At 36.8% G+C, this 115,343-nt stretch carries 94 protein-coding genes, 4 tRNA genes, 1 pseudogene and 2 riboswitches (1 of these 101 only partly in view); of the genes and pseudogenes, 76 read left to right on the top strand and 23 right to left on the bottom strand.

The window, feature by feature from the left end; all coding sequences use genetic code 11:
* The 3 genes from thrS (L323_RS37465) to L323_RS37455 all read left to right on the top strand — a co-directional run.
* On the top strand, positions 1 to 617 hold the end of the coding sequence (gene thrS / locus L323_RS37465; RefSeq protein ID WP_020816815.1) for a threonine--tRNA ligase. The gene continues 1,291 nt to the left of window position 1, outside the view; only the last 617 of its 1,908 coding nucleotides appear in the window; its start codon lies beyond the left edge, outside the window; the stop codon is at positions 615 to 617.
* 27 nt (positions 618 to 644) lie between these two features.
* Positions 645 to 2,582 carry a threonine--tRNA ligase gene (gene thrS, locus L323_RS37460; protein ID WP_020816814.1) on the top strand — a complete coding sequence of 646 codons (1,938 nt, stop codon included), beginning with the start codon at positions 645 to 647 and terminating at the stop codon, positions 2,580 to 2,582.
* Positions 2,583 to 2,646: 64 nt separating this feature from the next.
* On the top strand, positions 2,647 to 3,078 hold the full coding sequence (locus tag L323_RS37455; RefSeq protein ID WP_020816813.1) for a hypothetical protein: 432 nt from the start codon (positions 2,647 to 2,649) through the stop codon (positions 3,076 to 3,078).
* 81 nt (positions 3,079 to 3,159) lie between these two features.
* Here the strand turns inward: L323_RS37455 and L323_RS37450 are convergent, their stop codons facing one another.
* Complete coding sequence (locus L323_RS37450; protein WP_020816812.1) at positions 3,160 to 3,753, bottom strand: hypothetical protein; 594 nt, start codon at positions 3,751 to 3,753, stop codon at positions 3,160 to 3,162.
* 240 nt (positions 3,754 to 3,993) lie between these two features.
* Here L323_RS37450 and L323_RS37445 point away from each other — a divergent pair, with 240 nt between their 5' ends.
* From L323_RS37445 to L323_RS37400, 10 genes are all read left to right on the top strand, one after another.
* Entirely contained in the window at positions 3,994 to 5,787 is a 1,794-nt protein-coding gene (locus tag L323_RS37445) for an S-layer homology domain-containing protein (RefSeq protein WP_020816811.1), read from the top strand.
* A gap of 141 nt (positions 5,788 to 5,928) precedes the next feature.
* Positions 5,929 to 6,600, top strand: coding sequence for an S-layer homology domain-containing protein (locus L323_RS37440; protein WP_020816810.1), 672 nt, complete (start codon positions 5,929 to 5,931; stop codon positions 6,598 to 6,600).
* A gap of 124 nt (positions 6,601 to 6,724) precedes the next feature.
* Positions 6,725 to 7,282, top strand: coding sequence for a PadR family transcriptional regulator (locus L323_RS37435; protein WP_020816809.1), 558 nt, complete (start codon positions 6,725 to 6,727; stop codon positions 7,280 to 7,282).
* A 1-nt stretch (position 7,283) separates the two neighbouring features.
* A complete protein-coding gene (locus L323_RS37430; RefSeq protein WP_020816808.1) occupies positions 7,284 to 8,051 on the top strand; it encodes an MBL fold metallo-hydrolase in 768 nt (255 codons plus the stop codon).
* 27 nt (positions 8,052 to 8,078) lie between these two features.
* Positions 8,079 to 8,582 carry a GAF domain-containing protein gene (locus L323_RS37425; RefSeq protein WP_020816807.1) on the top strand — a complete coding sequence of 168 codons (504 nt, stop codon included), beginning with the start codon at positions 8,079 to 8,081 and terminating at the stop codon, positions 8,580 to 8,582.
* Between the two features lie 500 nt (positions 8,583 to 9,082).
* The gene (locus L323_RS37420; RefSeq protein WP_020816806.1) at positions 9,083 to 9,334 is read left to right on the top strand and encodes a hypothetical protein; all 252 of its coding nucleotides are present in this window, start codon (positions 9,083 to 9,085) and stop codon (positions 9,332 to 9,334) included.
* Positions 9,335 to 9,550: 216 nt separating this feature from the next.
* Positions 9,551 to 10,222: an NfeD family protein gene (locus tag L323_RS37415; protein WP_020816805.1), complete on the top strand. Its 672-nt coding sequence runs from the start codon at positions 9,551 to 9,553 to the stop codon at positions 10,220 to 10,222.
* An 85-nt stretch (positions 10,223 to 10,307) separates the two neighbouring features.
* Complete coding sequence (locus tag L323_RS37410) at positions 10,308 to 11,735, top strand: flotillin family protein (RefSeq protein ID WP_020816804.1); 1,428 nt, start codon at positions 10,308 to 10,310, stop codon at positions 11,733 to 11,735.
* 239 nt (positions 11,736 to 11,974) lie between these two features.
* On the top strand, positions 11,975 to 13,690 hold the full coding sequence (locus L323_RS37405) for a methyl-accepting chemotaxis protein (RefSeq protein ID WP_020816803.1): 1,716 nt from the start codon (positions 11,975 to 11,977) through the stop codon (positions 13,688 to 13,690).
* A 75-nt stretch (positions 13,691 to 13,765) separates the two neighbouring features.
* Positions 13,766 to 15,322 (top strand): ABC-F family ATP-binding cassette domain-containing protein, encoded by a 1,557-nt coding sequence (locus tag L323_RS37400; RefSeq protein WP_020816802.1) that lies wholly within the window; start codon positions 13,766 to 13,768, stop codon positions 15,320 to 15,322.
* 46 nt (positions 15,323 to 15,368) lie between these two features.
* Here L323_RS37400 and L323_RS41150 read toward each other — a convergent pair whose 3' ends face one another.
* Positions 15,369 to 15,470, bottom strand: coding sequence for an AraC family transcriptional regulator (locus tag L323_RS41150; RefSeq protein WP_278245001.1), 102 nt, complete (start codon positions 15,468 to 15,470; stop codon positions 15,369 to 15,371).
* Between the two features lie 525 nt (positions 15,471 to 15,995).
* Between L323_RS41150 and L323_RS37395 the strand changes: the two genes are divergently transcribed.
* From L323_RS37395 to L323_RS37300, 21 genes are all read left to right on the top strand, one after another.
* On the top strand, positions 15,996 to 16,991 hold the full coding sequence (locus L323_RS37395) for a LacI family DNA-binding transcriptional regulator (protein WP_020816800.1): 996 nt from the start codon (positions 15,996 to 15,998) through the stop codon (positions 16,989 to 16,991).
* A gap of 128 nt (positions 16,992 to 17,119) precedes the next feature.
* Positions 17,120 to 18,631, top strand: a complete 1,512-nt coding sequence (locus L323_RS37390; protein ID WP_020816799.1) for a xylulokinase — start codon at positions 17,120 to 17,122, stop codon at positions 18,629 to 18,631.
* Between the two features lie 99 nt (positions 18,632 to 18,730).
* The gene (locus L323_RS37385) at positions 18,731 to 19,777 is read left to right on the top strand and encodes a galactitol-1-phosphate 5-dehydrogenase (protein ID WP_020816798.1); all 1,047 of its coding nucleotides are present in this window, start codon (positions 18,731 to 18,733) and stop codon (positions 19,775 to 19,777) included.
* A gap of 212 nt (positions 19,778 to 19,989) precedes the next feature.
* A complete protein-coding gene (locus L323_RS37380; RefSeq protein ID WP_020816797.1) occupies positions 19,990 to 21,315 on the top strand; it encodes a class II D-tagatose-bisphosphate aldolase, non-catalytic subunit in 1,326 nt (441 codons plus the stop codon).
* Between the two features lie 81 nt (positions 21,316 to 21,396).
* Positions 21,397 to 22,410 (top strand): aldo/keto reductase, encoded by a 1,014-nt coding sequence (locus L323_RS37375; RefSeq protein ID WP_020816796.1) that lies wholly within the window; start codon positions 21,397 to 21,399, stop codon positions 22,408 to 22,410.
* A gap of 31 nt (positions 22,411 to 22,441) precedes the next feature.
* Positions 22,442 to 22,876, top strand: a complete 435-nt coding sequence (locus L323_RS37370) for an RbsD/FucU family protein (protein ID WP_020816795.1) — start codon at positions 22,442 to 22,444, stop codon at positions 22,874 to 22,876.
* A gap of 259 nt (positions 22,877 to 23,135) precedes the next feature.
* A complete protein-coding gene (locus tag L323_RS37365) occupies positions 23,136 to 24,461 on the top strand; it encodes an MFS transporter (protein ID WP_020816794.1) in 1,326 nt (441 codons plus the stop codon).
* A gap of 118 nt (positions 24,462 to 24,579) precedes the next feature.
* The gene (locus tag L323_RS37360; protein WP_020816793.1) at positions 24,580 to 26,382 is read left to right on the top strand and encodes a sensor histidine kinase; all 1,803 of its coding nucleotides are present in this window, start codon (positions 24,580 to 24,582) and stop codon (positions 26,380 to 26,382) included.
* A gap of 14 nt (positions 26,383 to 26,396) precedes the next feature.
* Positions 26,397 to 28,025, top strand: coding sequence for a response regulator (locus tag L323_RS37355; RefSeq protein ID WP_020816792.1), 1,629 nt, complete (start codon positions 26,397 to 26,399; stop codon positions 28,023 to 28,025).
* A 240-nt stretch (positions 28,026 to 28,265) separates the two neighbouring features.
* On the top strand, positions 28,266 to 29,615 hold the full coding sequence (locus L323_RS37350) for an ABC transporter substrate-binding protein (protein WP_020816791.1): 1,350 nt from the start codon (positions 28,266 to 28,268) through the stop codon (positions 29,613 to 29,615).
* Between the two features lie 89 nt (positions 29,616 to 29,704).
* Positions 29,705 to 30,589, top strand: a complete 885-nt coding sequence (locus L323_RS37345; RefSeq protein ID WP_020816790.1) for a carbohydrate ABC transporter permease — start codon at positions 29,705 to 29,707, stop codon at positions 30,587 to 30,589.
* A gap of 17 nt (positions 30,590 to 30,606) precedes the next feature.
* Positions 30,607 to 31,434 (top strand): carbohydrate ABC transporter permease, encoded by an 828-nt coding sequence (locus tag L323_RS37340; protein ID WP_020816789.1) that lies wholly within the window; start codon positions 30,607 to 30,609, stop codon positions 31,432 to 31,434.
* A gap of 135 nt (positions 31,435 to 31,569) precedes the next feature.
* Positions 31,570 to 33,666: a glycoside hydrolase family 36 protein gene (locus tag L323_RS37335; protein ID WP_020816788.1), complete on the top strand. Its 2,097-nt coding sequence runs from the start codon at positions 31,570 to 31,572 to the stop codon at positions 33,664 to 33,666.
* Positions 33,667 to 33,726: 60 nt separating this feature from the next.
* Complete coding sequence (locus L323_RS37330; protein ID WP_020816787.1) at positions 33,727 to 36,090, top strand: TIM-barrel domain-containing protein; 2,364 nt, start codon at positions 33,727 to 33,729, stop codon at positions 36,088 to 36,090.
* Between the two features lie 293 nt (positions 36,091 to 36,383).
* Positions 36,384 to 37,937: a UDP-glucose--hexose-1-phosphate uridylyltransferase gene (locus L323_RS37325; protein ID WP_020816786.1), complete on the top strand. Its 1,554-nt coding sequence runs from the start codon at positions 36,384 to 36,386 to the stop codon at positions 37,935 to 37,937.
* 14 nt (positions 37,938 to 37,951) lie between these two features.
* Entirely contained in the window at positions 37,952 to 39,145 is a 1,194-nt protein-coding gene (locus L323_RS37320; protein WP_020816785.1) for a galactokinase, read from the top strand.
* Between the two features lie 44 nt (positions 39,146 to 39,189).
* Positions 39,190 to 40,176 (top strand): UDP-glucose 4-epimerase GalE, encoded by a 987-nt coding sequence (gene galE / locus L323_RS37315; protein WP_020816784.1) that lies wholly within the window; start codon positions 39,190 to 39,192, stop codon positions 40,174 to 40,176.
* A gap of 183 nt (positions 40,177 to 40,359) precedes the next feature.
* A complete protein-coding gene (locus L323_RS37310; protein ID WP_020816783.1) occupies positions 40,360 to 42,075 on the top strand; it encodes a methyl-accepting chemotaxis protein in 1,716 nt (571 codons plus the stop codon).
* 195 nt (positions 42,076 to 42,270) lie between these two features.
* Positions 42,271 to 42,702, top strand: a complete 432-nt coding sequence (locus L323_RS37305) for a MarR family winged helix-turn-helix transcriptional regulator (protein ID WP_020816782.1) — start codon at positions 42,271 to 42,273, stop codon at positions 42,700 to 42,702.
* A gap of 28 nt (positions 42,703 to 42,730) precedes the next feature.
* Complete coding sequence (locus tag L323_RS0121135; RefSeq protein WP_031342446.1) at positions 42,731 to 44,470, top strand: ABC transporter ATP-binding protein; 1,740 nt, start codon at positions 42,731 to 42,733, stop codon at positions 44,468 to 44,470.
* A complete protein-coding gene (locus tag L323_RS37300) occupies positions 44,457 to 46,346 on the top strand; it encodes an ABC transporter ATP-binding protein (RefSeq protein WP_020816781.1) in 1,890 nt (629 codons plus the stop codon). The genes L323_RS0121135 and L323_RS37300 overlap by 14 nt, the downstream gene beginning before the upstream one ends.
* Before the next feature lie 77 nt (positions 46,347 to 46,423).
* On the opposite strand, the gene L323_RS37295 is transcribed toward L323_RS37300, so the two are convergent.
* Together L323_RS37295 and L323_RS37290 are read right to left on the bottom strand one after the other, a co-directional pair.
* Positions 46,424 to 46,639 (bottom strand): DUF1653 domain-containing protein, encoded by a 216-nt coding sequence (locus L323_RS37295; RefSeq protein WP_020816780.1) that lies wholly within the window; start codon positions 46,637 to 46,639, stop codon positions 46,424 to 46,426.
* Between the two features lie 211 nt (positions 46,640 to 46,850).
* Positions 46,851 to 47,192 carry a P-II family nitrogen regulator gene (locus L323_RS37290; RefSeq protein WP_020816779.1) on the bottom strand — a complete coding sequence of 114 codons (342 nt, stop codon included), beginning with the start codon at positions 47,190 to 47,192 and terminating at the stop codon, positions 46,851 to 46,853.
* 221 nt (positions 47,193 to 47,413) lie between these two features.
* Here L323_RS37290 and iorA point away from each other — a divergent pair, with 221 nt between their 5' ends.
* The 12 genes from iorA to L323_RS37230 all read left to right on the top strand — a co-directional run bounded on the left by iorA (position 47,414) and on the right by L323_RS37230 (position 60,508).
* Complete coding sequence (iorA, locus tag L323_RS37285) at positions 47,414 to 49,207, top strand: indolepyruvate ferredoxin oxidoreductase subunit alpha (protein ID WP_020816778.1); 1,794 nt, start codon at positions 47,414 to 47,416, stop codon at positions 49,205 to 49,207.
* Positions 49,200 to 49,805 carry an indolepyruvate oxidoreductase subunit beta gene (locus tag L323_RS37280; RefSeq protein ID WP_020816777.1) on the top strand — a complete coding sequence of 202 codons (606 nt, stop codon included), beginning with the start codon at positions 49,200 to 49,202 and terminating at the stop codon, positions 49,803 to 49,805. The genes iorA and L323_RS37280 overlap by 8 nt, the downstream gene beginning before the upstream one ends.
* Before the next feature lie 54 nt (positions 49,806 to 49,859).
* Positions 49,860 to 50,321, top strand: coding sequence for a methylglyoxal synthase (locus tag L323_RS37275; protein ID WP_020816776.1), 462 nt, complete (start codon positions 49,860 to 49,862; stop codon positions 50,319 to 50,321).
* Between the two features lie 76 nt (positions 50,322 to 50,397).
* Positions 50,398 to 51,639 carry a phenylacetate--CoA ligase family protein gene (locus tag L323_RS37270; protein WP_020816775.1) on the top strand — a complete coding sequence of 414 codons (1,242 nt, stop codon included), beginning with the start codon at positions 50,398 to 50,400 and terminating at the stop codon, positions 51,637 to 51,639.
* A 178-nt stretch (positions 51,640 to 51,817) separates the two neighbouring features.
* Positions 51,818 to 53,755, top strand: a complete 1,938-nt coding sequence (locus tag L323_RS37265; protein WP_020816774.1) for an efflux RND transporter periplasmic adaptor subunit — start codon at positions 51,818 to 51,820, stop codon at positions 53,753 to 53,755.
* A gap of 45 nt (positions 53,756 to 53,800) precedes the next feature.
* Positions 53,801 to 54,478: an ABC transporter ATP-binding protein gene (locus L323_RS37260; protein ID WP_020816773.1), complete on the top strand. Its 678-nt coding sequence runs from the start codon at positions 53,801 to 53,803 to the stop codon at positions 54,476 to 54,478.
* Positions 54,479 to 55,657: an ABC transporter permease gene (locus L323_RS37255; RefSeq protein WP_020816772.1), complete on the top strand. Its 1,179-nt coding sequence runs from the start codon at positions 54,479 to 54,481 to the stop codon at positions 55,655 to 55,657.
* A 26-nt stretch (positions 55,658 to 55,683) separates the two neighbouring features.
* Positions 55,684 to 57,636 carry an S-layer homology domain-containing protein gene (locus L323_RS37250; protein ID WP_020816771.1) on the top strand — a complete coding sequence of 651 codons (1,953 nt, stop codon included), beginning with the start codon at positions 55,684 to 55,686 and terminating at the stop codon, positions 57,634 to 57,636.
* A 175-nt stretch (positions 57,637 to 57,811) separates the two neighbouring features.
* On the top strand, positions 57,812 to 58,069 hold the full coding sequence (locus tag L323_RS37245) for a DUF3243 domain-containing protein (RefSeq protein ID WP_020816770.1): 258 nt from the start codon (positions 57,812 to 57,814) through the stop codon (positions 58,067 to 58,069).
* Positions 58,070 to 58,152: 83 nt separating this feature from the next.
* Positions 58,153 to 58,719 (top strand): FMN-binding protein, encoded by a 567-nt coding sequence (locus L323_RS37240; protein WP_020816769.1) that lies wholly within the window; start codon positions 58,153 to 58,155, stop codon positions 58,717 to 58,719.
* A 121-nt stretch (positions 58,720 to 58,840) separates the two neighbouring features.
* Positions 58,841 to 58,948: riboswitch (THF riboswitch) on the top strand.
* Positions 58,949 to 59,037: 89 nt separating this feature from the next.
* Positions 59,038 to 59,562: a folate family ECF transporter S component gene (locus L323_RS37235; protein WP_020816768.1), complete on the top strand. Its 525-nt coding sequence runs from the start codon at positions 59,038 to 59,040 to the stop codon at positions 59,560 to 59,562.
* A 49-nt stretch (positions 59,563 to 59,611) separates the two neighbouring features.
* On the top strand, positions 59,612 to 60,508 hold the full coding sequence (locus L323_RS37230) for a DUF4097 family beta strand repeat-containing protein (RefSeq protein WP_020816767.1): 897 nt from the start codon (positions 59,612 to 59,614) through the stop codon (positions 60,506 to 60,508).
* A gap of 59 nt (positions 60,509 to 60,567) precedes the next feature.
* Here L323_RS37230 and L323_RS37225 read toward each other — a convergent pair whose 3' ends face one another.
* Positions 60,568 to 61,158 carry a hypothetical protein gene (locus L323_RS37225; protein WP_020816766.1) on the bottom strand — a complete coding sequence of 197 codons (591 nt, stop codon included), beginning with the start codon at positions 61,156 to 61,158 and terminating at the stop codon, positions 60,568 to 60,570.
* 233 nt (positions 61,159 to 61,391) lie between these two features.
* On the opposite strand from L323_RS37225, the gene L323_RS37220 reads away from it, so the two are divergent.
* The 4 genes from L323_RS37220 to L323_RS37205 all read left to right on the top strand — a co-directional run bounded on the left by L323_RS37220 (position 61,392) and on the right by L323_RS37205 (position 67,828).
* A complete protein-coding gene (locus L323_RS37220; RefSeq protein WP_020816765.1) occupies positions 61,392 to 63,374 on the top strand; it encodes a DNA gyrase/topoisomerase IV subunit B in 1,983 nt (660 codons plus the stop codon).
* Between the two features lie 54 nt (positions 63,375 to 63,428).
* On the top strand, positions 63,429 to 65,615 hold the full coding sequence (locus L323_RS37215) for a DNA gyrase/topoisomerase IV subunit A (RefSeq protein ID WP_020816764.1): 2,187 nt from the start codon (positions 63,429 to 63,431) through the stop codon (positions 65,613 to 65,615).
* A gap of 317 nt (positions 65,616 to 65,932) precedes the next feature.
* A complete protein-coding gene (locus tag L323_RS37210; RefSeq protein WP_242835325.1) occupies positions 65,933 to 67,267 on the top strand; it encodes a hypothetical protein in 1,335 nt (444 codons plus the stop codon).
* 39 nt (positions 67,268 to 67,306) lie between these two features.
* Entirely contained in the window at positions 67,307 to 67,828 is a 522-nt protein-coding gene (locus tag L323_RS37205; RefSeq protein WP_020816762.1) for a peptidylprolyl isomerase, read from the top strand.
* Between the two features lie 68 nt (positions 67,829 to 67,896).
* Here L323_RS37205 and L323_RS37200 read toward each other — a convergent pair whose 3' ends face one another.
* Positions 67,897 to 69,297: an NAD(P)/FAD-dependent oxidoreductase gene (locus L323_RS37200; protein ID WP_020816761.1), complete on the bottom strand. Its 1,401-nt coding sequence runs from the start codon at positions 69,295 to 69,297 to the stop codon at positions 67,897 to 67,899.
* Positions 69,298 to 69,616: 319 nt separating this feature from the next.
* On the opposite strand from L323_RS37200, the gene L323_RS37195 reads away from it, so the two are divergent.
* The 14 genes and pseudogenes from L323_RS37195 (at position 69,617) to L323_RS37135 (ending at position 83,884) form a co-directional block, all read left to right on the top strand.
* A complete protein-coding gene (locus L323_RS37195; RefSeq protein ID WP_020816760.1) occupies positions 69,617 to 70,114 on the top strand; it encodes a QueT transporter family protein in 498 nt (165 codons plus the stop codon).
* Positions 70,115 to 70,254: 140 nt separating this feature from the next.
* A riboswitch (purine riboswitch) is annotated at positions 70,255 to 70,356 on the top strand.
* Between the two features lie 183 nt (positions 70,357 to 70,539).
* On the top strand, positions 70,540 to 71,112 hold the full coding sequence (locus L323_RS37190; protein WP_014312743.1) for a xanthine phosphoribosyltransferase: 573 nt from the start codon (positions 70,540 to 70,542) through the stop codon (positions 71,110 to 71,112).
* A gap of 73 nt (positions 71,113 to 71,185) precedes the next feature.
* The gene (locus L323_RS37185; protein ID WP_020816759.1) at positions 71,186 to 72,349 is read left to right on the top strand and encodes a BMP family ABC transporter substrate-binding protein; all 1,164 of its coding nucleotides are present in this window, start codon (positions 71,186 to 71,188) and stop codon (positions 72,347 to 72,349) included.
* A 123-nt stretch (positions 72,350 to 72,472) separates the two neighbouring features.
* Entirely contained in the window at positions 72,473 to 74,002 is a 1,530-nt protein-coding gene (locus L323_RS37180; protein ID WP_020816758.1) for an ABC transporter ATP-binding protein, read from the top strand.
* A complete protein-coding gene (locus L323_RS37175) occupies positions 74,002 to 75,081 on the top strand; it encodes an ABC transporter permease (protein ID WP_020816757.1) in 1,080 nt (359 codons plus the stop codon). Before L323_RS37180 ends, L323_RS37175 begins: the two co-directional genes overlap by 1 nt.
* Positions 75,082 to 76,023 (top strand): ABC transporter permease, encoded by a 942-nt coding sequence (locus tag L323_RS37170; RefSeq protein WP_020816756.1) that lies wholly within the window; start codon positions 75,082 to 75,084, stop codon positions 76,021 to 76,023.
* A 147-nt stretch (positions 76,024 to 76,170) separates the two neighbouring features.
* Positions 76,171 to 76,341: a hypothetical protein gene (locus tag L323_RS41450; RefSeq protein ID WP_020816755.1), complete on the top strand. Its 171-nt coding sequence runs from the start codon at positions 76,171 to 76,173 to the stop codon at positions 76,339 to 76,341.
* A 111-nt stretch (positions 76,342 to 76,452) separates the two neighbouring features.
* A pseudogene (gene trpS, locus L323_RS37165) lies at positions 76,453 to 77,464 on the top strand (tryptophan--tRNA ligase).
* A gap of 97 nt (positions 77,465 to 77,561) precedes the next feature.
* Complete coding sequence (locus L323_RS37160) at positions 77,562 to 78,131, top strand: manganese efflux pump MntP (RefSeq protein ID WP_020816754.1); 570 nt, start codon at positions 77,562 to 77,564, stop codon at positions 78,129 to 78,131.
* A 145-nt stretch (positions 78,132 to 78,276) separates the two neighbouring features.
* Positions 78,277 to 80,250 carry an excinuclease ABC subunit UvrB gene (gene uvrB, locus L323_RS37155; protein WP_020816753.1) on the top strand — a complete coding sequence of 658 codons (1,974 nt, stop codon included), beginning with the start codon at positions 78,277 to 78,279 and terminating at the stop codon, positions 80,248 to 80,250.
* A complete protein-coding gene (locus tag L323_RS37150; protein WP_020816752.1) occupies positions 80,250 to 80,600 on the top strand; it encodes a CidA/LrgA family protein in 351 nt (116 codons plus the stop codon). The genes uvrB and L323_RS37150 overlap by 1 nt, the downstream gene beginning before the upstream one ends.
* Positions 80,597 to 81,292 carry an LrgB family protein gene (locus tag L323_RS37145; RefSeq protein ID WP_020816751.1) on the top strand — a complete coding sequence of 232 codons (696 nt, stop codon included), beginning with the start codon at positions 80,597 to 80,599 and terminating at the stop codon, positions 81,290 to 81,292. Before L323_RS37150 ends, L323_RS37145 begins: the two co-directional genes overlap by 4 nt.
* 76 nt (positions 81,293 to 81,368) lie before the next feature.
* A complete protein-coding gene (locus L323_RS37140) occupies positions 81,369 to 81,932 on the top strand; it encodes a hypothetical protein (RefSeq protein ID WP_242835324.1) in 564 nt (187 codons plus the stop codon).
* 221 nt (positions 81,933 to 82,153) lie between these two features.
* Positions 82,154 to 83,884, top strand: a complete 1,731-nt coding sequence (locus tag L323_RS37135; protein ID WP_020816750.1) for a phospho-sugar mutase — start codon at positions 82,154 to 82,156, stop codon at positions 83,882 to 83,884.
* 58 nt (positions 83,885 to 83,942) lie between these two features.
* On the opposite strand, the gene L323_RS37130 is transcribed toward L323_RS37135, so the two are convergent.
* Entirely contained in the window at positions 83,943 to 84,752 is an 810-nt protein-coding gene (locus tag L323_RS37130) for a metallophosphoesterase (RefSeq protein ID WP_020816749.1), read from the bottom strand.
* A gap of 372 nt (positions 84,753 to 85,124) precedes the next feature.
* Between L323_RS37130 and L323_RS37125 the strand changes: the two genes are divergently transcribed.
* A complete protein-coding gene (locus L323_RS37125; protein ID WP_031342433.1) occupies positions 85,125 to 86,177 on the top strand; it encodes an HD-GYP domain-containing protein in 1,053 nt (350 codons plus the stop codon).
* A gap of 55 nt (positions 86,178 to 86,232) precedes the next feature.
* Here L323_RS37125 and L323_RS37120 read toward each other — a convergent pair whose 3' ends face one another.
* Both L323_RS37120 and L323_RS37115 read right to left on the bottom strand, forming a co-directional pair.
* The gene (locus tag L323_RS37120; RefSeq protein WP_020816747.1) at positions 86,233 to 87,462 is read right to left on the bottom strand and encodes a hypothetical protein; all 1,230 of its coding nucleotides are present in this window, start codon (positions 87,460 to 87,462) and stop codon (positions 86,233 to 86,235) included.
* A gap of 137 nt (positions 87,463 to 87,599) precedes the next feature.
* A tRNA-Leu gene (locus L323_RS37115) sits at positions 87,600 to 87,682 on the bottom strand.
* A 196-nt stretch (positions 87,683 to 87,878) separates the two neighbouring features.
* Between L323_RS37115 and L323_RS37110 the strand changes: the two genes are divergently transcribed.
* The 4 genes from L323_RS37110 to L323_RS37095 are packed head-to-tail and all read left to right on the top strand — an operon-like array spanning position 87,879 to position 93,141.
* Positions 87,879 to 88,262 (top strand): hypothetical protein, encoded by a 384-nt coding sequence (locus L323_RS37110; RefSeq protein WP_020816746.1) that lies wholly within the window; start codon positions 87,879 to 87,881, stop codon positions 88,260 to 88,262.
* Between the two features lie 44 nt (positions 88,263 to 88,306).
* Positions 88,307 to 89,707, top strand: a complete 1,401-nt coding sequence (locus tag L323_RS37105) for a hypothetical protein (RefSeq protein ID WP_020816745.1) — start codon at positions 88,307 to 88,309, stop codon at positions 89,705 to 89,707.
* A 40-nt stretch (positions 89,708 to 89,747) separates the two neighbouring features.
* Positions 89,748 to 92,366, top strand: a complete 2,619-nt coding sequence (locus L323_RS37100; protein WP_020816744.1) for a dynamin family protein — start codon at positions 89,748 to 89,750, stop codon at positions 92,364 to 92,366.
* Position 92,367: 1 nt separating this feature from the next.
* Positions 92,368 to 93,141 carry a hypothetical protein gene (locus L323_RS37095; RefSeq protein ID WP_020816743.1) on the top strand — a complete coding sequence of 258 codons (774 nt, stop codon included), beginning with the start codon at positions 92,368 to 92,370 and terminating at the stop codon, positions 93,139 to 93,141.
* A gap of 34 nt (positions 93,142 to 93,175) precedes the next feature.
* On the opposite strand, the gene L323_RS37090 is transcribed toward L323_RS37095, so the two are convergent.
* The 6 genes from L323_RS37090 to L323_RS37065 all read right to left on the bottom strand — a co-directional run bounded on the left by L323_RS37090 (position 93,176) and on the right by L323_RS37065 (position 99,153).
* Complete coding sequence (locus L323_RS37090; RefSeq protein ID WP_020816742.1) at positions 93,176 to 94,348, bottom strand: MFS transporter; 1,173 nt, start codon at positions 94,346 to 94,348, stop codon at positions 93,176 to 93,178.
* A gap of 139 nt (positions 94,349 to 94,487) precedes the next feature.
* The gene (locus tag L323_RS37085) at positions 94,488 to 95,519 is read right to left on the bottom strand and encodes a bifunctional glycosyltransferase family 2/GtrA family protein (protein WP_020816741.1); all 1,032 of its coding nucleotides are present in this window, start codon (positions 95,517 to 95,519) and stop codon (positions 94,488 to 94,490) included.
* A gap of 18 nt (positions 95,520 to 95,537) precedes the next feature.
* Positions 95,538 to 96,467 (bottom strand): phosphodiester glycosidase family protein, encoded by a 930-nt coding sequence (locus tag L323_RS37080; RefSeq protein WP_020816740.1) that lies wholly within the window; start codon positions 96,465 to 96,467, stop codon positions 95,538 to 95,540.
* A gap of 278 nt (positions 96,468 to 96,745) precedes the next feature.
* Positions 96,746 to 97,201 (bottom strand): NINE protein, encoded by a 456-nt coding sequence (locus L323_RS37075; RefSeq protein WP_020816739.1) that lies wholly within the window; start codon positions 97,199 to 97,201, stop codon positions 96,746 to 96,748.
* Between the two features lie 79 nt (positions 97,202 to 97,280).
* Complete coding sequence (locus tag L323_RS37070) at positions 97,281 to 98,411, bottom strand: SPFH domain-containing protein (RefSeq protein WP_020816738.1); 1,131 nt, start codon at positions 98,409 to 98,411, stop codon at positions 97,281 to 97,283.
* Between the two features lie 73 nt (positions 98,412 to 98,484).
* Complete coding sequence (locus tag L323_RS37065) at positions 98,485 to 99,153, bottom strand: Crp/Fnr family transcriptional regulator (protein ID WP_020816737.1); 669 nt, start codon at positions 99,151 to 99,153, stop codon at positions 98,485 to 98,487.
* A 131-nt stretch (positions 99,154 to 99,284) separates the two neighbouring features.
* Between L323_RS37065 and hcp the strand changes: the two genes are divergently transcribed.
* Together hcp and mscL are read left to right on the top strand one after the other, a co-directional pair.
* On the top strand, positions 99,285 to 100,853 hold the full coding sequence (hcp, locus tag L323_RS37060) for a hydroxylamine reductase (RefSeq protein ID WP_020816736.1): 1,569 nt from the start codon (positions 99,285 to 99,287) through the stop codon (positions 100,851 to 100,853).
* 245 nt (positions 100,854 to 101,098) lie between these two features.
* On the top strand, positions 101,099 to 101,518 hold the full coding sequence (gene mscL / locus L323_RS37055; protein ID WP_020816735.1) for a large-conductance mechanosensitive channel protein MscL: 420 nt from the start codon (positions 101,099 to 101,101) through the stop codon (positions 101,516 to 101,518).
* 99 nt (positions 101,519 to 101,617) lie between these two features.
* On the opposite strand, the gene L323_RS37050 is transcribed toward mscL, so the two are convergent.
* The gene (locus L323_RS37050; protein ID WP_020816734.1) at positions 101,618 to 102,586 is read right to left on the bottom strand and encodes a CAP domain-containing protein; all 969 of its coding nucleotides are present in this window, start codon (positions 102,584 to 102,586) and stop codon (positions 101,618 to 101,620) included.
* A gap of 391 nt (positions 102,587 to 102,977) precedes the next feature.
* On the opposite strand from L323_RS37050, the gene L323_RS37045 reads away from it, so the two are divergent.
* A complete protein-coding gene (locus L323_RS37045; RefSeq protein ID WP_020816733.1) occupies positions 102,978 to 103,796 on the top strand; it encodes a ZIP family metal transporter in 819 nt (272 codons plus the stop codon).
* Between the two features lie 7 nt (positions 103,797 to 103,803).
* Here the strand turns inward: L323_RS37045 and L323_RS37040 are convergent, their stop codons facing one another.
* Entirely contained in the window at positions 103,804 to 104,661 is an 858-nt protein-coding gene (locus tag L323_RS37040) for an AraC family transcriptional regulator (protein WP_242835323.1), read from the bottom strand.
* Between the two features lie 201 nt (positions 104,662 to 104,862).
* Here L323_RS37040 and L323_RS37035 point away from each other — a divergent pair, with 201 nt between their 5' ends.
* From L323_RS37035 to L323_RS37025, 3 genes are all read left to right on the top strand, one after another.
* The gene (locus tag L323_RS37035; protein ID WP_020816731.1) at positions 104,863 to 106,608 is read left to right on the top strand and encodes an ABC transporter ATP-binding protein; all 1,746 of its coding nucleotides are present in this window, start codon (positions 104,863 to 104,865) and stop codon (positions 106,606 to 106,608) included.
* Positions 106,609 to 108,387, top strand: coding sequence for an ABC transporter ATP-binding protein (locus L323_RS37030; protein ID WP_020816730.1), 1,779 nt, complete (start codon positions 106,609 to 106,611; stop codon positions 108,385 to 108,387).
* Positions 108,388 to 108,471: 84 nt separating this feature from the next.
* Positions 108,472 to 109,536 carry an aldose epimerase family protein gene (locus L323_RS37025; RefSeq protein WP_020816729.1) on the top strand — a complete coding sequence of 355 codons (1,065 nt, stop codon included), beginning with the start codon at positions 108,472 to 108,474 and terminating at the stop codon, positions 109,534 to 109,536.
* Positions 109,537 to 109,591: 55 nt separating this feature from the next.
* Here L323_RS37025 and L323_RS37020 read toward each other — a convergent pair whose 3' ends face one another.
* Positions 109,592 to 109,768 carry a zinc-ribbon domain-containing protein gene (locus L323_RS37020; RefSeq protein WP_004617411.1) on the bottom strand — a complete coding sequence of 59 codons (177 nt, stop codon included), beginning with the start codon at positions 109,766 to 109,768 and terminating at the stop codon, positions 109,592 to 109,594.
* Positions 109,769 to 110,110: 342 nt separating this feature from the next.
* Between L323_RS37020 and L323_RS37015 the strand changes: the two genes are divergently transcribed.
* Positions 110,111 to 110,187 (top strand) — tRNA-His (locus L323_RS37015).
* 52 nt (positions 110,188 to 110,239) lie between these two features.
* Here the strand turns inward: L323_RS37015 and L323_RS37010 are convergent.
* From L323_RS37010 to L323_RS36990, 5 genes are all read right to left on the bottom strand, one after another.
* Positions 110,240 to 112,207: an endonuclease MutS2 gene (locus L323_RS37010; protein ID WP_020816728.1), complete on the bottom strand. Its 1,968-nt coding sequence runs from the start codon at positions 112,205 to 112,207 to the stop codon at positions 110,240 to 110,242.
* 510 nt (positions 112,208 to 112,717) lie between these two features.
* Positions 112,718 to 113,173, bottom strand: a complete 456-nt coding sequence (locus L323_RS37005; protein ID WP_020816727.1) for a nucleoside deaminase — start codon at positions 113,171 to 113,173, stop codon at positions 112,718 to 112,720.
* Positions 113,174 to 113,345: 172 nt separating this feature from the next.
* Positions 113,346 to 113,421, bottom strand: a tRNA-Lys gene (locus L323_RS37000).
* A 3-nt stretch (positions 113,422 to 113,424) separates the two neighbouring features.
* Positions 113,425 to 113,501: transfer RNA gene (locus tag L323_RS36995), tRNA-Gln, on the bottom strand.
* 70 nt (positions 113,502 to 113,571) lie between these two features.
* Positions 113,572 to 115,191, bottom strand: a complete 1,620-nt coding sequence (locus tag L323_RS36990) for a peptide chain release factor 3 (RefSeq protein ID WP_020816726.1) — start codon at positions 115,189 to 115,191, stop codon at positions 113,572 to 113,574.
* Between the last annotated feature and the right edge of the window lie 152 nt (positions 115,192 to 115,343).

Here is a 115,343-nt window from a genome sequence, read left to right as displayed (position 1 = left end):
TGTGGGAATTATCTACACAGGGACTTAAAAAAGCATTGGATTTAAAAGGCATTAAGTACACTGTAAATGAGGGAGAAGGTGCATTTTACGGGCCTAAGATAGATTTCCATCTGGAGGATTCAATTGGTCGTACGTGGCAATGCGGAACCATTCAGTTGGATATGAACCTTCCGGAAAGATTTGACCTCAGTTATATTGGTCCGGACGGCGAAAAGCACAGGCCTGTAATGATTCACAGGGTTGTTTTTGGAAGCATTGAGAGATTTATAGCAATATTAACAGAGCATTTTGCAGGAGCATTTCCAACATGGCTGAGTCCTGTTCAGGTTAAAATCCTACCACTGGTTGACAAGCATAACGACTATGCATATGAAGTTAAAAAGCTTCTGGAAGCTGAAAATGTCAGGGTAGAGGTAGATATCAGAAATGAGAAGATAGGTTATAAGATTCGTGAGGCCCAGATAGAAAAGACTCCTTATATGCTTGTAATAGGTGACAAGGAACTGGAGGGCAGGCTGGTGTCTGTCAGATCAAGAAAAGACGGCGATGTAGGAACTATTTCACCTGAACAGTTTGCAGAGAAAATATCTGATGAAATAAAAAATAAGCTGAAATAAACAGTTATTAATAAACGGAGGTAAAAAATGATTAAGATTACGTTAAAGGACGGAAGTAATAAGGAATACCAGAATGGTATTACAATCAAGGAAGTTGCTGAGAGCATCAGTGCGGGACTTGCAAGGGCGGCTCTTGCAGGAGAGGTTGACGGAAGGGTGAAGGAACTTGATTTCAAGTTGGAAAATGACTGTTCACTTAGCCTTTTAACTTTTTCAGACGAAGGCGGAAGACTTGCCTACAGACACACTGCATCACATGTTCTTGCACAAGCTGTTAAAAGGCTGTTCCCAAATGTTAAGCTTGCAATAGGCCCGGCTATAGAAAACGGCTTCTATTATGACTTTGATACTGAAAAGAACTTTGCACCAGAAGATTTGGCAAAGCTCGAGAAGGAAATGGAAAAAATAATAAAGGAAGATATTGCCCTGGAAAGATTTTCATTGCCAAGGGAAGAAGCAATTAAATTCATGGAAGACAAGGGTGAACCCTACAAGGTTGAACTTATAAAGGATTTACCCGAAGGCGAAGAAATATCCTTCTATAAACAGGGGGACTTTGTTGACCTTTGTGCGGGGCCTCATCTTCTGTCAACAGGAAAGCTCAAGGCTGTAAAACTTATGAGTGCTGCAGGTGCGTACTGGAGGGGCAATGAAAAAAACAAGATGCTCCAGAGAATTTATGGTACAGCCTTCCCTAAAAAGAGTGAATTAGAAGAATATGTAACTAAACTTGAAGAGGCAAAGAAAAGAGATCATAACAAACTGGGCAGAGAACTTGAACTGTTCACAACTGTTGAAGAAGTAGGACAGGGCCTTCCTTTGCTTATGCCAAAAGGAGCTAGAATTATTCAGACCTTGCAAAGATTTGTAGAGGATGAAGAAGAGAGAAGAGGCTACGTGCTGACAAAGACTCCATTTATGGCAAAGAGTGACTTATATAAGCTATCAGGACACTGGCAGCACTATAAGGACGGAATGTTCTTATTGGGAGATGAGGATAAGGATGAGGAAGTTATGGCATTAAGGCCTATGACCTGTCCGTTCCAGTTTATGATATACAACACAAAGCTTCATAGCTACCGTGATTTGCCTATAAGATACGGTGAAACTTCTACTTTGTTCAGAAACGAGGCATCCGGGGAAATGCATGGTCTTATACGCGTCCGTCAGTTTACTATTTCAGAGGGACATTTGGTTTGTACTCCTGAGCAGCTGGAAGACGAATTCAAGGGAGTTGTTGACCTGATTAAATTTATGATGGAAACTCTGGGAATACAGGAGGACGTAACCTACAGATTTTCAAAATGGGATCCTAAGAACAAGGAAAAATATATCGGAAACGAAGAAGACTGGGAAAATGTTCAGGGACAGATGAGAACTATTTTGGACCACTTGAGGATAGATTATAAGGAAGCAGAAGGTGAAGCAGCCTTCTACGGACCAAAGCTTGATATTCAGTGCAAGAATGTTCACGGAAAGGAAGACACCATTATTACAGTACAGGTTGACTTTGCCCTTGCTGAAAGACTTAGCATGGTTTATGTTGATAAAAACAACGAAAAGAAGCATCCATATATAATCCACAGAACGTCAATAGGTTGTTATGAAAGAACACTTGCAATGCTTATTGAAAAATACGCAGGAGCATTCCCAACCTGGTTATGTCCTGTTCAGGCAAAAATTCTTCCTTTGGTTGACAAGCATCATGATTTTGCACAGAAGGTTGCGCAAATGCTCAGAGACAAGGGAGTAAAGGTTGAAGTTGATACAAGAAATGAGAAGATTGGCTATAAGATTAGAGAAGCCCAGATGGAAAAAATACCGTACATGCTTGTAATAGGAGACAAGGAAATGGAAAACAATGCTGTTTCGGTACGTTCCAGAAAAGATGGCGATCTCGGAGCTATGTCTGCAGAACAGTTTGTTGACAAGATAGTTGAAGAAATCAGAACCCGAGCAAAATAACATTTACTTTTATGTATATTTATGGTAGCCTTTTGAATAAGAAAGATGTATTCAAGGGGTATACATGAACGATACAAATTACCATAATGTTATAAGAGAAATGATAAAGGAGGAGACATCCATTGTAAACAACAGGATGAACTGGCTGATACTTCTGGAAGGCCTTTTATTTGCAGGCTATTCAAGCTTATCAACCAGAGGCTTTTCGTTATATATTATTGGAATACTTGGGTTTGTGGTATCCTTATGCATGAGGTATTCGATTTTGTCCAGTGAAAAAGCCATAGCGTTCATAATGGATAACTGGAACAGGTATTTAAAGAAAAACAATATGAAATATATGGATTTCCCGCCGGTCTGGGCTGGAGCCAATCTACAGACAAACCGTTTACAGGCAATTATGACCGCACACAGATTTATACCTTTTGTGTTTATGATTGCATGGGTTTGTTTGATTATAAATACTTTGCTGCTGCATTTAGGCATACTTAAATAGCATGTCCATAAGATATTGAAAAACAAGGTGTGAGTACAATTACAGGTGTTCATACCTTGTTTTTTAAAATTATTTATAACATTACCTTGGGTTAAGCCTGAGTTCCATCCAGTCAAATGCTATCCAATCACTTGGACCGGCAGTTGACGTATTTACTATGGTAACTCTGTTGTTTCTTCTGAAATTAGGTACATTAAAGGTTAAGTCTCTCCAGTTGTCAAACATTCCTCCGGCAGGTACACCATGCTGCAAAGGCACAGGGCCGTTATGGACAACAGAACCGTTTATTGTAATTCTGGCAGAGTAACGGTTTACAGGTACACTTGAATGGTCATCAAGAACCGACCTTATAACAATTTGTGCTCTTTGGTTTCCCGGTACAATTAAAAAAGCTGGAGAATCAAAAGTCCATGTTCCCTGATTACCCGTATAAAGTATATCTGCATTTCTGCTTGGATTTCCATAGTTTGGGTAACCTGTCAGCTGTTTAAATAGAACTATGCTGACAGTTGCAGGGTTATTGCTTAAAACTGGTGGTGGGTCGCCGGGTCGCCCGACGTCAGTGTAATCATCGGTATACTGGTAAGCATCATATTGAGATGGTACAGTGTAATACGGTTGTTCCTGCATAACCGTTGGCTGCTGGCTTACGAAAGGATATCTGATATAAAACATAAATCATCCTCCTATAACATTATATTTACATAATATTCAAAAGATTAGCTTTATGTTACCTGTTCCATAATTTGTATAATTTTAAAGTTATTTAAAATGATAGTCTCATAAAATTGAATTTATAAAGCATATAAGTTAAAATAATCTTAAAGTATTTCTGTGGAACTAATTTCACTGGTCAAGTAGACATAAAATTGTTATTATTAATTTTGAAGGCCAATTTATATTAAGAGGTGACATATGCAAAAAAGAATAACAGGTAATTTACTTAAAACAGTAACTGCGGTTTTGATTGCGGGGAACATGGTTATGGGCTCAGCTACTGTTCAGGCGGCTGGTGTAAGTGATTTGAACAAAAGTTCAACGTATGCCCGAGAAGCTATACAATGGATGGCAAACAATAATATCATTAGCGGGGATAAGCAAGGAAACTTTAATCCACGTCAAAGCATAACAAGAGCTGAACTTATAACGCTACTGGTAAAGGCACTGGACATTGATACTTCAAACCTCCCGGCAACAGCTACTTTTTCGGATGTACCTGCAAGCCATTGGGCTTTCAAATATGTTGAAGCTGCCAACAGGGCGGGCATAACCAGTGGTACCGGAAGCGGTAAGTTCGGCATTAGCAGTCTGACTACACGAGAACAGGTTACAACAATGCTTTTAAACTATCTTTCAGTATCAAAGGAGGCTATTGTTGCAGAGCAGGGTTTGGATGACCTTTTAAAATTTAAAGATGAAGGAAAAATGTCTGATTGGGCAAAGGCATCAATCAAGTTTGCTGTCTCAAATAATATAATGAGCGGAGTAAGTGCTGATTCATTTTCTCCGTCAGGAAAAGCGACAAAGGAACAGATTGCTGTTATATTATACAAGTTTTTAAATTCCAAGGATAGTATTGAGCAAAATGCAGCTGCACTAAAAAAAGTGGTTGTTACTTACAATGATGACTTAATTAAACTTCAAACACCTTCTAAGGTTATTGAAAATGACATAATGATTCCGGCTGAGGTTTTTTCAAAAACAGGGGTAAAGGTTGATTTTGATAGCCAGGTAGGCATAATAGCCATTAAAAGCTTGACAGCTCAGGATAAAAATATCTATATGAATATAGATAACAAATCAGCTTATGTAAACTACGCGGGTAGCGGCAACCCAATTTCGGATCCAGCTGCTCAGGATAAACTGGTTACCCTAAATAATGCACCTGAACAAATAAGTGGGGTAGTTCTTGTTCCTGCAAAGGCAGTTGTCGATGCTCTTGGTTTTACAATGGAATGGAACGCTAAACTCAACCTGTTGAAAATTAAGGATAGTACTATTCCTAAGAATCCACAGCTGTACAATGCAATGAAGAGTATGCTGGATTATAAGGGTGAATATAGTTCAGAATTAATAATAAACATGAAAGAAAATAGCTCGAATATGAATATCGGTATGAATATGTCAATAAGTGGAGCTATAAACGGGAATAATTCAACATCAAACTCCAAATTTACTATGTCATTTGACGGGGAACAGGAAGATTTAATGGATTATCAAACTATAAATATCGGAGACAAGATATATGTAAAAAATCCAGAGACAGATTCCTGGAACACATACACCAGAAGTCAGGCAGAGGAAGAGGGTATCCTGTATACTGATTTGGAGGCTGATAGAAATGAAATGCTGAGATTATTGGATGTTTATGGAAAAATGAACATATCTAATGAGGGAAAAACAATACTCAATGGAGAGGAAGTTTCAAAGTATCAGGTGAGGCTGAATATGGAATTACTGCAGGGGTTGTTATCAGCAGATATGCTAGAATATGGCTTAGGACTTGAAGATATATACAATAATGGCCTTGACACAAGAATGTTTATATATGTTAATTCTCTAGGGCAACTGGTAAAGCAGTCAATTGTTATTTATGGTTCTATTGATATGGATGAAATGGAAGGGTCATCAGCGGAAATTAATATGACAGTCAATAACATGTATACCAATATCGGAAAAGAAATAGAGATTGTAAGTCCCATAAAATAATCTAGTCATAGTTAAGGAGCAGCAGTCTGAGCTAAAGCAGACTCTGCTTTTTTTGTTAAAAATAATATGGAACCTTTTTCATCCTAAAGTGTCAAATAAATTAAAGTAGTACAAATTTACAAAAAATCTGAGGTGGAAAATATGGGGATTAAATCAAAATTAATTTGTATATCAGTAACTGGTGCACTGCTTCTGTCAATGACAGTTTCAAGCTTTGCTGCTGTAAGCGGGTTTAATGATCTAAAGGATGTAGGGGCAAAGGATAAGATACTTACTTTGAAGGATAAAGGCGTTGTACATGGTACGGGCAGAGGCAATTTTTCACCTAAGGAACCGGTTACTGCGGTTCAAGGAGTACAACTAATAGTAAATGCTTTTAACCTGAATCTGGATTTTGTTAAATTTGCCAGGGAGCCAAAGGCCACTGATTATTTTGTGAAGGCGGACAATAATGCATGGTATGCTCGAGGATTGATTATTGCGGCAGTAAATAGTATGCAGCTGCCCGGTGATCTTGATCCTGCACAAAAATGGACAAGGGAAGAGTTTACTCATTGGTTGATACAAACCATGGAAAGCCACTATTATCTGCCTACTGTGAAAATCGCATACCGGGAGATTGCAGATCAAAAAGACATTACACCTGAATATGAGGGTCAAATACAAAGAGCAATTCTCTACAAAGTTGTTAGTTTGGACAGTAACGGACAATTCAATCCAAAGGCGGAAATAACACGGGCAGAGGCGGCAGAAGAAATTTATAATGCTCTGAAATATATTGAAGCACGCGCAGTTGAACAGACACAGGAATAAACACAAGAATATATTAAATGCAGAGGGCTTTTTGAAATATCAAAGGCCCTCTTTTTTATTGACATTATATATCAGAGTGATACAATATGACTATATCACTCTGATATATAATGGAGGTGTGGAAATGAAAAACAGCAAGACAAAATATGCAGTGTTAGGAGTAATAAGCCTATTAGGTCCTATGTCAGGCTACGATATAAAGAAATTTTGCGATAAGTCTATTTCGTTTTTTTGGAACGAGAATTTCGGCCATTTATATCCTGTACTGGCACAGTTGGAGTCTGATGGACTGATATTGAGAAGCCATTCAGAAGAAGATACGAGAAAAAAGTTATACATTATTACGGATGAGGGCCGTAAAGAACTGAAATCCTGGCTTGTTGAGCCGGTTGAATATCAGCCTAAAAGATCGGAGCTTTTATTGAAGTTGTCCTTTGGAAATCAGATGCAGCAAAAAGATACTATTTGCATGCTGGTAGCCGCCAAAGCAAGAAATCAGTTAAAGTATGACCAGCTAAACAGCATATACGAATATTATCTGAATAATGATGATGCAAAGAAAAAGCCCCAGTATCCATACTGGCTTGTTACCCTTCAATACGGTATTACATCTCTGGAGGCATCATTGAAATGGTGTGATGACACAATTGAGTTTTTAAACAAATATGAAGGGGGAAAATAGGATGAAAATATCAGAAGGATTGGCGATGTTGGAACTGAAGTCAAATGTACAAAATGTAGAAGGAATAATGTATCCCGTAATCGTATGGGATGAAAATGATTTAGTATTAATAGATACTGGTTTGCCCGGACAGGGAAGCAGCATTTTAGATCTGATAGAAAAGGAAGGAGTGTCACCTGAAAAACTGACAAAAGTCATAATCACCCACCATGACATGGACCACATTGGGGGTCTTACAGAAATAGTTAAAAAAGTTGAGGCCAGCAGCGGTAAAAGGGTAGAAGTTTTGTCCCATGAAATTGAAAAGCCTTATATTCAGGGAGACTTGATGCCCTTGAAGTTTACAAGGGATAAGATGGAAGCACTAAAGAAACAGATGGAAGGGCTGTCTCCTGAAAAACGCGAGCAGTATCAAAGCCTGTTTTCTTCCAATAAACCCGTGGTGACTGAAACACTGGTGGATAATCAGGAGCTTTCTTACTGTGGAGGCATCACAATAATACATACTCCCGGACACACAAAAGGACACATCTGTGTTTACCTGAACAGGTACAAAACTCTTTTAGCAGGAGATGGTTTGAATTTTCAAAAACTTTCGGACGGCGAACTGAAGCTTATAGGGCCTGACCCACAATTTACGCATAATATGTATGAAGCCGTAAAATCGCTGAAAAAAATAATGGATTACGACATACAGAAAATAGTTTGTTACCACTGCGGTTTGATTGAAAATAATTTAAGTGAACAAATAAAACAAATTTTGGATTAAATCAGGGTTATTATAAAAGGAGACTTTATGTACAACAATATTAACAATATTTATCCCTCTGATAAGAAAGAAATGTATAAGCTATTAGCGTCACAAATGAAAGCACTTCTTGAAGGAGAAACAAACACAATAGCAAACTTGGCCAATGCTTCAGCTTTATTGAATGATGCGCTTATTGGAATTAACTGGGTAGGTTTTTATATCATGAATAATGGGGAGCTTGTACTGGGTCCGTTTCAGGGAAAGGTGGCCTGTGTTCGTATCGCCGTAGGAAAAGGTGTTTGCGGAGCAGCAGTGGAGGAAAACGCAACTCAATTGGTTATGGATGTTCACAATTTTCCGGGACATATTGCTTGTGATAGTGCGTCCAATTCCGAGCTTGTAGTGCCCCTTCGCCATGAAGGAGCAGTAGTAGGAGTACTGGATATCGATAGCCCGCAAATAGGCCGGTTTGACATGACAGATGCTGACGAACTTGAAAAAATAGCACGTATTATTGAAGTATCTTGCCAATGGAACTGCAATAAATAAAGTGTGAAAAGCATAAACTTGTATCAATAGTAACCCAAAAGAAAGCCTTTGATACAAGTTCATGCTTTACACATGCTATTATTTACTTGTTTTCCAGGAGCCTTCTTCCGTACAAACTGACTGCATACCGTTCTCAGTTGTAATTTTTGATCCTACTGCGTGTCTCTTGTGGTCGTATACACAGAATGGGTCTTTTCCTGCATTTCCCGCACCATTTATTTTTTACTTTTCTTATTTCATTTTCCTGACTTATATTATCAACGGAGATACTGTCTTGTTGTTTTCTATTCTGCATAAGTATCAAATCCTTTCGTTTTGTTAGCTGATAAAACCTTCTATATAAATATGTGTAAAAGCAATCAGAAAGATTCCATGAAAAATCAGGCAAGTAAATTGTTAAAAATATTTAACATTACGACCATACTTTTTTAATAAATTTTGAGTACAATGTTTATGCAGGGAAAATTGGGGTATATATACCATGAAAGGAGTGTGTAGCTTTGTTGGATTCCAGAAAATGTTTGGAGATTTATGAATTTTGTCAGAGTCAGTATAAAAAACTTGAGAAAAAGACGGGATATTATAGTCCTAAGCATGATAAGGTTGTCATGGAACTTGCGTCAAAAGAGTTTCAGATGAGTGAGGCTACCATTAATAATGCCTTTGATTTAGCTGCACAAACATTAAGTAAAAACAATAAAAGTAAGTCTGAAAGAATAATCAGAAACAAGCTTATTCATGGAACCTTCTAATCAATATATAAAATATATAAAAAATTTAGGCATAGGCATTAAAAGTCTGTGCTTTTTTTATATATTAAAAAAACAGATGTGGAGTAAAATTGTATCAATTACAAAATAATTACATTATTACAATATTATCGTCGATTGTTGAGAATAATTGGCTTGTAGGATATAATTTAACTAAGATTATGCTTAATTAGTACAATCTATATTTGGGGGTGTATTATGTATCACTTTTATACAACAGTTTTTCTGGTAGGAGTTTTTTACACCATTATTTCTTTAATTATAAGTGGTATATCAGGAGCTTTTCATTCAAACGGGGACTTTGGCGGCTCTCATATGCACGGACATGGAGGAGACAGCGGGCATATGCCGGGACATGTTCATGCCGATGGGGGAGGTGTTGATGGAAATCACTCGCTTCACGGGTCTCATAGTGGTGATGGGACTGATATGTCAAACAGCATCCTTACGTGGGTGGGATTATTATTCAATCCATTGGTAGCAGTTTCCTTCCTGACAGTGTTTGGAGGGATAGGAATTACCAGTACTAAATTTTTAAGTTGGAATTGGGTTGTGGTTTTAATAATGGCATTGGGTTCCGGAATAATCATTTCAACAATTTTATATAATTTAGTTGCAAAGCCCCTTTACAGGAGTGAAAATTCTTCTGACGTATCCAGAGAAAAACTTTTGGGAGTTCAGGCAGAAGTGACAACCGATATTATGGAAAATGGTTTTGGTACTATCAAGTACACTATTAATTCAATAAAATACACCGCACCTGCAAGACATGTTGAAAATAAACCCGTAAAACAAGGTGAAAAGGTATTTATATGTAAAATAGAGAATAATACTTTCTATATAAGCGAGTTGTCAAAAGTATTAATTTAGAAAACAACTTTTATTTTCCAAATATATTAAATCTTTATATGGAGAATTTAAGGTTGAAATATAAAAATCACAAAGGAGTGTTAAAATGTTAGATTCAGTTTATTTTGTGCCGGGAGTAATTATAGTTGTACTATTTATATTGATTCTCACCTTTGTTTCAATGTACAAAAAGGTACCTCAGGACAAAGCATTGGTAGTAACAGGATTCAGAGGCAGAAGAGTTATAACAGGTGGCGGCGGTATTGTTGTGCCGATGCTTGAAAGAACAGACATTATTTCACTGGAAAACATGCAGATAGATATAAGAATTGACGGTGCCTTGACTTCTCAGGGAGTTGGAATAGTAGCTGATGGAGTTGCAGTAGTAAAGGTTAAATCCGATAGAGAGTCCATCCTGTCAGCTGCTGAGCAGTTTAATACTTCAAAGGGACTTGACTATATGCTGGGGATAATAGCAAAAACTACTCAGCAGGTTCTGGAAGGTAAGCTCCGTGAAATAGTTTCAAAAATGACTGTAGAAGAAATCTATAAAGACAGAGAAACATTTGCATCACATGTTCAGGGTGTTGCAGCAACAGAGCTTCAAAACATGGGTCTTGAATTAAAGGTTCTTACAATCAAAGATATAGCTGATAAAAATGGCTATCTGGAAGCTCTTGGAAAACCTAGAATCGCTGAAGTAAAGAGAGATGCTCAGATAGCAGAAGCAAATGCCACCAAGGAAACCAAGGTTAAAACCGCGGAGGCTAACAGACAGGGTGAAGAGGCAAGAATCCAAGCGGAAACACAGATAGCTGAGGCAAACAAGGACAAGGAACTAAAGGTTCAGTCCTATAACAAGGATCAGCAGACTGCTAAGGCTGAAGCTGACCTGGCATACGATATTAAAGCCAATATCGTTAAGAAGGAAGTTGCCGAAACTGCGATGCAGGTAGAAATAATTAAGAAACAGAAGGAAATTGAACTTGCAGAACAGGAAGCTATGAGAAGAGAAAAAGAACTTGAAGCTACTGTAAAGAAACAGGCAGATGCCGAAAATTATCAGGCAACAAAGGTAGCTGATGCCAACAAGTACAGAGAGGTTGCAGCAGCGGAAGCAAGATCACGTGCCATTGAGATGGAAGGTGAAGCTAAAGCTAAAGCTAAGAGAGCCGAAGGTATGGCAGAAGTTGAAATCATCAAGGCAAAAGGTGAAGCGGAAGCTCTTGCAATGGCAAAGAAGGCTGAAGCCTTCAAAATGTACAATGATGCAGCCGTTACACAGATGATTATAGAAAAACTTCCCGAAATAGCAAATGCTGTAGCAAGCCCGCTTTCAAAGACAGAGAAAATAGTTATAGTAGACAATGGCGGACAAGGAAAAGGAGCAGCCAAGGTAACAGGATATGTAACAGATATAATATCTCAGCTGCCTGAAACCGTAGAAGCACTTACCGGTATGAACGTACTGGATTTCCTTAAAAAGAATACAGTTCAGACCCAGAATGAAAATCAAGCGGAAGACGCAGAATAGAATCAGATAAAAACAGCCCTGCAAAAGTTTTGCAGGGCTGTTTTTATGCGTAAATACAACATTAAACAAATTTTACATATTTCATATTGTAAAAATTCACATAAATCTTTCATAAAATATTCAAATATTGGGCAATTAAATGAAAATATTATATTTTCATGGTTAAAATTGACATGTATGTTATTACAGGTTTACAATTTATATGTTTTCATAAAATATAAATTGTTGAGGTGAAATATATGTTAAAAAACTTAAAGATAGCACATAAAATAATTTTTCTATCCGCTGTTTTACTTTTGTTCATAGGTATTATAGGTTTTACAGGTTACTATTTTATAAGCAGCTCACATATAGAAGTGAGCAGTATGTACCAGGACAGGCTGTTGCCCATAGAATGGCTGAACGATAGCATAAGTAAAACAAATGAAAATGAAAATTATATACTTTATTTAGTATTTTATAGCAATGATAAACAATCGCAAACTAAGTTTATAAACAATATTGAAAGCAATTCAAAAGCAATAGACGAAAATTGGGAAAAGTATAAAAAAACAAAACTGGATAAATTTGAATCAGACAATATTGTGTTATTTGAAAAAGCCAGAAAAGAATTCAGAGACGTAAGGGATAAAATAATAGAGTCTGCATGTGCCGGAAATAAGAAGGAAGCCCTTAATTTGCTCAATAACAATATTAGTTATTTAAGGGGTGAGCAAAAGACACTCGAGGATTTAGCTGAATACTGTAGAAATGTGGCAAATGACATTAATTCGCAGAATAATAAGAACTTTATTTTTGCAATGGAAATTATGATTGCAATAATTGTTTTTGCTCTGGTAGTTGGTTTGTTACTTAGCTTCCTGATTGCAAATGGGATAATTAGACCTATAGAAATGCTTAAAAAAGAACTCAACTTATTAGTTGAAACAGGCGGTGACCTTACCCAGCAAATAGATATCAAACGTAAGGATGAAGTGGGGCAGCTTGCAGATTCAGTCAATAAATTTTTGGAAAATCTGAGAAATATCGTAAGTGGAATAATTAAAGAATCAACAGTTGTTGAAAACTCAATAGCATTAGTAGAACAGAAAATGGAGGATTTAAATACATTTGTTGAAAATGTGTCTTCTACTACCGAAGAGATTTCTGCAGGCATGGAGGAGACAGCTGCTGCAACAGAACAAGTAAATGCGTCATCACAGGAAATTGAATCCGCAATAGAAGCAATGAATGAAAAGGCTCAAAATGGTTCATTGGAGGCAGAAGAAATAGGTAATCGGGCGGTTACATTAAGAGACAGCTCAATATTATCTGAGAAAACAGCAAATGACATTTATGAAGAAACAACACATAAATTAAAAACTGCATTGGAAAATTCAAAAGCAGTAGAACATATTAATGTTCTAACCGGAACAATATTACAAATATCCGACCAGACTAATCTTCTTGCACTGAATGCAGCAATAGAAGCAGCAAGAGCCGGAGAAGCCGGAAAGGGATTTGCTGTTGTTGCCGATGAGATCAGAAAGCTGGCTGAGGAATCCAAGACAGCAGTAAATGAGATACAGAGGGTTACAAATGAAGTTATTTCTGCAGTTACAGACCTTTCTGAAGGCTCCAGAACAGTTTTGAATTTTCTGGAGACTACTGTTAGACCTGATTATTCAAGCATGGTGAAAACAGGTGAATCCTACAATAACGATGCAGCATTTGTTTTTGAACTTATTTCTGATTTTAGTGCAACATCACAAGAACTTACAGCTTCAGTAGAAGGAATAATCCGCGCTATTAATGATGTAACCAAAACAGTAAATGAGGGTGCAGCGGGAACACAAAGTATAGCGGAGCAGAATATTGAGATAGTTGAAATGGTAAGTAAGGTTAAGAATGAAATGGAAATCAGCAGCAGGAGCACTCAGAAACTTAAGGAAATTGTTGGGAAATTTACAGTATAGATTTCTATGGACTAAAGCCATTAATATAAGTTATACTAGTTCTGCGCATAATATATTTTTTATCAGGGGTACAAAATGAGTATATTAAATGTAGAGAATGTAAGTCACGGCTTTGGTGCCAGAAAAATATTGGAGGATGCCTCTTTCAGACTTTTAAAGGGAGAGCATGTAGGGCTTGTCGGTGCCAATGGAGAAGGAAAATCCACCTTTTTAAATATTATAACCGGTAAGCTAATGCCTGATGAGGGTAAGGTGGAATGGTGCAACAGAATAACAACGGGATATCTTGACCAACATACGGTTCTTACTCCGGGAAAGACTATCAGAGAAGCACTTCGAGAAGCTTTTCAGTATATGTTCGATTTGGAAAAGGAAATGCTGGAGATATATGAAAAAATGGGCGATGCTTCAGAGAGTGAAATTAACTCAATGATGGAAGACGTAGGGGATATACAGAACGTATTGGAGCACAATGGTTTTTATATTTTGGATTCAAAGATAGAAGAAGTAGCAAACGGTCTGGGACTTGGGGATATAGGTCTTGAAACAGACGTAGCAAACCTGAGCGGAGGACAAAGGGCAAAGGTACTTCTTACAAAACTACTTTTGCAGAGTCCTATGATATTAATACTGGACGAGCCTACCAACTTTTTAGATGAGAATCATATTAACTGGCTAAAAAATTATTTGAAAAATTACGAAAACGCATTCATTCTTGTTTCACATGACATACCATTTTTAAATGACGTTGTAAATGTAATTTACCATGTTGAGAATGCTGTGCTCACAAGGTATGCAGGTAATTATGATGAGTTCCAGAGAATGTATCAGCTGGCAAAACAGCAGACCCAGCAGGCATATGAGAAGCAGCAGAAGGAAATTGAGAAGCTTGAGGATTTCATAGCCAGAAATAAGGCTCGCGTGGCAACAACAAACATGGCAAAGAGCAGACAAAAAAAGCTGGACAAGATGGAGATTATCGAGAAGGTTAAGGAAAAGGCTAAACCCATTTTCAAATTCAGAGAGGCAAGGGCTCCCGGAAGGTATATTTTCCAGACGGAAAATCTTGTAATCGGCTATGAATCGGCTTTGTCAAGTCCTTTGAATATCTCCTTGGAGAGAGGGCAAAAAGTAGCTGTAAAGGGAGTGAACGGGTTAGGAAAATCAACCTTAATGAAAACCCTTTTAGCTGTACAAAAGCCATTTTCAGGAAGTGTAAAGCTTGATGATTACCTGTACCCGGGCTACTTTGAACAGGAATCTGAACGTTATAACACAAATACTGCATTAGAAGAGGTGTGGAACGATTATCCCGGTATGAGCAATGCTGAGGTGAGAGGAGCTTTGGCTAAATGCGGTTTGACTACAGAGCATATAACAAGCCAGATGATGGTGCTAAGCGGCGGCGAAAACGCAAAGGTCAGATTGTGTAAGCTCATGTTGAAGGATGTTAACTGGCTTATACTGGATGAGCCTACAAACCATCTGGATGTTGATGCAAAAGATGAGTTAAAAAGGGCATTGAGAGAGTTTAAGGGTACAGTACTACTGGTATGCCACGAACCTGAATTCTATGAGGATTGGGTTACCGATGTGTGGAATGTGGAGGACTGGACAACAAAAATAGTTTAATAACGGTAATATATATTAAGCACTCATCTTATATAGATTAGTGCTTCTATTTTTGTTTTAGTTTGTACTCCTTAGAGCTCATTCCCGTATATTTCGTAAAAACATGAGTAAAGTAGGCCGGATCTTCAATACCCACAGCATAAGCCACCTCTATACTTGAGCACGATGACAACTGAATTGAACGTACAAATGTATTTTACTGTAATCCAATGTTTTCTTATCAGAAACCACACATTGAAAGGAATCATGAGTACTACTACCCAAGTTAAATCAATTAATAATCTTACTCAACCTTTACTCAGTAACAGGTAACATTAGCTATAAATCACATTAACAGCGTAGCAAGAGCCAGAGTAAACGGACGCAATCCATTTACATGGCTCAAATTCTAATGGATGCTGTTCTGTTGGGAAAGCTTTCGGTTAAACCTATTCTGGCAGATGAAATGCACCTGAAACCTGATTCATAGTGTTTCCATTTGAATAAATTTAATTTCACATAACATTAACTGCATACCGATAATTGGATATAATTTTAACAGATGTATTGGAGAAGAGTCAAAAGTTTTGCAACAGAGCCCAAATCAAAATGACTATTGACTTTTAAATATTGATTTGATACTATAAATACAGTTAAACGTTTCGCGAATGAAGGTGATCATATCTCTGCTACAATGAAGGATGTTGCCAGGAAATCCGGGCTATCAATAGCGACAATTTCAAAATATATTAATGGCGGTAATGTCCTGGAGGAAAATCGTGTTGTTATTGACAAGGCAATAAAAGAGTTGGGTTTTGAAGTTAACGAGATTGCGAGAGGGTTAAAAACTAATAGAACAATGACAATTGGACTATTAATTCCAAGCCTTGAGAATATATTTTTCACAAGTATAGTTTCAAATATAGAAAGTATTTTAATTAAGAATGGTTATAGTACGATAATTTGTGACTATAAGGAAGATAAAAACCTTGAGAAACAAAAGCTTGATTTTTTAGTAAAAAAAATGGTTGATGGGATTATTACTATGCCGATGGGATCTGATTTAGAGGTTATTAATTCGGTTATTAACAGAAATATTCCAGTTGTACTTATTGACAGAGCTCTCAAGGGGGTAGAGTGTGATACAGTATTGGTAGATAATCTGAATGCTTCTTATAATGCAGTAGAACAATTGATAATACTGGGGCATAAAAGAATTGGGATTATCTGTGGACCTGGGGATATATACACTGCTCAGGAACGTTTGAAGGGTTATGAAAGAGTACATGAAGATTATGATATTACTATAGATAGCGAACTTATAAAAAAAGGCGATTATCAGGTAGAAAGCGGATATAGGCTTCTGTTGGAATTAATAAAAATGGAGGAACCTCCAACTGCTGTTCTGGTTACAAACTATGAAATGACTCTCGGTGCCGTAATGGCTATAAATGAAAGTGATATAAAAGTACCTGATGATATATCCTTTATAGGTTTTGATAACTTACAGCTGGCAAAAGTAGTAAAGCCTCCATTATCCATAGTAATTCAGCCTGTTAAACAAATTGGTGAAGTAGCGGCAAATATGATATTAAGACGGCTAAAAGGTGACAATTCAAATTTTCCATCCATGATTAGGCTTAAAACAGAGTTGATGTTAAAGGATTCAATTAAGAAGGTAGAAAATTAATTAAATAAAATGTGTTTTTAAAAGTATACGAGAAGTGAATGTATTTTGCTTCTCAAATATTTTCAAGTAAAGCGAAACGTTTAGCCGTATAATTTTAAAAATGCAAATAACGTAACGAGGTAAACAATATGGAAAAACTATTACTAGGAATTGATATAGGAACATCTGCCTGTAAAGTAGCAGTATTTAACCTTCAAGGTAAAGTATTATCACAATCTACAAAGGAGTATAGGGTATACTTTCCTCATTCAGGCTTTGTAGAGCAAAACCCGAATGAATGGTGGGAAAGTGTCTGTACCGCAATCAAAGAGACAATTGTTTCTTCCAAAATAAACGCAAGTCAAATAGCAGGAATAGGTATTGACGGACAGAGCTGGTCTGCTATACCCATTGACAAGAAGGGTGATGTTCTCAGCAATACACCAATATGGATGGATACAAGAGCAGATGATATATGTAGAGAAACTATAAATAGAGTTGGATTTAACAGAATTTTCAAATTAAGTGGTAATTCATTTGAACCTACATATTCAACACCTAAAATACTGTGGTTTAAGAAAAACATGCCAGATGTTTACAACTCAACATATAAGTTTTTGCAAAGTAACAGTTTTATAGCTTTTAAACTGACAGGTCAAATATCTCAGGATTTATCACAGGGTTATGGTATACATTCTTTTAATATGAAAGAGGGCAAATGGGATGATAGCTTTTGTGACGAGCTAGGATTTGATAGAGATAAGCTTCCAGAGATTTATCAATGTCATGATGTAATTGGTGAAGTAACGGGTGTGGCTGCTGCGCAAACAGGATTAGTTAAGGGTACTCCTGTCGTTGCCGGTGGATTGGATGCATCTTGTGGAACACTTGGTGCGGGAGTTATAAAAGTGGGTCAAACTCAGGAACAAGGAGGGCAAGCTGGCGGAATGAGTATATGTCTGGATTCAGCAATTGCACATCAGAAGCTTATTTTAAGCTTCCACGTTGTACCCGGACTTTGGCTTTTACAGGGAGGAACAGTTGGCGGAGGCGGAACGATAAAGTGGTTTAAACAGGAACTTGGAGCATTTGAGGAAATAGAAGCCAAGGCAAAGGGGTTAAACCCCTTTAAAGTTATGGATGAAGAAGCTGAAAAAATACCTGTGGGATCAGAAGGGTTGATATTTTTACCGTACATGGCTGGAGAAAGGTCTCCGTTGTGGGACAAGAATGCAAAGGGAGTATTTTTCGGACTGGGTTATAACAAAACCAGAGCTCATATTATTAGAGCTATTATGGAAGGCTGTACATTTGCATTACAGCACAATTTGAAAACTGCAGAGGAAATTGGTGTTGGCATAGATAAGCTGGTTGCAATGGGGGGAGCTGCCAACAGCAGACTTTGGACACAAATGAAGGCTGATATAACAGGTAAAACCATCAATGTTCCAACTTCAGATACAGCTACAACACTGGGAGCTGCAATTCTGGCAGGTGTCGGAACAGGATTATATAAGAGCTTTGATCAGGCGGTAGAGGATACTATTGTAATTACACGCACACATGAACCTGATTTGCAGGCTCATGCCAGGTATAAAAATAATTACGAGATTTACCTTGAACTATATGAAAAACTGAAGGACACAATGCAGAAAGTTTAAGGTACGGAGTTAGAAATTCTGAAATAAGCTTTAAATACTTTAAAACAAGTGCCTTTATAAAATAAATGATAGAGTGAGAACGCGTTAAGGGAGGTAACAATGAAAGCAGGAGTATTACATGCAAAAGATGATATTCGTTATGAGGAGATAGCTACACCTGTGGCTTTAAAGGGAGAAGTTCTGGTAAAGGTGATGGCTACCGGTATATGCGGATCAGATATTCCCAGGGTTCTTGGTGATGGAGCACATTTTTTCCCAATAGTGCTAGGTCATGAGTTTTCAGGAGAAATAGCAGAAATAGGCGAAGGGGTAACTTCAGTCAAGGTCGGTGACAGAGTTGCTGGTGTACCATTAGTTCCATGTCTGAAATGTGATGACTGTCAGAAAGGTGATTATTCACAATGTAAGCACTATAGCTTTATTGGCTCAAGAGAGCAGGGAAGCTTTTCTGAATATGTAAAAATGCCTGAAAAAAATGTTGTCAAGTTTGATGATAGTGTACCTTTTGAGCAGGGAGCATTTTTCGAGCCGGCTACAGTAGCGCTTCACGGTTTACTTTGTGCCAATTATCGGGCAGGAGAAGATGTTGCGATCCTTGGTGGTGGAACGGTAGGAATGTTTACAGCACAGTGGGCAAAAATATTTGGTGCAAAAAGAGTATTTGTGTTTGATATTGATAATGACAGATTAGCACTTGCAAAAAAATTGGGCGCTGATGAGACTATTAATACTCTTGATAAGAATTTTAGACAGCAGATAGATGGGCTTACTAATAAAAAGGGGTTCGGCTTTGTCTATGAAACTGCAGGTGTTGACGTAACAATGAAGCTGGCTTTTGAAATAGCAGGAAATAAGGCTTCGGTATGTTTTATTGGCACACCGACAAAGGATTTGGTATTTACTCCAAAACTATTTGAAAATATGAATAGAAAAGAATTTAAGCTTACCGGCTCATGGATGTCATACAGTGCACCATTCCCGGGGAAAGAGTGGGCTCTTACCGCACATTACTTTTCAACCGGAGAACTGCAGTTTGATACTAGCTTTATATTCAAAAAAGTTCCCCTTAGCAATATTAAGGATGCTTTTGATATGTTCAAGGTTCCCGGAACTGTTAAGGGAAAAGTGCTGATAGTTAATGACTAAGTAAAATAAACAGAGATCTGGATTTAGGGGCAAATTTACTTACTATGAATCTTAGAAACTGTTGTACAGGGTCGTAACGCCTATCCTCGCTTTCAGAAAAGGAGATCAGCGACGCAGATATCGGATGGATTATTCGATTAGGACAAATAACAGATAATTAGCCATATTCAGTAATTTAGAGGTTCACATTATTTAAAGAGGGGGTCGTAACAATGGCAGATTTGCATCCATTAAAGCAATTAGTTGCAACGCAGAAACAGGGAGTACCTGTCGGAATATATTCTGCCTGCAGCGCAAATGAGTACGTTATTGAGGCAGCTATGGAGAGAGCTTTAAAATCAGACAGCTATGTATTAATCGAAGCAACCGCAAATCAGGTTAATCAGTTTGGGGGCTACACCGGTATGAAACCGGTAGATTTCAAAGCATTTGTATATGATATCGCCAGGAAAGTTCAATTGCCTGTAGAAAAAATAATACTTGGCGGGGATCATCTGGGACCACTTACATGGAAAAATGAAAAATCTGATACAGCAATGGAAAAATCCTGTGAATTATTAAAGCAGTATGTCTCGGCAGGCTTTACAAAAATACATATTGATACAAGTATGCATCTGGCAGATGATAATATCAACGAAAAGCTGGATACAGGTGTTATTGCTGAAAGAGGAGCTATACTGTGCAAAGTTGCCGAGGAGGCATATGCAGAACTTGTTGAAAGTGATAAAAATACATTGCAGCCTGTATATGTTGTGGGCAGTGAAGTACCTATTCCCGGAGGAAGTCAGGAAGAGGACGAGGGCATCCATGTTACAGAGGTAAGCGATTTTGAAACAACCGTAGAAACCTTTAAACAGGCATTTTATAAGCTGGGGCTTCAGAAGGCCTGGGATAATGTTATTGCTGTTGTAGTTCAGCCGGGTGTTGAATTTGGTGATGAGACTATTCATGAATATAACCGTGAAGCAGCTAAAGAATTATGCCAGGCACTCAAAAAATATCCTAACCTTGTTTTCGAGGGCCATTCCACCGATTATCAGACGCCAACAGGACTCAGAGAAATGGTTGAGGATGGAATAGCTATTTTAAAGGTAGGACCAGCATTAACTTTTGCACTGAGAGAGGGACTGTTTGCTCTTAGTTTAATCGAAGAAGAAATGTTCAGATATAATCCTGATATTCATCTTTCAAACCTTATAAACGTATTTGAAGAGGCCATGCTTCAAAATACCGATAATTGGAAAAAACATTACCATGGCAATGGAGAGAAGCTCAGGTTTGCCAGAAAATACAGTTTCTCTGACAGATGCAGATACTATCTGCCGGACCCTAATGTACAGAAATCAATTGAGAGGATGTTGCAAAACCTTAATATGGTAACGATACCACTATCCTTATTAAGTGAATACATGCCTATTCAATATAGTAAAGTTAGAAATGGCAAATTATCTAACAATCCTATAAGTCTTTTAAAAGACAGAGTTGTAAACTGTATTGATGACTATTTATATGCTACAGAAGCAAAATGTTTTATTTAAAAACGGTTTTTATACCCGGTATAATATGAGATTTATCGAGTGATTAAGATAAATAATATAAAATAAAAAGGAGATGTATTTATGAGTAATGATATTATAAATCCAAGCTTAGTGCCTCAGAGAATATTACGTGGGGGAGACAAGATGCCTGGTATTGGAATGGGCACTTTTGGTTCAGACAGATTTTCTGCTGAAGATATCGCTGCTGCCGTAAAAGGTGCGGCTGAGGTGGGTTTCAGATTGTTTGACTGTGCATCTGTTTATGGAAATGAACATTTAATCGGAGATGTTTTTGAAGATATTATGAAGTCCGGTATAAACAGAGAAGAACTTTTTATTACTTCTAAGGTTTGGAATGATATGCATGGGAAAGGGGATGTATTACTATCCTGTGCAAAAACCTTAAAGGATTTAAAACTTGACTATCTAGACTTATATTTTGTACACTGGCCTTTTAGAAACTTCCATCCAAAGGGAGCTGCCCCTGATTACCATAATAAGGATGCTAGACCATTCTCAATTGAACAGTATATGGAAACGTGGTACCAGATGGAAAGAGTACAGAAAGCTGGTTATGTTAAACACATAGGAGCATCAAATATGACTATACCTAAATTAAAGGAATTGATGAAGTACTGCACAATCATGCCTTCAGCAATTGAAATGGAGCTTCATCCATGCTTCCAACAGTCTGAGCTATTCAAATTTGTTCTTGATCATGGCATACAGCCAATTGGATTTTGCCCGATAGGTTCCCCAACCAGACCAGATCGTGATAAGACTTCTGATGATTTTGTTGATATTCAGGAACCTGTAATTGTTGAGATAGCTAAAGCACACAATGTTCATCCTGCTGTTATTTGTATCAAATGGGCTGTACAAAGAGGCCAGACTCCAATCCCATTCTCAATTTTTAGAAAGGAGTATTCAAGTAATATTCGTTGTGCAGTTGAAGATCCATTAACTGAAGAGGAAATGAAAAAAATTGAAAGTGTTGATAGAAACTGTAGATTAATTAAAGGACAAGTATTCCTGTGGGATGGAGCAAAGGATTGGAAGGATTTGTGGGATTTGAACGGAGAAATAACAAAATAATTATAACGCTAAATGCGGATTTGGAGGTTTTATGTTAAAAGGAATTCCTTCTATTTTAACCCCTGAACTACTAAAGACACTTATGGAGATGGGGCATAGTGATGAAATAGTGATAGCAGATGGGAATTTCCCGTCAGGTACCTTTGGAAAAAAGGTGATTAGACTGGATGGACATGGAGTACCCGAGGTGTTGGATGCATTACTGAAGTTCTTTCCACTTGATCCTTACGTTGAAAAACCTGTAGCATTAATGGAAGTAGTACCCGGAGATGCTGTAGAAACACCAATATGGGAAGTTTATAAGGGAATAATTAACAAACATGAACCGATAAACAACAAAATAGGTAATATAGAAAGATTTGCTTTCTATGAAAGGGCAAAAAGTGCGTATGCAGTAATTGCAACAAGTGAAGCAGCACTTTATGCAAATATTATTTTAAAAAAAGGTGTAGTAATAGAGGAGTAATTATACAATAATAACTATCTACAAATACATAAAGAAATGGCAAGAATTTTTTGTTTTGAATTAATACAACGTTTACCGTTATTAGTACCACAATATGCAAATATAAGGATAATGTGGTACTAATAACAATAACGCTTATAAGATTCAGAGGCAGTAAAAACTTCCATATAAATCTTAATAAATCTTAGAAATTTGCTTATGTTACAGAATTGATTAATGAATGGTAGTTGAACCTAATGGATGGAAACTGGAGGTTAATGTGGAGTTATTAGCGCACGTTAAAAAAATTTATTTTAATAAAGATAACCTTAGTGATGCCGATATGCAAATATCCAGAAAAATGTCTGTTTTTGAAGGGTGTACTGCCAGAAGCATACTTACTTTGACAAGCGGTGCGTTTCTAGTAGGTTTTGCAAAATTTCTTGGTGCAAGTAATCAGATATCAGGAATTATTTCTGCAATACCAGTATTAGCAGGAATAATAATGGCATTCTCACCTATAGTATTTGAAAAAATGGAAAACAGAAAGTTTATTACATGTTTGTTTTGCTTTATCGGCAGGCTTTTACTGGGCATGATGATCATTATACCGTTTATAAAATCATCGCAAGTATTTCAGCTCTCTTTATTAATTGCAGTATTTTTTATTGCTAATTTACTCATAGCTTTTACTTTACCGGCATCGCAAACCTGGATTCTGGATATAACCCCGGAGAAAATAAGAGGAGTCTATTTTGGACGAAGGGAATCAATTGTATTGGGTGCAGTTACAATTATTACTCTTGTAATGGGACAAGTACTTGATAGGTATGAAAAACATGGAGAAATGTTAACCGGATTTATTATACTTTACATATTTGTAATCTGCGCTGCAATAGCTAATTTCATTTTGTTTACAAATATTAAAGAACCTTATAATAAGTTAGCAAAAAATAGAGTATCATTTAAATATATATTTACAATACCTTTAAAAAATAATGTATATATGATAGTCGTTTTACTGATGGCATTATGGAATATAGGTTTTCAGCTTGCAGCTCGATTTACGTCTGTTTATATGGTTTCACATTTGAAACTGGGGTATAGCTTGATAACAATAATGACTGTGCTTGCTTCAATTACAAGTGTACTCTCGGTAAGATGGTGGGGAAGACTGGCAGATAAAAAATCTTGGTTATATTTAATAAAATTAATGGTTGTTATTCAAATTATATGCTTTTTTATATGGTTTTTTATAAATAGAAATACACTGTTTTTATTACCTATAGCTCATATATTAAGCGGGGCAGCGATATCTGGAATAAATATTTCAATAAACAATATTCAATATACTTTTTCTCCTAAAGAAAATAAGACTATATACATGGGCTTTTCTTCTGCAGTTAACGGAATATTTGGGTTTTGCGGCACTTTGGCAGGAGCATATTTTATTAAGAATACAGATACTTTAGGTTATAATGCTGCAGGTTTTACAATAGAAAATATGCAAATGATTTTTCTCACAGCCGGAGTATTACTTATGGGTTGTTTAATTGTAATTCGAATGCTAAAGAAGTTTGAAGAGTATGCAACTGTCCAAACATAAGTTTAAGTTTACGGTGTATAATAAAAATATTACATAAATAAAATTATGTTACCTTTTTATGTTGCCGATGATATACTTATCTAATAATATCAAAATTAAATTACAGGATTTGAAAAAAATGAAAAAAAAGTACTTTAATCATTTAACTAAATTGCTCAAGGACGTTTCAATTAAAAATAAGATTTTTATTTTTTATATAATAATATTAGGAATTTCGCTAAGCATTTTTACTTTTCTTACTATCAGTATATCCAATAAGGCAATAACCGAAAAAGCCAAGAAAAATGCTGAACGTGAGCTGACACTTATTGATAAGAATCTCATGAACCTGACCAGAAATTTCGAGGACTATGTAAGAATACTATCTACAGAGAACAGATTGCAAAATCAACTTGAATTGGTAAGAAATAATGATTTGAACTCAATTGAAAATATGAATGTTGAAAAAACATTAAAAGAAGTAATTAGCAATATTGTACAACCTAATACTAAGATGTTGGCTGCAAGTATTATGTCTTCAAAAAACATACTTTTTGACATAGGATATGCAGATAATTCAAGCGTATATTCCCAATTTGATAGAACTATGATAAACAAGGTGATCGAAACAAAAAGCCCTGTTTGGACAAATCTGTTTAAATTAAAATATCGTTATGGATCTGATGAAAATGTTTTTGCAATTGCAAAATCTATTATCGGAAGAAATACAGGAAGCCGGTTGGGAATAGCAATACTTTATATTAAGGAAACTGATATAGCTTCAATATATTTAGATAACATAATAAATGAAAATGATAAGTTTTTTATACTGGATAGTAAAAATAATATTATATCTACTCAGGATAAACGTGATTTATATCAAAAATTTGAAGAAGATAAATATTTGGGTAAATATAAACTGAGTCAAATACCGAATAATGGTAGTCTCACAACAAATATAGATGGTAGACAAATACTGGTGACTTTACATAAATTTGATAAGCTTGATTGGAAGATTATCAGTACTACTCCTATGGATGAAATAACCAGCGAGAATAAAGGAATAACCAGACTAATTATTATTATAGGAGTTGCCTGCCTGGGGTTTGCTTTTGTAGCATCATATCTGTTGTCTTACACAATATCCAAGCCTATTTTAAAGTTGGTTAAAATTATGAAGGAAATAAAACAGGGAAATTTAGGATTGAGAGCTGATTTTAACGCTAATGACGAGATTGGAATGCTGGGAGACGGTTTTAATAGTCTAATGGATAGGATTAATAAACTATTGGAGCAAATTTATATTGAACAAAGGTTAAAGCGTGAAAGTGAATTCAGGCTTCTGCAATCACAGATTAAGCCACATTTCCTTTATAATACTATTGAAACTATTATTTCATTTATAAAACTCAATTTAAAGGAAAATGCCATAATGTCAGCAAAATATCTTGCCGGATTTTATAGAATTTCACTAAGTAAAGGCAATGACATTATAACAATAAATGATGAAATGCTTCTTATAAATAACTATTTATCTATACAAAAGTTAAGGTATGTCGAATATATGGATTATCAACTGCAATTTGATGAGGAAATATTAAAATATCAAATACCGAAGTTAACTTTACAACCCCTTGTAGAGAATTCCATTTACCATGGTTTGAAGCAGAAAGAGGACAAAGGCACGCTGATAATTAAAGGTTATAAGTATAAGGATTGTATTAATATTGATGTTTTTGATGATGGAATAGGAATGACTCAGGATAAAATTGAGAGTATACTTCGTGGTTCAGCAGAGCATAATAAGTCACCTGATTTTGGAGTTAGTAGCGTGGATACAAGATTAAAGTTATTGTACGGTAAGGAATATGGATTAAAGATAGAAAGTTTAGTTGGACAATATACTAAAGTCACTGTCAGACTGCCGGCTACAGAATTGTAAAGGAGTTAATGAACATGCTCAAGGTTATGATTGTAGATGATGAGTTTTATTTTAGAGAGGCATTAAAAATATCACTATTATGGGAAGAGTTGGGATTAGAAATATGCGGTGAGGCTAAAAACGGAAAAGAAGCCTTGCAGAAAATCCAGGATTTAAATCCTGATATAACTATTGTAGACATAAATATGCCAATAATGGATGGCTTGGAGTTTGCTAAAAAAGTAAAGGAAAAAAAGATTAATACTAAAATTCTAATTTTAACTGGACATAGCGAATTTGGTTATGCAAAACAAGCAGTTTCATTAGGAGTATGCAACTATTTACTGAAACCGGTAAATGAAGATGAACTGACTAATTGTTTATGTGAAATGAAAGCAGATATAGAAAAGGAAGTTAATATCAAAGTTGAGGTAGAAAAGTTAAAAGAACAGGTTAAAGAAAACATTCCATTACTGAAGGAAAAGTTTTTAAATGACTTAGTACAAGGAAACTCAGTAATAAAGTCAGAGGAAGTATTCAACAAGATAAAATATCTCAAAATGAATATGCTTTCCGAATATTATCGAGTAGCAGTAATTGAAGTTGACTATGATGAAAACCGAGAATGGACTGATGAAGATAAGCAGCTGTGGATATTTGCCGTAAAAAATATTACAGAAGAAATACTACAGGAACATTTTGAATTTGAAATGTGTTACGATAGTGATGACCGACTATGCATTATATTATGTTTGAACGGAGATGAAGAGGACTCTTTAATAGAAGATAAATTTGAGAAAGTCAGAGTATTAGTTGACAAATATTTTAGTTTCTCCATTTCAATAGGCATCGGTAATAGGAAACGTGATATATTTGATGTTACCAGTTCATATAAAGAATCTATTATAGCATTAAAGAATAAGCTTACCGTTGGCAGCAATAAAGTAATATTATATAGTTCAGTCGATGATTTGGAGCTAAAGCTCAATTTATTTACTGCTGAACACAGAAGCCAGCTGTTATTAAGTATGCGGACAGGAAATAGTGAAGAAATAAAAATGATTCTGACGAACATATTCAAAGATGTTCGGGGCAAAAACATTCACTATGAAATACTGCTTGTAGTTTGTGTGGAAATTATGTCGGTATGCATGGAAATAATTGCTGAAATGGGCATTAGTTTTAAGGATATTTTTCCAAAAGACGAATTAAATGTACTTGAAGAAATTCAGTTAAAACAATCTATAGATGAAATGGAAAGTTGGGTAAATAGGAAATTCACAGATGCTGTTGAATATATCAAAAAGAACAAGAATACCAAAGCATCACAGCTGATTGAAAAGGTTAAAAAATATATATTGGATAACTATCAGGATGACGAACTTGATATTAATAAAATGGCAAAAAATCTTTTCGTAAATTACGGGCATCTTTGTTTTATATTCAAAAGAGAAACAGGTATTACAATAAATGAGTATCTTACCAAATTCAGAATTAAGAAAGCTAAAGAACTCTTTGACAGCGGAAATCAACTGGTTGTAAGTGTGGCAAAAAAAGTTGGTTATGCTGATGCTAACTACTTTGGAAAGTGTTTTAAGAAATATTACGGGCTTGCTCCCAGTAAATACATAGAAAATGTGAGCCAAAAGAAATATCAAAAATAATAGTCAATTGGTGCGATGATGTTGCATCGTCTTTAGAACTTGTGGGTATGAAAATGCAAGGTGCATTAGAGATATTTACAGTAATTTTATCCGGTGATTGGTAAATTAACAGTCAAATTTCCTTATTGCCATAAAATTTTCTCTTCAATGGAGGGAAGAAAATATATATCATATAAACATAATACAGAATCTTTCGAAAGAGATATGTGAATTTTTTATAATGTTATAGGAGGCAATAATATGATTAAATTGAAAAAAGTTGCGTCACTTCTTCTCTCAGCAGCAGTGGTTGCTTCACTGGCAGCTTGCGGAGGAGGCAATACAGCATCAGACAGTTCAGTATCATCTTCAACAACGTCAACTTCACAAGCATCTGCCAAATCAAGTGAAAAGGTTAATCTGAAATTCCTCTCTTTAAGTGCAGATGACAATAGAAACAAAATCAGAGAAAACTATATTAAAAAAAATATTGAAAAAGATATGCCAAATGTAGTGGTTGAATATGATTTAGGCGGTGGCGGAGATGATTATGCCAATAAGTTAAAAACTTATAACGCTTCAGGAGATATGCCAGATGTATGGTTTTCAGAGCAGAATCTTTCGTCTGTAGTTATCTCAGCAGGAAATGCATTAGATTTAGCTCCGTATGTTACAAAAACAGGCTTTGATAAGAAATTTACTATGAAAGAAGTAATTGCACCGGATGCAGACGGCAAAATATACTGTGTACAGCCTGGCGCAGACCAATACTTTACTCCAAGATTGTGGTATCACAAGGATATCTTTACAAAGAATAACATACAGGTACCAAAGACTTTTGATGAGCTAGTAAAGGTTTGTGAAACTTTGAAGGCAAAAGGAATTACACCGATTTCTATAGTTGGTAAGGGTGGATGGAGTCCTAATCTTCACATGCTTCAGACTATGATAATGGCAGAAGATCCACAGGTTGCAGTTGATCTTACTAACAATAAAACCGATTTCAGCAACCCTGTTGTTAAAAATGCATTGGGAAGAATTCAGAAACTTGTAAAAGTTGGTGCATTTGCACCGGGCATTACAAATATAGATTATGGTCCAGCTGTTGAAATGTATACTTCAAACAAAGCGGCTATGCTTGCAATGTTTACATGGGAACTTCCAAATCTTGAAAAAGCTAGTCCTGATACTGACTTTATAGTTTGGCCATCAGCAAAAGAAGGTGTTGATGCAAATGCAGCAATTCAGTACTGGGGTGCTCCATTAAGCGGATATTTAGTATCCACCAAGACTGAGAACCCTGAAGTAGCTGCTCAGTTTGCAATGTTCTGTGCAACTCAAGACGCTTTGTTCTACAACACTGAAAACAAGTCTATGACAGCTCTTGATACAGGTGTTAAAATTGAAGGCATGTCTGAGTTGGCAAAGAAGAACTTAGATCAGTTCAATGCTGCTACATTAAAAATTCCTTCTTTATGGTCTGCCATATACAATACAAGGATGTCAGCAGAAATAACTACTCTTGACAGTAATCTTCTTACCGGAGATTATTCACCGGATGAATTTATTAAGGCCATAAATCCTATATGGGCTAAAAACTTTGATAAATAACACTTGAACTAAAAATGAAGGCAAGACAATACATATCCCTATATGGAAACTCAATTTCATATAGGGATTTTATTAAATAAGGTGATAATATGAATAAAAACTATAATAGTAAACTTGCAATTTTTATATTTGCTTTTCCAACATTGATTCTATTTACAGCTTTTGTTGTGTATCCAATTATTCCGGAACTAATTATTAGTTTTCAAAATAATGATGGTTTCAAAAATATGGGATATATAGGACTTGACAATTATCGAAGTATTCTTATGTCAGCGACCTTCTGGAAATCAAATGCTAATACAATATTAATAGTAGCAATCTCAACATGTGTAGGCCTTCCTATTTCATTACTCCTTGCTTTATTAATGGATAGGCAGACTGAAGGCGTAAGAAGGTTTTTTAAACTAAGCAGTGTATTCCCCGCAGTACTTTCAGTTACTGTAATAGGTCAGATGTGGATAGCTATTTATGAACCACAATGGGGAGTAATTAATAGTGTATTAAGGTCAATAGGATTAAACAATCTTGCATTAGAATGGCTATCCGATAAAAGGACAGTTGTAATTGCAATTGCTGTAGCCTTCCTGTGGCAGTATATAGGTTTAAATGCATTACTTTTCTATACAGGTATTAAATCAATACCGAAAACTTATTATGAAGCAGCTACAATAGACGGAGCATCCTTCCTGAAAACTAGTATAAAAATAACAATACCGCTTTTACAGGATGTTACTAAATACTTATTGGTATTGTCCGTACTTGGATGTATGTCCCAGTTTGCACATGTCAGAATAATGACAGCAGGAGGACCTGGTGATGCTTCAAGGACAGTTATTTACGAACTGTATTATAGAGCATTTTCAGCATCCGATTACGGGCAGGGATGTGCAATTGCTATTATATTTATAATTGAATGTCTTTTATTTACATTAATAATTAACAAATTTGTTGCAAGAGAAAAAGTAGAATTTTAATGGGGTGATGATTAAAAATGAAACAAAAAGTTATTAACAGGATAATCAAGATAACACTAATTATTATAGGACTAACATTCCTTTTTCCATTATATTGGATGGTGAATCTATCCTTCAAATCAAAAAGCGAGGTATACGACAATCCGTTCGGTCTTCCGAAGGAATGGGTTTTTAACAACTATGGCGATGCATTGGAAAAGTTTAACTTCCTCAGATACTTATCAAACAGTGTGATATATTCTATTGGTACAATTATTATTACAATCCTTTTGGGCAGTATGTTTGCATACTGTGTAAGCAGAATGAACTGGAGATTTAAAAATACTGCTTTAACATATGTTTCACTAGGCCTGATTATACCGGTTCAGGTTGTAATTATACCCCTCCTTATAATGGTTAAAAATATTGGACTTAAGGATACTCATTTGGGATTAATACTACCGTATTCAGCTTTTGCGTTATCCTCATGTATTTTAATGCTTTATGCATTTTTCAGAACGTTACCCAGGGAGCTTGAAGAAGCAGCGTGCATTGATGGATGCAATATCTACCAAACATTTTTTAAGGTAATACTTCCAACAATTAAGCCTGCACTTGCTACACAGTTTGCGCTTATATTTATGAACACGTATAATGAGTTCTTTTTAGCATTTATTTTAGCTGCTGATGATAGCATAAGGCCATTACCAGTAGGCTTACTTAATTTCTTTGTAAGTATAGGTGTATCCCATTGGGGGCAGATTGGTGCCGCTATGGTTATAACAAGTATTCCTACAGTTTTGGTATATTTGGTTGGAAATGAGCAAATAGAGAATGCTCTTACAGCAGGAGCAATTTTGAAATAGTTGAAGTAAGTAGGCTTTTAAAATCAAACAATTACATTAATACATCAGCATGGACACCAAGTGAAAACGCTATAGGGTTTAAGGGCTTTTATAGTAGTAAAAGTGTATTTATAACGCTAAAAAAAGGAGAAAATAATGCATAAAGTTTTATCAGAATACCTTTTTTCAGATATGATAATAAGATACTTAGCAAATGAGGAAGGAAATATAGGATTTGAGATTTTGCCTGCCTGCCTGAAAGAAAAAGTAGCTATCTCTAAAAAGTATAATATTGATCCACTTGTCCAGGTTTTTATAAGAGGTGATGATTTTTCAGGGGGGTTTGCAAACGGTCACACAATGAGAAATGGACAACAAACCTTTCTGCTTCAATATGAATCCCAGAAAGTTGAAAAAATAGAAAACACTCAGGTCATTACCACTATACTGAAAAGTAAACAAGGCTATATTGCGAGGCATGTACTTACTTATCACAATGGGTTGAAAGCCTTTGAAGCGAAGACGGTATTTGCTAATAAATCTGATAAAGCTATTTGCTTAGAAATGATATCCAGTTTTTCAGTTGGTGGACTGACTCCTTTTATAGAAGGTGAAGCACCTGAAAGTATGAATATTCACAGGATACGAAGTTGCTGGAGTAATGAAGGAAGGCTTATAACAGAGGCAGTCGAGGACCTGCAGCTTGAACCATCCTGGTCAGGCCATGGTGTAAGAACAGAAAAATTTGGTCAGACCGGGTCTATGCCCGTCAGAAAATTTTTCCCATTCCTGGCGGTGGAAGATACAGTTACACGTGTGGTTTGGGCTGCGCAGCTGGCCTGTGCCTCATCATGGCAGATGGAACTGTATAGAAGGGATGATGCATTGTGTATATCCGGTGGACTTGCAGACTATGATTTTGGACACTGGATGAAGGTACTGGAACCAGAAACTGAATTTGAGACACCTTCAGCATTTATAACAGTCGGTATTGGAAATGTGGACGAAGTATCACAAAGGCTACTTACAATACACAAGTACAACTTTAACAAGATAAGCAAGTTTGACAGGCTGCCGGTTCTATTCAATGAATTCTGTACTACTTGGGGAAATCCTTCACATGATAATATCCAAAAAATTGTGGATATTATCAAAGAAAAAGGAATTGATTATTTTGTTATAGACTCAGGTTGGTTTGCAGATAAAGAAAATGGCTGGGATGGTACACACGGGGACTGGATAGTAAGTCCGGAAGTATTTCCATATGGTCTTGAGGAGACTGTAAGGATAATCCGGGAGGCGGGAATGATTCCTGGAATCTGGTTTGAGTTTGAAAACTGTGGAGTTCTGTCAAAAGCATATAAAGACGATAAACACCTTCTAACGAGAGATGGAAATATAATAACTTCAGGACTCAGGAGATTTTGGGATATGACCGATCCATGGGTTATTGATTACCTGAGTGAAAAAGTCATATCAATGCTTAAACAATATGGTTTCAAATATTTAAAGGTTGACTATAATGAAACAATTGGCATAGGTTGTGATGGGTATGAATCCCTTGGAGAGGGACTAAGACAAAGGATTCTTGCTTCACAGGAATTCTTCAGGAGAATAAGGGAGGAAATCCCTGACATTATTATAGAAAACTGCTCTTCGGGAGGGCATAGACTTGAACCATCAATGATGTCATTATGCGAAATGGCATCATTTTCAGATGCACACGAGTGTGATGAAATACCAGTTGTGGCAGCTAATCTTCATAGAGTAATAAATCCATGCCAATCACAGATATGGGCGGTGCTACGGAAGAAAGACAGTAAAAAGAGAGTTGTATATTCTATTACTAATACTTTCCTGGGAGTCATGTGCTTATCTGGTGATGTATATGATTTGGATAAAGAGCAATGGAATATAATTGAAGAGGGAATCAGTTTCTATCGATCCATTTCAGATATTGTATTAAATGGCACAACTTACTTTTTCGGTTCAAAACTTAAAAGCTACAGAAATCCTAAAGGGTGGATGGGTATTCTAAGAAAGTCTGAGGATGAAAAGGAAGTACTTGCTTTGATTTATACGTTCCACGGAGATTTCCCTAATACGGTGGAAATTCCTGTAGGTGATAATTATGAAATTTGCAATACTTACTGTGCTTTCGAAAATAATGTTTTACTCATAAATGGAATTCTTTGTATCAACATGAAGGAAGAATTCGAAGCAGTAGCTGTTCATTTAAAATTGTCCAAGTGATAATAATAAATATAGTAAATAAATCAACAATACAACAGCCCATTTACAGGAGTGATAAAAATGGATACTAAAAACAAATGTTCTCCCTCGTTTGTTCATATTATGCCAATGACTGAAAATATCATAAGAGTTGTATATACCAAAAGTGAAGAAAAACCTGATAACAGTATTCTTATTGCGGAAGATTTCAAACCTATGGGTAATTTGGCAACAGATAACTACTTATGTGTGGATGATTCCATTTTGTTTAAAAACAAACAAGGCGAGGTTATTTTAAAGGAAATAGGACACAGCTTAACTGAAAAAGAAGTTCTTACATATTATGTAGATGGCGAGCCTGTCATCAAGTACAAGCAGACAGCAAATGGTGATGTAGCTTATATCGAAAATGCCAGACACAAGTCTGCAGGTAAATCATATGAGGGGAAGCTTGTTTTTTCCATAACGGAAAAAGAGGGTATCTATGGTTTGGGTCAGCATGAAAATGGGATTTACAACTATAATGGCAACAAGGAATACCTGTTTCAAGCAAATATGAAAATATCTATTCCCTTTATACTATCATCCCGAAATTATGGAATACTGATTGATACGGAAAGTGCTGTAATTTTTGACAGCAAACAAGGAGAAGTAACATTCTCAATTGATACAACCACGGAGCTTTCTTACTATGTTATTATAGGAAAAAATTTCGAAGAAATCATTAAAGAGTTAAGAAACCTGACAGGAAGAGCACCGATGCTTCCAAGATGGGCTTATGGATATGTTCAATCCAAGGAACGGTATTCTTCTTCTGAAGATCTTTTAAATACAGTATTGAGGTTTAGAAATTCAGGTATCCCTATAGATTGCATTGTACAGGATTGGTTTACCTGGGAAGAAGGTTTATGGGGAGAGAAGAGTGTAGATAAAAAGAGATATCCGGATATTAAAAGACTAGTCGACAGACTTCATAAAGAACACGTAAAACTTATGGTTTCTATTTGGCCCAATATGGCGGAAGGTGGGACCAACATCCGTGAGTTTAAGGAAAAAGGACTTTTATTGCCAAATACAACTACCTATGATGCCTCTAGCGAAGAAGCAAGAGCTATTTACTGGAAGCAATGTGAAGAAGAATGGTTTTCGGCAGGAGTGGATGCATGGTGGTGCGATAATGCTGAACCTTTTTCCGATGCGGACTGGAATGGAGAGGAAAAAAGACCGGAAGAACTGCGTTATCAATTGATTGTAGACGAATCCAAAAAGTTCATGGATTGGACGCGTCTTAATTCTTATGGCCTTTTACATTCAAAAGGTATTTATGAAAACTGGCGGAAAACTAAAAATGGAAAACGTGTTATAAATCTTACGCGTTCATCCTATATATCAGGTCAAAGATATGGAACGGTTTCATGGTCTGGAGATATCAGTGCAAAATGGTCTGTTTTAAGAAAGCAGATTACTGAAGGTATTAAATTTTCAATGAGCGGCATGCCCTATTGGACATTGGATATCGGTGCATTTTTTACAGTAAAGGACAAATGGGAAAACAGGGGATGCAATTGCTGTGACAATACCAATAAGCTATGGTTCTGGGACGGGGATTATAATGACGGTGTAGATGATTTGGGATATAAGGAACTCTATGTAAGATGGTTTCAATATGGTGCTTTTTTACCTATGTTCCGCTCACATGGCACTGATACACCGAGGGAACCATGGAATTTCGGCAAACCGGGAGATATTTTTTATGAAACATTACTTAAGTTTATAAAACTACGCTACCAGTTGCTTCCTTATATATATTCAATGGCAGCAGCAATTAATCAAAATCATTCAACAATCCTTCGCAGCTTAATGTTTGATTTTGCAGAAGACGAAAATGTGAAAGAGCTCAGCGACAGCTTTATGTTCGGTAAGGCATTCCTTGTTTGTCCGGTTACAGAGCCCATGTACTATGAAGTAAATAGTGTGCCTCTGTCAAATGCTGAAAAAACAAAAAAAGTATATTTACCTAAAGGTGCTTGGTGGTATGATTTCTGGACGAATACTTTGTATGAAGGAGGACAGACCCTAACGTACAGAGCGACGCTGGATATGATTCCGTTGTTTGTTAAGGCAGGTTCCATTGTACCGACATCTGAACCGCTTATGTATGCAGACGAGAAAAAGGGGGAGATATCCGAAATCATTATTTACAGCGGAGAGGATGGAGAGTTTACCTTGTATAATGATGATGGAGACAATTACTCCTATGAAAAAGGGAACTATTCATCTATTAATCTGGTGTACAAGGATAATAAAAAAACATTGACGTTTGGAATGGCTTGCGGTGAATTTAAATACCAGGAAAACTTCAAAATTAAATTGATTAAAAGCGGAGAAAATACTAAAACAATTGAGTTTATATACAGAGGAAAAGAAGAAACGATTAATCTTTAATATCTATAAAAACGCCGGGTACCGGCGTTTTTAATTTACAATACTCTCATTTTTTCATTTTTTATCATGTGATATTAGGTGTTTTGGTTTCGAAAGGCCTCAAACGGTTTTCTGCCCAAAGAACTACAAATCCAGTTAGCGTAATGCGTTAGGATAAGAAAAGCCCGAACAAAAATATGTATTTATGCTTCGGCTGAATTTTACCTACCTATTAAAATCAGTGAGTCCCTTGCTTTTGATTAGTTGGAATTATTCTCATTTAGATATTAATAATTTATGAAGGGTGGAATACAATGATTAATCCTGCATATGAGATTGAAAGATTACTCCTATTTGGGAAAAAGCACGGTATGATAGATAAACTTGATACCATAATTGCACGAAACCAGCTTTTGAATTTGCTGAAAATAGAAGAGCCGTACAGTGGTAATGTAGTTGAGGAGGATTTAGAGTATCCGACTGAGATATTGAGTTCACTTATAGAATATGCAGGGGATAAAGGCTTAATTAATAAGGAAATATATGCTTATTCTGAACTGTTTGATACTAAAATAATGGGTCTGATAATGCCAAGACAGGCTGAGATTATTAATAAATTTTATGGACTGGTTCAAACACAATCCATAAAGGCTGCAACAGATTACTTCTATGAACTTTGTTTAGCGTCAAATTATATAAGGACTGCTCAAATAGCCCAAAATATAAAATGGACAACCGACACGAAATACGGAAGCATTGAAATAACAATAAATCTGACTAAACCGGAAAAAGATTCAAAAACAATAGCAATGGAGAAACTACAACCTCAGAGCAATTACCCCAAATGTATGCTTTGTATTGACAATATAGGATATCCCGGCAGAATTAATTTTCCGGCAAGACAGACACACAGAATAATTCCTGTAACATTATGCGGAGAACAATGGTATTTTCAGTATTCGCCATATGTCTATTATAATGAGCATTGCATTATATTAAGTGAAAACCATGTGCCAATGGTTATTTCCAAAAAGACATTTAGCTGGCTTTTGGATTTTGTAAGGCAATTTCCTCATTACATATGCGGGTCAAATGCGGATTTGCCAATAGTAGGAGGCTCAATACTCAGCCACAATCACTTTCAGGGCGGAAACTATATATTTCCAATGCAGAAAGCGTCTGTTATAAAAAATTACAAATGTAATGAATACGATAAAATTAATATAGCTTTAGTCAAGTGGCCTCTGTCAGTTATCCGCGCCACCGGTGAGGATATTTCCCGGTTAACTGAATTCTGCGAATATGTTTTAAACATGTGGAGGGAGTATAGCGATGAAAGTGTTGAAATTCTTGCGTATTCATATTCTGAGAATGAAAAAATCACTCACAATACCATAACTCCTATATGTAGAATAAATGAAGACGGGAAATACGAGATGGATTTAGTGCTCAGAAATAACAGGACAACTGCGGAATATCCTGATGGAATATTTCATCCTCATAAAGAAATTCATCACATAAAGAAAGAGAACATTGGCTTGATTGAGGTTATGGGGTTGGCTATATTGCCTGGGAGGCTTAAATCAGAGATTGAACATATAAAACAAATACTTTGTGGCAAATCATATAATGTAGATATTTTTGAAAAGGAGCAGGAACTGTATAAGCATAAGGCCTGGATAGAAGAACTTCTTTCAAAATACGGAAATACATTAACCGAAGAATGTGCCGACGAACACATCAGATTGGAAATTGGAAGGAAGTTTGAAACTTGTCTGGAGCACACAGGGGTGTTTAAGCAAACAGACGAAGGGTTAAAGGCATTTGATAAATTCATGAAATCAATTGGCTGTACAAATATAAATTGAAGGAGCTTTGATTAATGCATAAAAATTATGACGATCTAAAGAAAAAGTTTTGTCAGATATACGGGGGGATTGAGGAGGATTTAAGGATATTTTCAGGGCACGGAAGAGTAAATCTCATCGGAGAACACATTGACTATTGCGGCGGATTTGTTTTCCCGGCAGCTTTGAACCTTGATTCTACCGTAGTTGCAAGAGTAAATAATGATAATACGCTTAGACTTGCAGCAACAGACCTACCGGACAGGGTAGAGGTGAAAATGGTTGAGTTGGAGAGTGCAAAAAATCTCAAATGGGGAAATTATCAGGCGGGAGTAGCTTATATACTCCAAAATGCAGGCTACAAGCTGGTTGGGGTAGATATGCTTTTTCATGACACTGTTCCGCTTGGTTCAGGACTTTCATCTTCCGCTGCAATAGAGTTGGCTACGGCTGTTACGTTAGTTACACTGGGCAATGAAGCATATGGAATAACAAAACCAATAGATATGGTAGAAATGGCTGTACTGGGACAAAAAGTTGAAAATGAATTTTGTGGGGTAAGCTGTGGAATAATGGATCAGTTTGCATCTGCAATGGGGAAAAAAGATCATGCTATTTTACTGGATTGCGGAACATTGAAATATCAATATTTACCGTTAAAGCTTGATGGTTACAAAATAGTTCTTGGAAATACAAAGAAAAAACGAGCACTTGGTGAATCAAAATACAATGAGAGAGTCAGAGAATGTGCAGAAGGCTTAAAAATATTACAACAGTATTTGCCAAACAAAAAGAATTTATGTGACATTACTATTTCTGAATTTGAGCAATATAAGTCAACGATTGAGAATGAGGTAATCAGAAAAAGAGTTACTCATGTTATCTGCGAAAATGACAGAGTTCTCAGGGCTGCAGAGGCGCTAAAGAAAAATGACTTGACAGAGTTGGGTGGACTTTTGGTAGAGGCAAATGCTTCAATCAGGGATTTGTATGAAGTCACAGGAAAGGAACTTGACACAATGACTGCCGAAGCTATGAAGGTTGAAGGAGTTATAGGTGCAAGAATGACAGGTGCCGGCTTTGGTGGATGTACGGTAAACATAGTTCCGGAGGATAAGGTTGATTTGTTTATTCAGCAAGTGGGCCATAATTACAAAGAGAAAACCGGTATAACTCCAGAGTTTTATGTCAGTGAAATAAGCGACGGTGCCAGAGAAATCAAGATTTAAAATAAAATTTTATCATTACAAAATAGAGACTTGGAGGGACAAGGATGGCAGTTTTAGTTACAGGTGGAGCAGGTTATATAGGAAGTCATACGGTTGCAGAGCTTCTGGATGCAAAAGAGGAGGTAATTGTTCTTGACAATTTAGAAAAAGGGCATAGGGAGGCCGTATTAGGCGGTAAATTTATTCAGGCTGACTTAAGAAATATTGATGAGATAAGAAAAGTATTAAAAGAAAATGACATTGAAGCTGTAATACACTTTGCGGCATATATTGAGGTAGGAGAAAGTGTTATAAATCCGCTAAAGTATTATAATAACAATGTTATTGCCTCATTGAATCTTTTAACCGCAATGCAGGAAGCCGGAGTAAACAAGATAGTATTTTCATCAACAGCAGCTACTTATGGCCTACCGGAGGGAATTCCCATAAAAGAGAGCGACAAGACAGCTCCAATCAATCCATATGGAGAAACAAAGTTAACTGTTGAAAAAATATTAAAATGGGCAGACAATGCTTACGGAATAAAGTATGCAGTACTCAGATATTTTAATGCCTGCGGTGCACATGTCAGTGGAAAAATCGGAGAGGCTCATTCTCCTGAATCACACCTGATACCAATAATATTGCAGGTTGCACAGGGCAAGAGAGATGAAATAAAGATATTCGGAAATGACTACAACACAAAGGACGGAACTTGTGTAAGAGACTATATTCATGTTTCAGACCTTTCACAAGCACATGTGCTTGCACTTGAAAATCTGAGAAATGGTGCAGAAAGTAACACCTTCAATCTTGGAAACGGAACTGGTTTCTCAAACAGAGAGGTAGTAGAGGTAGCCAGAGCAGTAACAGGAAAGACCATAAAAGCTGCCGATGCACCAAGAAGACCCGGAGACCCTGACATACTGGTTGCTTCAGCAGAAAAAGCAATAAATATTCTAGGTTGGAAACCCAAGTATAATGATTTGAATAAAATCGTTGAAACAGCATGGAATTGGCATTCTACACATCCAAATGGGTACAACGGATAACAATTATATGGAGAGAAAGGGGGGAATGAATTTTAATATGCTTCCTTTTAGGTAGACAAGTGAAATAATGTAGTTTTTAACTATTCTATTTTTCAACAACATTTGACAATTTAGACAACTAATATTAGAATTAGATGATTAATTAAAAGCTTTTATTAATTCACAAATGGGGGAATAATATTTATGCTCAAAAATGTAAAAATTACTTACAAAATTCTAATTCTATCTGTTGTTTTAATTGCATTTATACTTTTGATTGGTACAGTAGGATATTATTATGTTAATAATATACATGACACTATGATGAACATGTACCAAGAGGACTTTTTGCCATCAAATTGGCTATCTGAGGCAATCATCCAGACTAATGAAAATGAAACCTCATTATTATATGCAATCTTATATCGGGATATTGAAGCTGATTCGAACAAGTATATACAGGATATAGAAAATGGCTCAAAAGAAGTGGATTCGAATCTGGAAAAATATAAAAATACCAAACTGGATAAGTTCCAGAAGGATATCCTTGTTGAAGTTGAAAGCAATAAGAGTGCTTACAGGGAAGCAAGGAATAAAGTTATTGAGTCATTTAGAATGGGTAACCAGAAAGAAGCTTTAAAGCTTCTAAATGATAATATTAAGTTTTTACGAAATGAGCAAAAGGCCCTTAATAGCTTATCTGAATACAATTCCACACAAGCTGTGCAAAAGAACAAACAAAATGACACAGATTTTAATTCATCAATTCGTTCGCTGATAATGTTTGAATTACTGTCTCTATTATTTGGAATAGTTCTCTCCATTGTAATAGGAAGAGGAATAATTCGTCCAATTATCAAACTAAAGAAAGAACTCAAATTACTAGCTCAAGCAGGTGGAGACCTTACTAAGGAAATAGATATTAAGGGTAAGGATGAAGTGGGACAGCTTGCAGATTCAGTTAATGAATTTCTTGCTAATCTGAGAAATATTGTAAGTGGCATAATTAAAGAATCAACAGTTGTTGAAAACTCCATAGCCCTAGTAGGACAGAAAATGGAGGATTTAAATGCGTTTGTTGAAAATGTTTCATCTACTACCGAAGAGATTTCAGCCGGTATGGAGGAGACAGCTGCGGCAACGGAACAGGTAAATGCATCGTCACAGGAAATTGAATCCGCAATCGAGGCTATGAATGAAAAGGCTGAAAAGGGTTCATTGGAGGCAGAAGAGATTGGCAAACGTGCGATTACATTAAGAGACAGTTCAATATTATCTGAGAAAACATCAAATGACATTTATGAAGAAACAACAAAAAAATTAAAAACTGCATTAGTAAATTCAAAAGCAGTTCAGCAAATTACTGTCCTTTCTGGAACAATATTACAGATATCCGACCAGACCAATCTTCTTGCACTTAATGCGGCAATAGAAGCAGCAAGAGCCGGAGAAGCCGGAAAGGGATTTGCTGTTGTTGCAGACGAAATCAGAAAACTGGCTGAGGAATCAAAAACAGCAGTTAACGAAATAAAGAGGGTTACAAACGAAGTTGTTTCTGCAGTTGCAGACCTTGCCGATGGCTCCAGAACAGTTTTAGGTTTTCTGGATACAACAGTTAAGCCTGATTATTCGAATATGGTGAAAACAGGCGAATCCTATAATAACGATGCAGCGTTTGTTTATGAACTTGTTTCTGATTTTAGCGTAACATCACAAACGCTAACTGCTTCAGTAGAAGGAATAATCCGTGCTATTAATGATGTAACAAAAACCGTAAATGAGGGAGCAGCTGGAACACAAAGCATAGCGGAGCAGAATATAGAGATAGTTGAAATGGTAAGTAAGGTTAAGAATGAAATGGAAACCAGCAGTAGAAGTACTCAAAAGCTAAAAGAAATTGTTGGAAAGTTTACTGTATAGATTTTATGGATAGCAGATAAAACTTAATGAATAAATAGTAAATGATAAGAATTAAAGAAGGAGTATCGCTAGCTACTTTAACAGTAGTTTTGCGACACTCCTTTTGCCATTTTACCTCACAATATTGACAAACATAATAACGTAATTTACAATTAGTTAGAAACCTAACAATTATATATTAGAGGGAGGATTGATATGAACAATGATGTCCATATCGGTAAATTAGTCAGTATTTTTTATAAAAGAATTCATAGGAGAATAGGACGGGAAGTCAGACAGTATGGATTAACAAGTATTCAAAGTAGAATTCTTGGTTTTGTTTATAATGAGTCTGCTATAAGGGATATATTTCAAAAGGATATAGAAGAGGAGTTCGATATAAGACGTTCCTCTGTAACCAGTGTGCTTCAATTAATGGAGAAAAAAGGATACATTAAGAGAATAAGTGTTTCTGAGGATGCAAGGCTTAAAAAGATAATACTTACTCAGAATGGAATAGAAATTCAAAGTAAAATATATGACTCCATACTCAAATTTGAAAAGTCATTAGAAGTAGAATTGAATAGTGAGGAAAAGGAAATATTGGTCAGTTTAATCAATAGATTATCTGATAAAATAGCGGATTAATGCCAGTTAATAAAAAGGGATGAGAAACATGATTAAAAAACTATTAAGTTATGTAAAGGAATTTAAAAGAGATTCTATCGTCACACCGGTATATATAGCATTGGAAGTGGCCATGGAAATAGCTATTCCATTATTGATGGGATGGATTATTGATAATGGGGTAGAAAAAGGAAATATGAACTATGTACTTACTATCGGAGCAGTAATGGTAATAGTATCTATATTTTCTTTAACCTTTGGTGTTTTAGCAGGTAAATATGCTGCAAGGGCATCCTCAGGTTTTGCAAGAAACCTGAGAAAGGGAATGTATGATAAAATACAAAGCTATTCTTTTTCAAGTATAGATAAATTTTCAACAGCCGGGTTGGTAACCAGATTGACTACAGATGTTACAAATGTACAAAATGCTTATCAAATGGCGTTAAGAATGTTTGCAAGGCCTCCGCTAATGCTGATTTCAGCTCTGGTAATGAGCTTTTATCTTAATGCAAGGCTTGCTTTAATATTTGTTGGAGCAATAATTTTTCTCGGATTGGCATTATATTTTGTTATGACAAGTGCACATCCTCATTTTAAAAATGTGTTTAAAAAGTATGATGATTTAAATGCCAGCGTACAGGAAAACCTGACTGGAATTCGTGCTGTAAAGGCGTACGTAAGAGAAGGGTATGAAACAAATAAATTTTATAAAGCCTCTAAAAGCATATATGATAACTTTATAAAAGCTGAGAAGATTATTATATTTAACTCTCCTATAATGCAGTTTACAATGAACGCAAGCATATTACTTTTGTCTTGGCTTGGAGCAAAGCTGATTGTGGCGGGTTCTATGTCTACGGGAGAGCTTATGAGCTTCTTCACATATACAACAAACATTTTGATGAGTCTTATGATGTTATCTATGGTGCTTCTAATGACAATTATAGCAAAGTCTTCTGCGGATAGAATTGTAGAGGTACTTGATGAAAAGAGTGATTTATCCAACTGCGATAAACCAATCTATGAAGTAAGGGACGGTTCTATAAGTTTTAGTGATGTTGACTTCAGTTATAGTAAGAAGATGGACAACCTAATACTTGAAAACATCAATATAGAAATAAAGACAGGAGAGACTGTAGGAATTATAGGAGGAACAGGAAGCGGTAAATCAACTCTTGTTCAGCTTATTCCAAGATTATATGACGTAACACAAGGCTCAATAAAAGTCGGTGGTATTGATGTAAGAGATTATGATATAGAAACTCTTAGGAATGAAGTCTCTATGGTGTTGCAGAAAAACGTGTTGTTTTCCGGGACAATAAAAGAAAATTTAAGATGGGGAAATAAACAAGCAACTGATGAAGAATTAATTGCAGCCTGCAAGCAGGCTCATGCTGATGAATTTATACAAAACTTCCCTGAAAAATATGATACATATATTGAACAGGGCGGAACAAATGTATCCGGGGGACAAAAGCAAAGACTTTGTATTGCAAGAGCTTTGCTGAAAAAGCCTAAAATCTTGATTTTAGATGATTCCACAAGTGCTGTGGACACTAAAACCGATGCTCTTATAAGAAAAGCATTCAAAGAAAGTATTCCTGATACGACTAAACTCATAATTGCACAGCGTATATCTTCAGTTCAGGAGGCAGATAAAATCATTGTACTCAATGACGGTAAGATAGATGGAATTGGAACACATGAGGAACTTTTAAATTCAAATGATATATATACTGAAGTTTACGAATCTCAAGTGAAGGGGGCTGATAGTGATGGGGAAAGGTAATCCAAAAGGAAGGGGCATTGAGAATCCGATAAAAGTTTTAAAAAGATTACTATCTTATGTATTAAAGGAATATAAGTTTTTATTTGTCATTGTTGTAATATGTATATTTATCAGCTCACTTTCTAATGTTGCAGGTACATTATTTTTGAGAAATCTTATTGATGATTATATAACCCCACTGTTAAATAAAACCGGGGCTGATTTCGGGCCGCTGTTAAAAGCTATATTAACCATCGCCTCAATTTATCTTGTAGGAGTTTTGACTAATTACGTATTTAATCGAATTATGATTGTAATATCTCAAGGCTCTTTAAAAAAGATAAGAGATGATATGTTTGCCCATATGGAAACCCTGCCTATAAGTCACTTTGATACTCATTCTCATGGGGAGCTTATGAGTTTATATACAAACGATACTGATTCATTAAGGCAGATGATAAGCCAAAGTATACCACAGCTGTTGGCTTCAGTTATCACGATTGTAAGTGTATTCTTTTCAATGATTTTTTTAAGTATACCACTGACGATTGTACAAATGATAGCCATAAGTGTTATGTTTTACGTAATCAAGGTAATCGGCGGAAAGAGCGGTATGTTTTTCGGACTTCAACAAAGGGACATAGGTAAACTTAATGGCTATGTTGAAGAAATGATGGAAGGTCAAAAGGTTGTAAAGGTATTTTGTCATGAGGAAGAAGCAAAACTTAATTTTGATAAATTGAATGAAAGACTTTGTGATAGTGCAAATAATGCTAATAAATTTGCAAATATTTTAATGCCTATACTTGGAAATATCGGAAACATAACTTACGTACTGATTTCCATTGTTGGTGCAATATTGGTAATTTCGGGCTTCGGTGGTTTTACCGTGGGAGCGCTGGCATCCTTTCTTCAATTAACCAGAAGCTTTAGTCAGACTACAGGCCAGGCTTCTCAGCAGTTTAATTTTATTGTAATGGCGTTAGCCGGGGCTGACCGTATCTTTAAGCTTCTTGATGAAAAACCGGAGGTAGATCAGGGGTATGTGTCTTTGGTTAATGTAAATGAAAATGAACACGGAGAACTGTCAGAATCAGTAGAACGTACCGGGATATGGGCTTGGAGACATCCTCATAGTGATGGTACTGTTACCTATACAAAGCTTTTGGGTGAAGTAGTCTTTGATGACGTGGATTTTGGTTATAGAGAAGATAAAATTATACTGCACAACATAAGTCTTTATGCAAAGCCGGGACAAAAGGTAGCTTTTGTAGGTGCTACCGGAGCGGGAAAAACAACTATTACAAATTTGATTAACAGATTCTACGACATTCAAGACGGTAAAATACGATATGACGGTATTAATATTAACAAAATCAAAAAGAACGATTTAAGAAGTTCGTTAGGAATAGTTCTTCAGGATGCTCACCTTTTTACGGGAACAGTTGCAGACAACATAAGATATGGAAAATTAAATGCAACGGACGAAGAGGTTATTGCGGCAGCAAAGCTTGCAAATGCTCATCAGTTTATAAAGCATTTACCTAATGGATATGGAACAATCATTACCGGAGACGGAGGTAACCTGTCTCAAGGCCAAAGGCAGCTGCTGACGATTGCAAGAGCTGCTATTGCGGACCCGCCGGTTTTGATTCTTGATGAAGCAACTTCCAGTATTGATACAAGGACGGAGGCTATTGTTCAAGAGGGAATGGACAGGCTTATGAGAGGAAGAACAGTATTTGTAATTGCACATAGACTTTCTACTGTTAAAAATTCTGATGTGATTATGGTATTAGAACAAGGTCAGATTATTGAAAGGGGAAGTCATAACGATTTGATTGAGCAAAAGGGAAAATATTACCAATTATACACAGGGGCCTTTGAACTGTCATAATTAATGATGAAATAAAAAACACAAATTTGTCAAGGTCGGATTTTTTTCGTTATATATAACCTTGATGGATTTGTGTTTTATTCTCCAATATACTCAAACCTTCTGAAAGTGAAACCATCCCTTTCAATTATTTCGTTCCACATTGCAGCAGGTCTGACCCATATTCCTAAATCCCCGTAAAGAGCCTGGTAAACAACCATTTCCTCCAACGTTTCACTATGCCTGGCTGTATAAAGCACTCTGTATTCATTCCCTTTGAAGTGTCTGTATCTTCCAATCTTTATTCTATTCATGAATGTCCTCCAGTAACTTAATAAAAGGTTTTTCAAAACACCATCGTAGCTACCTCGTAATCTTTCGTAACTAACTTTTTAAAATTTCCTCATGGTTTTCATCAAAGAATGTAAGGTTATTCTCCAATAAAAATAAAATACGACTTATGGGACAGATGCTTAAACAGGCACCTGTCCCATAAATTAAATATGATACTTTCGCGGTACTATCCTATCCGATAGCATCGGAGCCTTCTTCTCCTGTCCTGATACGATAACATTCTTCGATGGGAAGTACAAAAATTTTACCGTCCCCGATGTTTCCGCTTCTAGCAGTTTCCATTATGGCATCTACGGTAGGTTTAACATAGTCGTCATTTACGCAGATTTCAAATCTGATTTTGTTCAAAAGATTTACTTCCGTAACTGTTCCGCGGTAGCTTTCGGTGTATCCCATCTGTTGCCCGCAGCCTTTTACATGGCTTACTGTCATTTTTGCTACCTTTGCATTAAACAGTGCCTGCTTTACATCTTCAAAGGCCTCCGGCCTTACAATTGCAACTATCATCTTCATAAGAATACCCTCCCTTTATGTATTATCGGTATAAATGAATACTAATATTACTGTATGTACCCATTATATAAAAATATTAACTTTTAAAGGAAATTTTAAATTAATTAGGAATATTTGATTTTAAGCGGATATTTGACGAAATTTTGCGAATTCCGCAGGATATATGATATAATTTTTCTAACAAATTAGTTTTTGAGCCGTTTTGGCTCAGGGGAGGTAAAATGTCTAAGAAACTACTTATGGGTAACGAGGCCATAGCCCTTGGTGCTATAAGAGCAGGGGTAAATATTGTAACAGGGTACCCCGGAACCCCTTCTACAGAGGTACTTGAAACAGTAGCCCGTAATAATCCCGGTGATATATATGTTGAATGGTCTGTAAATGAAAAATCTGCCATGGAAGTGGCTGCAGGAGCGGCATATTCCGGTGCCAGAACCATGGTAACCATGAAGCAGGTGGGATTGAATGTTGCATCTGACCCGCTTATGAGTCTGGCATATATTGGAGTAAAGGGCGGTATGGTAGTACTGGTTGCTGATGACCCGGGGCCTTTTTCATCCCAGACTGAGCAGGATACAAGGCATTTTGCAAGATATTCAAATCTTCCTGTACTTGACCCATCATCGCCTGAAGAAGCATATGAAATGATACAATATGCTTTTGAATTGTCAGAAATGGTGGAGCTTCCTGTATTTTTGAGACCTACTACAAGGGTATGTCATTCCTGTGCAACTATAGATATAGATGAAAAAAGACTTTACCACAAGGTTGAAGGGTTCGTGAAAGACCCGAGGTGGGTTATATTTCCAAGCCTTGCTTACAAGAAGCATATTCATATCGAATTACTTCAACATAAGCTCAGTGACATTTTTTCAGGCATAAGTTTTAACAAGGTCGAAGGAAAAGATGTAAAACTTGGTGTTGCTGCGTCGGGAGTTGCATATTCATATGTGGTCGAGGCCCTGGAAAAATTAAATGCCAATGTAAAGCTGTTTAAAGTGGGAACTCCTTACCCCTTGCCAAAAGAAATGGCAGAAGTTTTCCTTAATGGTCTTGATGAAGTTCTTGTGTTCGAAGAGCTTGACCCAGTTGTTGAAGAGGAAATAACCATGCTTTGTGCATCAAAACAGCTGGATACAAGGATACTTGGTAAAAAGACCGGGCATCTGCCGTTTGCAGGAGAGTATACCTTTGAATTGGTCTGCGAGGCACTTGCAAAATATCTCAATATTGAAACAGAAAAAATTGAAAATACGACAACTCCTGAACTTCCTGTACGGCAGCCAGTACTTTGTGCAGGATGTCCCCACAGAGCTTCCTTCTATGCTGTCAAAATGGCGATGAAAGGCCAAAAGGCAGTATTTACAGGTGATATAGGTTGTTATACTCTTGGAAATGCAAAGCCGTTGGATATGGTAGATACCTGCCTTTGCATGGGTGCTGGAATTACTGTGGCACAAGGAATTAAAAGAGCTCAGCCGGAAGCAAAGCACATAGCATTTATTGGTGATTCCACATTTTTCCACACAGGAATACCGGGCATTATAAATGCAGTTTATAATAATACCGATATTACAGTGGTCATATTGGATAACAGTACTACCGCTATGACAGGCCATCAGCCGCACCCCGGAACAGGAAAAACAATGATGAACAACATATCTGAAAAAATAGATATCTACGGAATGGTGAAGGCCTGCGGTGTCGGACACATTGTTAAGGGAGATCCACTTGATTTTAGCAGTGCTGTAGAAATAATCAAAAAAGCGGCAGAATACAAAGGCCCTTCAGTAGTAATCTTTGAAGCTCCTTGTATTGCTCTTTTCAAGCCGCCTGTAAAATACACCGTTAAAAAGAACTGTAAAAATTGCAAAAAATGTATTACTGACATTGGCTGTCCTGCCATATCGTTTATTGACGGCAAAGTCAGTATAGAACCGTCCCTTTGCTACGGCTGCGGGCTATGTACAAATGTATGTCCGTTTAATGCCATAGGAGGTGAAGAAAATGAGTAAATTTGATATATTGATATCCGGTGTCGGAGGACAGGGAACAGTGCTTGCTTCAAGGCTTATAGCCGCGGCAGCTATAAATCAGGGCTGTTTTGCAAGAACTGCTGAAACTATAGGAATGTCTCAAAGAGGCGGATGTGTTGTCAGTCATGTACGTATAGACAGCGAAAAATCCGGCTCTGTAATCCCATTGGGGGGAGCCGATATGATTATAGCATTCGAGCTTGCAGAAGCCGCACGAAGTATTCCGAGACTTTCAAAAAAAGGATGTTGTATAGTAAATACACAGGTAATAAAGCCTGTGTCGGCGTCTCTTGGAAACTCTCACTATGATAATGAAGAAATAATCAAATATATAAAAGACAATTCACATGATGTCTATTTTGTAGACGGGTATTCTTTGGCGGAAAAGGCAGGTAATGTAAAAGCTGTAAATGTAGTTTTGCTGGGAGCTGCCACAGCTGTAGGTAAAATGCCCTTTACAAGAGAAATAATCCTTGATGCCATTATTGAGAATGTTCCCCGAAAATTCAGAGAGCTGAACCAGAAGGCCTTTGAAATGGGATATGCAGCAACTGTTGAGTTAATACAAAAAGCCTGAAAACCACATAACATAAATCACACAATTAAACGTACAATTACAGGGGGAAAAACCATGAGCACAAATAAACTTGGCAAGCAGAAACACATAGCGTTAATAGCACATGATAACAGAAAAGAAGACTTGATTAGCTGGGCAAAAATCAAGTCAGACATACTTTGCAGGCATTTTTTATGCGGAACGGGAACAACAGCAAAAATGATTACCGAAAACACAGGATTGCCGGTTAAGAAGTTTAAAAGCGGGCCTCTTGGAGGCGACCAGCAGATAGGCGCATGCATTGCCAATGGTGAAGTGGACTTTATGATATTCTTCTGGGATCCACTTACTTCACAGCCACATGATCCTGATGTAAAGGCACTGCTCAGAATAGCCGTTTTGTATGATATTCCGGTTGCTATGAATCAGTCAACTGCTGATTTTCTCCTGACTTCAAACCTGATGGAAGACGACTATGAAAGGAATGTGGTGGATTACTACAGCCGCTTAAGGAAGGAGCATTTCGGAGGTCTCTGATTTTATCAAAATCCATAGACAATAAATGCAAAAATCTGTATAATAAAGAAAAAATAAAGAGAAGAGATGAGTTAAGATGAGAATAGACCAGTTTGAACTTTTGAAAAAAATACTGGTAAACATAAGCCAAAACAGTCCCTTTTACAAGGATAAATTTCAAAAAAACGGTGTAAACATTGATGATATAAAGTCCCTTGAACAAATAAAAAATCTTCCTTTTACTGTAAAGGAAGAACTTAGAGATGCCTATCCCCTTGGATTACAGTCGGTACCCGATGAACAGATTATCAGAATACATTCGTCATCCGGAACCACAGGTAAGCCGATAATCATACCTTACACTGCGCAGGATGTCTCAGATTGGGCAGAAATGATGTCAAGAAGCTTTAGTATAGCAGGAGTTACACCCGTTGACAGGGTTCAGATTACACCGGGCTATGGACTGTGGACAGCGGGTATAGGTTTTCAGGCAGGCGTTGAAAGACTTGGCGCAATGGCTGTTCCCATGGGCCCAGGCAATACTGACAAACAGCTCCAGATGATGGTGGATTTAAAATCTACAGTTATTATAGGAACATCATCGTATGCACTTGTACTGGCGGAAGAGGTTGAAAAAAGAGAAATAGGCTCTGATATTCATTTAAGGAAAGGTATTATTGGTTCAGAACGCTGGGGAGAAAAAATGAGACAGCGTATAAAAAATGAGCTTAACATTGATATATATGATATTTACGGCCTTACAGAGATTTATGGTCCGGGTATAGCTATTGACTGTCCTTGCCACGACGGGATGCATTATTACGATGATTACCTTTACTTTGAAATAATTGACCCTGTAACTGAGGAGGTTCTCCCGGTGGGAGAGGTTGGTGAGCTGGTAATAACCACTCTTCGAAAAGAGGGAGCACCGCTGTTGAGATACAGAACAAGAGACTTGACCAGAATTATTCCGGGTAAATGTGAGTGCGGTCTGGAATATCCACGTATTGACAGGATTATCGGTCGTACTGATGATATGGTTAAGGTAAAAGGAGTAAACATCTATCCCGGCCAGATTGATGAGATACTAAAGGATGTTGACGGAGCAAGCAGTGAGTACCAGATTATTATTGACCATTTGAACGGAAAGGATGTTATGACTCTAAAGGTTGAATATAATTCCGATGGTGATACCGAACGTGAGGAAATTGAATCCAACATCGTTGACTTATTCAAAAAAAGAATCGGAATACATATTATAGCCGAGGCCAGTCGCATTGGCAGCCTTCCCAGAAGCGAAAAAAAGAGTAAGAGAATTATTGACTACAGACATAGTTAAATAAATTATAGAAAACAGGCAGTTTGCTTTAATAAGCAGACTGTCTTTTTTTATATATTTCTAGCAATTTGAACCATTTACAGTTTGTTCACAATTCAAACACAGGGAAAACATAAAAATTTAATAGTATTTTAATAAAAGAGTTATGTATTTTACTTATTTTGAAGAGGTGGATTTAATGGGGAAAGGTACTAAAAAGTGGAGTCGTAAGAAAATTATAACACTTGTGATATCACTGGTGGTTGTTTTGGCTGTAGCAGTGGGTATATTCCTTGTAGTAAGACAAAGAGAATCAAAGAGTACAACAGCATCGGCAAAAAGGACTACACAAGTAACCAGAGGTAATATCGAGGTAAGTCTTTCAGGGTCAGGAACAATTGAGTCTGCCAGTACATCAGATGTTATGTCAAATGTTCAGGGCAAAATAATCAAGTCATATAAAAAAGTAGGGGATACCGTAAAAAAAGGTGATCTGCTTTATGAAATGGATGATACGGACGCAAAGCTTCAGATTCAGAAAATCCAGAATTCTATTGAACAGCAACAGTTGAGCGAAAGCAATACATCAAAAAACTATTCAAATATGGCGGTTACTGCACCATTTAGCGGTAAGGTAACCGGAGTTTCAGCAGTAAAGGGAGACAATGTAAATAATGGAATGAGTCTTTTTACAATCACAGATACTTCAAAGCTTAAATTATCCGTTCCCTTAAGTACAGCAAACATTCCATATGTAAAAATAGGACAGTCGGTCAAGGTTAATCTGCAGCAATTCACAGATACCATAAGCGGTGTAATTACTGAAATCGGTGACAACACTCATACAGCATCCACAGGGGGAATGGTAAGAGATGTGATAGTTACAGTAAATAATCCGGGAACTTTAACAGATGAATCAATGGCCAGCAGTGTTGATTTCAAGCTCACTAACGGTACAGAGGTAAGCTCAAAAGAAGAAAGCAGATTTTCCTACGCAAGCAGGGAAACGGTGAAAGCACAGGCACAAGGAACTTTGGCGGCAGTAAATGTTAAGGAAAACCAGTTTGTAAAAAAAGGTGACTTACTGGTGAGAATTGAAAATGACCAATTGCAATTGACTTCCAAAACTGACAGTCTCAAGTTGCAGGATCTCCAAAATCAGCTGGATGCCGCACAAAAGCAGCTGGAGGACTATAAAATCATCTCGTCAATAGACGGTACCGTTACGGTTCTGGCATATAAAACGGGAGACAGTGTAAAATCAGGCGATACCCTAATTAGTATACGTGACTTTAATCAAATGCAGTTCGTTATTTCAATAGACGAACTTGATATATCGAAAATAAAAGTTGGCCAGAAGGCAACTGTCACAGTAGACGCGCTGCCGGAAACATCAGAACAACCTCTTAGCGGGGAAGTCATAGGCAGGGCAATGGAAGGCACTTCATCAAATGGAGTAGCTACCTACGATGTTACTATAAAAGTAAATGAAACCAAGAATCTTCTTGCCGGAATGAATGCTAATGCAAGTATTATATTGAATAAGTCGGAAAATGCACTTAGGATTCCCCTTGAAGCGGTAACTAAAATGGGAGACAGGTCCTTTGTGAGAGTAATGTCAGACGGTGAAGAAGGGCAGTCCGATTCGGAAAGCAGGGGCACGGAGGGTAATCGGAGCGGTACAGGAGAATTTGACCGTAGCAGTAATAAAAATGGTGCGGGCGGCACGGGAAGAACCAGAATGTCTGCAGGATTTATGCAGAATCAGGAGTATTACAAGGATACTGTCATGAAGCAAATAGAAGTGGGATTGAATAATGATGAATTTGTTGAAATAAAAAGCGGACTTGAAGAAGGAGAAATAGTTGTGCTTCCTCCGTTAGTTACAAACACTGTAACCGGAAATACCAGTACTCAGGGAGGTTTTGGTTTTGGAGGTTTCGGAGGTATGGGCGGAATGAACCGACCTATGGGAGGAAGCTCCGGAGGTGGAAGTAGTAACAGAAGTACAAACAAAACTTCAGGCAGCGGTAGCTCAGGAACAAATAATTCCGGCGGCAATGCACCAGGTAATAATCCCGGAGTAAATAATTCGGGAGGTAATTCCGGCAGTAGACAACCGATAGGAGGAAACTAGACAAAAACCGGCCTGCTGCTGCAGGCATTGGAGGGCTAAAAAGTAATGATACAAATATCCAATATGTGTAAAATATATGAGATGGGAGAAAATTCCATATATGCACTCAACAATGTTTCACTGCACATTTTTAAACACGAATTTGTTGCAATTGTAGGCCCGTCCGGGTCAGGCAAGTCTACATTGATGAATATGCTGGGCTGTCTGGATGTGCCTACAACTGGAAATTATGTTTTAGACGGGCATGAGGTCAGCAAGCTGAACGACAGTCAGCTTGCTGAAATAAGGAACAAGAAAATAGGCTTTATTTTTCAGGGCTTCAACCTTCTAAAAAAACTTACGGCGATTGAAAATGTGGAACTTCCATTAATCTATCAGGGTATAGGTCACAAGGAAAGACATAGAAGAAGCGTAGAGGCATTAGAGATGGTGGGATTGGGAGATAGAATTTACCACACACCAAATGAATTGTCAGGAGGTCAGCAGCAAAGGGTTGCAATAGCACGTGCACTTGTCAGCGATCCACCCCTGATTCTGGCGGACGAACCTACCGGAAACCTTGATACCAAATCAGGTACGGAAATTATGAAAACCTTACATGAACTTCACAAAAAGGGAAATACAATTGTGCTGATAACCCACGATAATAATATAGCTGCTCAGGCTCAAAGAATTATAAAAATTCAGGATGGCATGATTACCGAGGATAAGGAGGCGGTGTAGATGGGCTTCTTTCAAGCCTATAAAATGGCCTTGAAAAGTATATCCGGCAATAAGGTCAGATCATTTCTTACAATGCTGGGAGTAATAATAGGTGTCGGCTCCGTTATAACCGCTGTAGCATTTGCCCAGGGAAGTACAAAAAGCATAACGGATTCAATTGAGGGACTGGGCAGCAACCTAATATCAATAAATATTACCGGAAGAAACAGCAACAGAAATATAACCTATGACGAGCTTAAAACTTTTGCAGATGGAAATTCCAATGATATCAGTATGATAGCTCCGGTTGTAAACGGCAGTATGACCCTGAAGGCAGGGACAAAAAGCAGAAATTCAACGGTGATTGGAACCAGTGAAGAGTATGAATATATAAGGAGCAGACACGTACAGTCGGGACGTTTTATTTTATCTTTTGACAATGATTATAAGCTGAAAACGGCAGTAATAGGAACGGCTGTTGCCAATGACCTGTTTGAGGGACAGAATCCTGTAGGTCAGACACTGAAAATAAACGGTCAGGTGTTCAAAGTAGTAGGTATACTTCAGCAGATTGACGGGGGACAGGATTCTTCAAGTGACGATCAGGTAATCATTCCGGTTACAGTTGCACAAAGATTAAGCAAAAACAGCAGAATATCAAACTTTACGGTACAGGCTGCCGATGCTGACACTGTGGATACCGCCATGGCGAAGCTTAATGTATACCTGACAGGAATTTACGGCAGTACAGATGCATTTACAGTAACCAATCAGGCACAGATGCTGTCCACTCTGAATTCAATTACAGATACACTTATGGTCGTACTTGGAGGTATAGCAGCTATTTCTCTTATAGTTGGTGGAATCGGAATCATGAACATAATGTTGGTTTCGGTTACAGAAAGAACCAGAGAGATAGGTATTAGAAAAGCAATAGGGGCCAAACGTAAAAATATCATGATACAGTTTTTGATAGAGGCAGTTATGATAACAGGTATTGGCGGAGCCTTGGGGATTTTAATCGGGTTATTCTGTATACGGTTTATAATCGGAGGGTTCAATATAACCACCCCGGTATATTCACCCTTCTGGATGATGCTTTCTTTTGGTATATCACTGGGAGTCGGTGTTATATTCGGAATGTTTCCCGCGTACAAAGCTGCCAGACTTAACCCCATAGAAGCCCTTAGATTTGAATAGGAAAAAACTTAACAGGAGGTTAAAAAATGTTCAAAAAGATACTAGCATTAACACTGGCTTTTATTATAACTTTATCAACAATTGCATTTGCAGCAAACACACCTTCCCAGACTGTCTGGAAGGATTCTTTCAATGAACTTAAATCATTGGGAGTGGTCACTGATTCGGATTTCAAGACAACGGGGAATATATCAAGAGCAATATTCTCAAAAATAATTGTAAATGCCACAGGCAACAATGATATGGCTAAATCATTGGCCGGCTCATCAACATTTGCCGATGTATCAACTAAATCGGCTTACTGCGGATATATAAATGCATCAATTAAAAAGGGCTATATGTCTGCATTGGCTGATGGAAGCTTCAGACCCAATAATGCACTGACATTGGCCCAATTATGTACTGCGGTTATCAGGGCTTTGGGATACACGGACAGCGACATTGTAGGAGGGTGGCCCGGGGGATATATAGAGAAAGCAGAAAACCTTGGTATTACCAAAGGATTTACTCTGAAAAGCGGGGATTCAGTTCCGGTAACTACCGCAATAGTAGTTATTGACAGAATGATGAATACTTACATAAAGAAAGTAAACCCCGGAGACAGCGATAAAACCCTTAAAGACACCGTAGGACTTGCTGATGATCAGAGTAACCTTACATATGGAAAACCGGAGGTTGCATTTAATTTTAAGCCAAGCTCAAAGAAACTGGGAAGTATAACTTTTAATACAAGTTTACCTGTATTACGAAATACTGTAAACAATTCAGTTACTCCTGCAACAAGTACTATCGGAGAATCCATAACTTTAAACGATATAAAGGACAAGGATGTTGTCTATCCCGTATATAACAAGCTAAATGTACTTATTTATTACCTTGTTTTAGATAACAAAGTTGACGGACAGATTACAAGCATACTGCCAAGCAAATATGCACCCAAATCCATAAAAATAAATAATATAGAATATCAGCTTGGAGATTATGCAAACCTAAGCAGTTTCAATTCTTCAAAAGGGGCCTTTAAGGTAGGCGATACTATATCCGCAGTACTGGGATATGACGGTAAAGTAGTTGAAGCATATTATACCGACAATTCAGATAATAAGGATTACGCATTTGTTGAAAACACCTCAACAGTGGTATCAAAAGATGCGGCGGACTACGGAAAGATTTATTATACTGTGGATTTAATGCTAGTAGACGGAACAACAAAGACTTACAAGGTAAAAGAGGACCCCGGACAATACAAATGGAAGTTGATAAAATATTCGGCTGTTACGGAAGATACCATAACCCTGATGAACCTTACTTATATGACTCCAACCGATGTTACGATAGATAAATACGAAAAGAAGATTAATCAGGGCTATGCTGCAGATAACATAAAAATATTTAATTACACTGATTCTACAGTGAGACTGGTAAATTTAAATGATATTCCAAACGGTATACTCAGAGCCGGAAAGGTACAGTATATAGGAACTACAGGTGATTTTTCGGATGTAAATATAATGCTTATAAACGATGTCTTTGATGAACAGTATAAAAACTGTGTAGTTCAGAAAATACAGGTTCCTGACGGAAGGGTAAATTCATACACCTACACTTTATTATCAGGTTCAAATAAGTACACATATACAACTCAGGCTGAAATACCGGGAGCAACTGTTGGAGCAGTTTTTAAAATGAAAATGTATAATACCAGTATAAATTCATTTGCACAAATTAAAGACCCTGATGCTCTGGGCTGGTTCGTTCAGGCTGTGGACAGCAAGCGTATTATGATTAATAACTGGGTTTATATGTTCAGTCCCGAAATGACAGTTTATTTAGTAGATTATGCCGGCAATATTTCTGTAAAAAAAGTAGCTGACGTTGTCACTGGGACAAATGCATCCTATACGTCTGTGAAGCTTTACTGTGACAGGCCTCTCAACAATGGGGGAAGGGTTCAGACAATGGTTATAAGCATGAAATAGATTAATAAAAAACTCAATAATTATATTTAAATCTGAAGATGTAACCCTGAGCAATTATGGCTAAGGGTTACATCTTTTTTATGGAGAAAATAAGAAAAAAATTTTCCATGGAAAAATTGTATATATTTGTTGATTTGACTAATAATAATATCAACAATATCTTGGAGGTGAAAGAATGCATTCTGATTCAGATACTTCTGAATGGGAGAAATGGAAATCCAGCCTGGGAAAGGTAGTGAATACAGCAGAGGCAGCAGGCATGTCGGAACGGGCAGTTGACAGTATTGCATATAGGGTCGGGAACGTACTTAATGCAGTTGTTGACCCGGACAATGTTCATCAACGGGTTTTGAAAGAACTGTGGAAAGTAGGAGATGATGAAGAAAAAAAGACACTTGCCAATATGATTGTAAAATTGGTAAAAAGCGATTAGTAAGATTATTTTGAATAAAGCCTTATGATCCTTTACAAAAGGATTATATATAAATTAAAACAATATATAGGAGGAAACTTTTTATGAAAAAGATTTTTGCATTAGTTATAACATTAGGTTTAGTTTTAAGTATGGCAGCATGTAATAAGGCCACTACACCGGGACCTTCAACAACTTCACCGTCACCGACTTTAAAGACGCCGACCACAACATCACCTACTATGACTGCGCCGACATCACCTGCAAAAACATCTCCATCACCTTCTAAAACATCTCCATCAGCGTCAACAGCTACTCCCTCAAAGTCAGCTCAGGCAGGAAGCTATAAAGATGGAACCTATTCTGCAAAAGGTGATGCATGGGAAAATGGACAGGAAGAAGCTATGGTTACGGTTAAGAACGGAAAGATTTCTGATGTATCACTGAAAAGATTGACCAAGGATGGTAAGGCAGAAGTTGATTACGCCTTGTTTGACGGTAAAGTTCATAATGGAAAACAGTATCCTAATCTTAAAGAGTTTAAAGAGACAATGGCAAAAAATATGGTTCAAAAACAAAGTGCACAGGTTGATACCATTGCAAGTGCGACAACAACAACAAAGAATTGGACAATAGCAGCACAAAGAGCACTTGATAAAGCAAAGAAATAAAACAAAAAAATCCGGGCATATAAACATGTATATATTCCCGGATTTTTTTTATGGTATTATTGTATAATTATGCATATTGCATTTTTATATTAAAAGGAGTTAAAATAAGACCATAAAAACTGGCAGAGTAGATTTTTGTGCGTCAAGTGCCGGAAGGACGGGAAGTTGCCTTTCGGACGAAAAACAATAGGTTTTATTGTTTGCGGTACAAATTTCGCATTCCGCTGCCACCAAAAAGGGAATACCTCTTTTGTGTGGCTTCTACTATTTTTAAGGGGCTTTTTATTTTGTCCCTCACATTAAAAGGAGGTATACATAGTGTACGGAAATGTCAAAAAAATGGTTTTGGCAAGTCTTTTTATTGCCATCGAAATTATCACTACAAGATTTTTATCTATTCAGACTCCAATTAACAGAATATCATTGGACTTTATCCCTCTAGCCTTATCGGCAATTATACTTGGCCCTTATACAGCAGGTGTGACAGCTGCGATAGCAGATATCTTCGGTATGTTAATTTTTCCCAAAGGAGGAGCCTACTTCCCGGGGTTCACATTAAGCGCTTTTGTATCAGGGTTTTTGTACGGGTTCATCCTATATCAAAAGAAGATAACAATAAAAAGATGCTTTTTTGCAGTCCTTACAGTAATAATTTCAACATCCCTTGTACTTAACACAATCTGGTTGGTAATTATTACAAACAAGGCAGCATTTGCCATATTAAGTGCAAGAATCGTAAAAGATTTAATAATGCTGCCAATACAAACGTTTTTTATATATTATGTATGGCGTGCAATTGAGTCTACAGTAAAAAATACTTTAATATTCAATAAGACTTTTTAAAAGTTATTACGTATTTATTATAAACGATATTTAGGAGTTGATGGGGAATTTGAATAAGAAGTTTTTTTCATCTATTGCAATTTTATCAGTAGTTAGTATGCTTTTTCTGACAGCCGGTTGTGGTGTAAGGATAAACGGTAAGGACTATACTATATTCAAGGCAAATGATCAAGTTGACAAAAAGGGTGACAACCTTGTTACTGAAGAAGCTGTCAGAAGTGAGTCTGAAGAGGGCAACAATAAAATTACTGAGGAAATTGGAACCGGAGAAGTTCTTAACATTAGCAATAATGCCGGAAACATAACAATTAAAAAGTCTGACGATACCAAACTTGTTGTCGAAATTGAAAAAAAGATAAGAGGAGTATCTTCTCAACAAATAAAAGACGTATTTCGCAGTATGGACGTACTTTTGGAAAGAGATGGGAAAAACTTAAATGTTGTATTGAAGACAAAAGCCGGTAATGATTTTTGGGATTGGAATAAACACGAATTAGGCCTTTTGAAGTGTAGTGTTAATTTTATTGTGTCGGTTCCAGAAGGACTAAAGGAATTAAATACAGAAACAGGAGCGGGCAATATTGATATCAAAGGCATATCTGCCAAGATATCTGCCAATACTGGAGCCGGAAACATTGACCTTGATAGCGTTTCGGCAACAGGAGAAACAACACTGGAAACGGGTACGGGCAATGTAGATTTTGACGGAGATATAGACAAAGTTACCTCCTTTACTGCCTCAACAGGAGTTGGAAATGTTAGATTGAAAGTGCCTGAAAATACAAAGATGTCTCTTAATGCAGAAACCGGTCTCGGACATTTATCTGGTTTCTTTGTAGATTCAGATGAAAAAGTCAAAAATAGCTTTAACGGAGACATAAACGGGGGCGGCCCGGAGGTTGAGCTAAGTACAGGTGTTGGAAACACAGAAGTTGAAAAAGAATAAATAGAAGCCGTTCATAGCACTGAGTAAAAGGTATGAACGGCTTTGTTATAAATACTCCCTTATAGGACTGCCTTTAGCGAATGCCATAAAATATCACATAGTTCGCAATTATTACTATCACCGGAATACATTTCAGTTAAAGAAGCATTTTTTCCCATGTCAAAGGTTTTGTCATCAAATGCAACTGAAAGGGAAAATTCGCAATCTCCGAAATTTTTTCGCTCAAGAATATCAATCATTTGACCTATATCCAGAAGAGGAAGACAATCCTCTTTGTTAAAGGATTCAGGCCTTTGAAGTTCAAAACTGAAATCTTCATCTATGGAGAAATCCTCTGCAAAATCGTCATTCAGGCTATCATCAGGATGTTCTGTATCCGTATCTGTATCGCTCTGCGAATTATTTTCAGCTGGCATTGTAAAAAGATTATCAGGCAAAAACTTCATATCGTAGAGAATAATATCATTACGCTTGGTTATGTTGAGTCCTCCGATAACAAATGTAATCTGATTGTATTTTTCCTCAGCGGCATCTACACAAACATTGGCAACTGCAACATCGTACGCCTGGGGAAGCCATAAATCACAGAGATTTTGTTTTTGTTCAACTGTAAGTTCCGCAAGGTCTTTATCAGTTATTCTTAGTTTCATATTATTTTCCTCCGACTTCAATTTGCTTAAAAAGTTACGGAAAATTGTACCAATTTTACCCGTAGAAATATTATATTATAAAGTTTGTTTCTTGTCATAAATATTTTATTTTTAAGTCGGTATAATACACCGTACAGCGTTAAAGTTAGTTTATAACACTTGACAGAGAACACAAGTTTGATAAATAATGTTTAGGTGGATGATTATACAAGTATTTTATGGAGGTTTTACAAATGACAAAGGATAATAGAAAGAATGAATATGGGAATGAGAGTATTTCATCACTCAAAGGAGCTGACAGGGTAAGGCTTCGCCCGGGTGTTATATTCGGTTCGGACGGGTTGGACGGCTGTGAACATTCTTTCTTTGAAATTTTGTCAAACTCAATAGATGAGGCCAGAGAAGGCCATGGCAATGTTATAGAAGTTACAAGGTTTGCAGACAAATCAATAATGGTTCAGGACTGGGGAAGAGGTTTGCCTGTAGATTACAACACAAAAGAGGAACGTTTCAATTGGGAGCTGGTTTATTGCGAACTGTACGCAGGAGGAAAGTACCAGAACAACTCCGGCGAAAACTATGAGTATAGTCTTGGATTAAACGGACTTGGAGCATGTGCAACCCAATACAGCTCGGAATATTTTGATGTTACAGTTTTCCGTGACGGATACAGATACGACCTTCACTTTGAAAAGGGTGAAAATGTCGGAGGGCTTAAAAAAGAGAAATGTAAATATGACAAAACGTCTACCATTCAAAAATGGAGACCGGATATAGATGTTTTCACTGAAATAGATATCCCTCTGGAACATTATCAGACGGTATTAAAAAAACAGGCAGTAGTCAATGCAGGGCTTAAATTTATTCTAAAAGATGAAGTATCAGGGGAAACCTTTATATACCTCTATGAAAACGGAATAGTTGACTATGTAAAAGAAATAACAAAAGATACAGGTTTTACTGAAATTCAGTATTATGAAGGTGCTGCAAAGGGCAGGGACAGAGAGGACAAGCAGGAATACAAGGTAAAGATGCAGTTTGCCTTCTGTTTCAACAACCAGACAAACCTTCTGGAGTACTATCATAATTCGAGCTTCCTTGAATACGGAGGTGCACCGGACAAGGCTGTGAAAAATGCATTGATATACGAAATTGACAAGTCCATAAAGGCAAGGGGAAAGTATAATAAGGATGAGTCAAAAATAACCTTTGCAGACATTGAGGACAGTCTTATACTGGTTGTTAATTCTTTTTCAACAATAACCAGCTATGAGAATCAGACAAAGAAATCTATAACCAACAAGTTTATTCAGGAAGCTATGACGGACTTCCTCAAGCAGCAACTGGAGATTTACTTTATAGAAAATAAGATTGAGAGTGATAAAATTATAGAGCAGATTCTGGTTAACAAAAGGAGCAGGGAAACCGCCGAAAAGACCAGAATCAATATAAAAAAGAAGCTTAGCGGCAATGTAGACATTTCCAACAGGGTAAAGAAATTTGTTGACTGCCGTACAAAGGACATAACCAAAAGAGAAATCTATATAGTTGAGGGTGATTCAGCTCTGGGAGCCTGCAAACTTGGAAGAGACGCAGAATTTCAGGGGATTATGCCTGTAAGGGGAAAAATTTTGAATTGTCTTAAAGCTGAATATGACAGTATCTTTAAGAGTGAAATAATTGTAGACCTTCTCAAGGTATTGGGCTGTGGTGTTGAAATCAAATCAAAGCATAACAAGGATTTAAACACCTTCGACCTGGCAAATCTCAGGTGGGACAAGGTAATTATATGCACTGATGCGGATGTGGACGGCTTCCAAATCAGAACTCTTATATTGACTATGCTTTATAGACTTGTCCCTACACTTTTAACTGAAGGAAAAGTATTTATAGCCGAGTCACCTTTGTTTGAGATAACCTGTAAAAATAAATCCTACTTTGCATATACGGAAAAGGAAAAGGCGGAAATTCTGGCAAAGCTTGAAGGCAACAAATATACAATCCAGCGTTCAAAAGGACTTGGAGAAAATGAGCCGGAAATGATGTGGCAGACAACTATGAACCCTGCTTCAAGACGGTTGATAAAGGTAATGCCAAGTGATGTAGAGAAAACTACTATGATGTTTGACGTACTGTTGGGAGACAATCTGGCAGGCAGAAAGCAGTTTATAGAGGATAATGGCAGCAAATATCTTGATATGATAGATGTGAGCTAAAAAAACAAAATCACTGCACTTTAAATATATCGGAATAAAGGAAAGAGGCAAAAAATGACTCATAAAAATCTGGTTGAACAAAATATCACAGAAACTCTGGAAAGTAACTATATGCCTTATGCAATGAGTGTTATAGTTTCCAGAGCCATACCTGAAATCGACGGTTTTAAACCTTCCCACAGGAAACTTCTTTATACCATGTATAAGATGTCCCTTTTGACGGGAGCAAAAACCAAGTCTTCCAACATTGTAGGGCAAACCATGAAACTGAATCCTCATGGAGATATGGCGATTTATGAGACAATGGTAAGAATGACCAGAGGTAATAATGCTTTGCTTCATCCGTTTGTAGATTCTAAAGGAAATTTCGGAAAACAATATTCAAGGGATATGAAGTTTGCAGCACCAAGGTATACCGAAGCAAAGCTTGATAAGATATGTGAAGAAATTTTTAAAGATATTGATAAAAACACTGTTGATTTTGTTGACAACTATGACGGAACAATGAAAGAGCCTGTTTTGCTGCCAACTACTTTTCCAAGTATTCTGGTGAATTCAAATCAGGGTATAGCTGTTGGAATGGCCAGCAATATCTGCAGTTTCAATCTTGAAGAAATATGCAAAACAACATCAGCACTTATTGATGATGAAAATATAGTTATCGAAGATTATCTTCAAGCTCCTGATTTTTCTACCGGAGGCCAACTGATATATTCCGCAAAGGAAATAAGGGATATATACAACAACGGAAGAGGGAGCTTCAAGGTTCGTGCAAAATATAATTACGATAAGGTAAACAATTGTATTGAAATTGTTGAAATACCTTATACAACAACGGTTGAAGCTATTATCGACCAGATAATAGAGCTGATAAAGGGTGGAAAAATCAGGGAAGTAACTGACGTCAGGGATGAAACAGATTTAAGTGGTCTTAAGCTGACCCTTGATCTCAGAAAGAATACTGACCCGGACATGCTGATGAAAAAGCTTTTCAAGCTTACTCCGCTGCAGGACAGCTTTAATTGTAATTTCAACATTCTTATAAACGGCAGGCCAAGGGTAATGGGTGTCAGGACTATTTTGAATGAATGGCTGTCTTTCAGAGTTGACTGTATGAAACGCCAGATATTATATGATATACAGAAAAAGAGTGACAAACTTCATTTGTTAATGGGTCTCAAAAAGATACTTTTAGACATTGACAAGGCAATTGAAATAATTAGAAAAACTGAACAGGAAGCTATGGTTGTACCGAATTTGATGACCGGCTTTGAAATAGACCAGATACAGGCTGATTACATAGCGGAAATTAAGCTGAGAAATCTTAACAAGGAATATATACTCAACAGGGTAGGCGAGACGGACAATCTCACAAAGGAGATAGCAGAATTAAAAGATATTCACGGAAACGATAAGAAAGTAAAAAAGATTATCCAAAAGCAGCTTAGCGAAATAGCTAAAAAGTACGGTAAACCAAGGCGTACCGAAATCATAAGCGATGAGCAAGTAGAAGAAATTACTACAGAGCATTTTATAGAAGACTACAACTTAAAGGTATTTCTTACGGAGCAGAACTACCTAAAAAAGATACCATTGGTTTCTTTAAGGGCAAATCCGGAGCATAAGTTAAAGGATGAAGATACAATAGTTCAGGAGATAGAGACTCATAATAAGGCGGATTTACTCCTGTTCACCAATAAATATAACGTTTATAAATCAAAGATTTATGAAATTCCAGACTGTAAGGCAAGCAGTCTGGGAGAATATCTTACGAACCTCCTTGGTCTGGATAGTGATGAAAAAATAATATATATTACTGCAACGGATAATTACGAGGGTTATATGCTGTTCTTCTATGAAAACGGCAAGGGTGCAAAAATTGATTTGTCTGGGTACGCCACCAAGACAAACAGGAAAAAGCTTGCGAATGCTTACTATAATGGCTCACCGCTTATAAGAATGTTCTTTGTAACGGAGGATATTGAGTTGATTGCCATAAGCAGCATTAATAAGGTCCTTGTATTTGATACGGGAAGTATTAGTATAAAAACAACAAAAAACTCACAGGGAGTTCAGATTCTTACTTCAAAAAAGGGCAGTATTATGACAAGCATAAAAACACTGGATGAAATGGGATTATCTAATATTGATTACTACAGAACAAAAAATATCCCGGCGATAGGGTGCTACATTAAAGAAGAAGATAAGACTGAAAATCAGATGAGTCTGGATTTAGAATAATATATAAAAAAAGTATCTGACAAATTGTTAGATACTTTTTTGTTTTATTACAATGATATGGAGTTTTATTTAAGAGTACATTACATAATTGACATATATAGCAAACTGATGCAATAATGGTAAAACAAGTAATTAATTACAATTTTATCATAATTGAAAGGTTACGATATATGTTACAAAAAATCACAGAAAAAACAGTAATAGTATTCAGCTTAGTGTATCTGTTAATCACATCAGTTTGGAATTTTGTTTATTTAATACAAAACAAAGCTGCAGTCTATATTTTTCCTCTAGAGCTTTTTTGTATAGGCGCGTTTTTGGTTATATACAGATTAAAGGCAGGCAAAAGAATATTTGTAATGTTATTGTTTATTATTGCTTTCTGCCTAAAAGGCTTTGTTGCGGTTCGTTATAATGCAATTCCACAATCGGATTTTAAATTGATTTATAATGCAGCAATAAAATTTGCTCAGGGTGATTTTTCTTTCTCGAATACAAAATATTTCAGCTTGTGGTCATATCAAACGGGGATTGTCTTATATTATGGGTTTCTTCTTAAACTTGGGTGCAATATTATAGGTCTTAAAATTTGCAACTGTTTGTTTATAGCGGGTGTTAATGTCCTGATATATATGATTTCAGACAAGCTAGTTGGAGATAAGTGCGCGAGATTCATTTCAATAATTTACCTTTTTTATCCTGCTACATTTTTCTTATGTTCTGTGTTAACAAACCAGCATGTTTCAAATTTCTTTATATTACTGGGAATTTACCTGTATGTTTTCAAAAAAGCCAACACAATAGGGAATACTGTATTGGCAGCTGTAATGATTGCTGTTGGAAATGCCTTGCGTCCTCAGGGAATTGTAGTAGTTGCTGCATTTGTTATTTGTTCGATGATAGAATTATTGCACAAAAATACCGATAAAAAAATTAAGATAAAGACAGCTGTAGGGATTTTAGGTTTTGTGACTGTTTATATGCTTTTGGGAAAAGGTATGTCCGTGGCAACGCAAATTTCAGGAGTGAATCCGAACGGTCTTAGCAACAATTTTCCACTATATAAAATAGTGGTGGGATTAAACTCTGATACTACGGGCTGTTATTCTAACGAGGATGCCGTAAAACTGATTTCAATTAAAGATAGTACAGCCAGAAATCAAGTAGCATTAAGAATTATAAAAGAAAGGCTGCCAAATCATGAAAAGATAAAGGATTTAATGATTAAAAAGCATGAAAAGATGTGGGTAAATATGGATAATTCAATTGATTGGGGTTTTAAATACCTAAATGAAAGCGGTATAACATTTCTAGGAAAGCATATTGTATATGAGAACTTTAAAATAAGAATCTTAAAACTGGAAAAGGTTTTTTATTGTTTCATATTTTTTATGGCGGTAATAGGGGTTTTGATAGGAATCAAAAAAAGTGAGTCCACAAAAGGGTTTATTCCTATTTTATTAATTGTTCTTGCCAATTTCGGAGTATATTCCATTTTAGAAATTCAATCCAGGTACCGTGATTTTCAAATGATTTTCATATTCATACTGGCGGCACCAGGAGTTCGGTATCTGACTTTTCTTATAAAGAATAGTTTAGAATTATGGCACAATAGAATATACTTGACAACAGTGGATAAAACTATAAAATAAGTATAGCAAAAAATATATATTTTGGAAGGAATACTGAATATGAACAAAAATCCTATTGTTACATTTGAATTGGAAAACGGGAATACTATGAAGGCCGAACTGTATCCTGAAATTGCTCCCAATACCGTTAATAACTTTATTTCTCTTATAAATAAAGGTTTTTATAATGGAGTTATATTTCACAGGGTTATACCAGGCTTTATGATACAGGGAGGAGACCCGGAGGGAACAGGAATGGGCGGCCCTGATTACAGCATTAAGGGAGAATTCTCATCAAACGGATTCAAAAATGATTTAAAGCATGACAAGGGAGTTCTTTCCATGGCAAGAACAATGGTACCTGATTCTGCCGGATCACAGTTCTTTATAATGGTTGAAAAATCACCTCACCTTGACGGTCAATATGCTGCATTTGGTAAGATAATAGAGGGAATTGAAGAAGCTGACAGAATAGTAAGCGCAAAGACGGACTACAATGACAAGCCTAAAGAACCACAGGTAATGAAGATGGTTACTGTTGAAACTTTCGGTGTAGAGTACCCGGAGCCTGAAAAAGTATAAACTGTTAAATAAAAGAAAGCACCTTGTATCATGTATTTGACTGACACAAAGTGCTTTTTGCTTATATATTAAGAATTACTGATTCTGTTTATAATTGTTCTTGCTGCCAGAACTCCGCTGGCACTGGCTTGTGAGAGACCTCTTGTTATACCGGCACCGTCGCCAACGGCAAACATATTCGGGAGCTTGGTTTCAAGTTCATTAGTCAGCTGAAGTCTTGAACTGTAGAATTTAACCTCTACACCATAAAGGAGTGTATCATAATTTGCTGTACCCGGAGCAATTTTGTCAAGAGCATAAATCATCTCAATGATATTGTCCAGATGTCTCTTGGTTAATACAAGGCTCAAATCTCCCGGGGTTGCATTTAACGTCGGGTGAGTGAAGCTCTGACCGAGTCTGTGAGGGTTTGTTCTTGCACCCTTGATTAAATCCCCAAACCTTTGTACCAGTACTCCTCCTCCAAGCATATTTGAAAGAGAGGCAATTCTCTTACCGTATTGGTAAGGCTCATTAAACGGTGATGTAAACCTGTTGCTAACCAGAAGTGCAAAGTTTGTATTCTCACTTCTCAGCTTTGGATCAGTATAGCTGTGTCCGTTAACAGTTACGATTCCGTCAACATTCTCTGAAACAACATGTCCGTAAGGATTCATGCAGAAGGTACGCACAAGGTCACCGTATTGCTTTGTCCTGTAAACAAGCTTAGATTCGTATACAACATCGGTAATGTGTTCAAATACCTTTGCAGGCAGTTCAACTCTTACTCCGATATCAACCTGATTATTAATAAGGTCAAGCTTTAACCTTTTACATTGTTGTGAAAACCACTCAGCGCCAGATCTTCCGGGTGCTGCAATAAGATACTTACAATTAATGGTTTGTCCATCATGTAACTCTACAGCATAACCGCCGTCCTTGCAGGGTTCGATGTTCAGAACCTGTGTATTGCACATAAGTTCAAGACGTTCCAGAAGGTAATTGTACAATCTTTTAAGTATTTCAAGGTTGTTTTCAGTACCAAGGTGCTTTACTGATGCCTGTAAAAGATGAAGGTCATTTTCCAATGCTCTCTTTTCAATAGCCTTCGCTTCATCAGTATATGTGGAGAACATTTCCTTCGTAGCTCCAAATTCAACATTAACATTGTCAACATAATTTATAAGATTCATAACTTCGTCATCAGGCAGATAATCATTCAGCCACCCGCCGAAAGCAGTTGTAAAGTTGAATTTACCGTCGGAATATGCTCCTGCACCACCGAAACCACGCATTATATCGCATGTTTTACAGCGTATACAGTCCTTTGTCCTATTAGCAACAATCGGGCAGGTTCTTTTAGTAATATCATGTCCCTGTTCAATCATTACTACCTTGAGTTGGGGATTTTGTTTTGTCAGTTCATAGCCGGCAAAGATACCGGATATACCAGAACCGATTATTACAACGTCGTACATTGAATTGTTCATGTAAACCCTCCATATACAAAATGTCAAATTTTTTATTTTACATAAAAAATGTCTGGTAGCTGGTAGATTGTCTACCCAAATTATACATTATATATTACATAAAAAGAATAGTAAATGGAAAATTATAATTATGTAACTTTAGTTTAAATGTTTGAATTACAATATTAAAAGTGATATACTTTACACAAATTAAAAAGACAGTTCGTGACCATCCTGTCTAAAAACAAAACTATGGCGACGCTGCCTGCTTAAATGCAGGGCAGTATTTTGTTTTGTATAAAGGCTTTTTAGGAACCTTGTCACGGCAATGGAGGTTAAAATGAATAGAAATATCAGAAGATTAACGGTGGCAGCAATGATAGCAGCCGTATATTTAGTTCTTACAATGCTTTTTTATGTCACAAGTTTTCAGCCCCTTCAAAGCAGGCTTGCTGAAGCGCTTACGGTGCTTCCGTATTTTACGCCAGTAGCTATACCCGGACTGTTTGTAGGCTGTATTCTGGCAAATATACTGGGAGGAAACGGAATATGGGACGTGGTTATAGGGAGTCTTTCGTCTTTGCTTGCAGCTTACCTTACTTATAAATTTACCTATAACAAGCCCAAACGTAAATTGTTGGCACCACTTCCCGCGGTACTGGTAAATGCTGTTGCAGTCGGAATTATGCTTAGTATCCTTTACGACATGCCTTTGTTTGCTGCTATGCTATCCGTAGGATTGGGACAGATACTGGCTTGCTATGTCCTAGGATTTCCATTAATGCTACTTATTGAGAGAACAAAAAAATTAAACGAACTTTTTAAAGGTATTTCTTAAAAATGTTCACATTTGTCTTGATTTTTTCTTTTGTCTAATATAAAATAATTTTGTCGAAATACTATTAGCTTTGTTTAATTAAAAAATTTAAATACAGATATTTTCCAAACAATTGATTTTTTATTTTATTAAATATAAAATTAAATTAAGGAAAAGTATCCCGTATATTTTCGGTAATATGGTCCGACAGTTTCTACGAAGCCGCCGTAAATGGCTTTGCTACGGGTGTTCATCTTAGACATCGCACTTTGTCATAAGATTTTGAACTCCCAATCTCTGATTGGGAGTTTTTTAGATTTATGACGTAAGTCCGTAATGTTTAAATACTTATGGTATCTTATTCTGCCAAGTGCGGGACTTGGTATCATTTTGTGAAGGTATGGATATTACTGCGATTAATGACATTTATATTACCGGAGGATAAGATGGAACTCTTAAAGCAGAGGATATTAAAAGACGGAAGAGTAATTGGAAACGACATATTAAAGGTGGATTCATTTCTGAATCATCAAATGGACGTAGCTCTTTTCAATGAGATGGGCAAGGAATTTTACAATCAGTTTGCCCATAAAAATATCACTAAAATTCTTACTATAGAAGCATCGGGTATTGGGATTGCATGTATTGCAGCACAATATTTCAATGTTCCTGTAATTTTCGCAAAGAAAACAGAATCCAGAAATCTGGACAGTGATGCTTATCTTAGTGAGGTTTTTTCCTTTACCAAGGGAAAAACTTATACAATTCGGGTTTCAAAAAACTATATAAATTCAGAAGATACCATTTTAATAATCGATGACTTTCTGGCTAACGGAAAGGCTGCTTTGGGACTTGCCCATATAGTAGAACAATCGGGAGCAAAGCTTGGGGGCATAGGAATAGCTATCGAAAAAGGCTTTCAGGATGGCGGGAAACTGTTAAGAGAAAAGGGCTTTGATGTTAAGTCTCTTGCAATTATCAGTAGTATGGAAAATGGAAAGCTGAGTTTTGCAGATTAGTTATTTGATGTTTCTTAAATATTGAAACATTTAAAATATATAATTTTTATTTAAAAAATAGGGGGATAACAAAATGAAAAGATTAACGGCGTTAATGCTAACAATTGTATTTGTTTGTATGGCAGTATTATCCGGTTGTGGATTAAGTGCAACAGACAACAGTGAAAATTCATCATCTACCTCCACGGCATCAGGCACAACAGCATCAGGTTCATCTTCAACAGATGCAAACGGATTGAAAGTAGGATTCATTTATATTGGATCAGTTGGAGATGTAGGATACACCTATGCACATGATCAGGGTCGTAAATATCTTGAAACTACTCTTAAAGACAAGAATATCACAACATTGGCAGTTGAAAATGTTCCGGAAACAGCTGAAGTTGAAAAATCAATTAATAATCTTATAGACCAAGGCTGCAAGGCTATATTCGCTACAAGCTTCGGTTATATGGATTTTGTTGAAAAGGCAGCAAAGGATCATCCTGATGTAAAGTTCTTCCACTGCTCAGGAAACAAATCAAATGGAACTAATTTCGTAAACTATTTCGGTCAGATTGAAGAAGGAAGATATCTGTCAGGTATAGTTGCAGGATTAAAGACAAAAACAAACAAGATCGGATATGTTGCAGCAATGCAGATACCCGAGGTTATCAGAGGAATAGACTTCTTTACACTTGGAGTTCGTTCCGTAAACCCGGATGCAGTAGTAAATGTAAAATGGACAAATACCTGGTATGATCCTCAGGTGGAAAAGGATGCGGCAACAGCACTTCTTAACGAAGGAAATGACGTTATAGCTCAGCATCAGGATTCAACAGCTGCACAAATTGCAGCACAGGAAAAGAATGCATTTGCAATCGGTTACAATTCAGACAGCAGCAAGGCAGCTCCAAAGGCATACTTGACAGCTCCTGTATGGAACTGGGGAGTATACTATGTTGATCAGGTTCAGAAGATTTTAGACGGAACATGGAAAGCAGAGAACTATCTTGGTGGAATGAAAGACGGAGTTGTTGATATCGGACCAATGACAGACTTGGTTGATGCAGATATAAAGGCTAAAGTTGAAGAAGCAAAGAAAAAGATTCTTGATGGTTCATTAAACGTTCTTGCAGGTCCTATCAAGGATCAGACAGGTGCCGTAAAGATTCCTGAAGGAAAAGTTATGACAGTTGAAGAACAGCAGTCCTGCAAATGGTTTGTTGAAGGTGTAAACGGAAAAATAAACAAATAATCAGAGGCTTTTGATACATTGAAGTAATGACAATTTAGCAGTAGTTGATAGAACCGATTCAGTCGGTAATCGGCTACTGCTAAAATTTTAACAGGTAAATAATTATTATGAAAAGGTGATGCTGTGAAAAACGAAGTGTATATAAAAATTGACAACTTAACAAAAACCTTTGGCCCTGTTGTCGCCAACAATAATGTGTGCCTTGAGGTAAAGAAGGGTGAAATCCATGCATTGCTGGGGGAAAACGGTTCCGGTAAGAGTACATTAATGAACATGCTTTCGGGTATATACACTCCGGATAGCGGAAGTATATACATCAAGGGAAAACAGGTTACATTCAAGACTCCTAAAGACTCCATGGCAATGGGTATAGGCATGATTCACCAGCACTTTAAGCTTGTGGAGGTATTATCAGCTAAAGATAATATTATAGCCGGACAGAAGGAAAGTTTCTTTATAGGAAACAAACAGCTTTCTCAGAAAATTAAAAATATCTCTGAAAAGTATGGACTGGCAGTTGACATTAATAAGAAGGTTTATAATATGTCTGTAGGAGAAAAGCAGACTGTTGAGATATTAAAAGTAATTTACAGGGGTGCGGAAATACTAATTCTTGATGAACCTACAGCAGTTTTGACTCCACAGGAAACAGAAGGCCTTTTTAATATATTAAAAAAAATGAAGCAGTCAGGCTGTTCAGTTATAATAATTACTCATAAGCTTAATGAAGTAATGGAAATTTCAGATAGAATTACTGTTTTGAGAAAAGGTGAAACAGTAGGTACTGTAAACAAGGAAGATACAAGTGCCGCCGAGCTTACAAACTTGATGGTAGGTAAAGCTGTTGATCTTTCAATTAATAGGGTTGAAAACAATAATAATAAGACTATATTGGATATAAAGAATCTTACAGTAGTAGATGAAGAAAATGTTAAGGCTCTCGATGCCATTAGCTTCTCCCTTTCAACAGGAGAGATACTAGGAGTTGCAGGTGTTGCTGGAAGTGGACAAAAAGAGCTGTGCGAAGCTATAGCAGGTTTGTATCCTATCGCTTCTGGCTCTATAGAATACAAAGGTGAAAATATCGTAGGAAAAAATCCTCGTGACATAATCAAAATGGGAATAAGCATGAGCTTTATCCCGGAAGACAGACTTGGTATGGGACTGGTAGCCTCCATGGGGATGGTTGATAACCTGATTCTTAAAGAATACCAAAATCAAAAGGGCGTTTTTATAGAAAAGAAGACTGCAAGAAATCTGGCAGAAAAACTAATAAATAAGCTCGAAATCAGTACCCCGGGGATTAACCATCCTGTACGGCAGCTTTCAGGGGGTAACATACAAAAGGTACTTCTTGGTCGTGAAATAGAGTCAAACCCCGATTTGCTCATAACTGCATATCCGGTTAGAGGATTGGATATCAACGCATCTTACACAATCTATGACCTTCTAAACGAGCAGAAGGAAAAGGGTGTCGGTATACTCTATATCGGTGAAGACCTTGATGTTCTCATAGAACTTTGCGATAAAATAATGGTTGTCTGTAATGGCAGAATTACAGGAATTGCCGAAGCATCTAAGATAACCAAGGAACAGCTTGGTCTCATGATGGCAGGAGAACATATGGAAAAGGTAATGGGGGTGGGAATGTAATGTTCAGAATTATTAAAAGAACAGACCTTACAAAAAAACAATCGGTTATATTCAGAATCATTGCAATATTTGGAGCACTTGTTGCCACCAGTATATTTATTATGCTGATAGGGTTTAACCCCATAGATGTCTACGTATCAATGCTTGACGGTTCATTCGGCTCCACGTACAGATTCAAGGAAGCAATAATACAGGCTATCCCGCTGATTATTACCTCCCTTGGTATATCAGTAGCTTTCAGAATGAAGTTCTGGAATATCGGAGCGGAAGGACAAATAATAATGGGTGCTTTCGCTGCCAGTTATTTTGCTTTATACCATTCAAACATCCCCACGGGCTTGCTGCTTTTACTAATGTTTGTTTCTGCGGCAATCACAGGAGGTATATGGGCGCTGATTCCGGCATACTTTAAGGCAAAGTTCGGCACAAATGAAACACTGTTTACCCTTATGATGAATTATATTGCACAAAAATTTCTTATGTATCTGCAATATGGTCCATGGAAGGACCCTAATGCACTTGGAGCAGGTAAAATTGCATTGTTTTCCGACAATGCCTCACTTCCCAAGGTTTTTGGTATTCATATAGGATGGATTGCAGCCATTGTATTAGTAATTTTAATGCATATCTTTATTAATAAAACAAAAAGAGGCTACGAAATACAGGTAATCGGTGAAAGTGAAAATACCGCAAGATATGCTGGAATGAATGTAAAAAAGATAATTCTTTCTTCTATTTTGCTAAGTGGTGCTTTGTGCGGTATGGTTGGTATGTTTCAGGTATCGGGAGTAAACCATACCCTGAGTTATCAGGTGGCAAACGGGGTCGGATTTACAGCAATTATAACAACCTGGCTTGCGGGCCTGAGCGCTCCTGTTATTGTTGTTGCATGTTTTCTCTTCGCTGTTCTGCAGCAGGGAGGAACTTATATTCAAACAGCTTTTAACATTCATTCGTCCGTTGCACAGATACTTCAGGGAATGATTCTTTTCTTTGTTCTGGGAAGTGAGTTTTTCATTCAATACAAACTTGTACGCAACAGAAGTACTGAACATAAAATCGGAAAGGAGGCGGCATAAATGAGTTTAGTAAGTATGATTACATTTATTTTAGCCGGTGCCGTTACAGCAGGAACTCCTTTACTATTTGCAACATTAGGAGAAATAATAACAGAAAAGGTTGGGCAGTTAAACCTTGGTGTTGAAGGAATGATGCTTATCGGTGCCGTTATAGGCTTTGGCGCTGCCTTATCTACAGGCAATCCGGTAATTGGTATGATTGCAGGAATGATTGCAGGAGCAGGAGGTGCATTGATTTTTGCATTTTTGACAATTACATTAAGAGCAAACCAAATTGTTTCAGGTCTTTCACTTACAATTTTTGGTACGGGCTTTTCAAGCTTTTTAGGACAAAAGATGATTGGACAGGCTTTGTCGGATTCCATAAGAAACAGTTTCAAACCAATGAAAATTCCTTTGCTTGGAGACATTCCGGTTATTGGAAGTGCTTTTTTCCATCAGAACATTCTTGTTTATGCAGGATATGTAGCAGCGGTATTAATGGGGCTATATATGTATAAAACCAGAATCGGCCTGAATATGAGAACTGTTGGAGAAAACCCGGGTGCCGCCGACACGGCAGGAATAAACGTTACTATGTACAAATACCTTCATATACTTTTGGGAGGTGCTTTGAGCGGTATAGCCGGTGCATATATGTCAATGGTTACTGTACCGTCATGGCAGGAGGGGGTAACGGGAGGAAGAGGTTGGATAGCTGTGGCACTTGTTATTTTTGTAACCTGGAATCCCTATAAAGCCATGTTGGGGTCATATTTCTTCGGCGGATTGAGTATTTTGGGTTTGTATCTCCAAAGCCATGTACCGATCCCTCAAAGTATTTTCGACATGCTTCCGTATCTGGTAACAATAATAGTTCTTATTATGATTTCCATAAAAAAATCAAAGGAGAACCAACCGCCAAAAGCACTTGGGGAACCATACTTCAGAGAAGAACGATAGAATAAATGTAGAAGCCGTAAAGTCAAGGTATCTTTGGTTTTACGGCTTTAAATTTAAAATTGTTTGCTTCATTGCTTACATAATATAAATTCTGTGCTAAAATATGTTTGATGTTAATATTTTATTGTAACAGGAGGTTGTTCCGGCATGAATAAGATTTTGAGGCTGGGTAGTTTATTTTTTTCAATGGTGCTGTTGGTTTTTGGAATCATACGCATTATGTCAGGCCGGGAAAATTCAGGTGTATTTTATTTAATAGCTGCGGTAGGATTCTATATTATATATTTTTCATATAAAAGGTCTCAAGGGAAAGACTGATTATTTTGCAATATGTTTGAAAATACCTTGTTAACGGCAATATTTTAATATAAAATCTTTAGGTATGAAATAATGAAAAATAATAAATAAATTCGTAAGGATGTGTTTTAGATGGAACAGATAGAACAAAAGAAAAGGATTTTCAGTGGTGTTCAGCCATCAGGAAACCTTACCATAGGAAATTATCTGGGTGCTATAAAGAATTGGATTCCTTTGCAGGAAGAGTATGAGTGCTTGTACTGTGTAGTAGATCTTCATACACTTACAGTTCGTCAAAAACCTGCTGAATTAAGACAGAGAAGTTTAAATCTTCTGGCACTTTATATGGCCTGTGGTCTTGACCCCAAAAAAAGCATACTGTTTTTACAGTCACATGTCAGTGCACATGCAGAATTAGCATGGATTCTCAATTGTTTCACATATATGGGTGAATTGAACAGAATGACCCAATTCAAGGACAAGTCACAAAGACACGGTGACAACATAAATGCAGGCTTGTTCACATATCCTGTACTTATGGCAGCAGATATCCTGCTTTATCAGGCGGATCTCGTTCCAATCGGACAGGATCAGAAACAACATCTAGAGATTACCAGAGATGTAGCCGACAGATTTAATAACATATATGGAGATACTTTTACAATTCCAGAAGCCTTTATACCTAAAATTGGTGCAAAAATAATGAGCCTTCAGGAACCTGAAAAGAAAATGTCCAAGTCAGATGAAAATGAAAATGCATTTGTTCTGATTCTTGACTCACAGGATGCCGTAATGCGTAAATTTAAAAGGGCTGTTACCGATTCAGAGCGTGAAATACGTTATGACGAGCAAAACAAGCCGGGTGTCAGCAATTTAATCAGTATCTACTCAAGTGTTACCGGAAAGAGTATCAGTGACATTGAAAAGGAATTTGAAGGAAGGTCTTACGGTGATTTAAAAGAAACGGCAGGACAGTCAGTAGTTGACATGTTGGTTCCAATTCAGCAGAGATTCAACGAATTTTCAGCTGATAAGGAACAACTGAACTTAATTCTAAAGGAAAATGCAGAAAAAGCTGCTTACATGGCAAGAAAAAACCCTTTCAAAGGTTCAAAGGAAAATTGGTCTTTTGCCTAGAGGTTAAAATAGTATAAGGGATTCATTTCTTGCGGTGTATTGAAATGATTCCCTGTTTTTTTAAGTAATACAATTCTACCGCATTTAGTTTAATGGAGGCTTACATGAGTTTAACAGAACTGATTTTGTTGGCAATAGGTTTATCAATGGATGCTTCAGCCGTATCAATATCAAATTCATTATGTATCAAAAAAATAAAAGTAAAACATATTCTGCAGATGGCAATAATGTTTGCAGTATTTCAGGGGATAATGCCTTTAATAGGTTATTATGCAGCAAATTCCTTTGAAACCGTCATAGAAAGATTCGACCATTGGATAGCTTTCATTTTGCTTGTCATTATCGGTGGAAAAATGCTTCACGAATCTATAACCGCTGATGAAGAACAGGATTGCTCGTTATTTGCATTAACCTTCAAGCTGCTTATAATACAGGCAATTGCAACCAGCATAGATGCATTGGCGGTGGGAGTGAGCTTGTCTGCTCTCAATGTTAATATTTTATATTCAATAACAATTATCAGTATTATAACTTTTATATGCTGTACTGCTGCAATATTGCTGGCCAAAAGGTTTGGTAATTTGCTCGGAAAACGTGCAGGAATCGTCGGCGGATTAATTTTACTGGGAATAGGCGTCAAGATATTTGTACAGCATATGTTCTTCGGGGGCTAGATATATTTACCAAACGTATGTTTGTTTTTCCTTTGATATGTGGTATAATATTTTTTATTATTGTATAAAGAGGGATAAATGTTGCCGGTAATCAAGTAGTTTTTACTTTTGAACCGGCTGGTAAGTATAGAAAGGTTTAAATTTTATGAATAAATTTGAAGTTATTTCGCCGTACAAGCCCATGGGAGACCAACCAGAAGCTATAGCAAAAATCAGTAAAGGTATACAAGAAGGCCAAAAACATCAGACACTTTTGGGGGTAACAGGCTCAGGAAAGACATATACCATGGCTAAAGTTATAGAGCAGGTACAAAAGCCTACTCTGGTAATTGCACACAACAAGACACTTGCAGCTCAGCTTTGCAGTGAATTTAAGGAGTTTTTCCCCAATAATGTTGTTGAGTATTTTGTAAGTTATTACGATTACTATCAACCGGAAGCATATATACCGTCAACTGATACGTATATAGAAAAAGATTCTTCTGTAAACGAAGAAATCGATAAATTGAGACACTCCGCCACAGCCGCACTTTTTGAGAGAAGGGACGTAATAATTGTTGCCAGTGTTTCATGTATTTATGGTTTGGGTGACCCGGAGGACTACACAGACCTTATGCTGTCCCTTAGGGTAGGTATGCAGAAGGACCGGGACGAAGTAATCAGAAAGCTGGTAGACATACAGTATGAAAGAAATGAGATAGATTTCAGAAGAGGAAGGTTCAGGGCAAGAGGAGATGTTCTGGAGATATTCCCTGCAAACAGCTCCGAAAAGGTCTTAAGGGTTGAATTTTTCGGTGATGAGATAGAGCGAATCACCGAAGTCGATTATCTTACGGGTGAGATAGTTGGAACAAGGGAGCATATAGCTGTTTTCCCGGCTTCTCACTATGCTACAACCAGGCCTAAAATGGACCGTGCCATGGTAACTATAGAAAAAGAGCTGGAAGAAAGACTGGAACAGTTCAAAATGGAAGGCAAGCTGCTGGAGGCTCAAAGACTGGAGCAAAGAACCAGATACGATCTGGAAATGATGTCTGAAATCGGCTTTTGCCAGGGAATAGAGAATTATTCCCGTCATATAAGCGGCCGTGAAGCCGGAAGTTCACCATATACACTGATGGATTATTTTCCCGACGATTATCTGCTTGTTATAGATGAATCTCATGTTACGGTCTCACAGGTAGGTGCCATGTACAACGGTGACCGTTCAAGAAAGGAATCTCTTGTAGAGTATGGTTTCCGACTGCCGTCAGCATTTGACAACAGACCTCTTAAATTCCATGAATTTGAGGAACGGGTGAATCAAGCGGTATATGTAAGTGCAACCCCGGCTGCTTATGAAAGAGAGCATTCTACTCAGATAGTTGAACAGATTATTAGACCAACAGGTTTGATTGATCCTGAGATTATAGTAAGACCTGTAAAAGGTCAGATAGATGACTTAATCGGCGAAATTAATATGAGAGCTGAAAAGAAACAAAGAGTCCTTGTAACAACCCTTACTAAAAAGATGTCAGAAGATTTGACGGACTATATGAAGGAACTGGACATAAAGGTTAAGTACCTTCATTCCGATGTTGTCACTTTTGAGAGAATGGAGATAATAAGAGATTTACGTTTAGGAGTTTTTGATGTACTCATTGGGATAAATCTGTTAAGAGAAGGTCTTGATATACCTGAAGTCTCACTGGTAGCCATACTGGATGCGGATAAAGAAGGTTTTCTACGTTCTGAAACATCACTTATACAGACTATAGGTAGAGCTGCCAGAAATTCTGAAGGTAAGGTTATAATGTATGCTGATAACATTACGGGCTCAATGCATAGAGCTATAAGTGAGACCAACAGAAGACGGCAGATTCAGATGGACTACAATAAGAAGCATGGAATTGTTCCGACTACTATTCAGAAATCCGTAAGAGATGTTCTGGAAGCCACAAAGGTTGCCGAAGAAGAGGACAAGTATTATACAGGAAAGAAAGCAACTCAAATGTCTGAACAGGAACTTGAAAAACTTATAGCTAAACTGCAGAAGGAAATGAAGCAGGCAGCAGCTGATTTACAATTTGAGCGTGCAGCAGAATTAAGGGATAAGATAGAATCACTCAGGGGGAAGTAATGAAACTACTAAGGCAGTTTTTAATCGTACTAATTATTTGTTTTGTTGGGGAAGTATTGAACAAAGTAGTGCACGTTCCGCTCCCGGGCAGTATCATAGGAATGATATTGCTTTTTATTTGCCTGATAACCGGGGTCATTAAATTGGACAAAATAGATGAGATAAGCAGGTTTTTAATAGATCATCTTGCCTTCTTTTTTATTCCGGCAGGGGTGGGTCTACTTGGTTACGTGGGAATTTTAAAGAAAAGTATCCTTCCTATATTGGTTATATGTTTCGTTACAACTTTTGTTGTTATGATTGTAACCGGTTGGACTATACAGATGATTAAAGGGAGGAAGGGTAAATGAAAGAAATCATAAGATCACCTTTGTTTGCACTGCTTATATCAATATTGGCTTATGAGACAGGTATTTTTATAAACAAAAGAACAAGGATAGCATTTTTCAATCCTTTAATGATTGCAATAGCATTGGTTATTGGAACTTTGCTGGCATTACACATTCCATTGGAGGATTATAAGAAGGGAGGAGATTTTATCTCTCTTTTTCTTACACCCGCAACAGTAATACTGGCTGTTCCATTATATAAGAACATAAACTCCTTAAAAAAAGATTACGTTGCCATTCTGGGTGGTGTAATCATTGGATCAGTTACCGCAATTTTAAGTGTATGGGCTATGGCGAAGGCTTTTGGACTTTCAAAGGAACTGATTGCATCCCTGATACCAAAATCTATAACAACTCCGCTGGGAATTGAATTATCAACCCAAATGAAGGGAATACCCTCTGTTACAGTAGCCGCTATTATAATAACAGGTATTTTTGGTGCCGTGTTTGCGGAATGGTTACTGAAAGTATGCAAAATAACGGATAAGACAGCAAAGGGTATAGCTATAGGAACTTCATCTCATGCATTGGGAACAACAAAGGCTGTTGATATAGGCGAAACGGAAGGAGCTATGAGCGGCTTGGCTATTGGGCTTGCCGGACTTGTAACGGTTATAGTTGCAACTGTTTTGTTTAAATTTGGATTCTTTTAATACAAGACAAGTTTCATACATGTTTGAATTATTTTCGTACTATATTATAGAAAATGTACTATAAGGAAGTGAAAATATGAAGAACATTTATGTTGTATTATCTTCAACTCCTACCAGAATGGGAAAATTAATAAGGGTTTTTACAAGAAGTTTTTATAATCATTCCTCTATCAGCCTTACGGAAAATCTGAACGAGATGTATTCGTTTGCACGCTATAGGGCTTCTAATCCTCTGGTTGGAGGATTTGTAAAAGAATTTCCGGAAAGGTTTACTCTGGGAAAGGAATCGGATGTTTGTATAAAGGTATTTAGGATACCTGTAACCGAAGAACAGTATGAATCAATAAAATTATTTATATATAAAATAAAAAATGACAGGGAAGAGAATATTTACAATTCTTTGGCTGCAATAGGAGTTTTACTTGGGTGTAAATTTGATACCTACAAGGCATATACATGCTCTGATTTTGTAGTAAGAACTCTTGTTGAAGGTAACATTCTATGGGATACATGTATTTCTAAAAATGTTATTCCCGACGAAATTCATATGCTTCTTGAAAAATATGCTACCTATAGCGGTTGCTTAAACGCCTACAAGCCTATTGCAGGTGTTAATTTTGATGCTGAAGATTTTTTTTGAAAAATCAGGCACTATAAATGAAGTGGCATATACCTTAAATCATTTCTACAGGCTTATAAAGCGTAATATCGTGTACAGCTTTTATATAGCTTCAAAGCTTTCGCAGATAAATAAAATTTTTACAGTTTAGATTTATATTCAACTTTCTAATCCTCATTGAATTTGATTACATTTATGATATACTAATACTCAAATGAAATTTTTAGGAGGTTGCTTAAATAATGGAATGCCTTTCAAAACTTAACTTTTGGTTGGATAATGAATATTTCGATCAAGATACAAAAAAAGAACTTTTAAACATAAAAAACGATATTAAGGAAGTTGAAGACAGATTCTATAAAAGTCTTGAATTCGGAACAGGAGGACTCAGGGGTATTATCGGAGCGGGAACCAATAGAATTAATATCTATACAGTCAGGGTTGCTTCACAGGGCTTGGCAAATTATATAAACCAGCTTGGAAATCAGGATAAAGGTATTGTAATTGCATATGATTCACGTTTTATGTCACCGGAGTTTTCATTGGAAGCTGCAAAGGTATTTTGCGCCAATGGTATCAAAGCCTATCTGTTTGACGAATTGAGACCTACACCCCAATTGTCATTTGCTGTAAGATACCTGAAAGCTGCTGCGGGAGTAGTTGTAACTGCAAGTCATAACCCAAAGCAGTATAACGGCTACAAGGTATACGGAGAAGACGGCGGACAGCTTTCCATTGACGGTTCAAATGCGGTTATATCTGAAATAAATAAGATTGAAGACATTACAAAAGTTAACATTATTTCAAAGGAAGAAGCTATAAGCAAAGGCCTCCTTCAAATTATAGGCAGTGAAATCGATGATGCGTATATTGAGATGCTAAAGAATTTGAGAATAAACAAGGATGCTGTTTCAAAGGTTGCGGATACCTTCAAAATTGTATACACTCCGCTTCATGGGGCAGGAAATAAGCCTGTAAGGAGAATACTTGCAGAAAGCGGCTTTAAGCACGTGCTTGTTGTCAAGGAGCAGGAACTTCCGGATTCAGAGTTCTCAACTGTAAAATCCCCGAACCCTGAAGAAAGATCAGCCTTTGAGCTTGCAATCAAGCTTGCGTCAGATAATGATGTAGATTTGATTATCGGAACTGACCCGGACAGCGACAGAGTAGGTGTAGTTGTTAGGAAAAATGATGGGGAATACGCAGTTCTGACTGGTAACCAGACAGGATGTTTGTTGCTGGAATATATACTTACTGCAATGAAAGAACATGGAAAGCTTCCTGCTAACGGTTTTGTTGTAAAAACAATAGTTACTACTGAACTTGCAAGGGTTATAGCTAACTATTATAATATTGAGTTGGTTGAGGTTCTAACAGGCTTCAAATTTATTGGAGAACAGATTAAGCTTAGAGACGAAACCGGAAACCAGAAGTATCTGTTTGGTTTTGAAGAAAGTTACGGTTATCTTGCCGGAACAGATGTAAGAGACAAGGATGCCGTAGTTGCATCAATGCTTGTTGCTGAGATGGCTGCTTATTACAAGGCAAAAGGTATCTCATTGTATGACGCACTTATAAATGTTTATGAAAAGTATGGTTATTTTGTTGAAGGCATCAATTCCTTTACACTTGAGGGCAAGGATGGAGTTATGAGAATAAAAGAAGCCTTGTCAACTATGAGAAATACCAGATATGAAGCATTCGGAGGTATTAAGGTTAAGGCCATAAGAGACTACCAGAAATCAGAAAGGTATGTTATTGCAAGTGGAGCTACCGAGAAAATCACTTTACCTGAGTCGGACGTTCTTTATTTTGAAATGGAGGACGGTTCATGGTTCTGCGTAAGGCCATCAGGAACAGAACCTAAAATAAAAATTTATTACGGAGTATCAGACAAGACACTTAATCTTTCACAGAATAAACTTGAAAGGTTTAAGACAGGAGTCCTCGATGTCATAAAACCACTTTTATAATTTTAGTTTAACAAAGCCCTTAAAATAGGTGTTATCACCTGCTTTAAGGGCCTTTTATTTATGGGAACTGGATTACTGCAATTTCCGGAACCGAAAGGAATCGTAAAGGAAACAGAACATTACCCAAGCCTCTGTTAATATAAACAATTATTCCGTTAATTTTATGGAGCCCTCTCCTGTATCCCATCCTGCAAAGCTGTTCTCTTCTCAGAATCCTGAACTCCAGATGAAAAGGCATCCAAATCTGCCCCCCGTGAAAATGACCGCATAGAAAGTAGTCAGCTTTGTTTTTTGATAATGTAAGTACCGTATCAGGGTTATGGGAAAATGCAATATTAATGCAGTTATCCGATGTAGAATCTATATTTTCAAATGCTTTAGCCAAATCAGGTTTTCCCCTTTTCAGGTCATCAATACCGATAATATTGTAAGTAGTATTATTTTTGTATATACTTGTGGCTGCGTTGTTCAGGACGACAGCCCCGGTTTGTTCCAGTTGGACAATAAAGCTTTTCACACCCTTCTTCTTGTTGAGAAGTGCTTTATGGTCATGATTTCCAAGTGTAAGGTATACGGGGAAAATATCAGCTATTGCTTTTATTAAATCCAGAGCTTTAGAAATATCATTCTCTGTTTCAATATAATCTCCTGATATTAGAACTATATCGGGATTAACTTCTTTTAATGCATTTATAATCTTCTTTTTGCTAATATGAATATGATTTACATGTAAATCGGATAAATGTGCGATTTTAAGGCCTTTTAAACTTTTACTGAAACTGATGTAATTCTTTTTTAGCAGGGTGGTTTCAAACAGCATATAAACCAGCAGAAGTACTGCAATGCTTGTTATTATAATGTAACTCATTAATTTCTCCTGTTTTTTTAATTCATTTTTCCAAAGTAAAGTTGTAATAAGTATATTCTAAAATATATTCTTTGTAAAATAAAACAAAATTTTGTTGATATTAATTGGGAAAAAAAGTATAATTGTTTTGGTAGATACTACATTTTGTCACATCAAGTAATAACTGGGGTTAATTAATAGTCAAATCATAAAATACAACGTAATTCGGTAGCAGTGTAATTAAACTTTAGATAATGTTTCTACAAATATTATACACAAAGGTTCCGGATTGTATTTTAATGTCCCGGAATAATACTAATCAAGACCGTGCTGAAGCTGTTATGCCAAGGGGTATGTCTGGTTTAGCGCATGGTTTTTGCTGAAGAGGAAACAATGAGAAAGATTAATATTTCAAACTGCCAGACAGGAATGACATTGGGGAAGGCAGTATATTATAATGGTTCATCAATGTTAATTGATGCGGGAACTGTATTAACACCATCGCACTTAGCACAAATTGCCTCTCTTGGTATTACTGAATTGTATATCCAGGATAATTTTTCAGAGGATATAGTTGTAAAAGATGTAATAAGAGACATTACTAGGTTAGAAGCCATTCACTTTATGAAACAAACTATGGAGAAGTATAGTTTTGAAGGTATGCCACCATCCGGAAACATCATTTCAATTGTAGATAAAATCCTAAATGATATCCTTGATTCCGAAGAAATAATTGTTAACCTGATGGATATAAAGACCTTTGACGGTTATACTTTTTCTCACAGTGTAAATGTCTGTATACTGTCTTTAATAATAGGTATAAAACTTAAGCTTGGACAGGCCGAACTTCAGGAACTGGGAGTAGGTGCACTTTTACACGATATAGGCAAAGTACTAATACCTACAGAAATACTGAATAAAAAGTCTTATCTTTCAAATGACGAATTTGAAGTAATAAAGCGACATTCAAAGCTGGGTTATGATATCCTAAAAAATATACCTGGTATTAGTGATAAGTCTGCGTTGGTTGCATTGAATCATCATGAGAGATGCGACGGAAAAGGCTATCCAATGGCTTTGAATAAGGAGGAAATACATCTTTATTCAAAGATAGTAGCTGTGACGGATATATTTGATGCCTTGACCTCGGACAGAATATACCGCAAGAAAATAGGAACTTTTAATGCTATAAATTATCTGGAATCTATAAATAATATGCTCCTTGATTCACAAATTTTAGGATGCTTTCTTAACGTTATTCCGCCATATCCAATTGGCACCGAGGTTACTATGAGCAGCGGGGAAAAGGGGATTGTTATCGGTTTGAACAAGTCACATATTCCAATTGTAAGACTCAATATAAATTCTGATGGAACTTCAAAATATCCCTATGAAGAAATCAATCTGGAAAGCTGCAATAATTACTTTATAGTATCATCCTGTTGATTAAGAAAGCAGAGAGACTTAAAATAAGTCATCTCTGCTTTAATATCGAAAATAGTTATTTTATTTTTTGCGGATTATAAACGTGTATTTGTCCCAGGCCGTGAGGATAAAGTTTTTGTTCCGCAGTCGTAGCATTAACGTCTGTAACGATTGAAGCAGGAATATGGTCTGACAGTCTTGGACCGCAGCTTGCGTCAAAACTGAACGTCTTTAACTGTGAGTGACAGCAATCTCCGTTCTGAGCATCACCATCTATAACATATTCTCCGTCGCAATTAAAAAGTATACCGCCTTGTTTTGTTGCAGCAGAATCCTTTTTCAAAGACATGCCGCAGGATATTACTATTTGGACATCCAATTCCTTTATCTTTTTCTCGGATAAATAGCCCAAAAGTCTCTTTCTACTATGGTCAAGACAGATTTCAACACCTATATTTAAGCCTCCGCAGTTAAAAGTAGAGTAGGTTAAAGTTTGTACAGGATTTTTAGTATCAGAGACAGGAGGGTAGTTAACCATTGTTTGCAGGTAATTTTCAACTATGCCTTTTGAAGCCGAAGGATTGTTTAATATAAAGTCTTCTTTGGACTTGAATTGCTTCTGTATGGAATTGGTATTCTGCCTGTAATAGATAAAACATCTGTTATAAACCATTTTATTGGCTAAACCGTCGCTCATACTTAATACATCGCACAGTAAATCTGAAAGTTCCTGGTCATAGCTGTTTTCTGCTGATTGCTTTTTATCAATGATTTTCAACAAGTGAGAGACTTTCGGAATACTCTTATTGTTAGTAGATTTTTTTAGTATGCTGTATACGTTTAAATAATCATCGCCAACTTTTGAAAGGGTTTTGTCTGTATCAGTTATACAGTCGGGGATATCGAAGGTAGTCAAAATGGAACCGAATAAGAAAAGCCAGTCACTAAAGTCATATTGTTTTTCAAGGGTCTTAATAATATTAATAAGGCCGTCGCTGATTTTTTTGTACATTTCATCGTTCGCTTTTTGTGAATTTATGTATGCACCCTTGATTCCTCTCCAAAAGAATTCAGGCAATGCAAATACTTTTAGAGTAGATGAGTCCTTGGTGATGTCACCTATACTGATTACCTGCTTTAATACATCTGATACGATCTGCAGACGGGCATTTATGTCATCGTTATCATTCTCTAGGCCAAGATAGATTCCCCAATCGCTTATTTCTTCAACGGATTCCTTTAACAGTGGGGTGGAACTTACCACATGGCCGATAAATTGCACGTTGGTATAGACACTTTCATTCATAGTATTGTCTCCTGTTGTAATTTATTTTTATTTGAAATGATATACCATATACCAAATTGTGTCAATTTTTAATTTAAATTACTTTTATACAATGTCATGGCATAAAAAAAGAGTTTCACAAATGTGAAACTCTTTTTTGGTGCGGATGAAGGGACTTGAACCCCCACGGTCGCCCACTGGAACCTAAATCCAGCGCGTCTGCCAATTCCGCCACATCCGCACGAGCAGTTTTTATTATAAATACATTTGATAGTTTTGTCAACAAAATATTAAATAAATATTTTTGTATGGTCATATTGAATGACAAATTTTCAACTAAGTTACATTTATTAAAAAAAAATGAAATACCTGGTACCTAAATAAATATAATTAATATATAATTGTTTTAATAATATACTTGATTGGAGGTAATGCAAATGAGTAACGGATTTTGGGATGATGATGAGGATTACGATTACGATGATGATAACCAGCAGGAGGATGCTGATTATGACACTGAGGATGCGAATGATGAAGACGAAGATTCAGAAGAAGATGACAATGAAGATGACATAAACGATGAAGATCGCTGCGATGAATCTGATGAGAATACGGCGGATGAGAAAAATGAAACCACGGATACCGACGAAGTTTCAAGGGGTTATGCTCAAAACAGTATAATAAAACAACAATCTGCAAGTAGTCCCAGTTTTCACGGTTATGGAAAATGTATGCGTTATCTTTGCAATTGCCAGCATTTTGAGAGCATATCCGGTAATACGTGCAGTAATTGCGGACACAACTACAGTGACCATTGGTGATAAGAACTAACTTAAGGGATTTATAGTACGAGGGGGGTAATACTATGGCATTTGCAGTAGACGATATACTTGTTTTGGTTGTATCAAGACTGGCAACCCGAGCAATTTCCTCTGTAGCAAAAAAATCATACGACTTTTTTACAGGTAAAGAGCAAAAGGAAATACAGAAGAAAAAAGAAGAAGCATCCATTAGTTTTGAGAACAAAAGCAAGATACAGATGATAGATCATCAGTTCAGGTTAACGGAAGCAAGGACACAATTTGATATACGTATGGATGAGTGGAAGCAAAAAACCTTTTATTCCAACTGTTGGCCTTTAAGAGAACCATTTGATATACATTTTGCACTTAATACACCCTTTGAAGGCTGCAGTATTGACGGTAAAGAGGTCATTCCATGCAGGATAATAACGTCATTAAAGGATAAAGACCATCCTATTGCAAGAAATATAAATGGTAATCTGTCTTCATTTCTTGTAACACATTATAATAGCATAAGCACTCACCCTGTTGTTTCTGAGATAGGCAGCTGGCGTGAGGATGCACCCTCTAACGATGCATCGGTCAATTACCTGTTTTCAGGGCTTCAAGGCCAGCCGGTTCTAGTACTAACACCTGAATTTATTAATGACGGACAAACAATAATTCTCAAAATATGGTCATGGGGGCTGGGGGAAAAGGTAAACCTTCCTGTGGGAGTTGAGTTCGGCAGGATTAATATTAAACCTCTGTATCTGAATACTTTATATGAAGAAAGTAAAAAGAGTATGGAGTTAATACAGGAGTTGGGAATAAAACCTGAAGGATTTTATTCTGAAAAATTAAATAATAACATAAAAATTATTAAAATGATTGAAAAGCTTGGTGATCAGGGTGAGGATAAAAAGCAAATGATTCATCAGTTGTATTCACAATTATCAGAAACCGATGAAATAAGGGATTCTGTGAAAGAAAAGATTTCTGAGCAGGTATCCGGTATCTTTTCCTGCTGTGCAGGGATGTATGCCGACGCATATCATCTGGCAGAATATGGGACTGTACCCAAACTTCCTTTGTTGGTCGGAAGCATACCGGGGGCCGAAATGATACGACGTTCTATAGGAGATTTTTATATGTCATTGCTTTCGAAAATTGAGCAAATAGATAATTACAGTAAAGTATTGCCTGCTATTTATGCGGATACAGCAAATGCGTTAGCCAATATGGGAGCTACTTACGAGGAAGTCAATAAGTACGTAAAGCCTCTGCTAAGCAGGGGGATAAATCTGTTTACATATGGAAATTGCAATTCCCTGATAAATGCTAAAATCCAAAATATCAGCAGTCTGGATGAAAGTCTTGATAAACTTTTGAGTGAAAATGTATCAAATTTGGACAAATGCTTTTTGAATAGGGTAAATTCGGTACTTAAGTCTATTCACCACCCGGCCTATCCCTTACAGTGACTTGTATGAGATTTGGAAAGAGAGATAAGGAGGAATGTTAATGTATAACAGTGAGAAACTAAAGTCAACTCAGAAACTTTTAGAGGATTTAGGAAATGGTATGACAGCCCTTTTTAATGAATACAAGGAAGACTTTTTAGGCGATGAGCTGGTTACTTCACAATTCAAAAGTTTTTTTGAAGAACACAAACGTGCTATGGTAAGGATTAAGAATCCCGTTCTTTCTATTGCTACTATCGGCACTACTTCGTCGGGGAAATCAACACTTACAAATGCATTAGCAGGAAAAATGATAGCACCCATTGATTCCGGTGAAAAAAGTGCCGGAATACTTGTTTTGAAAAACTCTAACAAACGGTCCCTTTATATAGAAAAAACCAAAAACTCCAAATGGAAAACTGGACAGATTAAGCAGGATATTTTAGATGAAGAGGCATATAACATTAACAGTGACACCATGAAAACATATCTTGATAACAGAAAAAACTCTGCGCCTCCGAGAATTTACTCAAAAGGTCCTTTGCTTATAGGTTCATCACCTGAAATGCTTAACCTTCCGGAAGATATATGTGTGGAACTTGTGGACCTGCCCGGTCTGAAAAACAGCGGAGACAAGGAAAATCTGAGTGTTATACAGGAGATGCTGACAAGATCCCTGTGTCTTGTGGCCATGGACTATTGCCATACAGATGATGAGAACCGTAAAAAGCTTCTGGGAGAACTAAAGGATATAGTGAATTTCTTGGGAGGCAGACATGATTCCATAATTTTTCTGCTTAACAGGGTTGATTTGAGAAATGAAACAGATGTAGAACTAGATTTAAATATATGTAATCTCAAAAAAGAGATTAGGGAAGTATTATCCCTGAAAAACGAGCCTGAGATAATACCGTTTACCGCACTCCCTCTGTTTTACGCACAGTGTGCTTGGGGGCCTGTTTCACATAAAAACAAGAAAATAGAGCCTCAATATCCAAATGATGCTCTAAAATATAACTATAAATGGTTTCTCAAAAGCTTGATGAAGGATTGCTATGATATATATGACAGCAATGCAAATGATGAAGAACTTGAAAAGTGGCTTGCCGAATTAAGAAGCAGTATAAAGCACGGTAATGATTTAAAGGAAGAGGATTTAAGAAAGCTCCTTGACTACACATACGAATGCAGTAACGGAAACCTGCTGTTTGAGAGGATACAGGAACGGCTTAATAATAGTTTTTCCCAGCTGATTATAATGCCTGCAATATGCGAATTATTCAAAATATTCTGTGCCCTACACAGTACCTTGAAAACTCTTGGGAGTATAAGAGTTACAAATTCAAAGCTGAGACTTGTAAATTATTACCTGGGTACTGTAAGGCTTAAAGCCGAGCTTATAGGCTGTGACAGTGAAGAAGTGGCCAATAGTATAAAAAGTGACTTGAATTCAATATTGGATGAACTGGCAGAGTACGAAAGTAAGGATATCCCCGATGAGGAGAGGAAAAGAATTGACAAAATCAAGTGGGAGGTTGTGTCCTTAAAGGAGGAAATTGTAATTTCACCCGGGAGGATAGGCGAAAAAAAGCAGGAGTTTCAGGAAAATCTTCAGGAAATAACAAGGAAGATAAATGAGGGAAAAGGAACATATGATGCAGAACAGTTTGTTAACGACCATGAAGAAATATTCGGAAGCATTGATGATTTTTCCAATATGTTTGACTCGGTTGCACACCTAACGGATGAATTGAGGCTTGGAATAATACAAATTATCGGGGATTCCATTATAAATAACGATACATATGATGAGGTGCTGGGGAAAATGGATTTTCTTCCTGCCGAAGTGTCATCCCGACTTGCAAGGGCATATGATTATGTCAGCAGACTTATACTTGGCGGACTCAGGGACAAGGAGGTAGTTAACAATTACTTTGTTATGAAATCCGCAAATAAAACCGAAGAAATTCAGAAGTTTATGGAACGCTATGATTTTTTAGATGTAGCAATAAACAAGGCACTTTCAGCAAGAGCCGGGCTACTGCTCCAATCGTATTCACATGAGCTGGTTCTTCCACTAAGAAATATGATTCAGGGACATATAGACGAGATAGCAGAAATATGCAGGAAAAAGCTGGGAATTAATGATCTTGAGTTGACTGAAACAATTGAGAATATACTTCAAGCTGTAGATGTTAATGAACTGTCTTTGCCTGACGGAATTTTCGAGTTTGCTTCAAAACCTCCGGAAGAAGAAGTTAGTATAGGTAAAAAAACAGTATGGAAGACACGAGTCAAGCAAGGTTCATTTTGTGGAAGCAGTAGCACTGAAAGCTATGTGGATTACGTTGATGTAATGGGAAATATTTATTATTTTCCTAATGGTGTAGCCTTGAAACAGAAATGGGACTACGGCTTAACCAATGCTAAAGAATTATTCTGGAAGTATATGTTTGAATGGATGGCTGAACAGTTGAACAATTATTCTGATGCATTTTCAATTTCAATAAATACTCTTATAACTACAGTAAACGAAACAATAAAATCCAAAATAAGCATGAGTGAGCAAAAGCATGAAGAGGAAGTCGGTAGATGGAATAAAATTTTACTTCAAGCCAATAATGCATCTGCGATATCCAATAGTATTAAGGAAGTCGCTGTTGACGGGAACGGGGTTTAAGATGAAAATAGGCGATGATATTAAAACTTGGGAAAAAGAATTCCTTAAACAGTGTGATTATTGTGAAAAAGAAAAAGATAGCTTAAAATGCGCAGTCAACAGATTGACCGACATCATTCCTCATTTTAACTCATCGGACGAGGATAGCAGAAAGATAATTGATAAATGTACCGATTATTTCTCTAAATTGTTTGAGCCTTTATATATACCTTTGAATAAGAAGAAAGGAGGATTAAGAATGAAGGGCCTTTTTATTGCAGGGCTGGCTATAGTTGGGATATCAATGATTTTTATCTATCAAAGAAAATATAAAAATGACCAAAAGGAAATGCCCCTTGAAAGGACAGAGAAAAAAGCTAATGTTTATAAGCCTTCCAGTCAATCAGAAAAAAATATATTGATACTGGTACTTAGAGCAGGCAATGAAAGCTGCTTAAATACCTTGAAAGAGAATATGCATCTTTCAGAGGAAGTCTGTGATGAGTTGTATAAATCAACCAGATACTTATGGGTAGGAAATACTAATCAATTCAATAACTCAAAGATAATAAAATGGTTTGATATAACTAACAGCCCGACACAATCAAGTAGTTTAGATGTATACCTGATTAAATTAGTTTTAGAAAAAAACTATAGTGGCTTGTTGCAATCCGCCGACGGCCAGTCTCGATATAATGCATTTAAACAGCTATGTCACGATGGGCTGCAGATTGAAGAATTTTCTCCAAGGGTTTCAAACGCTGCCTATGGTACTACCGAGGTATATGAAAGATAATTATTTCGTGGAGGATGTATTCCTTTTATTAAATTTACATCCTCCAGACTTTCATTTTTTGTAAAAAGTACAGGGATATGAGTTGTGTACAGCCTATAAACAGCAAAAAATAATTAAGGCTCCGGTCATATTTTATAAACCACAGCAAACCGATGAGTATCAGCAGGCTTACAATTCTGCCACTGTTAAGAATGATTTCCTTATTGATAATATATTCAAGCCTCAAATCATCCTGATGCCGGAGACTAATAATGTTGAAGCTGGCAGAAGAAAAAGGAACCAGAAAAAAGGGCAGAAATGCAGATTCCATTATCATATACGACAGAAGGGTTCCGTAACTGATATTGACAACCAGTCCCCACACTGCCACAAACATTAATGTAGCACCTGCCAGCATTGATTTTAACCTTGATTTTGGTTTAACAAGCTTTTGTTCAACTACAAAAGCTGCTGATGAAATAACAGAACCAATCAGTGAAAAAGTACCTACAGACCATTCACTGCCTGTAGTTTTAAACACAAGTACAATAATTAGGAAACCTATAATAACATCTCTGAAACCCCACATGAACAAGCCCTTTCTTAAAAAGCTCCAATCATGAGAGTTGGTGCCGAATATCTTTTTAAAATTCAGCATGCTTCCGTAATATTCTGCTTTTATTAAAAAGGATACCAATATCAGTACTACGAACAGCAGCAATGAAATAGAAAAGACAATAGTATAACCCATTCCAAAGAGATTTTTATTAATTATATAAGCCGAGGAAATAGGTGCAGCAGCGCCACAGATACCTGCAATGGAACCATTATAACCATTAAAGGTATCCCTGTTTTCAGTTGACGTAAAATCGAAACTCAGAACATGAAAAGCAAGCCAGTAAAAACCTGCGGCTACACCATATAATACACCGAATAGCAGAACGAATTTTGAAATTTTATCTTCGAATAAAAGGATAAGCCCAAATAAAATAATGAAAGAAAGTATTCCCAACCTCAGTGACCATATACCGTTTTTTCTTTTGGAAAGCCATCCGGCAAAAATAAAGGTAATAGGAACAAAAATATACTGCATAAGATTATACTGTGCTAAAACTATAAAGTTCTTTGATTCTTTCCATAATAGAATATTAAGAAAAACATTTGAAATCCCCATTGCAAGGGTAAAAAGTGCACTAACAATTAATAGTAATTTGGCTTTTCTTGACATCCATACCTCCGTCAATGCTCAGATGATTTTACATACCACTTTAGCAGTCTTTATTTTTTACAAAAAAATAAATTATATTATAAAATAAAGTTCTACAAATGGGTTAAATTTTGAGGTAATTGGTGCCAATACTTTGCATTTACGGGCCGACTTTGAAATGACCAAATACATATTTCTTTTGGGTGTAATAGCTAATAAAGAAAAGAAGTCCTTCAGTAATTAACTTTGCAGCTAAAAGAGACAGTCTCAGAAATGCGGTGAACAAGCTCATTAAGAAATAATTGCACAGCAGAATAATGACAACCAGCCCATAATACTGCACCAGACCCTTTAAGGATTTATGTGAGGAAGCATTGAAAACAAGATTCTTATTCAGTAAATAATTGCAGAAAGAGCTTATGGCTCTGGCACCAACCACAGACAAAAGCAGGTTACCGGTTAACCGGTTTATAAGAAATAACAATATGAAATCAATTATTCCACAGGATGCAGAAGACATTCCAAATTTTAATATTGGAAGATAAATCTTAATAGAGTCCCGTACCGGGCGAAAATGACTGCTTTTATTTTTGTTTTCATAAACGGTCCTTATAGGAATACTGAATAATTCATACCCTGAAGACCGGGCTTCCAACAATTGATTCATCTCATATTCATACCGGTCCCCTTTTATACTTAGAAGCCAAGGCAGCATTTCAATTGAAAAGCCCCTGAGACCGGTTTGGGTGTCTGAGACACTACTGCCTGATATAAAAGAAAAAATTAAACAGGTTAATTTGTTACCGATAAGGCTGCGTAGAGGAACGGACCCGGTAAACTCTCTGCATCCCATAATAATTGCATTTTTATGGTAATTTATGTTTTCAGCTACGTTGGATATATCCTTCCATGTGTGCTGTCCGTCGCAGTCGGCGCATACAACTCCTTCTTTTTCTGTGTTCTCTTTTCGGATATAACTAAAAGCGGTTTTAAGGGCAGCACCTTTACCAAGATTCTTACTATGATTTATAACGGTACATCCCATACTTATGGCATTTTCAAATATAGAATCGAATTTGGAGGAGCTTCCGTCATTAACAATTATAATATCATAGCTGCTGTTAATATTAATATACTGGACAAGAAAAAGAAGATTATGATCCGGCTCATATGCTGGAATTACTATTTTCATATGGAATTCACCTGCTTTCTAATTTATATACAAAATATCACTGACACCGCGTTCTTCGCCTTTTCCTAGAGGGTTGTTGACCACTTTGCCCATAAAATACATTGTAGAAGAGCCGCCGCCGTCAAGATTGTAAGCATCAGTGCAGCCAAGGTCCTCAAATACCTGGGAGAATTCGGAAAGGGTCATGCCTCTGCTGTATCCGGTGCTTCTCCCGTCAACAACAACAAAAACATAATGATTGTCAGAAATAATACCTATTCCAGTCCTGGGATTTGCCTTTTGAATTGATCTGTTGCCGAAATTAGTATCTACGACGGTCCTGCCGAAATCTTTAATTGCTTTGGAGTTTTGTACCAAAGCGGGACCGAAGGAAAGAGTTTGTTTTACACCCTGAGATAACAGCTTTTCTCCTGAAGTAGTTGTCTCGTCATAGGTTTTCATTGTACCGTCCTTATAGAATGCAAGTCCTTCTCGTGCAGGAATATCTCGGAAAAGCTTTCCGTTCCTGATTACAATCCCATCGTTACGAAATCCATAGTAATCACCATTGATTGCAAGGATGGCATTGTTGTCACCAGCAATCTTTGAAGTATATTCTATGATGTTGTTTCCAAATTCATTTTTTGCAAAGGCCGACTTCAAGTCACTTGAGCTCTTTAGCTGCACGTCGGCTACAAAATATGTAATTTTATCGTCACCGGAGCCTGAGGTCACTTTTTTTATTGTTATAGATTTGGTATCACTTTTATAATTCCAGTCATCCGAGGTAAAAGACTCTTTTGACGAGTTTTGTTTATTAATTGAATTACCGGATGTGGAAATCATAGCATTGGTAACTTCTACATGCTCAATCAGATAACGGTTTGCCAGACTTAATAGAATCAGACCGATTACAAATGCTGAAATAAGACTGATCAATAAAATACGTTTGCTTTTATTTTCTGTCATTGATTTTACCTCCTTATTGCTTATATAAAAATACTAATTCCGGTTTGTGTTTAAAATTTAAAGGTTTTGTGTTTATAGTGTGAAGGTTTGAAGAAATTCAGCTATTTTATATAAAATAATCTTGTGGCTGGCGATTTCAATGAATTTAAGAAGATAAATTCTGTCGTGGAAGGGTTGACAAGCAAGAATGAGGACATATAAAAACGGTAATGAAGCTTTTAAGCATCATTACCGTTTTAAAGTTTTTTTAAAGATTTTAATACTGCTTTTTAATACATCTATTGAAATCTTACATGATGTTTTACTTGGAAATTATGGTCATTAGAACATAAGTATACAATACCTTCGATAAAGGCAATAAAACTTGGAATAAAAGTCCAACTAAATAACAGATAAAGTATTCCCTTACCTATTTTGCCCATATAAAACTTATGAATTCCGAGTCCACCTAAAAATATAGCTAATAGACCGGCTACAATTTTGTTTTTTATTGGCCAGGAAGGATCAATGCCGTTGTTTATATATTGCTGCTGAGAAAATTGCTGTTGTGCCACCTGCTGTTGGTATAGTAGTGCCTCAGCTTTAAAGTCAAACTCCTGCTGTTCGGAAACAGGTCTCTGAGTAGCTGATGGAGCAGAATAACTATTTACTGTCAAAGCTTCACCGCAATATTTACATTCCCTATCACTAAGAGCATTTGGTGCTCCGCATTGAGGACATTCATTTTGAGCCATTTTTATACCACCCTATCTAATTTATTTTAATTATATTTATTAATAATATGATATATTACCAAAAGTCTGACCACAATAATTACAGTTTTTTACCGCATTGTGGGCAAAATTTTGTGCCTACCGGGATTTCTGCTCCGCATTCACAATTCTTGGTTCCCATAGGAGTTCCACATTCAGGACAGAATTTTGGATTGCCGGATACTAACACTCCGCATGAAGTACATTTCTTCTTTGGAGTTTCCAATGGTTTTCCACATTCACAGCAAAACTTTGATTTCGCAGAATTATGAGCATTGCAGGAGGGACATGATATGGTTGCCATATCTGCAGCCGCTCTTGTATTAATGGTGTTATGCATGTCGGAACCCAGAGATGCACCTATCCCAAAACCAACACCCCCTGAAGCAAATGCACCTGCAACCCCTGAATTATTGCTGGCAGCATGGTCATAAACATCAAAAGAACGTTTTGTTACATAACGGTTGTCACCCATAATTTCGAATTCAGCCTTGTTTTTGAGAATCTTGTTAATTTCCTCAAAGTCTTCATCAGGAAAATTAATGGACTTAATAATTAAGTTGATTGCAGTTAATCCGTATTTTGAAAATTCGGGAGCAATCATTTCAAGGGTGTAATTTGCAATATCATCCAGTCTCGCAGTAATCTCTAAAGCAGATATTTTTTGATTTACAATTACATTGGCGATTATACTTTTTATCTTCTGAATCAAGATTCCCTTAAAGAAATCTATGACATTGTCAAGTTTAATAATATCAGCCGGATTCATTACACCAATCAGTTCACGAAAAAAGGTTTCATAGTTTTCAAGTTTTAAGCCCATCTGGCCAAAAGCACGAACCCTGAGTCTGGTATAATATTTAGGATCAATTATTTGTACCGGATCGGATGTTCCCCAGTTGATATCAAGTTTTGTGGTAGTATTGATATAAAAAATTTCTGCGCTAAAAGGAGTTTTTCCTCCAAAAGGCAGATTTACAAAGGCTTTAAGTATTGGAAGGTTTTTAGCATCAAGAGTATAGGTACCCGGGGTAAACAGGTCACAAATCTCTCCACCTTTAACAAAAACTGCAACTTGGCCTTCACTTACAATAAGCTGTGTTCCATATACAAGATCTTCGGCGGGATGTTTGTAAACAATCCAGTCACGGGATCTAAGTCCGTCAAATTTAACTCTATCAATGATAGCCATATTGGACATCACCTCACAAAATATTGTTTCAATTATATCATATCATACCCTGTAAATCAAACCTTTGAGGCTGTTACTCCGCCGGGTATACCTCAAACTCATTCCTGTCAAAATCAAGTATGTTTTCTTGTTTCATCTTTGATAATTCTCTTGATAAAGCACTTCGGTTTACACATAAAAAGTCTGCAAGTTCATCACGAGAAAAAGGAATCCTGAATCTGTTTTTCCCGGTTTTATGAATCTGCATTAAGAAATAGGCCATAAGCTTTTCACGGGTTGATCTCTGTGACAAAATGTCTATTTTGTTATTAAGAAAAATATTTTTCTGTGCAATAAGTGAAAGCATATTTGAAATAAGCTTGGTGTGAAAGCTGCAGGAGGAAGAACAGGTTGTAACAATCCTGTTAAACCTGATATACATTACAGTGCATCCCGTAGTAGTAAGCACTGTTACCGGGCTTTTCGCTATATTCGCACATGCAAAAGCTTCTCCGAACATGTCTGCCGTACCGATTTCGGATACTATATTTCTGTTACCCATTATATCTTCTTTAACAATCTGGGCGGAACCTGCTAGAATTATCCCTACAGATGATACCTTGTCTCCTGCCAGCAGCAGGATATCATTTTTAGAATAAACCTGCTCGTAGGATTCAAGGCACTTTAACATATGAAGAATACTTTCATCGCTTACATTTTGAAAAATTGCCACCTGTTTTAATATTTCTACTGAATTATTCATAAAATTTTACTCCTTGTTGCAAATGCAACAGATTTATTGGATTTAGTTTAGTATACTCATCTCGTAAAGTCAATCAATACAAAAACAAAAATTAAATAAAAAAATAAAAATGTTTTGAAAGGAGTTATATTATGTCAGATATGTTTTGTTTTCAATGTGAACAAACTGCAGGAGGAAAAGGGTGCACAGGAGGTGCAGGTGTCTGTGGTAAAAAAGCAGATACATCAAATTATCAGGATTTACTAACAGGTGCGATGATAGGCCTTGCAAATACAGCACAAAATGTGAAACCGACCGACCGTACTCATAAAACAATTATTGAAGGTCTGTTTATAACAATAACCAACGTAAGCTTTGACAATGCATCAATTCTTAGACATATTGAAAAAGTTAATAGTGAAAAATTAAACCTGGTTAACGGAGTTGCAGCACAGAACAGCTATGATATGGAAAATCTTTGGAATGCTCATGAGGACATTCGTTCACTGAAATCCCTGATTTTATTTGGAATCAGAGGTATGGCAGCTTATGCATACCACGCGTTGGTTCTGGGATATTCCGATGAAGAGGTTAACACATTCTTCTACAAGGCACTGAGAGCCGTAGGAAGTGATATGTCTATTGATGAACTGTTGGCAGTTGTTATGGAAACAGGGGAAGTTAATTTAAAGTGCATGGCTCTTCTTGATAAGGCCAATACAGAAACCTATGGAACTCCAGTACCGACTTCTGTTCCAATGACTGTTGAAAAAGGTCCCTTTATTGTAATTTCAGGTCACGACCTTTACGATTTGTACCTTCTTCTGGAACAAACAAAAGATAAGGGAATCAACATTTATACTCATGGTGAGATGCTTCCTGCACATGCATATCCTAAGCTTAAAGCATACCCTCATTTAAAGGGTAACTTTGGTACAGCTTGGCAGAATCAACAGAAGGAATTTCACAATCTTCCGGCGCCTGTACTGTTTACAACTAACTGTCTTATGCCTGTAAAGCCAAGCTACAGTGACAGAGTTTTTACAACTGAGGTAGTTGCATATCCTGAAATGGTTCATATAGGAGACGAAAAGGACTTTACTCCTGTAATAAACAAGGCACTTGAACTTGGCGGATACAAGGAAGACACAAGGTTCACTGGCATAAACGGAGGCGATACATTAACAACCGGTTTTGCAAGAGGAACTGTTCTGTCAGTAGCAGATAAGGTAATTGATGCTGTTAAGGCAGGAGCAATAAAACACTTCTTCTTGGTAGGAGGCTGTGACGGTGCAAAGGTAGGAAGAAACTACTACACAGAATTTGTTCAGAAAACACCAAAGGACACAGTTATACTGACACTTGCTTGCGGAAAGTACCGTTTCAATGACCTCGATATCGGTGAAATAGGCGGACTCCCAAGAATCATGGATATGGGACAATGTAATGATGCATACAGTGCAATACAGGTGGCTGCTGCTCTGGCTAACGCTTTTGAGTGTGATATCAATGAACTGCCTCTTTCACTGGTACTTTCATGGTACGAACAGAAGGCTGTCTGCATACTGTTGACTCTGCTTTCTCTTGGAATTAAGAATATTTACCTTGGGCCTACACTGCCTGCCTTTGTTTCACAAAACGTATTAAATATATTAGTAGATAAATTCAACATCAGCCCGATTTCTACTCCCGATGAGGACTTAAAAAAGATTCTCGGATAAGATTAAAGTCAATTTTCCTGACCTGCTTGTATGCCAGTGCTGTGGGTGGGCGGGATTCTCCCAATATATAAATAATACTACGGTTCAATCATTTATGTGGGTCCAATACTCATAAATGATTGGACTTTTTTTTAATATTTATTTTGGCCTCCTTTTTACATATCTCATTAATTTATGTATAATTCTTGTATATACTAATTTTACTTCACAATTAAAATACAAAATAATTAAAAAAGGATGCTATTATGAAAAAATCAAAATTTATTTCTGAATTCAAAGAGTTTATATCTAGAGGAAACGTGGTGGATCTGGCTGTGGGTGTAATAATTGGCTCTGCATTTACTGCCATAGTTAATTCACTTGTGAATCAAATCATTATGCCTGTTATCGGATTTATAATAGGCCGCGTAAACTTCTCTGATTTTAAATGGACTTTAAAACATGCAAAGGGAGACGTACCGGAAGTAGCCGTATATTTCGGCTCGTTTATTCAGCAAGTAGTTAACTTTCTCATAATCGCTTTTGTAGTTTTTATGATGGTAAAGTTAATAAATATGCTAAAACGGAAAAGGGAAGATGAAGTAGAAGAAATAAAGGAAGAAAAAGTTTCAAAGGAAGAGATATTGCTTACTGAAATCAGGGATTTGCTTAAAAAGCAAATGTAGAACTATTTATATAAAAAAAGGCTGCTTGCACATGAAAATTTACTCATGTGCAAGCAGCCCGCTGTAAAGGAGGAATATTAATTTATTGTTATATAGTTATTATCCTATAAACTGCTGAGTCCAGTATAATCTTCCGCTGGAGTTCTTTGCTACTCCTACACCAATCTCTGTAAAGGATGATTTAAGGATGTTTGCCCTGTGTCCGGGTGAGTTCATCCAACCCTTCATTACCTGTTCAGGAGTGGTTTGTCCCATTGCAATGTTTTCACCTGCGGTTCTGTAGCTGATACCATATTTCTTCATCATATCAAACGGTGAGCCGTAAGTTGGTGAATTGTGATCGAAGTACCCCAATTTAGCCATATCCTGTGATTTAAGTGTTGCTGTTTTATTAACCTGAGCATTCATTTTTAAAGGCTTTAGACCATTTTTTGCTCTTTCTGCATTAACAAGTTCAACAACTCTCTTCTGGAAAGCTGCATAGTCACCGCTTACTGCTGGTGTTGAAGCAGGCTTTTGAGTGGCCGGTTTGGAAGCTGATGGTTTTGATGTAGCAGGCTTAGCTGCTGATGACCCCGACTTGAATAATGAATTCAATGCAGACTGAATATCTGAATAATTGGTATTTTTGGCAGTTGAGTTATTACAATTCTTTGTATATGCTATTGCTTGCAGTTTATCCATAATATCTGCTGATTCGATATTATTATTGGTAGTTGTAGTCGGCTGATTATAATTGTTTGTTGCTGTAGTTGTATCAACATTATTTTTAGTTGGGCAATTTGTTGATTTTGAAGTATTGGCGGTGACGTTGTTAACTGCTGATTTGTTAACTGCCGCTGTATTTGAGTCATCTTTATTTTGTGTTGTAGCTTGTGAAACTTTAGATATTATTGACTCTAACGTTTTTGATGGTGCTGTTGTTGATTGGCTGATATTAGTTGTATCTTGTGCAGCAATGCTTTCGGCTTTTGTATTTCCAATGGCAAAGCCATTGAAAGCAAAGGCTGATGCGAAAATAGCACATGCAGCTACACTAGAAATTACTATAGATGATTTTTTATTCATATTTTACCTCCATTAGTTTCGATTAATTTTACGTTCGTTCCTTCTTCTTGCCCATAATCAGCGTTCTTGCGACGTTGCTTCTGCCAAAAGAATTATCAGCGTAATATTCATCAGCCTACCGGGGTATGGACATTATGTTAACACTCATGCCCGGATGTAACAACCCCCCAATTATTTACAGTAACTATACAGATATCTGTTCAACGGCGTGGCTTTTGGTTGCAGGCCTTACCCACAGCAGGATAGGGAGACTATGACTTTATTTTAAAACTTTTGTAGGTTAGTTAATATTACTATTTTCTTAATTGGAATAGGGCAATGTATTGTTTACTTTTAATAAATAAGGGTATTAATATATTCGTAAAAATGTATGTTTGAAAGGTGAGACATTATGGAATGGTTGAATAATCAAAATCCTGTATTACTGGCGCTTTTTGCTACATTGGCAACTTGGGCGCTAACAGCATTGGGAGCTGCAATGGTTTTCTTTTTCAAGGAAATAAACCAACGCCTTCTTAATACAATGCTTGGCTTTGCAGCAGGCGTAATGATTGCGGCAAGCTTTTGGTCTTTGCTGGCTCCTGCAATAGAAATGGCGGAAAATTCATCAAAAATACCTGCATGGCTTGTTGCCGCTTTGGGCTTTATAGCAGGTGCGGTTTTTCTCTACATGGCCGATAAGATTATTCCGCATATGCATTTAAACTCTAAAGATGGGGAGAGCGAAGGAATATCAACAAAGCTGAGGCGAAGTATACTACTTGTATTTTCGATAACTTTACATAATATACCTGAGGGACTTGCTGTGGGAGTAGCTTTCGGAGCTGCGGCAAATGGATTTAACAATATAACCTTGTTATCTGCAATTGCTGTTGCCGTGGGAATTGGAATTCAGAATTTTCCCGAGGGTGCCGCAGTGTCAATACCATTAAGGAGGGAGGGTTTATCCCGTACAAAAAGCTTTCTATACGGGCAAGCTTCCGGTCTTGTTGAGCCTATTGCAGGTGTTTTGGGAGCCGCACTTGTAATGTATGTACAGCATATCCTTCCGTATGCACTTGCATTTGCTGCAGGAGCAATGATATTTGTTGTTGTGGAAGAACTTATTCCGGAAGCCCAGAGCGGAAGCCACAAAAGTACACATATGGCTACCGCAGGATGTATTATAGGTTTTACAGTAATGATGATACTGGATGTTGCCCTTGGATAGGCATCTATCAACCTGCGTTTTTTCTTTTTTCCATTGAAGGAGGAATTCCGTAGTATTTCTTATAAAGCTTACTAAAGTAAAAGGCATCATCATACCCTACACTTCTAGCAACGGTTTTAATAGGCATGTCGCCTGACATCAGCAGTTCCCGTGCTTTTGTAAGGCGAATCCTTATTAAATGATTTATTGGTGATTCACCTGTTTCTTCCTTGAATATTTTAGAGATATAAACAGGACTCAGATACATATTGTGAGCTATTCTGTATAGAGAAATCTGTTTCATATAATTTGAACTCAGATACTCAAGAATGTCGTTTACGATATATGTCTTTTCGGAGGTTTGAATATCAAGTCTTGTTTTTTGTGTTCTTTCCTTATTTGCAGTCATCCCCCTGTGTAACAGCGCAGTCAGTTTCATTATGCTGCTTTTTATGAATAAATCGCAGTAAGGCTCATTTTTTTCCTGTTCGCTTATTGTTTCATTAATACACTTTATTATTTCTGGTTGATGAATGGGCAAACTAAAAACAGGCTGGGAAGTTGGTTCAATAAGGAAATTTTCAGGAAGTTCCTTAAACTGTAAATTGCTTAAGGCATAATTAAACTCCTCAATATTAACTCCCTCCGGAATAATCTTTTTATGTTTTACACCGGGGTTTATTATAATAATATTCCCTTTGGCTACTTCATATAATTTATCATCTATTATATATGTAAAATATCCCGACAGGATAATTTTTACTTCAGTAAAGTCGTGTGTATGTAGTGTAACATGGCTTTCGGAATTAACCATATTAATGAATGCATATAGCAATGTTGGATTGAAATTTTCGGCACAGATTTCCGGCTTACACAAAAGAATCACCCCTGTTGTTTACAATATATATGGTGCAGAGTAATCTTATCTTATCACAAACTAAATTTTATTCCAATCGGCAACTATGAAATTAAGTCTGTTAATATTGATAAAAATGTACATTACCAGATAAAGAATATCCATTCCATAAGAAAACTTATCAATTATAATTAATAAAGAAAATTAATGGCATTGTGAAAGGGATTTATTATGGAAAATGTGAAGTGGGTTTGGAAGTATATCAGAAAATATAAACTCCGAATGTGTATTGCCCTGATATTTGTATTGGTGGCTTCCGCTCTTAGTATGGTTACCCCGTATGTCTCCGGCATAATAATTGACAAGGTAATTAAGCAAAGCCATCACGACATGCTTTTAAAGCTGTGTATGCTTATGTTGGCAGCTACGATTATAAAATCTATAATCAGGTTTTCGTATCAGATTATGTTTGAAACCATATCTCAGGGAGCTTATATGAAAATCAGGGAGAGTATGTACCAAAAGCTTCAGAATATGGATTTCAAATTTTTTGACACCACCAGAACCGGTGACATTATGGCAAGAATGACAGGAGATATGGATACTGTGCGCCATCTCATTTCATGGGTAATATACATGGTTTTTGAAAACGCTGCAATATTTATTTTTGCCGTAACACTGTTATTTACTATCAACTGGCAGTTTACTCTGGCTATGCTTCTTGTTGTACCTTTTCTTGCATGGGCTGCAATAAGGTTGGCAGGTGACGTTAGACCAACTTTCTCTGCAATAAGGGAACAATTTTCCAGGCTCAATTCCGTTGTACAGGAAAATATCAGTGGAAACAGGGTAATAAAGGCTTTTGCAACAGAATACATAGAAATAAACAAATTTGACAAGGAAAACGAAGCCTATCGTCAGAGAAACATGGATTCCGCAAAAGTATGGTCAAAATATCTTCCCATTATAGATGCTCTGGCCGGAACTCTTTCGCTGATTATTTTGATTGTGGGGGGAATACTTACAATTAATAATAAGATATCAATAGGCGAGTTGGTAACCTTTAACTCTATAGTATGGGCACTGGGTAATCCAATGAGGAACTTCGGCTGGCTTATTAATGACATACAAAGATTCAATGCATCAGCAGACAAAATACGTGAATATCTGAATAATGAATCAGCAATAAGCAATATAGAAAAGGCTGCTAAAAAAGAAATTACGGGATTCGTTGAATTCAAAAATGTCAGCTTCGGTTACGATAATGACGAAGTATTGAAAAATGTGAGCCTCAAAGCCAAGCCGGGAGAAACAGTTGCAATAATCGGCCCTACAGGGTCAGGAAAATCCACCCTTGTAAACCTGATATGCAGATTTTATGATTGCAGCGAAGGAGAAGTACTTATTGACAATGTAAATGTAAAGGATATGGATTTGAGAACACTGCGTTCAAAAGTATCAGTTGCAATGCAGGACGTATTCCTTTTTTCAGATACTATAGAAGGGAATATTGCTTATGGTGTGCCTGATGCTCCCTATGAGAGCATAAAGCAGGCAGCCGGTATAGCAGATGCCGATGATTTCATATCATCCTTGCCTGAGGGCTATGATACCATTATAGGAGAACGCGGAGTCGGGCTTTCCGGCGGTCAGAGACAGAGAATTGCTTTAGCGAGGGCAATACTCAAAGACCCGTCCATACTTATCCTGGACGATACAACCTCCAGTGTTGACATGGAAACAGAATTTGAAATTCACAGGACACTAAGGTCCTTTTACAATAATAAAACCACTTTTATTATTGCACACAGAATATCATCCGTGAAAAATGCAGACAAAATTATTGTATTGAATGGCGGACAGATAATTGAGCAGGGAACACATAAGGAACTGTTGAATTTAAAGGGTTATTACTACAATGTTTATCAAAGCCAGTACGGGGACTTTGACGGACTAGATGAAAAGGAGGTGGGCTAAATGGCAAGAAACAAATATGATGTCGATGAAGAATTATTAACAAAATTCAAAATGAAAGACCTTATAAGACTTTTAAAGTACTTGAAACCATACAAGCTTACAATGTTTGTAACAGTTTTATTGATGCTTACTGCAAGCGTTGCAAACCTTATCGGCCCGCTTCTTGTACAGAATGCAATAGATTACAAGATACCCGCCGGTAATATAAAGGGACTGGTTATTCTATCAGGAATTTTTGTAGTAACTCTGATAGTAAATGCGATATGTTTTAAATTCAGGGTAATCCTCATGTCTCAGCTTGGGAACAATGTAGTCAAAAAGATAAGGGAAGACATATTCTATAAGATTCAGAAACTTCCTTTTTCTTATTATGACAGTCGTCCCCATGGAAAAATACTTGTAAGAGTCGTAAATTATGTAAACTCACTTAGCGACCTGCTTACAAACGGTTTTATAAACTTTATAACAGATATGTTCACCCTTGTATGCATAATAGTTTTCATGCTCTTTATAAATGTGAAGCTTACCTTAATCAGTATGATTGGACTTCCTCCATTATTTATATGCATAATGTTAATAAAAAATATTCAGAGGAAAAATACACAGGCATTGAGCATGAAGCAGTCAAACCTCAACGCCTATATACATGAAAGCATATGTGGAGTTAAGGTAACTCAGTCCTTTGCAAGAGAGGAACAGAACCAAGGTATTTTTCATGAATTAAACAAGATTTACAGAAGGGCATGGATGAGATTCGTAAAAGCCAATTTCGTATTGTGGCCCATAATAGAAACCATTTCAACAATCGGTATAATAATACTTTATTTTGGCGGAATATTCTGGGTAAAGGGGATAACCATAGGGGTTCTGATTGCATTTACCAGCTATATATCAAGGTTCTGGCAGCCTATAAGCAATCTGGGGAATTTCTACAACGCAATGATAAATGCCATGGCATATCTTGAAAGAATATTTGAGACACTGGATGAGGAGGTTTCTATAGAAAATCTGCCGGGAGCCATTCCAATGCCTGAGGTAAAGGGAGCTGTGGAATTCAGAAACGTGAGTTTCAGCTATGAAGAAGGTAAAAAGATTCTTGACAAGATAAACTTCAGATTCCAACCGGGAAGCACAATAGCATTGGTAGGCCCTACGGGAGCAGGGAAAAGTACCATAATTAATCTTCTGAGCAGGTTCTATGATGTTCAGGAGGGAGAGGTGCTGATTGACGGTATAAATATAATAGAAGTACAGCTAGAGTCTCTGCGGAAACAGATGGGAGTAATGTTGCAAGATACCTTCCTTTTCTCAGGTACGGTTATGAGCAATATAAAATATGCAAGGCCGGATGCCACGGATGAAGAGGCCATCAGGGCTGCAAAAACCGTTTGTGCACATGAATTTATTATGAATATGCCAAATGGCTACTATACAGAGATAAATGAAAGAGGTACAAGACTTTCAATCGGTGAAAGGCAGCTTATTTCCTTTGCCAGAGCACTTCTGGCAGACCCCAGAATACTGATACTGGATGAAGCAACCTCAAGCATTGATACAAGAACAGAGCTTGCACTGCAAAAAGGGCTGCAAGGCCTTCTGGTTGGAAGAACCTCATTTATTATAGCTCACAGGCTCTCAACAATAAAAAATGCCCATTGTATTATGTATGTTGATAACGGGTCAATTGTTGAAAGGGGAACACACGACGAGCTAATGGCGGCGAGAGGATACTATTACAAATTATATAATTCTCAATTCAGTGTTATGGAAGCAGGATAAAAGTGTTTACAGTACATGTTATATTGAATTATTATATAGTTAAATATATAGTAATATAGAATGAATTTACAGGAGGAAATAACATTGTCAATAACTAAGAAGAATTTTGCAAAAATGCCGAATGGTACTCAAGTAGATATTTATACCTTGAAAAATTCAAACAATATGTCTGTAGATATATTAAACTACGGAGGAACTATTGTTTCTATACTTATGCCGGATAAAAACGGAAAGATTGCGGACATTGCTCTGGGATTCGATGATATTAAAAGATATATGGAAAATGATGCATATATGGGAGCGTTAATTGGAAGGCACGGCAATCGTATTGAAGGTGCTGAATTCGAATTAAACGGAAAAGTTTACGAACTTGTGAAGAATGATGGTAATAACCATCTTCACGGTGGTACAATAGGTTTTCATAATGTAGTATGGAATGCTGAAATACAAGAAGAAAAAGGATTTCAAAAGTTAGTTCTGACTCATACTAGCCCTGACGGTGAAGAAAATTACCCCGGAAATCTAAACGTAAAGGTAGAATATTCACTTTCAGAAGATAATGAGTTAAAAATAGACTATAATGCTGTTTCTGATAAGGACACGGTTGTAAATCTTACAAACCATGCATACTTCAACCTATCCGGACATGATTCCGGAGATGTTTTGAAACATCATATATATATTAATGCAGACAAATTTACTCCTGTAAATGATGAATGTATTCCTACCGGAGAAATTAGAGATGTTAAAGGTACGGTAATGGACTTTACTAAATTGAGTAGTTTTTCAGAAGGGATTTCTAGCGGCGACGAGCAGATTGTATATGGTCAAGGTTACGACCATAACTGGGTACTGAATACAAAAGGAAATATAAATGAAGTTGCCTGTGAGCTGTATGCCCCTGAAAGCGGCCGTGCTATGCAGGTATTCACAACAAAACCGGGCCTACAGTTTTATTCCGGGAATCATTTAAATGAAAAGGTAGAGTTGATTGGAAAAAAACATACTGTTTACAACAAGAGAACGGGACTTTGCCTTGAAACACAGTTTTTCCCTAATGCAATGAAGCATAAGAATTTTCCTTCACCGATTCTCAGAGCCAATGAAACATATCATTATGTAACTATATATAAATTTTTAAATAAATAAAATCAAAAAGCCCCTGATGCTTCAGGGGCTTAAAATTTGCTCTTAATTACGAAAATTACCTTCTGTTAAATCCGCCATTAAAGCTTTTCTGTGATGCCTTCTTAGCTCTTCTGCAATCAGGACATCTAGCTGGTTCATTAGTGAATCCTTTTTCGGCGTAGAATTGTTGCTCGCCAACCGTAAATGTAAAAGTTGCGCCGCAATCTTTACAAGTAAGAGTTTTATCTTCCATGGGTCTACCTCCTATAAAATTTTATTGCTGAGCATATAAGAACTTAAACATTACGGACCAAAAAGGATGTTATGAATCAGTATAAGAAATTATAAGCTTTGCACTTTTATTATACACTTTGAAAAAATAATAAGCAATAAATTTAGAATAATTAATGTAAAAATATTACATAAAAGAGGCTAAATGGATTCGTGAATTGCAAAGAAATACTTTATTTACAGTATTTTTATAGTATTTGAGCTAGATAATAAAAAATAGTGAAAAATAATTTATTTTCTATTGACAAAAGTAACATTGTACCGTAAAATATCAAATGTGTCTTGCGGGACATACTGATAAATGGTGGGTATAGCTCAGTCGGTTAGAGCGCCAGATTGTGGCTCTGGAGGCCGTGGATTCGAATTCCACTATTCACCCCATATAAAAAAGAAAAGCTGATAAATTTACTTTATCTGCTTTTCTTTTTTTTTGCTACTTTTCAGTCATATCATTGTCATATTCTATAATTAAGTCAGGATTGTGTCTTTTTCCCATCTTGTGTCTTGCTTTGCGATTTTCAACAGTATCAAATATTATTGAAAAATCGTAGTCGGGCGGGTACAGCTCACTGGCAAGTACGTGGAGCTTTAATCTTTTGTGGGGGATAAGCTTTTTTTGCCCTTTAATCTGAACACCTATTTCGCCATGCTCATTGGCTTTTTGATATACCAGTCCCAATACTTTCTGTGGAAAGACCATAACACTGTCTCCTATGTTAAATTTGCTGCTTCGGTTTTGAGGCAAATTCCTTTTTAGGTTTTCCCTAATAAGGACAGATGATTTTAAGTCTGGTTGAATTCCAGACTGGTTTTCCTGCCCAATAGAGCTTAAAAAAGCTTTTTTATTTTCCGAAGCAATAACCTTGGTGGAGTGGTACTCCTTATAGGCAGCCTCGTGAGCAAGCCTGAGAAGATGTGCAGGAAAGCCCAACCTTTTTGCAATATACAGGGCACAGCTTTCTCCTGCCTCACCAATTTCAAGTCTATACAAAGGTTTAAGACTTTCCTTGTCAAAAGCCATTCTAGCATTTACAAGACCGGGTGTATTTCTGGCATAGTCCTTTATTTCGGGGTAATGAGTGGTTGCCACAAACAAGCAGCCTTTGTTTTTTAGTTCTTCCAGAATTGCAGTAGCTATACCCATGCCTTCTGCCGGATCAGTTCCTGAGCCTACCTCATCCAGCAGGACAAGGCTTTCTACTGTGGATTGCTTTAGGATATCATTAATTGTTGTTATGTGTGCGGAAAAGGTTGATAAATTTTCGGTAATGCTCTGACCGTCACCGATATCACACAAAATCATATTGTGCATTGAAAATTCACTTCCCGGAGCGGCAGGAACGTGAAGACCGCTTTGTGCCATAAGTGAAAGCAATCCTACAGTTTTAAGGGCCACTGTTTTACCTCCTGTATTGGGGCCTGTTATAACAACTCCTCTAATTTCATTACCGATTTCAAAGTCAAGAGGTACACATTCCGACTGGTTGAGAAGAGGGTGTCGTCCGGCTTTAATAACAATTCTACGGTTCATATGGATGTCAGCTGCAGTTGCCTTCATTTGAACAGAAAGTTTGGCCTTGGCAAAAAAGGCATCTAAAGTTTCCATAATATCTACGTTGATTTTAAACACAGGTAATTGTTCATCTACCAATGAGGTCAGAGTATATAGAATTTTTCTTTCCTCATTTTCTTCTTCAACAGAAAGGGTTGATATATCTTCCTGAAGTCTGCGAACAACAGAAGGTTCTATAAAATATGTTCCTCCTGTGGCCGAGGTTTCTATGAGGGAACCAGCTACCATGTTTTTATATTCTTTTTTGACTGGCAGCACGAAATGTCCGTTCCTCATAGAAACAAAACTGTCTGCAAACCATTCTTTTTTACCCCTTAAAATACTTTCAAGCTTAGAACGGATTTGCTGATGGGCATTTTCCTTTCTTCTACGTATATCTTTCAGTTTTGGTGATGCAGAATCATCAACACGCCCGTTTCTTATTGAACGCTCAATTTCTTCGCAAAGGTCATTAAGAGCGTCTATTGAGCTGCCATAATAAGCAATCTCATTCTCTTGGCTTTCGGCCCTTTTTAGATATGATTTCATGCGTCTGCAAGCCAGAAGAAACTGTAAGACCTCCTCAAATTGTTCAGGAACAAGCATTGCTCCCTTTGAGCATAAATCAAGAATTTTATCAAGCTCGTTCATTGAAGACAGAGGGGGAGTACCCAAGCTTTCGAGAAGCCTTTTTGAATCGGTGGTCTCCTTCATTCTTCTTTTACATTCACTTTCGCTCAGATATGGTTGGAGCAGCGAAAGCCTTTCTTGCGCTTTTGGTGAAACCGCATTTTCCATAAGCATTTCAATAATTTTGTTAAACTCAAGTGTTATAGCGTATTTATTCATATTTACCTCCGGTTATCGGCAGGCAGAGAGGTGTGTCCAATCTGCTTGAAATTTTACTTTTAATTAAGCGGACACGATTCTTGTATATACGTTCTCCAGAACAAATAAAAAAGCGTAACAGGAACAAACCCGTCACGCTTTGCTAAAATCATTTGAATACGGCTAATAACTATATATTAGTAAAAATGGTTTTGAAGCATATCTGTAATGTACTGAACGTACGAAGCAGGTGTCCAACGATACCCAAACTCAGGTATCGGTAATAAAAAGGTACACTAAATAAACAGGATTACCATCTGTTTAAAAAAGGACCTTTTCCAACTATTTAGTTGTTAATCACCTTTACAGATAATACCGACATCAAAACCTTCCTTTCATTGTTAAAATTAATTTCAGAATAGCATATGCCATTTGGAGTGTCAAGGTAACAATTAATTTAAGGATTGAATCTTTTATCAATATCGGAGTAACCATTATTTAATTTAGGATAATGTGAATATCAGGTAGATTTTATTTGAAGTAATCTTTTATTTTATTAATTAAGAAATCTTCAACTAATACTACATCATTTATATACTTACCTGATTGTAGAACATCACTGCACTTTATAAATGACCAATTAATTTCTTTCCCTCTGTAGTCAGGATTATTAGCATATACCACACCTTCAAATCCAGCCCAGATAACAGCCGAAGAACATAAAGGACATGGCTCAAATGTTGAATAAAGCCAATACCCTTTAGGTAAAACATCTACTTTTAGTTTCTTGCATGCACTTCTTATAGCATTTATTTCAGCATGTGCCGTAGGATCATAGTCATCTCGAACTGATGTTTTCCCTTTAGAAACTATATTGCCTTCAGCATCTATAACCGCAGCAAAAATTGAATCCTTTGTCCACTGGTCTCTTATTAATTCTTTCATAATATCTTCGCTTGGATGTTTTATACTGGAATAAAGATTCATTTTACTCACCTTTTAATTAGTTCACTTTTATTATAATCTGTACGACGATATTAATATAATACATTATTGGTATTGAAAAGGAAAGTTTTTCATAGTCTCTATCATAATAGCACCTAAAGGCGTTATGTAAAGCAAAATTAAAACCCCTCAATCATTTAAGAGTGAAGGGTTTTGGTGACCCATCGCAGATTCGAACTGCGGACACCTTGATTAAAAGTCAAGTGCTCTGCCAACTGAGCTAATGGGTCAAATGGCTGGGATGGCTGGACTCGAACCAACGAAATGCCAGAGTCAAAGTCTGGTGCCTTACCGGCTTGGCTACATCCCAACGTCAAGCGCAAAACCTATTATAAAGGGGTTTGCACTTTTTGTCAAGCTTTATCGAACAATTTATTTTATTATTTTTGAACTTTAAAATCCTGTGTTGCAATGTCAATAAGTTTAAGGTCTTTGTTTCTTTCTTCTGCCATACGTATTGACCATTCGTTTTCAAATAGAATGGAATTTCTTCCTTCCTTATCCTCAACAATAATAGATGTACTTGGCAAGTTTAATTTTCTGGGGTCCAGACCTTCATTCTCAATCCATCTGGCATGTCTGAAAGGTAGATTCTGTACACGGAGGGATACACCGTATTCATTCTTCAACCTGTATTCAAGGACTTCAAACTGCAAGGCACCTACAACACCTATAATAAGTGCTTCTATACCTATATCAATCTGTTTGAATACCTGTATGGCACCTTCCTCGGACAATTGGTCGATTCCCTTAATAAATTGCTTTCTCTTCATTGTGTCGGCAGGAGATACCCTTGCGAAAAATTCGGCAGGGAAGATAGGAATACCTTCAAACCTGACATTGCCGTTTCCTTCATATAATGTATCGCCCAGATTGAAAATGCCCGGATCAAACAAACCGATAATGTCACCGGGATATGCTTCTTCAACGATTGTTCTCTCCTGAGCCATAAACTGCTGAGGCTGTGAAAGACGTACATCCTTGCCGGCATTTACATGTTTTACAGTCATACCTTTTGTAAACTTTCCGGAGCATATTCTTATAAAAGCAAGTCTGTCCCTGTGAGTGGGATTCATATTTGCCTGAATCTTAAATATAAAGCCGGAGAATTTGTCGCTTTCAGGGTCGATTTCACCATTGGAAGTTGTCTTGATTCCAGGTGAAGGAGCTAATTCCAAAAAGGACTCAAGGAATGGCTGAACACCAAAATTAGTCATGGCACTTCCGAAGAACATGGGAGTCAACTCTCCGCTGCGGATTTTTTCCTTGTCAAACTCGTCTCCTGCCATATCCAGCAACTCTATATCTTCACAAAGCTTGTCATGGTAATGACTCCCTAAAAGGTCTGCAAATATCTTATCATCAACTTTACCAACTGTTGATGATACCTGAGTTTGTCCATGTGAACCGCCGTCAAAAAGCTCTATTTGTGAAAGCTTTCTATTATATATACCTTTAAAATCACCCTCTGTACCTATAGGCCAGTTCATAGGGTAGGAACGGATTCCCAAAACCTGTTCGATTTCTTCCATAAGCTCAAAGGGGTCTTTGCTGGCACGATCCATTTTATTTACAAATGTAAATATGGGAATACCCCTCATTTTACAAACATGAAATAGCTTTATTGTCTGTGCTTCCACACCCTTTGCTCCATCGATAAGCATGACTGCACTATCAGCAGCAACAAGTGTTCGGTAAGTATCTTCACTAAAGTCTTGGTGACCGGGTGTATCCAATATATTGATACAATAGTCGTTATATTCAAACTGCATTACACTGGAGGTAACTGATATTCCTCTTTGCTTCTCAATCTCCATCCAGTCGGACACAGCGTATTTATTGGCTTTTCTTGCCTTAACAGAACCCGCAAGTCGGATAGCTCCTCCATAAAGGAGCAGTTTCTCGGTCAAAGTAGTTTTTCCTGCGTCAGGGTGAGAAATAATAGCAAAAGTTTTTCTGCGAGATACTTCTTTTTTTATTTCATTTTTTAAATCAGGCATCTTTTATAACCTCTCGAAATTCTATTTATAACCACGTTTCATTGTATATTATAGCCTTGTTACTGTCAAATAGTAATCAATATTAGAAAATGGTTTTACAATGTTTAATATTGTGTTAAAATTTACCAAAGACTTAGAAAAGCGTCATAATT

The organism is Ruminiclostridium papyrosolvens C7, assembly GCF_000421965.1.
GTDB classification, from domain to species: domain Bacteria; phylum Bacillota; class Clostridia; order Acetivibrionales; family DSM-1351; genus Ruminiclostridium; species Ruminiclostridium papyrosolvens_A.
The sequence above is the reverse complement of the archived record's forward strand: the minus strand, read 5'-3'. Positions and strand labels throughout refer to the sequence as shown.

What these genes read in the sequence shown, in the direction of transcription:
- thrS (WP_020816814.1), top strand. Translation starts at nt 645, where the DNA reads ATGATTAAGATTACGTTAAAGGACGGAAGTAATAAGGAATACCAGAAT.
- L323_RS37455 (WP_020816813.1), top strand. Translation starts at nt 2,647, where the DNA reads ATGAACGATACAAATTACCATAATGTTATAAGAGAAATGATAAAGGAG.
- L323_RS37450 (WP_020816812.1), bottom strand. Translation starts at nt 3,753, where the DNA reads ATGTTTTATATCAGATATCCTTTCGTAAGCCAGCAGCCAACGGTTATG.
- L323_RS37445 (WP_020816811.1), top strand. Translation starts at nt 3,994, where the DNA reads ATGCAAAAAAGAATAACAGGTAATTTACTTAAAACAGTAACTGCGGTT.
- L323_RS37440 (WP_020816810.1), top strand. Translation starts at nt 5,929, where the DNA reads ATGGGGATTAAATCAAAATTAATTTGTATATCAGTAACTGGTGCACTG.
- L323_RS37435 (WP_020816809.1), top strand. Translation starts at nt 6,725, where the DNA reads ATGAAAAACAGCAAGACAAAATATGCAGTGTTAGGAGTAATAAGCCTA.
- L323_RS37430 (WP_020816808.1), top strand. Translation starts at nt 7,284, where the DNA reads ATGAAAATATCAGAAGGATTGGCGATGTTGGAACTGAAGTCAAATGTA.
- L323_RS37425 (WP_020816807.1), top strand. Translation starts at nt 8,079, where the DNA reads ATGTACAACAATATTAACAATATTTATCCCTCTGATAAGAAAGAAATG.
- L323_RS37415 (WP_020816805.1), top strand. Translation starts at nt 9,551, where the DNA reads ATGTATCACTTTTATACAACAGTTTTTCTGGTAGGAGTTTTTTACACC.
- L323_RS37410 (WP_020816804.1), top strand. Translation starts at nt 10,308, where the DNA reads ATGTTAGATTCAGTTTATTTTGTGCCGGGAGTAATTATAGTTGTACTA.
- L323_RS37405 (WP_020816803.1), top strand. Translation starts at nt 11,975, where the DNA reads ATGTTAAAAAACTTAAAGATAGCACATAAAATAATTTTTCTATCCGCT.
- L323_RS37400 (WP_020816802.1), top strand. Translation starts at nt 13,766, where the DNA reads ATGAGTATATTAAATGTAGAGAATGTAAGTCACGGCTTTGGTGCCAGA.
- L323_RS37395 (WP_020816800.1), top strand. Translation starts at nt 15,996, where the DNA reads ATGAAGGATGTTGCCAGGAAATCCGGGCTATCAATAGCGACAATTTCA.
- L323_RS37390 (WP_020816799.1), top strand. Translation starts at nt 17,120, where the DNA reads ATGGAAAAACTATTACTAGGAATTGATATAGGAACATCTGCCTGTAAA.
- L323_RS37385 (WP_020816798.1), top strand. Translation starts at nt 18,731, where the DNA reads ATGAAAGCAGGAGTATTACATGCAAAAGATGATATTCGTTATGAGGAG.
- L323_RS37380 (WP_020816797.1), top strand. Translation starts at nt 19,990, where the DNA reads ATGGCAGATTTGCATCCATTAAAGCAATTAGTTGCAACGCAGAAACAG.
- L323_RS37375 (WP_020816796.1), top strand. Translation starts at nt 21,397, where the DNA reads ATGAGTAATGATATTATAAATCCAAGCTTAGTGCCTCAGAGAATATTA.
- L323_RS37370 (WP_020816795.1), top strand. Translation starts at nt 22,442, where the DNA reads ATGTTAAAAGGAATTCCTTCTATTTTAACCCCTGAACTACTAAAGACA.
- L323_RS37360 (WP_020816793.1), top strand. Translation starts at nt 24,580, where the DNA reads ATGAAAAAAAAGTACTTTAATCATTTAACTAAATTGCTCAAGGACGTT.
- L323_RS37355 (WP_020816792.1), top strand. Translation starts at nt 26,397, where the DNA reads ATGCTCAAGGTTATGATTGTAGATGATGAGTTTTATTTTAGAGAGGCA.
- L323_RS37350 (WP_020816791.1), top strand. Translation starts at nt 28,266, where the DNA reads ATGATTAAATTGAAAAAAGTTGCGTCACTTCTTCTCTCAGCAGCAGTG.
- L323_RS37345 (WP_020816790.1), top strand. Translation starts at nt 29,705, where the DNA reads ATGAATAAAAACTATAATAGTAAACTTGCAATTTTTATATTTGCTTTT.
- L323_RS37340 (WP_020816789.1), top strand. Translation starts at nt 30,607, where the DNA reads ATGAAACAAAAAGTTATTAACAGGATAATCAAGATAACACTAATTATT.
- L323_RS37335 (WP_020816788.1), top strand. Translation starts at nt 31,570, where the DNA reads ATGCATAAAGTTTTATCAGAATACCTTTTTTCAGATATGATAATAAGA.
- L323_RS37330 (WP_020816787.1), top strand. Translation starts at nt 33,727, where the DNA reads ATGGATACTAAAAACAAATGTTCTCCCTCGTTTGTTCATATTATGCCA.
- L323_RS37325 (WP_020816786.1), top strand. Translation starts at nt 36,384, where the DNA reads ATGATTAATCCTGCATATGAGATTGAAAGATTACTCCTATTTGGGAAA.
- L323_RS37320 (WP_020816785.1), top strand. Translation starts at nt 37,952, where the DNA reads ATGCATAAAAATTATGACGATCTAAAGAAAAAGTTTTGTCAGATATAC.
- galE (WP_020816784.1), top strand. Translation starts at nt 39,190, where the DNA reads ATGGCAGTTTTAGTTACAGGTGGAGCAGGTTATATAGGAAGTCATACG.
- L323_RS37310 (WP_020816783.1), top strand. Translation starts at nt 40,360, where the DNA reads ATGCTCAAAAATGTAAAAATTACTTACAAAATTCTAATTCTATCTGTT.
- L323_RS37305 (WP_020816782.1), top strand. Translation starts at nt 42,271, where the DNA reads ATGAACAATGATGTCCATATCGGTAAATTAGTCAGTATTTTTTATAAA.
- L323_RS0121135 (WP_031342446.1), top strand. Translation starts at nt 42,731, where the DNA reads ATGATTAAAAAACTATTAAGTTATGTAAAGGAATTTAAAAGAGATTCT.
- L323_RS37300 (WP_020816781.1), top strand. Translation starts at nt 44,457, where the DNA reads ATGGGGAAAGGTAATCCAAAAGGAAGGGGCATTGAGAATCCGATAAAA.
- L323_RS37295 (WP_020816780.1), bottom strand. Translation starts at nt 46,639, where the DNA reads ATGAATAGAATAAAGATTGGAAGATACAGACACTTCAAAGGGAATGAA.
- L323_RS37290 (WP_020816779.1), bottom strand. Translation starts at nt 47,192, where the DNA reads ATGAAGATGATAGTTGCAATTGTAAGGCCGGAGGCCTTTGAAGATGTA.
- iorA (WP_020816778.1), top strand. Translation starts at nt 47,414, where the DNA reads ATGTCTAAGAAACTACTTATGGGTAACGAGGCCATAGCCCTTGGTGCT.
- L323_RS37280 (WP_020816777.1), top strand. Translation starts at nt 49,200, where the DNA reads ATGAGTAAATTTGATATATTGATATCCGGTGTCGGAGGACAGGGAACA.
- L323_RS37275 (WP_020816776.1), top strand. Translation starts at nt 49,860, where the DNA reads ATGAGCACAAATAAACTTGGCAAGCAGAAACACATAGCGTTAATAGCA.
- L323_RS37270 (WP_020816775.1), top strand. Translation starts at nt 50,398, where the DNA reads ATGAGAATAGACCAGTTTGAACTTTTGAAAAAAATACTGGTAAACATA.
- L323_RS37265 (WP_020816774.1), top strand. Translation starts at nt 51,818, where the DNA reads ATGGGGAAAGGTACTAAAAAGTGGAGTCGTAAGAAAATTATAACACTT.
- L323_RS37260 (WP_020816773.1), top strand. Translation starts at nt 53,801, where the DNA reads ATGATACAAATATCCAATATGTGTAAAATATATGAGATGGGAGAAAAT.
- L323_RS37255 (WP_020816772.1), top strand. Translation starts at nt 54,479, where the DNA reads ATGGGCTTCTTTCAAGCCTATAAAATGGCCTTGAAAAGTATATCCGGC.
- L323_RS37250 (WP_020816771.1), top strand. Translation starts at nt 55,684, where the DNA reads ATGTTCAAAAAGATACTAGCATTAACACTGGCTTTTATTATAACTTTA.
- L323_RS37245 (WP_020816770.1), top strand. Translation starts at nt 57,812, where the DNA reads ATGCATTCTGATTCAGATACTTCTGAATGGGAGAAATGGAAATCCAGC.
- L323_RS37240 (WP_020816769.1), top strand. Translation starts at nt 58,153, where the DNA reads ATGAAAAAGATTTTTGCATTAGTTATAACATTAGGTTTAGTTTTAAGT.
- L323_RS37225 (WP_020816766.1), bottom strand. Translation starts at nt 61,158, where the DNA reads ATGAAACTAAGAATAACTGATAAAGACCTTGCGGAACTTACAGTTGAA.
- L323_RS37220 (WP_020816765.1), top strand. Translation starts at nt 61,392, where the DNA reads ATGACAAAGGATAATAGAAAGAATGAATATGGGAATGAGAGTATTTCA.
- L323_RS37215 (WP_020816764.1), top strand. Translation starts at nt 63,429, where the DNA reads ATGACTCATAAAAATCTGGTTGAACAAAATATCACAGAAACTCTGGAA.
- L323_RS37205 (WP_020816762.1), top strand. Translation starts at nt 67,307, where the DNA reads ATGAACAAAAATCCTATTGTTACATTTGAATTGGAAAACGGGAATACT.
- L323_RS37200 (WP_020816761.1), bottom strand. Translation starts at nt 69,297, where the DNA reads ATGAACAATTCAATGTACGACGTTGTAATAATCGGTTCTGGTATATCC.
- L323_RS37195 (WP_020816760.1), top strand. Translation starts at nt 69,617, where the DNA reads ATGAATAGAAATATCAGAAGATTAACGGTGGCAGCAATGATAGCAGCC.
- L323_RS37190 (WP_014312743.1), top strand. Translation starts at nt 70,540, where the DNA reads ATGGAACTCTTAAAGCAGAGGATATTAAAAGACGGAAGAGTAATTGGA.
- L323_RS37185 (WP_020816759.1), top strand. Translation starts at nt 71,186, where the DNA reads ATGAAAAGATTAACGGCGTTAATGCTAACAATTGTATTTGTTTGTATG.
- L323_RS37175 (WP_020816757.1), top strand. Translation starts at nt 74,002, where the DNA reads ATGTTCAGAATTATTAAAAGAACAGACCTTACAAAAAAACAATCGGTT.
- L323_RS37170 (WP_020816756.1), top strand. Translation starts at nt 75,082, where the DNA reads ATGAGTTTAGTAAGTATGATTACATTTATTTTAGCCGGTGCCGTTACA.
- L323_RS41450 (WP_020816755.1), top strand. Translation starts at nt 76,171, where the DNA reads ATGAATAAGATTTTGAGGCTGGGTAGTTTATTTTTTTCAATGGTGCTG.
- L323_RS37160 (WP_020816754.1), top strand. Translation starts at nt 77,562, where the DNA reads ATGAGTTTAACAGAACTGATTTTGTTGGCAATAGGTTTATCAATGGAT.
- uvrB (WP_020816753.1), top strand. Translation starts at nt 78,277, where the DNA reads ATGAATAAATTTGAAGTTATTTCGCCGTACAAGCCCATGGGAGACCAA.
- L323_RS37150 (WP_020816752.1), top strand. Translation starts at nt 80,250, where the DNA reads ATGAAACTACTAAGGCAGTTTTTAATCGTACTAATTATTTGTTTTGTT.
- L323_RS37145 (WP_020816751.1), top strand. Translation starts at nt 80,597, where the DNA reads ATGAAAGAAATCATAAGATCACCTTTGTTTGCACTGCTTATATCAATA.
- L323_RS37140 (WP_242835324.1), top strand. Translation starts at nt 81,369, where the DNA reads ATGAAGAACATTTATGTTGTATTATCTTCAACTCCTACCAGAATGGGA.
- L323_RS37135 (WP_020816750.1), top strand. Translation starts at nt 82,154, where the DNA reads ATGGAATGCCTTTCAAAACTTAACTTTTGGTTGGATAATGAATATTTC.
- L323_RS37130 (WP_020816749.1), bottom strand. Translation starts at nt 84,752, where the DNA reads ATGAGTTACATTATAATAACAAGCATTGCAGTACTTCTGCTGGTTTAT.
- L323_RS37125 (WP_031342433.1), top strand. Translation starts at nt 85,125, where the DNA reads ATGAGAAAGATTAATATTTCAAACTGCCAGACAGGAATGACATTGGGG.
- L323_RS37120 (WP_020816747.1), bottom strand. Translation starts at nt 87,462, where the DNA reads ATGAATGAAAGTGTCTATACCAACGTGCAATTTATCGGCCATGTGGTA.
- L323_RS37110 (WP_020816746.1), top strand. Translation starts at nt 87,879, where the DNA reads ATGAGTAACGGATTTTGGGATGATGATGAGGATTACGATTACGATGAT.
- L323_RS37105 (WP_020816745.1), top strand. Translation starts at nt 88,307, where the DNA reads ATGGCATTTGCAGTAGACGATATACTTGTTTTGGTTGTATCAAGACTG.
- L323_RS37100 (WP_020816744.1), top strand. Translation starts at nt 89,748, where the DNA reads ATGTATAACAGTGAGAAACTAAAGTCAACTCAGAAACTTTTAGAGGAT.
- L323_RS37095 (WP_020816743.1), top strand. Translation starts at nt 92,368, where the DNA reads ATGAAAATAGGCGATGATATTAAAACTTGGGAAAAAGAATTCCTTAAA.
- L323_RS37090 (WP_020816742.1), bottom strand. Translation starts at nt 94,348, where the DNA reads ATGTCAAGAAAAGCCAAATTACTATTAATTGTTAGTGCACTTTTTACC.
- L323_RS37085 (WP_020816741.1), bottom strand. Translation starts at nt 95,519, where the DNA reads ATGAAAATAGTAATTCCAGCATATGAGCCGGATCATAATCTTCTTTTT.
- L323_RS37080 (WP_020816740.1), bottom strand. Translation starts at nt 96,467, where the DNA reads ATGACAGAAAATAAAAGCAAACGTATTTTATTGATCAGTCTTATTTCA.
- L323_RS37075 (WP_020816739.1), bottom strand. Translation starts at nt 97,201, where the DNA reads ATGGCTCAAAATGAATGTCCTCAATGCGGAGCACCAAATGCTCTTAGT.
- L323_RS37070 (WP_020816738.1), bottom strand. Translation starts at nt 98,411, where the DNA reads ATGGCTATCATTGATAGAGTTAAATTTGACGGACTTAGATCCCGTGAC.
- L323_RS37065 (WP_020816737.1), bottom strand. Translation starts at nt 99,153, where the DNA reads ATGAATAATTCAGTAGAAATATTAAAACAGGTGGCAATTTTTCAAAAT.
- hcp (WP_020816736.1), top strand. Translation starts at nt 99,285, where the DNA reads ATGTCAGATATGTTTTGTTTTCAATGTGAACAAACTGCAGGAGGAAAA.
- mscL (WP_020816735.1), top strand. Translation starts at nt 101,099, where the DNA reads ATGAAAAAATCAAAATTTATTTCTGAATTCAAAGAGTTTATATCTAGA.
- L323_RS37050 (WP_020816734.1), bottom strand. Translation starts at nt 102,586, where the DNA reads ATGAATAAAAAATCATCTATAGTAATTTCTAGTGTAGCTGCATGTGCT.
- L323_RS37045 (WP_020816733.1), top strand. Translation starts at nt 102,978, where the DNA reads ATGGAATGGTTGAATAATCAAAATCCTGTATTACTGGCGCTTTTTGCT.
- L323_RS37035 (WP_020816731.1), top strand. Translation starts at nt 104,863, where the DNA reads ATGGAAAATGTGAAGTGGGTTTGGAAGTATATCAGAAAATATAAACTC.
- L323_RS37030 (WP_020816730.1), top strand. Translation starts at nt 106,609, where the DNA reads ATGGCAAGAAACAAATATGATGTCGATGAAGAATTATTAACAAAATTC.
- L323_RS37020 (WP_004617411.1), bottom strand. Translation starts at nt 109,768, where the DNA reads ATGGAAGATAAAACTCTTACTTGTAAAGATTGCGGCGCAACTTTTACA.
- L323_RS37010 (WP_020816728.1), bottom strand. Translation starts at nt 112,207, where the DNA reads ATGAATAAATACGCTATAACACTTGAGTTTAACAAAATTATTGAAATG.
- L323_RS37005 (WP_020816727.1), bottom strand. Translation starts at nt 113,173, where the DNA reads ATGAATCTTTATTCCAGTATAAAACATCCAAGCGAAGATATTATGAAA.
- L323_RS36990 (WP_020816726.1), bottom strand. Translation starts at nt 115,191, where the DNA reads ATGCCTGATTTAAAAAATGAAATAAAAAAAGAAGTATCTCGCAGAAAA.